Origin of the sequence: Variovorax endophyticus (assembly GCF_025376855.1) — a bacterium.
Classification (GTDB): domain Bacteria; phylum Pseudomonadota; class Gammaproteobacteria; order Burkholderiales; family Burkholderiaceae_C; genus Variovorax.
On record NZ_JAHUTH010000005.1, the window covers coordinates 168,488 to 281,326 of the forward strand.

Below are 112,839 nucleotides of genomic sequence, written 5' to 3' on the forward strand. Positions count from 1 at the left end.
GCCGTGCCCGCGAGCCAGAACTGCGTGGCCATCAGCCAGCGCCGGCGGTCGAGGATGTCGGCCAGCGCGCCGCTGGGCAGGCCGAGCAGGAACACCGGCAGCGTGGAGGCCGACTGCACCAGCGCGACCCAGATCGGCGAGGTGGTCAGCGAGGTCATCATCCACGCCGCCGCCACGTCGTTCATCCACATGCAGATGTTGGCGATCAGCCAGGTGCTCCACAGCATGCGGAACACCGGCAGCTTCAGCGGCTCGAGCGCGGCGAGCTTGGGCGGCTTCGGCCGCGCGGGCGGGATGGGCGTCTCTTCGGGCGATATCGGGGGCATGTGGGGCTATTGTCGCCGCGAGCCCCGGCCGGTCAGTTCGCGGTCAGCCGCGGTCGCTGCGCGCGAGCCGGTGCTCGAGCCGGCGCAGCAGCGTGGTCAGCACCAGCGTCATCACCCAGTAGATCACCGAGATCGCGAGGTAGGGCTCCCAGTAGCGCGCATAGGCGCCGGCCACCGTGCGCGCCGCGTAGGCCAGCTCGGCCAGGCCGATGGCGGAGACCAGGGAGGTGTCCTTCAGCAGCGCGATCGCGTTGTTGCCCAGCGGCGGCAGCATGCGGCGGAAGGCCTGCGGCAGCACCACGTAGCGCATCACCTGCGCCGGGTTGAAGCCCAGCGAGCGGCCGGCGTCGAACTGGCCGCGCGAGATCGACTGGATGCCCGCGCGGAACACCTCGGAGATGTAGGCCGCCGAATTGAGCGTGAGCGCCACCACGCCCGAGATCAGCGCGCCGTGCTCCTGCTTGAGCGTGCGCGCGAGCTCGCCGTCGATCAGCAGGCCGGACGTGGGGTGGATGAACACCGGCATCACCGCGAAGTGGATCAAGAGGATCTGCACGAACAGCGGCGTGCCGCGGAAGAAGCTCACGTACACCGTGGCCGGCCAGCGCAGGAAGAAGCGCGCCACCCAGGTCCAGGGCGCATGCCGCGGCTGCGCCAGCCGCGCCAGCGCCAGGCACAGGCCCCAGCTCGCGCCCAGCAGCACGCAGACCACCGTCATGCGCAACGTCATCCAGGCGCCCTGCCAGAACAGGTCCTTGTATTCGACCAGGATGTCCCAGCGGAACCATCCGAACAGCAACACCGGTTGTTCCATGGCGGCTTCCTTCAATGCAGAGAAACGAACGAAAAGAAAAACGAAACGGCCGCGAAGCGCGGCCGTGGGAGCAGAACGGGGGCCGTGCGGCTCAGCGCACGTTCGGGTCCTTGTTGAACCACTTCTTGTAGATCGTCACGTAGCTGCCGTCGGCGCGGATCGCCGCCAGGCCGGCCGAGAGCTTGTCGAGCAGCGCCTTGTCGCCCTTCTTCACCACGATGCCGAAGCCTTCCTCGGGGAAGGACTTGTCGTCGACGGTCTTCAGATCGGGGTTCTGCGACACGCGGTAGGCGATCACGCCGTTGTCGCCCATCGCCGCGTCGACGCCACCGCCGGCCAGCTCGGAGATGATCAGCGGCGTGCTCTCGAAGCGGCGGATGTTCGGGCTGGTCTTGCCGAACTCGCGCGACGCGATGTCGTCGGCCGTCGAGGCGCTCACCACCGCGATCTTCTTGCCCGTGAGGTCCTTGAGCGAGGCGACCGTGCTGTTCTTCGGCAGCGCGATCAACTGGCGCGCCGCGAAGTAGGGCGGCGTGAAGTCGTAGCTCTGCTTGCGCTTCTCGTTGATCGTCACGCCCGAGATCACGAGGTCCACGTCGCCGTTGTTGAGCGCGCCGAAGATGCCCGTGAACGGCGTGTTCACGATCTTGATCTTCAGGCCCTGCTGCTTGGCGATCGCGTTGATGATGTCGATGTCGAAACCGACGATCTGCTTGTCCTTGTTCTCGAACGCGAACGGCGCATAGGTGGCGCTGGACGCCACGGTCAGTTCGCGGTTCTGCGCCTGGACGGGCGCCAGGGCGCCGAAAGCCATCACAGCGGCGGCAAAGCCAAGCGCCAGGGCGCGGCGGGTGGGGGTCATGCGGGGTCCTTGGGTGCCGGGGGGCGGGTTTTGGGGTGGGCGAGGATTTTAGGCTGGCGGGCGGGGGCCGGATTGCCGGCACTGTCAGTCCAGGATGCGGATGCCCTTGAAAAGGCCCTCCACCAGGGTGTTCTGCGCGTTGCGCGCCAGGGCCGGGTTCTGCAGTTCCATGTGGATGCAGATGTTCGAGCGCGAGGTGAAGCACATCAGGTACGCGTTGATGGCCGAGCGGGCGCCGTCGCCCTGCAGGGAGTCGATGAGGGCCCACTGGCCGGTCCATCGCGGTCCGTTGATTCGCCTTTGCCAGGCGACGTGCCGGAAGTAGCGCCCTCCCGCGTCTTCCATTGCGAGCAGTTCCCGTGGGCTGGTCGGCTCGAGGGGCAAGGCGGTGGCGGGTGCATCGAGCGCGCAGCTCAACCGGGTCTGTACGGTGCGGGGGCTGCCGGAAGTGTCCGGCACCCTGCTCTCCAGGAGGAAGCTGCCATAGCGTCTTCCGTCGACCTCCCTCCGATCGACATGCGCCGCCGACAAGCCATCGTTGAACGCTGGGGCAAGCCTCAGGCGACAGTGGGATTCAACGAGCTGCAATACCTCGCGTGGTGATTTTTCCTGCGCATGCGTCGACCCCGCGCAAAGCAATGCAAGGGCAAGGCCGATGCTTCTCATGGCAGCACTCTCTTCGTGAAGTCGTCTGGCACCGGTTGCGACATGCCGTGTAAGTCCTGGAATCTCTCCACATCCATCAGAACGGTCAGGGCATTGGTGAAGGCCGTGGAGCGATCGATCAGGCCGTTCATGTTCGGCGGATTCTGTCCCACGGTTGCCGGATAGTTGACCGCCGCGGCGCAGTTCGTGAACGACTGGTTGTAGTACCAGGCCTTGTTGCCATGCTGACTCGTCGCCGCCACGTTCCTGATGTTGAGGTCGTCGGCCGCCAGGTCCGCGTATTCGTTGGTGTTTCCGACCAGTGGCAAGGCAGGCGAGCGCGCGCTGGGGAGGCTCTTGTCGGGCCATACCCAGTAGGCGGCCGCGCTGTCGGCCGCATGGTGGGGGTCGTCGGCCACCGCATCCCGCCAGCCGACTTCGATGGTGCCGGGCGGGACGCCGGGTTGCCTGCCCAGAAACCGGAAGTACTTGTAGTAGTTGTTGTTCCCGCCGTTGATGTTGCCTTGCGGGTTCGTCAATTGCAGAAAGCCTCTGCCGTACCACCCTGCATGCAGGGACGGTGTGCGGCCATTGTTTTCCTTCATGTGGCTGAGCCACTGCGTTTCCTGGGTTGCGTTGCCGAAGAAGCACGCCTGGCGGATCGGAGTGGATATCAGGTACTTTCGAAGTGCGCGATTCAGCGCCTGGGCGTGGGAGCTCAGAAGTCGCTGTGCAGGTGCGAGCGATGGCGACTCCCAGACCGCCGCGCTTGGCGACCTGTGGCTTCCGGGCTTGCGCAACACATGCGCGGGAATCAGCTGTGCGAGTTCTCGCGGGCTGCGCCAACCGCATTGCCTCATGTGTTCGATGAACTCCCGTGGATGGAAGCGCCAATCGGCTTTCAGCAGCGTCTCGGGCAGCGATTCGAAGCTCAAGGCGTGCGCGTGTGCCACGAAGCGCTCCCACTTCCGCGCGGCCGCGGCATCGTCGTCGCCGAGCTTGAAGTCGTGGGTCTGGAGCCAGCCATAGCGAGCCGCGACGCTGGCGCGTTCCCACTCGCTGGGAAACTTGCAGACGGCGCGGCGCAGTTTCGCTCTGACCTCCGCACCCCCCAGCCGACTCGCGAGTTGCAGGAGCTCCATTCGGCGCAGGTTGCCCGCATCGGGATCGCGAATCAGCGCCTTGATGTGCATCGAGTCGCAACGCTGGTCGTTGGGTGTTCCATCGTCGTCGAAGAAGTTCCAACCCATGACCGCGGGGAAATCAGCATCGCTGAACTTGAAGGTGCCAGCCGCGTTGAGATCCGCCCAGACTTCGCCCGTGGTGCTCTCGATCTTGCGCCAGTGGGCAGCGCCGGGCGGCAAGGGGTCGGGCCCGAGATTGCGGCCGAAGCGCAGCAGTTCGTACCAGCCACTGGGGCTGCTCAGTGCCCGCGTGCTTGCATCAAGGCTCGCATGCCGCGCATGGGCTTCGGCATACAGCTCGTACTCGAAACGCTGCGCTGCTTGCGGTGCCGTTCCCGAGGCGCCGCGGGCATAGTCATCGCGGCTGTCATGCCGCGGCTTGCCGATCGGCGCGCCGCAGCGGTCATGGCTGCGCAGCGTGGCCTGGCCGCGGTCGTGGCTGATCGACACCCAATGGGGCACACGCAGCATGTCGGGTGGGAAATGATCGGTGACGGCGCTGGCACCGCCGGTGGCGGAGTCCGCCCCTTGGATGTGGTGGCTAGGCTGGCGCGAGCGCGCGGGCGTGCCGGCCGGCAGATAGACATGAATGCTGCCGAAGACGCTGTCCCGCCGGCCGTCTGCGGTGGGGGCGGGAGGGCTTGATGGGTCTATCCAGGCCGGTTTGCGGTGGACCAGTTTTTCGAGATTCGCGGCATCGCAGCAGATCTCGAAGTGAAGCTGGCCTGCGTGTCCATAGATTTGGCCAGGGTGGCCGAGAACGTCTTTGCGGTAGACGGTGTCGCCCACTGACCATGGCGCGGTGGCGCCGCGTGCGCGGTTCGCGATCTGCGACAGGTGCATGTAGACGCTGTAATAGACGACCCCCGTCGCCACCGCCTGCACCGCCCCGATCTCGGTCCGATGCTCGATGGCCATGAACCCGTCGCTGGTCCAGGCCGCGGTGGGTGGGCTGGCGCCGAAGGGGTTGTAGTTGAGCGGATGGTCGGGGTCGCTGTTCGGCGCGGTCGGCGCATGGACGAAGACGATCCTGCCGTCGGCGACGGCGCGCACCGGCAGGTAGGCGCCGGCGGCTTGCGGGGCCTGGATGTGCAGGCCGTTGTGCCAGGCCAACTGCAGGCTCAGCGGAAAGGAACCTTCGGGCGCCTGGGTGCCGGGCAGGCGCGAAGCCGGCGGTGCCATCGCGATGTCGAGCCAGGCGCTCTCGGACTGGCCTGCGGCACGCTCGGGGAGGAAGGGCGGGCTAATGATCATGGTGCGCTCGACGCTTCGCTTTCAGAGCGACACCGGATAGGCCGCATCCCGGTCGGGCGACCGTCGCCATGTCGCCCGGGGAAAGGTCTGGCGTTCGAGCGGCCTCTGCATCGGCCCAACCTGCGCATGCAGCGCCGCATGCTCCTGCCAGGTGCCGGCGGTGCCATGCACGATCCCCTGCGCGCTCCATTCGGTGTAGCTGCCGCCGCCGATGATCACGACCTTCTTGCGGGCGCTGATGTGGAGCTCGCCGTCGATGCTCCGGATTCGCACGTCCTCGTGCGCGAGCAGCACCAGCTCGTCCGCATGGGCTTCGATGTCGATCGGCCCTTTGGCGGCGATGAAGCGGATGCCGTGCCGCTGCGTGAAGGCGCGGATGCCCTCGGCGGCGCTGGCGAGCCAGCGTCTGGCGCTGCTGAAGCCGAGATGGCCGCTGCTCGTGAAGGCCGCGTGTGTCTTGGCGTGCAAGTGCAGCGGACCCGCTGTCGAGGCCACGATGCCGGCGGGGCTCGCGAGCACCAGGTGCGGCGCTTCCAGTTCGGGGAATGGATCGCCCGTGCCGGCGATGGCCGTGTTCTGCCTTGCGAGCGCCTGCTGCACTTCGTCCTGGTCGATGCCGGCCTCCTGCGCGCGGTGCAGCCTGGCGGCTTCCGCGAGCATGTCGTGCTGGTCCTGCGCACGGGCCAGCCGCGCGGTGGTCTCGCCCATGTCGAGCGCATGGTTCGCCGCGTTCGGCCGGGCCTCGGTGGTGATCAGCATCCCCCGTGCCGCCCTCAGCACCCCGTGCCCGTCGATGCGCAGCTCGAAGCCCTCGCCGCGCTCCTCCTTGCGTCCCGCATGGTCCTCGATGCGCGCGAAGCGCCCCAGGCTCAGCACGCTGCACTGGTGGTCGCTCCTGAGCTGCGCCTGCATGCGATCGGGCGTGTCGTCGAGCACCAGGTGGTTGCTGCGTCCCGCCGCCGCATTGCCGCCGCCCTCGGTCAGCTCCCGGCTCCTGAACCCGCTGAGCGCGGCCTGCTGCGGCAAGGCCCAGGGCGGCAGGTTGTCCCGGTCATGCACCCGCCCCGTGCAGATCGGCAGGTCGGCATCGCCGCCGATGAAGCTCACGATCACTTCCTGGCCGATGCGCGGCAGCCAGGCGCCGCCGAGCTGGTTGCCCGCCCAGGGCGCGCTCACGCGCAGCCAGCAGCTGCCGTGGGCGTCGTGGGCGCCCTCGCGGTCCCAGGGGAACTGCACCTTGATGCGGCCCAGGGCATCGGTCCAGAGGTTCCGGCCCGCGGGGCCGACGACTCTTGCGACCTGCGGGCCGACGGCCACGGGCTTGGGCCGCACGAGCGCGGGGCGCAGCGGTTCGGCCAGCGGGTGGGCGGTGAAGTCGAGATTCACGCGCCAGTGCGCGCGGCGGTTGCTGTCGGCGCCGACCTCCTCGATCAGCAAGCGGGTGTCGAGCGCGAGGTACTCGGTGGCCCCGACCTCCTGGCGCGGGTGGCCGTGCAGGCGGAAGGTGTGTCCAGGGGCCAGGCCCCGCAGAGGTCCGCAGCCCCGCGTGCGCACCGCCTCGGCGCGCAGGGCCTGCAGGCGAAGCAGCGCCAGCTGGCGGCCCTCGGCGAAAGGATCGTTCGCGGCGTCCTCGAAGCCCCCGCGCCCGGCCCGAGGCTGCGCCCAGTGGCTGCCGCCGACCGGGTCGTGCCAGCTGTAGACCTCGGCCCGTGAATCGCCCTGGCCGACAGAAAGGTCGGCCCGCGGCCGCATGTAGTCGTACTCCCGGCTCGCATACCGCCCGCTGGCGATCCGGTGCATGGGCACGAAGCCGTGGACGTACTCCGCATCGAGCTTCCAGCCCGGCGGATGAAAGTCCAGGTCGCGGTAGCGCCCGGCGGCGGGCGCAAAAGCCCCGGTCCCATCGCCGAGCACCAGCCGGTGCGCCCCGTCCGCATGCTCGAAGTGATAGCCGATGCCCCATTCCTGGCACAGGCGCTCGAAGAAGGCGAAGTCGCTCTCGTTGAACTGGGTCTGGTAGTCGCGCGGCGGATAGTGCTCGGCCAGGCGCCAGCGCACGGGAAAGGGATAGCGCGCGAGCAGGGCCTCGAGGATCTGCACGACCGTCAGGTCCTGGAAGATCCTGCAGTCGGTGCGCAGTTCGGCCAGGTGCAGCCAGGGCCGCAGTGTCAGCAGGTACTGGGCGTGGCGGCCCGCCTCGCCGAGAAAGGCCGCCTCGGTGACGAGGGCGTTGATCTCGCGCGCGCCGTCCGCACCATCGTCGAGCGCGATGCGGCAGTGGATCTCGCGGCCGACGAAGGCATCGAGGTCGAGGTCGGCGTCATCGGGTGATTCGAGCAGCAGTTCGTAGCAGAACAGCGCATCGAGCCCCTCGCGGCCCGACAGCCGCACGGCCCGCAGCGCGGGCTGGCCATCGACAAGGGGAAGCGCCGGTCCGGAGACCGACAAGGTGCGCGGCAAGTTCGACATCGGCGTGACCTCCCAGGGAACGAGGTCGCGCAGTGTGCAAGCACCATCGCGTTTGCACTGCGAACAATGGTTGCGCCGGCGCCGCCCGGCGGGCCTCAGCGCGCGGCAGTACCGCCCAGCTGCCGCACCTGGTCCGCGTAGACCTTCTCGATGCGCTGCAGCCGCTGTTCGCGCGCGGCCTCGTTGACCCACTGCGCGGCCATCGCGCGCTGGCGGCCGAGCTGGCGGTCGAGCCGGGCCTGCGGCAGCAGCGCGCCGTCGTCGGCCGCCGCATAGCCGAAGCCGGCGCGCAAGGTCTTGAGCACCTCGCGCTCGGCATCGGCGCGCGCGCCCTTGCCCTGGCCGTAGCTGGTCAGGAAGGTCTGCAGCCGGGCCTGGAACTCGGGCGGCCAGTCGCGCCGCACCACCATCGGCGCGCCCGGCGGCGGCTGCGACTCCCACACCACCTGCAGCCGCTCGGCCTCGACCGGGAACTGCTCGCGGAAGCGCTCGAAGTCGGTCGTGTTGTTGGTCGCCACGTCGGCATCGCCGTTGGCCACCGCCAGTGCGGTGGCCTGGTGGGTGTCGACGATCTCGCTGCGAAAGCGCGTTTCCATCGCGATGTGGTTCGGCAGGAACAGCTCGCTCTGCGGCACCTGGAAGCCGGTCACCGAACGGCTGTCGCCGCGCGCGAGCCGCCACTGCTCGGGTTTGGCGAGCAGCGCCTCGAGGCTGTTGAAGGGCGGCGCCTTGCGCATCAGCAGCACGGCGCGGTGCTCGGGCATGCCGGGGCGGCGCGCGATCTGCGCGATCACCTTCATGCGGCCCTGGGTCACGGCATCGAGCGCCATCTTGGCCGACAGGAAGGCCATGTCGATCTCGTCGCGGCCGATGGCGCGGTCGAGCTCCTCGTACGAGGAGACCGAGTAGGCGCTCACGGGCACGCCGATGGCACGGCCGAGGTCGGCCAAGAGCGGCGTCCACAGCGCGCGCGACTCGACCGCGCCGCCCAGCGGCAGCACGCCGAAGCGGATCCCCTTGACGGGCGCCGGCTGCGTGGCCAGCGCGGCGGGCGCCACGGCGCAGGCCAGCACGGCGAACACCGCCAGCCACGCGGCGCGCAGCCAGGCGATCAAGGCGAGACGTCCTTCAGCACGCCGACCTGCTCGGCATAGCCGCTGTCCAGCCGCTGCAGCCGGGCCTGGCGCGCGGCGTCGTTGACCCATTGCGCGGTCTTCGCGTTCTGCGTGGCGAGCTGGTAGGCCAGCTTGGCGGCGGGCAGCAGCGAGCTGTTGTCGGCCGGCACGAAGCCCGCGAGGTCGTGCAGCGACTTCAGCACCACGCGCTCGGCATCGCCGCGCGGCCCCTTGGCGCGGCCGTAGGCCACGAGGAAGGCCTGCACCCGCTGGCGCAGCTCGGGCGGATAGTCGCGCCGCATCACGATCTGCGCATGCGGGATCAGCTCCGACTCCCACAGCACCTGCAGCCGGCCGGCCTCGGCCGGGAAGCGCAGCTTGAAGCGCTCGAAGTCGGCCGTGTTGTTGGTGGCGACGTCGGCCTCGTTGTTGGCCACGGCCAGCGCCGTGACCTGGTGCGTGCCCACCACCTCGCTCGCGAAGCGGGTCTCCATGGCGATGTGGTTGGGCAGGAAGAACTGCAGCTGCGGCACGATGAAGCCCGACACCGACTGCTTCTCGCCGCGCGCGAGGCGCCAGCGGTCGGGGTCGGCCAGCAGGCCCGCCAGCGTGTTGAAGGGCGGCGCCTTGCGCGCCAGCAGCAGCGCGCGGTAGCCGGGCAGGCCGTCGTGCCGCACCACCTGCGCCACCACCTTCATGCGGCGCTGGCTCACGGCGTCGAGCGCCATCTTCCCCGACAGGAAGGCCATGTCCACGTCGTCGCGCTGGATCGCCTGCTCGAGCGCCTCGTACGAATTGACCGAGAGCACCGCCACCGGCCGGCCGAGCGCGCGGCTGAGCTCGGCCAGCAGCGGATCCCAGTCGCTGCGCGATTCGAAGGCGCCGCCAAGCGGCAGGATGCCGAAGCGCATCGGCGCGGCCTCGGCGCCATGGCCGCCCGGGGCCGTGAAGCCGCCTTTGACGGTCTGGGCCGGCGTGGACTGGGCCGAGGGCGGGATGTTCGAGACCGAGGGCAGCGAGGGTGCCGCCGGGCCCTGCGCCATCGCGGCCCAAGGCAGCGAGGCGCCCAGCAGTGCCGCCGCCAGCCAGCGCCGCCAGGCGGGGCGACGGATACCGGTGGGCTCGGAGGGGCCTGGGGAACAGCGCAGGAAAGCCGGCATATTTGGACGGGCGAGGACGGCCGCAGCGAACCGGCCGGTCTAACATGGCGAAGCGGACGCCATTAGATATCAACCAGAAGCAGTTTTCGTGATGTTTTTCCCGTCTTCCCTGCCTCGCACGGCCTCCGTAGGCTCGGTCGCCATGCCCTTCCCGCGTCCATGAACTGGAACTTCGCCGTCGTCCGCGGCCTGGCGCGGCTCACTTTCGCGCAGCAGCTGATCCTGCTGGCGATGCTGCCGGCCATGGTGGCGACGCTGGTCGCGATCACGGTGCTCACGCGCCAGCACCTGGACAACCTCACCGAACTGATGCGCGCCAATGCGCAGACGGTGGCGCTGCAGGTGGCCACGGTGGCGCAGGCGCCGATCGTGCGCATGGACCGGCGCGCACTGCAGCGCACCGCGCAGTCGGGCACCTACCAGCCGCACGTGCAGCAGGTGCAAATCTGGTCGGAGGACGGCGAGATCGTGGCCAATTCCGAAACCATGGACCGCGCGCGCGGCGAGGGCCTGCAGGTGGTGGTGCCGATCGTCGGCGACGACGGCCGCGCCAGCGGCAAGGTGATGGTCGAGATCAGCCTCGGCGCGGTGCAGAACGCGCGCCGCTCGGTCTGGCTCAACGTGGTGCTGGTGCTCGGCGCCAGCCTGGTGGGCGTGGGCCTGGCCGGCTGGTGGGCGGCACGCCGCATCAGCGAGCCGATCCGCGCGCTCGGCAAGGCGGTCGACAGGCTCGGCGCCGGCGAGGCCGCGAGCGTGACGATCGAGGGCACCTCCGAAGTGCAGCACCTGCAGCGCGGCTTCAACGAGGCCGCGCGCGCGCTCGCCGAGAGCCACCGGCTGCTGCAGAGCCGCATCACCGAGGCCACGGCCGAACTGGCGCGCAAGAACCAGCAGCTCGAGGTCGCGAGCCAGGCCAAGACCCGCCTGCTGGCCGCCGCCAGCCATGACCTGCGCCAGCCGCTGCACGCGCTCACGCTGTTCTCCGACGGCCTGGCCAACGGCGAGACCGATCCGCTGCGGCTGCAGCGCATCGGCCACATCCGCGAATGCGTGGACTCGCTCGACCGGCTGTTCTCCGAGCTGCTGAACCTCTCGCAGCTCGACGCCGGCGTGCTGCAGCCGCAGTGGGTCGACTTCCCGCTCGACCGGCTGTTCGACGAGATCAGCCGCAACTTCCGCCCGGTGGCCGAACAGCAGGGCCTGCGGCTGGTGGCGCGCAAGACCGACCTGTGGGTGCGCTGCGACTACGTGATGCTGTCGCGCATCCTCAACAACCTGGTGTCGAACTCGCTGCGCCACACGCTCGAGGGCGGCGTGCTGATCGGCGCGCGCCAGCGCGGGCGCGGCGTGCGCATCGACGTGGTCGACACCGGCGTGGGCATCGCGCAGCAGCACCAGGCGCGGGTGTTCGAGGAGTTCTACCAGGTCGAGCCCTCGGGCCGCCAGGCCTCGCGCGGCACGCGCGGCATGGGCCTGGGACTGGCCACGGTGCAGCGGCTGGCCGAGCTGCTCAACACGCGCGTGGAGCTCAGTTCGCGCGTCAACAGGGGCACCTGCGTGCGCGTGCTGGTGCGCTCGGCGCCCGCGGGGCTGCCCGCGCCGGCCGCGGCCGCGCAGCCCGTGCTCGAGAACGACGCGCACTGCCTCGCCGGCCTGCGCATCCTGGTGATCGACGACGAGCGCACCATCCTCGAAGGCCTGACGGTGGTGCTGTCGAACTGGGGCGCCGAGGTGCTGGCCGCGCAGACCCGTGCCGAGGCGCTCGCGATGGCCGACACCTGGCCCGTGCCGCCCGACGTGGTGGTCAGCGACCTGCTGCTGCAGGGCGGCGACAACGGCCTGGACGTGATCGCCGCGCTCGAACGCCATCCGCGCGGCATCGGCATCGGCACCGCGCGGCTGCTGGTCACCGGCGAGACCAAGCCCGACCGCCTGCGCGAGGTGCAGAGCGCGGGCATCACGGTGCTCTACAAGCCGGTGTCGCCGCGCGTGCTGCGCCAGGCGATCCTCGCGCAGCGCGCGGCCGCGGCGCGGGCCGTGCAGGCCTGAGAACGCGCCGGGCAACGGGCTTCGGTGGCGATACGCCATCGGAGATAGGCCAAGCGGCCGTTGCCGCGTGAACTTCCTCACAGCCCGGCAGGGTGCGCGCCGCGGGCATAAGCCCTCCGCCTTATCGCGCGAAGGGGGGCGCTTCCGTACATTGAACCATCGCCCCCCAGTGGCAGAAGCCTTCATGTCCGTCGCCGCGAACCCCTCTCCCATCCTCCCCTGCACGACCCGGTTGCTGCGCGGCGCCATGCGTGCGCTGCTGGTCTGCGCCGCGCTGCTGGGCGCCGCGCTGTCGTCGGCCGGCGGCTTCACGGTCCTGATGGGCGACGACCTCGCCGCGCATGCCGAATTCGTGCAGCAGTTGCGCCAGGGGCTGGACCCCGCGAGCCGCTTCGAGCTGGTGCGGCTTTCTCCAGGCGCGCCCAATGCCTCCGACAGCGCGGCCGCCGAGCCCGGCGACGTCAACGTGAGCGTGCGCACGCGCAGCATGCGGCCCTCGATCTCGAGCGCCGACGGCGGCTCGCTGACCATGGCGGTGGGTGCAACGGCCGCGCGCGCCGCCATCGAGCGCCCGGGCCAGGAACCGCTGGTGCTCGCGATGCTGAGCCGGCTCGACTACGAGGGCCTGCGCGCCAGCCCCGCGCTGCGCCGCGCCGATCGCCGCGTCGGCGTGCTGCTGCGCGACCCGGCCATGGCCGACCAGCTCGCGCTGGTGGGCGCGGTGCTGCCGGCGCAGCGCCATCGCCTCGGCGTGGTCGCCACGCCCGAATCCGAACCGCTGGTGCGCGACCTGCAGCGCGCCGCGCAGGCACAGCCCGGCGGCGGCTGGGACCTGCAGGTGGAGTACACGCCCGACGCGCGCTCGCTCGCCACCGCGCTGCGCGCCGTGGTGCCGCGCAGCGATGCGCTGATGGTGCTGCCCGACCTGATCGGCGACAACCAGGCCGCCACGCTGTCGGTGCTGCGCGCGGGCGCGGGCGCCGGCCTGCCGGTGTTCGGCGCCAGCGAGGGCCTGGTGCGCTCGGGCGGCCTCGCGGCCGCGGTCTCCACGCCGGCACAGCTCGCGCAGCAGGCGCGGCTGCTGGCGCAGAAGGTCGCGGGCGGCGCCGGCGCGGGCGGTGGCGGCAATCCGCTGGTGGAGGCCGCGACGCCCGCCACCGTGCGCATCAATCCCACCGTCGCGCGCGGACTCGGGCTGCGGCTGCCCGAGGAACGCGAACTGACCGAGCGCCTGACCGCCACGCGATGAGCGCCACCCGGCCGCCCGAGGGCGCGGATTCCAGTTCGGCCGTGCCCCCCATCGCCGGTGCCCTGGTGGTGCGCGGCAACCTGCAGCGCGACCTGTTCCGCCTCGGCGTGGTGCCCTGCGTGGCGGTGGCGCTCGCGCTCACCGCCTGGTTCACCCACAACCGGCTGCAGACGCTGGAGGCCGCCTTCGACGCCGAGGGCCAGGCGGTGGCGCGCCAGGTGGCGGCCATGTCCGACCTGAGCCTCTATGCCGGCGACCTGCCCGCGCTGCAGAACGTGGCCAATGCCGCGCTGCGCGGCGGCCAGGTGATGCGCGTGGAGATCAGCAACAGCGCCGGTGTCTACGTGACGGCCGGGCCCAAGGCCGGCTCGCTCGCGCAGCTGCGCATGTTCACCGCGCCGGTCACGCTGCGCGAGGCCTCGCGCGCCAGCGCCTTCGCGCCCGCGGGCTCGACCGCCGCGGGCGAGACGCCGGTCGGCCTGGTGCAGACCTTCCGCGACACCACCGCCTATTCGCGCGAGCGCACGCGCTCGCTGCTCGCGGGCATCGGCATCGCGATGGTGGCGCTGCTCGCGGCCTGGGCCTCGGTGCGCCACATGGCGCGCACGGTGGCGCGGCCGCTGCGCCGCGTGTCGCGCACCGTGGCGGCGCTCGAGGCCGGCCATTTCGAGATGCGCTGCGGCGTGGTCGAGGGCGGCTCGCGCGGCACGCACGAGCTGGCCATGCTGGCGCACGACATCGACCGCCTCGCCGAGCGGCTGCAGCACAACCGCCAGGTCAGCGAGGAGCGCGTGCGCGAGGCCACCGCGGTCGCGCTGCAGCGCATGGCCGAGGCCGAGCAGGCCGCGCTGTCGCGCGCGCGTTTCCTGGCCGCCGCCAGCCACGACCTGCGCCAGCCGCTGCATGCCATGGGCCTGTTCATCGACGGCCTGCTGCCCGGCGCGAGCGAGGCACAGCGCCCGGCCGTGCTGCGGCTGCAGGAGAGCACCGAGTTCATGGGCGTGCTGCTCGACGACCTGCTCGAGATCTCGCGGCTCGACGCGCAGGTGCTGACGCCGGCCATCGCCAAGGTCTCGCTGGCCGCGCTGTTCGACCAGCTCGACGCCCAGCACGCGGCCAGCGCCGGCGAGCTGCGCGTGCGGCTGCGCTGGAGCGACCGCGGCCTCGCGGTGCGCAGCGACGCGGCGCTGCTCAAGCGCATCGTCGGCAACCTCGTGAGCAATGCGCTGCGCCACGCGCCCGCGGGCGGCACCGTGCTGGTGGCCGCGCGCCGCGCGCGCAGCGGCCCCGACGGCGGGCGCGGCGTGCGCATCGAGGTACGCGACAACGGCGTGGGCATCGCGCCGATCCACCAGCAGCGCATCTTCGAGGAGTTCTACCAGGTGGCGAACACCGAACGCGACCGCCGCCGCGGCTTCGGCCTCGGCCTCGCGATCTGCGCGCGCATCGCCACCCTGCTGGGCACGCGCATCGCGCTGCGCTCGGCGCTCGGCGCCGGCAGCACCTTCGCGCTGACCCTGCCCGCGGCCAATGCCGCCGACATCGCGCCGCCGCAGCCGGCACCGCCCGCGCCCGCGCCGCTCGCGGGCCTGCGCTGCCTGGTGGTGGACGACGACCCGGCCATCCTCGACGGCAGCCGCGCGCTGCTCGAGCAGTGGGGCTGCCAGGTCGAATGCGTGGCCACCGGCGCCGAGGCGATCGCGCGGCTGGGCACCGGCGACATCCCCTACGACGCCGTGCTGTGCGACCTGCAGCTGCCCGGCGACACCGACGGCATGGACGTGATCGACGCCGCCAAGCGGCTGCAGCCCGAGGCGCTCGCGGTGCTGGTCTCGGGCGCCACCGGGCCCGATGCGCTGCAGCGGCTGCGCCACAGCGGCGCGACGCTGTTGACGAAGCCGGTGGCACCGGCGAAGCTGCGGGCGCTGCTGTCGACGCGGCGGCATGCGCAGCCCGCATGAACACCGTCATTGCTCCACCACGATGCTGTCCATCGACGCCCTGAAAGACATCCGTCCCTTCATCGCCACGCCCAGCTACAGCGGCGCGATGACCAGCGACTACGTGCGCAGCCTGCTCGGGCTGGTCAACCTCGCGTGGCGCCACGGCTTCCCGATGCAGACGCGCTTCCTCGACGGCGACAGCCTGATCCCGCGCGCGCGCAACCGGCTGGTGGCCGAGTTCATGGCCGACAGCCGCTGGACCCACCTGTTCTGGATCGATGCCGACATCGGCTTCGAGCCCGAGGCCGCGCTGCGCCTGCTGCTGGCCGGCCGCGCGGTGGTGGCCGGCGCCTATCCGCACAAGAACGACGGCTGGCCGCGCGCCGGGCTCGCGCAGCCGCTGCCCGCGGGCAGCACGCGCGAGGACTTCGAGGCGCGGCACGCGGTGTTCCCGGTCAACCTCACGGGGCCCGAGGTCGCCGGCCGCATCGATGCCGACGGCTTCGTCGAGGTGCTCGACGCGCCCACCGGCTTCATGCTGATCGAGCGTTCCGTGTTCGAGCGGCTCGCGCAGGCCCTGCCCGAGCTGCGCTACACGCCCGACCGCATGGAGGACGAGGCGGCCGCGGCCTGGCCGCACCACCGCTTCTTCGACGTCTGGGCCGAGCCCGGCAACGGCCGCTACCTCAGCGAGGACTTCGCCTTCTGCCGCCGCTGGCAATCGATCGGCGGCCAGGTCTTCGTCGACACGCGCTCGCGCCTCACGCACACCGGCACGCGCGTCTACCGCGGCGATTACGCGCGCTCGCTCGCGGCCAGCGCCGGGCCGTCGGCCTGACGCAGATCGGCCGGCAAGGTCTCCAGGTCGTAGCCGCGATCGGGCGCGATCTTCTCGAGCCGCAGTCCCGGCCCCTCCTCGGCGAGGTAGTCGTAGCCGATGGCCTGCCAGCGGTGCCCGGGATCGAGTTGCCGATAACGGTCGCGCCGCGCGATGCGGTCCTCGCGCCGGATCATGCGCAGGTGGTAGAGCCGGAAGTAGCTGCGGAACATCCGGCCATGCCGCGCGACCGCGTCGGGATACCAGGGCCCGTGCAGCGCGGGTGCCGCGTCGTAGGCGATCTCGCGCGGCAGCCGGAACAGGCACACGCGCGACTTGGCGCCCCAGGGGCCGTCGTCGCGAAAGCGGTCGGGCGCATCCCAGAGTTCGCGCACCGCGAGCGAGAGGCAACCGAGTGGCGTGTCGGACAGCGAATCGACGATGGCGCCGAGGTGCTGGAGAAACAGGCGCTCGTAGCGCTCGTCGGCATCGCAGACCAGCACCCAGCCCGCGCCATGGCGCCGCGCGCCTTCGAGCAGCCGGCGCCTGTTGTCCGGCTCGTTCCAGACGCCGCCGGGCGGGTTCGACAGCAGCTCGAGCAGCTTGGGCTCGCGCCGCAGGATGCGCACGGTGTCGTCGGTCGAGCCGTCGTCGAGCGCGATGAAGCCGTCGACATGCTCGCGCAGGTGGTCGAGGCAGCCCTCGAGCAGCCGCGCCTCGTCGCGCAGCTGCAGCACGCAGACGATGCGCGGCCGCGCTGCCAGCGGCTTCGGCGGCTCGGCGCTGCAGCGCGGGCAGAAGTAGTGCGGCGCCGGTTCGTGGTGCAGCATGCGCGCGCAGAGCTCGCACTGGCGGCGCGAGCCCATCGCGAACACGGGCGCGGGTGGCGGCCACGCGGGCACGGCCCCGGCATCGGCCGGCGGCGCGTCGTCGCGGGCGATGCGCGCGAAATCGCGCCCCCAGTCCTCGCCGTTCGCGCGCGCCTGCGCGGGCGTGCACTTGCGCCAGTCGTTGTCGGGATCGAACTGCTCGGCACCGTCGCGCGTCTCGAACGACAGGTGCAGCAGCTTCAGTTCGGCGCAGGCCAAAAGCCGCCAGCCCGCCATCTCGAGCCGCACGCGGAAGTCGTCGTCGTCGCCGCCCCAGCCGGCGAAGGACTCGTCGTAGCCGCCAACCGCCTCGAAGGCCTCGCGCGGGCCGCACAACGAGCCATAGAAGGTGCGCAGGAACAGCGCCTCGGGCACCTGGCGCGCGAACAGGACGGGCAGCGGCCCGTCGACCTCGTCGAAGCGCGCGAAGCCCACGCGGCCCAGCACCACGCCGCGCTCGACCGCCAGCGCGGCCTGCAGCGCCAGCGCGGGTGCGTCGTCCACATAGGCCGACTCGGGCGAATGCACGAGCACGAAGCGGCCGCGCGCATGGCGCACGCCGACGTTGATGGCCCGGCAGGGCGGGCGCCAGCCATGCGGTCGGTCGTTGACGACCACGCGCCAGCACACCGTCTCGAAGCGCGCGAGCAGTTGCAGCAGGCCCTGTTCCTCGGCCGGTTCGTCGAGCGCGATCACCACCTCGATGACGGGACGCGACCAGTGCGGCGCGTTGAGCGCGGCCACGCGCTCGAACTCCGCGAGCTTGCGATAGAACGGCAGCACCACGCTGAGCATCATGCGGTCCGCCTCTCGGCGATCGGCGCGATGGCGCAAGACAAGGGAGACAATGGCAGGACCTGCTTCATCCCTGCATCATGAACGGTTGCTTCATCAATCTGCAACGCAGTGGCGATCGCCGCACGGCCATGGAAGCGCAGCTGCGCGCGCTCGGCATCGAGGGCGTGGCGCGCTTCGAGGCGATCGACGCAGCCACCCTGCCCGCGGTGGGCCCCGATGCCGCCACCAGCGCCGGCGAACGCGCCTGCTTCCTCTCGCACGCATGCGCGCTCGAGGGCGCGCCGCCCGATGACTTCTTCCTGGTGCTCGAGGACGATGCGCTGCTGAGCCGCGCGCTGCCGCCGCTGCTGCGGCCCGAGGCGCTCGCGCAGCTCGCCGACCGGGACCTGGTGTTCCTGGAATGCCTGCCCTACACCTCGGCCCACAGCCTGCTCGCGCTGTGGCAGGCGCTGAAGAAGCAGCTGCCCGCCGACCCGGCCGCGCCGCGCGATGCGATCGCCGGCATCGAGGTGCTCGACGCGCGCGGCCTCTATAACTGGGGCGCGGTCGCCTACCTCGCCACGCCGAAGGGGCTGCGCGCCCTGCCGCCGCTGCTGCGCGAGGCGCTGGCCGAGGGCCCCGCGCAGGCCTTCGACATGGCCTTGAACCGCTGGGTGGCCGAGGGCCGCCTGCGCGCGGCGGTGCTCGCCCCCTTCCTCGCCACGCCGCGGCTCGAGAGCCATGCGCACAGCACCATCGACGACCGGCCGCGCGCGGCGGAGAACGATGCGCTCGGCGGCGCGCTGCGGCGGCTGTTCTTCGCCGGCCCCATCGACGGGCTCGAGGCCCATGTGGCCGGCTACCGCCACGCGGCGCTGACCGACGATCCGCAGCTGCGCCTGCTGGCCGACCTGATGGCGCAGCTGTTCGTCATCACGGCACGGGACGCCTAGAAGTCGGCGCAGCCGTTGCGCCGCTCGGTGTTGACGCAACTCAGCAGGTTCGGCCGCGAACGCACGCGCGACCATTCGCGCGCCAACACGTCGCCGCCCTGCGCCGCGCGGTCGCCATCCAGCGGCCCGGTCGCCACGCAGATCGGCGCCTGGCCGATGTTGCGGTCGTAGAGGTAGGTCGAGGGCTGGTCGCGCACCACGTCCACCGAGGGCAGCTCGGGCCGCTCGAGGAAGACGAAGGGCGGTGGCGGCGGCGCCACCGGCGGCGGTGGGGGCGCGGGCGGCGGCGGCGGCCCCGGATCGACGCGCAGATTGCCCGGCACCACCTGGATCGCATAGCCGGCCGCCGAGGCGAAGGCACCGTCGATCGGATAGTTGCCCGGCGGGCTCGAGGCGTTCGCGCTGGTGCCCGGCGTGCCGCTGAAGCTCGAGGCGTTGTCGCCGAGGATCAGCCCGCTGACGCTGTAGGTGAAGGTGGGGTTGGCCGCGCCTTCCTGGCGCGAGGCATTGCCCACGGTCACGATCGCGGTCGGCTGCTGCGCGTAGATGAAGTGGTTGTTGGTGGCCGGCACCGTCACCGTGCACAGGCCCAGGTAGGCACAGTGGTAGAGGTTGGGCAAGGGGCCCGAGCCCGCGAGGCCGCCACGCGTCTCGCCGATCCAGGTGTCGGCCCAGACGCGCCAGGTGCCGGCGCCGATGGTGAAGCTGCCCGGATTCTGGAAGCGCGCCGCCGCCACCAGGTCTGCGCTGGTGCTCGCGTTGACGCTGGTGCCCAGCGTGAGGTCGCCCGCGAGCGTGCGCACGAACACCGTGCCGGCCGACATCGAGGTGGTGGCCGTCGGCGCGAGCTGGTTGGTCGCGGCGTCGAAGCCGTTGACGCTCAGCGCGCCGACGGTCACGGCGTTCGCGTCGACGTAGGCGAAGCCGCCCTCGGCACCGCCGCTCACGGTCACCACGTTGTTCGCGGGATTCCGCAGGTCGACACCCGCGCCGCTCGAGCGCGCGAGCAGCCCGGTGGCGGTGATCGCGCCCGCGGCCGACTGCGTGATGTTGCCGTCGGACAGCAGGCCCAGTTGCGAGGCGCCGACCGTACCGTTGAGCGCGATGTTGCCGCCCGCGTCGTTCTGCAGGGTGAGCGCGCCCGGCGTGGCGATGGCGCCGGCCACCGTGATGTCGGCCGCATGGGTGGCGCTGCCCGCCACGATGGTGGGTGCGGCGAGGCGCGCGAACTCCGCGCTCGAGACCGAGTAGCCGCCGGTGCCCGCGCCGCCCAGCACGATCGGCGCATTGGTGCTGTCCGACACCGCGAAGTTGGCGTCCATGCCGCCGGGCCGCAGGTTGATCGCGGTGGCCGCGCTCACCGGCGTGCCGATGACGATCGCGTCGGTGCTGCCGTCGTTGACCGCGCGCAGCACCAGGTTGCGGCTGCTCTGCACCACCGGCGCCGCGCCGGGCACGCTGGGCGAGCCGCCGGCCTCGATCGAGACGCCGCTGCCGCCGTTCTGCGAGCGGCCCGTGATCTCGATGTCGCCGCCGCCGGTGGTGACGATGCGCGCGCCGTTTTCCAGCCGCACGCCCGAATCGGGCGCGGCCGCGGGCACGGTGGTGTCGTTGTTGAAGTTGTAGCCGCGCAGCGCGATGCTGCCGCTGCCGGTGGTGATGCTGCTGCCGCCGTTGACCAGCACGCCGTGCGCCGCCGCGAAGGTCGACGAGGCCTGGCGCCGCGCCACGCCCTGCACCGTGACGTTGCCGCTGGTGGTCGAGATGGTCGAGGGCGTGCGGCCGTCGGTGATGACCACGCCGCTGTTCCAGTCGGCCGAGCTGCCGCGAATGTCGACGTTGCCGGTCGACGTCGCGATCTGCGCGCCCGCCAGCGTCACGTTGCCGCCGGCGATCTGCACCGCGCCGCCCGCGCCGGCATCGGTCTGGCCCACGCGGGTGTCGATCTGGCTGTCGACCAGCGTGACGTAGCCGGTGGGCGCGCCGGGCTGGCCGCTGTAGAGCGTGACCGCGCCGCCATCGGTCTGCACCGAGGCGCCATTCATCTGGATGAAGCCGCTGGTGGCGCCGCCATCGCCACGCGCATTCATCGTGACGCTGCCGCCGCGCGTGGCGATGGTGCCGTTGTAGCTGATCGAGCCGGGCGTGGCCGAGGGCGTGCCGTCGGGATTGACGCCCGCGTTGAACAGCACGTTGAGCGGCCCGCCCTTGCCCGACGAGCGGATCACCGTGCCCAGCCCGCCCTGGATGCTGTTGCCCGAGGCCAGCTCGAAGCTCAGCGGGCCGAAGGCGGCGGTGTAGTCGATCAGCGCGTTGTTCGCGAGCGTGATGCTGCCCGCGCCCGGCCCGCCGGTGCCGGTGGTGATCTTCACGCTCGCGCCGCCGTTGAGCGCGGCATTGATGTCGCCGTCCTGGATCGTGGAGTTGGTGACGGCATCGAAGGGGTTGGTCGGCAGCGTGCCGGCCGCCGCGCCATTGACGATGGTGACCGCATAGGGGTCGATCAGCCACTGGCCCGCGGTGCCGGCCGGCGCGCCCGCGTTGACGCGGATGCCGGTCAGGTCGAACTGCGTGCCCGAGGTCTCGACGAAGCCGCCGTTGCCACCCGTGCTGCCGCCGCGCGCCGACAGCGTGCCGTGCGCGCGCAGGCTGTCGCCCGCGAGCAGCCGGATGTCGCCGCCGTTGCCGCTGGCCGAGGTGCTGTCGGCACGCAGGGTCATGCCCGTGGCCAGCGCGAGCATGCCGCCGGTCTTGTCGCTGACCGTCGATTCGAAGCGGATGCTGCCGCCCGTGCCCGCGCCGCTCGCATCGGCCAGCGTGCCGGTGGCGCCCGCGAGGCCGCCGCCGTAGATGTTGCGGCCGGTGACGGCGATGGCGCCGCCGGCGACGTTGTTGCTCGCGGTGCTCAGCAGCGCATCGGCCTGCGCGCCGCGCTGCAGCAGCACGTCGCCATTGCCGCCGACGACATTGATCTGGCCGCCCTCGGCACGCAGGCCCTGGCCGGCGCCGCTGGCGCGGATCCACACCGCCGTGGGCGTGAAGCCTTCGTTGATGCCCGCCGGCGGTGGCGTCGGCACGCCGTTGAAGTCGTAGGTCAGGCCCGCGCTGCCGGCGGTGCCGACGATGTCGATGCGCCGGCCCTGCCCGGCCGCGATGCCGGTGTCGCCGATCAGCACGCCGTGCGAGGCATTGATGGTGGACGAGGCCGAGAGCTTGGCGAAGCCGGGATCGGCCAGCAGCGCGCCGAGGTCGGCGCCCTTGCCTTCCACGCGCGCATTGCCGCCGGTGACGATGTCGGTGCCCGCGAGGCGCACGCCCGCGCCGCTGGCGCCGAACTGCAACCGCTCCACGTCCTCGCCCGCGGTCCAGCCGCGCGTGCTGCCGCGCACCGTCACGTCGCCGCTGGCCGAGGCGATGCGGTTGCGCGGCCCCGGCGTGCCGCCGGAGGAGGACTGGCCCATCGCCACGCCGGTGGCGGCCAGCCCGCCCGTCCCGTCGACGGTGATGGCGCCGCTGCCGCTGATCAGCTCGGTGCTCGCGAGCAGCACGCCGGTGCTGCCGACCAGGTAGGAGCTCGAGAGCACGGTCTGGCCCGCGCCGCGCAGGCTGATCTCGCCGCCCTGCGCGCAGCTCGCGGCGCCCATGGCGCAGGTCGAGATGCGCCCGCCGGTCACCTGCACGCCGGCACTGGAGAAGGGCAGGCTGGAGAAGCTGACGTTGGCATAGCCGAGCGCGCGGCCGTTCTGCGCGTCGCCCTGGCCATAGAAGCGCACGTTGCCGCCATTGGTCTCGATGACGGCGTCGGTCATCTGGATCGGCGCGATGCGCGCCGCGCCCTCGCCGACGATCGGCGCGTCGCCGGCCGGCAGCGCGGGGCCGTTGGCATCGGCGTTGAAGTCGACGTGGAGCGCGCCGGTCTTCGACTGGATGGTCGAGCGCTCGAGCATCGCGATGCCGGTGGCCGAATCCACGCGCAGCGAGGCATTGCCGCCCTCGTTCTTGACCACCTGGGCCGCGGTGTCGAACACCACGCCGAAGATCTCCTGCCCGCCCTCGGCATTGGCCGCGCCGCTCGCGAGCGTGACGTCGGTGCCCTGGCCGAGCGCGCGGCCCAGCGCCTGCGAACTGATCGGGCTGGAAGCCATGCCGCCGGCGCTGGGATAGCTGCCGGGGTCGTAGTTCGGCGCCTCGGACGTGACCACGATCTGCTTGTTCGAGTTGAGCGTCCACTTGCCGTTGGCGCCGCCGTTCGCGCCGCCCGCGGCCGACAGCGCGAGGTCGCTGCCGACCTGGATCGCATCGGCGCTGGTGGTGATGCTGCCGCCAGCGCCCGAGCCGGCGCCCTTGGCCGACAGCGTGCCCGACAGGTGCATGCCGAGCCGGGTGGCCGGCGGCGCCTCGCTGCCGGTGCCGGGCAGCGCGCCGTAGCTCGCCTCCTCGATGCGGATCTCGCCGCCCGCGGCATTGCCGGCGCGGCCATCGGCACGCACCACGGCCCCCGACGCCAGCAGCGCGGCGGGCGGGGCCGACGCGATCGACAGCCCGTTCAGCGCCTTGAGCTGCACCGAGCCGCCGCCCGCGTCGCCGCTCGCGTCGAGCAGCGCGCCATCCATCACGCGCACGCTGCCCGCCGCCACCGAGATGCGGCCACCCACCGCCGTGCCGGTGGAGGTGGCATCGAGCGTGCCGCCCGCATGCACCTCGTTGTCGGCGCCGCCGCCGAGCACGATCTCGCCGTTCTTCGTGCCGAGCGAGCGCGCGCGCACCACGCCGGCCTGGTTCACGACCAGTTCGCCGAGGGTGGTCGACTGGCCCACCATCACGACCTTGCCGCCGTCGGCCTGCACGGTGCCGGTGTTGCCGACCGAGGCGTTGGTCGCCATCGAGTCGGATGCGATCGCGATGTTGGTGAGGCCGTCGCCCGCGAGGTCGAAGGTGATCTTGCGACCCGAGACCAGCGCCACGGTCTGGCCGTCGGCCGTGATGGTGCCGGTGTTGCTCACGCCCGCGCCCATCAGCACCACGGGGCCGCCGGTGGCCGTGATGCCGCCGTCGTTCACCACCGTCTTGGCGTTGGCGTTCAGCCGCTCGAAGCTGAAGTTGGTCGTGCCGCCGAGGAAGTTCGCGTCGCTAGTGGTCAGGCCCAGCGTCGAGGCCACGAGCCCGCCCACGTTGACGCTGGCACCCGAACCGAACAGCACGCCGTTGGGATTGATCAGGAACACGCGGCCGTTGGCGTTGAGCTGGCCCGCGATGGTCGAGAGCTCGTTGCCGGTGACGCGGTTGAGCAGGATCGCCGAGGCATTGGGCTGCTGGATGTTGACGATGTTCTTGGCGCCGATCGAGAACGTGGTCCAGTTGACGATGCCGCGCTGGCTGCCCTGCACGATGCTCATGATGTTGCCGGCCTGGGTCATCGAGACCATGTTGCCCGGCAGCGCCGAGGGCAGGAAGCCCGTGGGCAGCACCTGCGCCATGGCGGGCACGGCGCCCGCGCAGATCAGCGAGAACGCGACCGGCCGCAGCCGCAGGCGGCGCGCGGTGGCGCGAAGAAGAGGAGACGTGCGTTGCTTCATGGTCAGAACGCCTTTTGAACCTGGACGTACAGCCGCGGGTTGTGGCCGCCGCCGTCGGTCTGTGCCCGCGGTGTGCCGTCACGCCAGGCCAGCGTCGCGTTGATCGAGAAATTGCCCGGGCGCGACCAGCTCAGGCCGATGCCGTAGCCGCGCAGGCTGCGCGAGTTCTCGCCGTCGAAGGGCGAGGGATGGCGCGCGAGCTTGCCGCGCGCCGCGTCGTAGAACACGAAGGGCGTGAGCTCCTCGTTGACCGACCAGCGCCATTCGACGGTGCCGATCACGCCCTGGTCGGCCAGCAGTTCGCCCGAGGGGTAGGCGCGCACCGCGCGCGCGCCGCCGAGCGCGAGCTTCTCGGAAGCATCGAGGTTCTTGCTGGCCCACTGGCCGCCGATCGAGAGATAGAGCGAATGGCGCGGCACGATCGACTGCAGCCGCGAGAGCTGGAAGCTCATCTTGGTGAAGCCGCCCTCGGTCTGGCGTCCGCCGAAGGCCTGGTCGGCCGCGAGGGTCTGCGGGTCGCGGATCGACAGCGAGCCGTGGTAAAGAGTGCCGGTGCTGGCCCAGTAGCCGCCGCCGAGGACCTCGTCGCGCCGCTCCCAGGTCCAGCCCAGGCCGATGCCGCGCACGCGCTTCTTGACGTCGTAGTCGACGGCGCGGATCTCGTCGCGCAGGTCCTTGAAGTCGGCGGTCAGCCGCAGGAACAGGTTCTGCTGGCGTTGGCGGATCAGCGGATAGTTGAGCGAAAAATCGAGCACGTCGGCGCGGCCCTGCGCGTCGAGGTCGGAGAACTGGCCACCGAGGTCGTAGCTCACGCGCGCCAGGCCCATGCCGGCGCGCAGGCCGCTGGTGCCGATCGGCGCCTCGTAGGCGATGCGGCCGTACTGCAGCGCGTTGCTGTCGGACACCATGACGCGCGCATCGAGGTTGTCGCCGATGCCGAAGGGGCTGAGCCAGCGCACGGTGCCGCCGAGCCGGTAGCGGCCCGACTCCTTGGTGCCGTGGTTGTCGCCCTCGGCGGTGAAGGCCCAGCGCGGCGCGGCTGCGACCTCGACCGAGAGATCGGTGGTGCCGGGCTGCGTGCCCTCCTGCAACGCCGACGACACCTTGACGCCGGGCTGGTCCGACAGCAGCAGCATCGCGCGTTCGTAGGCGGGCGCGTTGACGGCCTCGCCCGGCTGCAGCGGCGCGAGGAAGCCGCGCACGCGCGCCTCGGCGATCGGCGCCTCGGGTGCCACCAGCACGTCGACGCGGCCCAGCCGGCCCTCGATCACGCTGATCTCGACGATGCCGTCGCGCACGGTCTGCACGGGCACCACGGCCTGCGCGAGGAAGTAGCCGCGCTCCTTGTAGCGCGCGGTGATCGCCTTCGCGAGCTCCTCGAGGTCGGCCAGCGTGACGTCGCGGCCGATGTAGGGCGTGGTGATCGACTGCAGTTCCTCGTTGCTCAGCGCCTTCACGCCATTGAGGCGCAGGTCGTTGAGCTTGAAGGCACCGGTGGCGGAAGCGTTGCGCGACGGCGCGGGCAGGGTCTGCGGCGCGACACCGCCGGTGGCCTGGGCGATGGGCCGGTTGCAACTGCCGCAGGGGTCCTGCGTGGGCAGCAGCGCGGTCTTCTCGGCCTCGGTGGCATGGGCACGCTGGGCGGCCACGAGCAAGGCGGCGCCGAACAGGGCGGAGACGGCGAGGGCGATCGGCGTGGAGCGTTGCAGGACGCGCATGGGGATGCTCCGCCGCGCATCGGGGCGCGGGCTTTTCGAGAGGTTTTCGTTTCGCATCTCAGTTATCCATTGCGCTGCGCGCCACCCGCATCGCATGAAGCGACGGACGGGGTCGAAAACGAAAGCGGACTTCCGGACGCAGAGGACGCGAAGATTTCGCGAAGGACGCAAAAGGAAGGCAAGAAAATTTTTGAATTTCTCTTTCGCGCCCTTTGCGAAATCTTCGCGTCCTCTGCGTCCGGCTGTTGGTGTTTCATTTCAGCCTCCCACCGTCAGACGCCAGTTGCCGATCAGATTGAACGGCGCCCAGAAGAAGGGATGCGACATCTTGGGATCCTTGAGCACCGCGAGCTGCCCCGCCTGCATCGCCTTCTGCAGGTCGCGGCCCTTGGCGAGTTCGCCGTAGAGCGTGCTCATCAGCACGGCCGTCGCGTCGTCCGACACCGGCCACAGCGATGCGATCAGGCTCGAGCTGCCCGCGGAGAGGAAGGAGCGCGTGAAGCCCAGCACCTCGTCGCCCTGCGCGATGCGGCCCAGGCCCGACTCGCAGGCCGACAGCGTCACCAGCGCCGTGCCCTGCATCGGCAGCTCGAGGATCTCGTGCGCCTCGAGGAAGTTCTGCTTGCCGCCTTCGTTGGCCAGCAGGATGCGCGAGTACAGCGGATCGACCTCGTCGGCTTCCGCATGCGCCGCCACGTGCATCAGCGGCGAGCGCGCGGCCACGTCGCGGAACTGCGTCTTGGTGGCGGCCGCGCCCATGTAGACGGTGTTGCTCGGGAAGTATCGGGCGAGCTGCTTGACCTCGCTCTCCGCGCCCGGCAGGTCGTACTTGTCCTCGATGCGCGGATTGCCGAAGGCCGTGAGCGTGGCGTTCACGCGCGGCGTGCGCTGCGCGAGCTGCACCGCGATGCTGATCGAGGGCGCCACCGCCACCGGGTGCGTCTCGATCACGTAGCGGCCGTTCAGGCGCAATGCCTGGAACGGCAGGTAGTGCAGCGGACCGTGGGGCACGATCACCAGCCGCTGGCCGGGCTGCAGGTTCAGCGGGCCGAGCAGCGCGGCGCCGAGCTTGTCGGCGTTGGTGATCGCGGTGCGGCGGCCGCGCACGATGGTGTTGCGGAAGGTCTCGACCAGTTCGTTGAGTTCCTCGCGCCTGACCGGGATCGTCTTGCTCTCGATGCCCGCGGGGCTCACCACCCACACCATCAGCCGGTCGGGCAGCGAATGGAACTGCACCACGCGCTCGTCGGCGGCCAGCGTGCGCTGCAGCGTCGCCAGGTCCACCGTGGCCGCGGCCTGCTCGCTGAGCTTGGCGCGCCCGCGCACCGCGTCGAGCAGCGCGCGCGAGCGGCTGTGCTCGCTGACCTCGAAGGCGCGGGCGCTGTCGCCCGCGTCGCTGTAGATCGCCACGCCGCGCTCGAACACCGACTGCAGGTCGGAGAACAGCCCCATCTTGAATTCTTCGCTGCGGAACTTCGCGCGCACCTTGTCCACGCCATCGAGCGCGCGGCCCACGGCCTCGGCCGCGGCCTGCTTCTGGCCCAGCGCCACCTCGCTGCGCGCCACGCCGTCCCAGGCCCAGAGCTGGTAGTAGCCGCTGTCCGCGCCGACCTGGCGCGTGGCCAGCGTGCGGTAGAGGTCGCGTGCCTCGGCCGGCTTGTTCTCGGCCAGCAGCAGCCGCGCGCGCGTGCGGTCGAGCTGCGCGGCCAGCGGTGCGTCCTTCGGCTGCGGCAGCGTGCCGATCAGCTCGCGCGCGCGCTGCGTGTTGGCCGGCGTGCCCGATTCGATCAGCGCATTGACCAGCGAGGCCTGCACCAGCGGCGCATAGCGCGGCGAGCTGTTGGCGAGCGCCTCGTCGTAGCTGAGGATCGCGCCCTCGTAGTCGGCGCGGCGCGTGCGCACGTCGCCGATCACCTTCTGCACCGGGCCCACCACCAGCTTGGGATCGCGCGCCTCGCTCTTGAGCGCCTCGCGGGCGAACTGCTCGGCCTTCTCGAGCTGGCCCGAGTAGCTGTAGACGATGGCCAGGTCGCGGTTGGCCATGGCGCGCAGGTTCGGGTCGTTGGTGGTGTTGGCCAGGTGCAGCGCCTTGCTCGCGGCGCGCACGCTCTGGCGGAACTCGCCCGACTCGGCCAGCGCCACCGCCTGGCTGCAGTACTGGTAGCCCGAGAGCTTGACGTTGTCCTGGCCGTAGAGCACCGCGCCTTCGCTGGTCAGCGCCAGCAGCGTGTCGGTGTCGGCGAGCCGGGCCTGCTCCATCTTGCTGGCCGCGGCCTCGGCGCTCGGGCCTTCCTGCGCCTGCGCCGGCGACAGCTGCGTCAGCAGCACCACGCCGGCCCATCCCAGCGCCCATCCCATTCTCGAAAACCTCGCCATTGGACCCCCGCGCGCGGCCGGCATGCCCGCCTTGGCGGGCATCGACGCCGCGGAAGTGCGCGCCGTTCTGGCCTCGTGGGGAAAGTCTAGGGACGGCCCCTACCCCCGCCTATTCGCAATACGGTCTAGCGCAAATGGACTAGGGCCACGGCCTCAGAAGTTGTGCGAGATGCCGAACTGCAGCCCGCTCGAGGGCATGCCGGGCGAGCCGGCCGGCGAGGAATCGGCGACCACGTAGGCCGCGTTGCCGCGGTTGCGGATGCGCGAATAGGCCGTGTAGACCGCGGTGCGCTTGCTGAGCCAGTGCACGTAGCCGACCGCGAACTGGGTCGCGTCGTCGGCATCGAGGCCGGGGCCGCTGCGATTGGCACGCGCGGCCGACAGCTTGATGACACCCGGGCCCACCGGCATGCTCGCGCCCACCATCAGGTGCACCTGGCGGTCGTTGTACGTCTGGTGGCGGTGGTAGTTGGCGTAGAGCTTCACCGGCCCGAAGTCGTAGGTGCCGCCCACGGTCGCGGTGCGGTAGACCTGCCCGTTGGCCACCGGCGTGCGGCCATAGGCGGCCGCGATGTCGAGCGGGCCGCTGGCATAGCCCAGGCGCGCGCCCGCATAGCGCATGCCCTCGGCGCCCTCGGGCATCGCGTACATCGCCTGGCCGTAGAAGCCGCCGAGGTCGCGCGGCAGGAAGTAGCCGACCGAGTTGTCGACCCGCACCAGCGTGCGCGCGCCACCCAGGCCGAACGGCCAGCCCTCGACCATCGCGGCCGAGCCGCCCACGCCCACCGTGCCGAAGGGCGAGAACTGCGAGACGTTCCAGAAGGTGGGCACGTAGTCGCGGCCCAGCCGCAGCTCGCCCCAGGTCCGGCTCGACAGGCTCAGCGTGGAGCGCCGGTGCCAGTAGACGCCCTGGTACTCGCCGGTGTCGGGCAGCAGCGCCGACTCGAGCCAGAAGCTCGCGACCAGCCCGCCCCCCAGGTCCTCGCTGCCGCGAAAGCCCAGCCGGCTCGGGAAGATGTTGCCGCCCTGGTCCATGGCGCGCACGCTCTTGCCGCCGGCCTTGCTGTAGGTGAAGTTGAGGTCGACGGTGCCGAACACCTGCACGCTCGACTGGGCCTGCGAGAGCAGCGGCAGGGACGAAAGGAACACGGCGGCCAGGACGGCGCGGAACGCGAAGGGGATGTTGCGCATGGGTGTCTCCGAGAAATGGGCGAGCGAAAGCCGGCGCTGCGGCCCTCGGGCCGGCGCGGCGCGGTCGAAATGGAAAAGGCTTGCGAGGTGGCGCGGGGCGAAGCCCGGCCCCGGCACTCAGTCGATGCGGATGTTCTTGGCCTTGATGAGCTTGCCCATCGCCTCGGCCTCGCGCCGCACGATGGCGCGCGTCTCCTCGGGCGTGGTGCCCATCGGCTCGAGCCCGGCCTCGGCGATCAGCCGCTGCATCTCGGGCGACTGCGTGGCCGCGCGGATCTCGCGGTTGAAGCGGTCGACGATCTCGGGCGGCGTCTTCGCGGGCAGCCAGAAGCCCAGCCAGGTGAACACCTCCAGGCCCGGATAGCGCTCGGCCAGCGTGGGCACGTCGGGCAGCGCGGCGCTGCGCTGGCTGCCGGTGTAGGCGATGGGCTTGATGCGGCCCGCGCGGATGTTGGGCAGCGCGGAGATCGGCGGCTCGAAGCCCAGCATCACCTGGCCCGCGATCACGTCGGGCATGGCACTCTGCTTGTAGGGCACGTGCAGCAGCTCGATGCCCGCGGCATCCTGCAGCAGCTCGAAGCCCAGGTGCGCGGTGCTGCCCGAGCCGTAGGAGGCGAAGCTCACGCGGCCCGGGTCCTTCTTCGCGAGCGCCACCAGCTCCACCAGGTTCTTCGCGGGCACCGAGGGGTTGGCGACGATGAACGAGCCGCCCTTGAGCGCCTGCGTGACCGGCACCAGGTCGGTCTGCGGGTTGTAGGGCAGCTTCGACAGCAGGAACGGCGTCATGGTGAACGGGTTGCTGGTCGAGAACAGGATGGTGTAGCCGTCGGGCGCGGCCTTGGCGACCGCGTCGGTGCCGATCGCCGCGAGCGCGCCGGGGCGGTTCTCGACCACCACCGGCGTCTTGAGCATCTGGCCGAGCCGCTCGGCATAGGCGCGCGCGAACACGTCCGAGCCCACGCCGGCCGGCGTGGGCGTGACGATCCGGATCGGGCGCTGGGGCCAGGCGCCGGACTGCGCCTGCGCGCCGGCGCTGGCCAGCGTCAGCGCGAGGGCGGCGCCCCACAGGGTTGCGAGTTTTCTCATGGTCTTGTCTCCGTTTCTCTTTTCTATGAATCGAATGCGCGCGGCGTCGCCGCCGGCGTGCCTGCCGTCCTGCTCTTCTTCTTTTGCTGTCCCGCCTCCGCGAACCCGATCGGTCCGCCGCGTTCCGCTCAACCGCCGGCGCGTGGTGCCAGCGGCGGATAGCTCACGTTGTCCAGCCCCGGCACCACCAGCCGCGCGGGGTCGTTGCCGTTGGCGCGCAGCTGGTCGACCGCGTAGTCGACCACGCAGCCCGAGAGCAGCTGCCGCGGATCCTCGAGCACCACGCGCAGCCGCGTATTGAGCGCGAACCAGTCGTCGGGACTCGCGATCGCGGGCATCTCGCCGACCGACTCCGTCCGCGCGTCGATGCGAGGCCGCCCCGCGGCGCCGGGCTCGAAGCGCGGATAGCCCTCGTACATCAGCGGCCCGAGTTCGCTCACCGTGCGCGTGTGGGCCCAGATCTGGCGCAGCGGCTCCTCGAAGGCGCGCACCGCCGCGAGGTCGGGCAGCTCGGCCACCTTGAAGCTCGGGCCGTGCGGCGCGATGTAGAGCCGGTCGAGCGCGAGCCGCTGGCCCGAAGCCGCGAGGATCATGGCGGCGACCGAATTGGTGGTCCAGGTCACGCCGGCCGTGGGCCGGCCCTGGCGGCCGACGATCAGCACCATGGCGCGCGACCAGTCGATCGCATGGCGGTCGAACCAGCCGATCACGCGGTGGCCGGTGTCCATGCCGACCAGGAAGAAGGTGGCGATCATCACGGCGTTCATCGGCACCGTGGCGCCCGCGGCATCGCCGCGCGCCTCGATGTAGTGCTCGCGCATGTCGGCGGCGGTGAAGCTCTCGGGCTCGCGCAGCGCGCGCTCGAGGTAGCGCTCGGTCAGCGCGCACGAATAGTCGACCAGTTGCGCGATGCGCGCCTCGCGGCCGCGGTAGGCCGGCACCGCGACGGTGTCGCGCCACAGCGCCTCGGAGTTGGCGGCGCGCGCGGCGCGCGTGCTGTCGATCAGGCGTCGGGTCTCCGCGCGCCAGAGTTCGCCCTCGGGATCGAGCTCGCGCAGCCGCAGCAGCGAGGCCACCGCGGGCCCGTGGTGCGAGATGCCCGCGAGCTCCTTGAAGCCGCGCGTGGACATGCGAAAGCCCTCGATCTCGGGCGGCCGGCCGCCGCCGGGGAACAGCACGATGTCGGTGCTGGTCGCGACGATCAGCGGATCGTGCGCGCTGGCGGCCGCGGTGCGCGCCGTCAGCGTGGCGCCGATGCTCGTGGGCCCGGCCGTGTAGGTCTCGAACAGGCGGACCAGCTCGGGGCTTTCGTGGGGTGCGTAGGTGGCCATGACGGGTCAGCCGTTGGTGGAAGCGTCGACGCGGTAGATGCGGCTGGGCGTCGCGAAGCGCACCGCCGCGCTCAGGCTGTTGGCCACCGCGAGATGCAGCGCGCCGTCGGCCTCGAAGAAGGCGGCGTCGGTGCCGCCCGAGGTCGCGAAGCGCGCGGCCTCGACCAGCCGGCCGTCGTCCATGCGGAACACGATCGACTCGAGCTCGGGGATCGGCGCCTCGCGCGTGCCGTGCAGGAAGTTGACGAGCACCAGGTGCCCACCCCGCGCATCGCCGCGCCAGGCGAACTCGCGCCCGCCCGGGCCCGCGAGCACCTGGTGGACCGCGAAGCCGCCGTCCTGCCAGCGGTAGAGCAGCGTGTCGCCATGCAGGTTGGCGAAGGCCAGCCAGGCCTGGCCCTGGGTCTCGAAGAAGCAGAAGGCGCGGCCGCTGCGGCCATCGAGCTGCTGGAACGGCTCGAAGCGCTCGCCGTTCCAGCGCAGCAGCAGCGAGGGCACGGCATGGTCGGCATGGGCCAGCAACCGCTCGCCCCCGACCTCGAAGAAGGCCCAGTTGTAGCCCCAGGCCGAGGGCACGTCCTGGAACGGCACGAAGCGCGCGCCGTCCCATTCGAGGAGGCACGACGACACCGGCCGCGCGGGCTGCTCGCCCGGCAGGGTCACGCCCTGCGCGAGCGCGAGGAAGTGCCGTTCGCCGATCGCGAAGTGGTGCCACTGCTTGGCCGCGAAGCCGTCGATGCGCTGGAAGGGCTCGAAGCGGCCGTCGACCAGCTCGAAGATCGTCGACGGCACGGCCAGCGTGTAGGGATCGCGCCCGCTGCGCAGGCTCGCGGTGGCGAGGAAGGCGCGTTCGCCGATGCGGAAGAACTCGGCGTCCTCGCCGCCGGGCACCGGCAGGCTGGCATGCGGCACGAAGCGCCCGCCCTCCCATCGGTACACGGGCATCTCGAGGTCGCTGTCGCCCAGCGTCATCTTCGCGGGCTGGCCCTCGGCGTCGCGCGCCAGCTGCGGCACCGCGAGGTAGCGCGTGCCGCCGTGGACGAAGCCGGCCACCGCGCGCGCGCCGGTGGTGGCGAGTTCCTGGATGCAGTTCAGTTGCATGGCCGCGCTTTCGATCGTGGAGGCATCCATGGTCTCAGAACCCGAACAGCCGCGCCGGGTTGTCGGCCAGGATGCGCCGGCGCGCGGCGGCATCGGGGATCCAGTCGCCCAGCAGGTTCAGCAGCTCGCCGGTGTCGCGCCCGCCCTCGGGGATGTGCGGCCAGTCGCTGCCCCAGATCACGCGCTCGGGCACGGCCTCGACGATGGCCTGCGCGAGCGGGCGCAGCCGCTCGTAGTTGCCGTCCTTGGCGAGCCGGTACGGGCCCGAGAGCTTGAACCAGCCGCGGCCATCGTGCACCGCGCGCAGCAGGCGGTCGAAGTCGGCGCGCGTGAGGCCGTCGCTCTCGAGCATGTAGCCCATGTGGTCGATCACGAAGTCGCTCTCGATCTCGGGCAGGAACGGGATCAGGTCGCGCACCACCCAGCCCGGCGTGTAGAACTGGACGTGCCAGCCGAGCGCGCGCGTGCGCTCCACGCTGCGCGCGATGAAGCGTTGCAGCTCGGCCGTCGGCAGGCCCGAGCGCAGGAACAGGTCGAGCCGCAGCGCGCGCACGCCGCGCGCATGCATCGCGGCGAGTTCCTCCGCCGAGGTGCCGTCCTCGACCATCGCGACGCCGCGCGCGGCATCGCCCGCGAGGTCGAGCGCATCGAGCATGCAGCGGTTGTCGGTGCCGTAGAAGCTGGGCTGCACGATCACGAAGCGCTCGAGGCCGAGCACGCCGAGCGCGGCGCGCAGCTGCGGCAGGTCGCCGTCGGGCAGCGTGTAGTGCGGCGCGGGCACGCGCGGGTAGCGTGCCTCGGGGCCGAACACGTGCACGTGCGCGTCGCAGGCACCGGCGGGCACCTCGAAGGCGGCGCGGGTCAGGGTCTGCGCATCGCGCATCGGCTTGGAAACGAGGATCTGGTCGGTCATGGAAAAGGTCGGATCGGAAATTCGAAGGAGCTCAGTCGAGCAGAACGGCGCCGTCGAGCGGCCGCACCGAATCGAGCGCCTGCGCCACGCGCTCGTGCAGCACGGCGAGCAGCAGGTCGGTGTCGATGCCGGTCATGAGGAAGGGGGCGGCGCCGCGGCGGATGCAGTCGGCCACGTAGGCAATGTCGGCCACGCCGCCGATGGCCAGCGGCTTGCCGGCGCGCGCGCAGGCCGCGAGCGCGGCGTCGTGCGCCTCGCGCAGCCGCGGATGCACGGCGGGGCCGCCCGCGAGGTTCATCTCGGCGCCGAGGTCGTTGCTGCCGATCGCCAGCAGGTCCACGCCCGGCACGCGCGCGATGGCCTCGATGTTCTCGATGCCGCGCGGGCTCTCGATCAGCAGCTTGACCACGGTCGAGCGGTTGGCGCGTTCGCGCAGTTCGGCGGCGGGCAGCCGGCGGTAGCCGAAGGCGGGCAGCGCGGCGATGGCCGAGCGATGGCCCTCGGGCGGAAAGCGGCAGGCCGCGACCGCGTCGGCCGCCTGTTCGGCCGTTTCCACGCGCGGCACGATGATGCCGGCCGCGCCCGCGTCGAGCAGCCGGCCGATCACGCCGTATTCGCGTTCGGGCACGCGCACGAAGGGCACCAGGCCGATGTCGAGCGCGGTGGCGCAGATGGCGCCGGCCGCGTCGATCGGCATCGCGCTGTGCTCGAGGTCGACCCAGATCGCATGGTGGCCGCTGGCCTTGGCCAGCCGCGCGATCTCGGCGCCGCGCGCATGGCGCACGCCGAGCGCGGCCACCCACTGGCGGCGCGCGAGCCGCTGCATCACGGGGCTGGTGCTGCCGGCGGAGGCCGGCGAAGGGGTGTCTCTTGTCTCCATGGCGGCGACTGTAGGCAGTCGGCCTTATATTTGGAAATACTGATTGCTCACAGATTCCCATACGCAGGAGATATCGATGGAACTACGGCATCTGCGCTATTTCGTGGCGGTGGCGGAGGAGCTGAACTTCACGCGCGCGGCACAGCGGCTGCACATGGCGCAGCCGCCGCTGAGCACGCAGATCCGCCTGCTCGAGGAGGAGCTGCAGGTGCGCCTGCTCGACCGCGACAAGCGCCGCGTGCACCTCACGCAGGCCGGGCGCCACTTCCTCGAGCGCGCGCAGGCCATCCTCGCCTCGGTGGAATCGGCCAAGGGCGAGGCGCGCGACGCGGCGACGGGCGGCATCGGCAAGATCGCGCTGGGCTACACCGCCTCGTCGATGCTGTCGGCCACGCTGCCGGCCGCGATCCGCGAGTTCCAGGCCGCGCATCCGCGCATCGCGCTGGCGCTGCACGAGATGACCTCGCTCGACCAGCTCGACGCGGTGCACGGCCACGCGCTCGACCTCGGCATCCTGCGCCATCCCAACGTGCCGATCCCCGCGGGCATCGCGATCGAGGCCTGGTACCAGGCGCCGTTGATGGTGGCGGTGCCGGCCACGCATCCGCTGAGCCAGGCCCCGGTGCGCATCGCCGACCTGCGCGACGAGCCGCTGATCCTCTACCCGCGTCATTCGGGCATCGGGCTGTACTGGAAGGTGCAGGAGCTGTGCTCGAAGGCGGGCTTCCGCCCGCGCATGGTGCAGGAGGCGCGCGACGCCTCGACCATCGTCGGCCTGGTGTCGGCCGGCGTGGGCCTCGCGATCGTGCCCAGCGGCACCGAGTCGATCCGGCTCGAGGGCGTGGTCTACCAGCGGCTGCGCGAGAAGAGCGCCGTGTCGGCGCTGCACCTGGGCTACCGCGAGGCCGACCCGAACCCGTACCTGGGCCTGCTGCTCAAGCAGCTGCGGCGTTCGGCACGGGTCTGAGCGGGCTCAGGCCGGCACGGCGTCGATGTTCGGCCGGTCCCAGTGCCGGTGCTTCGCGATCGCGGCGACGAAGTCCTGCGCGATCTGCTGCGCGGCGCTGGTGTCGCCGAGGTTGGTGACCGGCGTGGCCGCCACCACCACGCCCGGCGGCAGGCTGTCGGCCGGCGTGTCGGCGGCGATGCCCAGGGTGGACAGCAGTTGCACGCCCTCGCCCACCGTGCACACGGCCTTGCAGTGCTTGAAGGCCTCGAGCACGAAGTGCACCGCGTCGCCGCTGGCGGCCAGGGCGCGCGCACCCTCGGCGCCCGCGGGCACCAGCACCGCGTCGAACATCACCGAGGGCATGTTGGCGAAGGTGGCGTCGGTGTCGACCTGGCGCTTGGAGCCGCTGACCACCGAACCCAGGCGCGGGCCCACGACCTTGCATTGGGCGCCGGCCTGTTCGAGCGCCTCGCGGATCGGCTTGAGCGAGGCCGAGTCGATGCCGTCGGCCACCAGGATCGCGACCTTGCGCGTGCGGATCGAGCCGTCGCCGGTGCCCGCCATGCTGAGCGCGGGCGATTCCTCGATCGGCAGGTGGATGCGGTGCTCGCGGAAGCCCGCGCGCCCGGCGGCCGCGCGCGCATCGGGCTCGCCGATGCCCAGCGGCTCGGCCACGCGGCGTGCCAGCTTCTCGTCGACGTGCGCGAGGTTGTCGACCATGCGCTGGCGGATCGCCGGCACCTCCACCTTCGACAGCTCGAAGCGGAAGGCCGCGACGATGTGCTCCTTCTCGGGCGCGCTCTGGCTCTCGAAGAACAGGCGCGCCTGCGTGAAGTGGTCGTCGAAGGTGTGGCTGCGGCGGCGCAGCTTGGGCGCCTCGTAGTCGGCGTCGGGATAGCTCTGGAAGCCGGCGCTGTCGCCGTCCACGCGGAACTCGGCGCCCGAGCCCAGCGTGTTGGGCTCGTAGGCGACCTGGCCGCGCGCGATGGTCTGGCGGTGCATGCCGTCGCGCTGGAAGTTGTGGAACGGGCACACGCCCTTGTTGATCGGCAGCTCGTGGAAGTTGGCGCCGCCCAGCCGCGAGATCTGCGTGTCGGTGTACGAGAACAGCCGCCCCTGCAGCAGCGGGTCGTTGGTGAAGTCGATGCCCGGCACCAGGTGGCCCGGGTGGAACGCCACCTGCTCGGTCTCGGCGAAGAAGTTGTCGGGGTTGCGGTTGAGCACCATGCGGCCGATCTTCTGCACCGGCACCATCTCCTCGGGGATCAGCTTGGTGGGGTCGAGCAGGTCGAAGCCCAGCGTGCCCTCCTTCCCCTCGGGAATCATCTGCACGCCGAGCTCCCATTCGGGGAAGTCGCCGTTCTCGATCGCCTCCCAGAGGTCGCGGCGGTGGAAGTCGGGGTCCTTGCCCGCGATCTTCTGCGCCTCGTCCCAGGCCAGGCCGTGGATGCCGAGCTTGGGCTTCCAGTGGAACTTCACGAAGTGGCTCTCGCCGCGTGCGTTGACGAGGCGGAAGGTGTGGACGCCGAAGCCTTCCATCATGCGCAGGCTGCGCGGGATCGCGCGGTCGCTCATGGCCCACATCAGCATGTGGGTGGTCTCGGGCATCAGCGAGGCAAAGTCCCAGAAGGTGTCGTGCGCGCTCGCGGCCTGCGGCATCTCGTGGTGCGGCTCGGGCTTCACGGCATGGATCAGGTCGGGGAACTTCATCGCGTCCTGGATGAAGAACACCGGCACGTTGTTGCCCACGAGGTCGTAGTTGCCCTCGCGGGTGTAGAACTTGACGGCGAAGCCGCGTACGTCGCGCACGGTATCGGCCGAGCCGCGCGAACCGGCCACGGTGGAGAAGCGCACGAACACCGGCGTCTTCGCATCGGGGTCCTGCAGGAAGTCGGCGCTGGTGAACTGCGACATCGACTTGTAGACCTGGAAGTAGCCGTGGGCCGCCTCGCCGCGCGCATGCACCACGCGCTCGGGGATGCGCTCGTGGTCGAAGTGCGTGATCTTCTCGCGCAGGATGAAGTCCTCGAGCAGCGTGGGTCCGCGCCGTCCGGCCTTCAGCGAGTTGTGGTTGTCGGGAATCCGCAGGCCCTGGTTGGTCGTCAGCTCGGCCCCGTGGTCGAGCGTGAAGCCCTCGAGCTGCTGCTGCTTGGCATCGCTGGCGTCCCCCGCTCTGGAAGTCTTGGCGGGCTTGGCGCGCCGGGCGGCGGCCTTGTTCTGTGGCGTCATCGAGGGGCTTTCTGGGTGTCTTGGAAGGAGCTCAGGCTCATCCGGCGCCACCGTTGTCGAGAAGCATGTCCAGCACATTCACCAATGCGACCAGGCAGATGCAGCCGGCGACGGCGGCAACGGACCAGATCAGGATCTCGTCGCCCCAATGGGTGGCGAACGAGTCGAACAGCGACGAAAACTCCATGATTCCCTCCAGCGGACCGGTTGAACGCGCCCGTGCGATATGGATCGCTCTGGCCAGGACTTGCGACCTCTCCCTGCCTGGCTTCGATACGGGCGGAGACCGAGCGTAGGGGTCGCACCGCGCGAAACCCGTAGTGGCGCCCCGCCCCCGTCTGTGGGAGAGCGGACGCCGCTGCGGTAGGAAGACGCCGACAGCGCGACGGACTACGAGCGATGCGCGCGATGACCCCGCGCGCGCGCATGTCTTCGACCCCAAGATGGGTGTCGGGGAATCTCCCCCGCGAAAGAACCCATGCTCATCCGGATCGGCTTCGACATCGAGCTCGCGCTCGCCACGGCCCCCATCGCGCCCACCGCGCTGGTCTACATGCTGCAGGTCCATCCCTCGCGCGTGGCGGACCTGCGCGGCGGCGGCGAGCAGCTCACGCTCGAGCCGCCGCTGTTCACCGACCACTACTTCGACGCCTTCGGCAATGCCTGCGCGCGCGTGCAGATCTCCGCGGGCGTGACGAACGTGCGGCTGCGCAACCAGGCCGTGATCGCCGACCCCGGCACGCCCGACCCGGTGGAGCGCGACGCCGTCGAGCACGGCCCCGCCGCGCTGCCGGTGGAGACGCTGGCCTTCCTGCTGCCCAGCCGCTACTGCGAGGTCGACAGCGAGCTGCTGCAGTTCGCCTGGGACCGCTTCGGCGGCGTGGCGCCGGGCTGGTCGCGCGTGCAGGCGATCTCGGACTTCGTGCACGGCCACCTGCGCTTCGACTACGCGAGCGCGCGCGCCACGCGCACCGCCGCGCAGGGCCTGCGCGAGGGCACCGGCGTGTGCCGCGACTTCGCGCACCTGGCGATCACGCTGTGCCGCTGCATGAACATCCCGGCGCGCTACGTCACCGGCTACCTCGGCGACATCGGCGTGCCGCCGGTGCGCTCGCCGATGGACTTCAGCGCCTGGTTCGAGGTCTACCTCGGCGACCGCTGGCACACCTTCGACGCGCGCCACAACCAGCGCCGCATCGGCCGCGTGACGGTGGCGCGCGGGCGCGACGCGGCCGACGTGCCGATCACGATGATGTTCGGCGCGCACACGCTGGCGCGCTTCGACGTGACGACGGAAGAAGAGCGCTAGCGCCGGCGGCCCGCGGGGCCCGCCTTGTGGCACATTCAGGCGCCGCCCCACGAACCGCAAGCCGCGCATGAGCCACCTCGACCTCAACCTCGTCCGCGTGTTCGTCGCGATCTACGAAACCCGCAGCGTGACCCATGCGGCCGAGCGGCTCGACGTCACGCAGTCGACCGTGAGCTACGCGCTCGCGAAACTGCGCAAGGTCTACCTCGACCGGCTGTTCTCGCGCGGCAGCGACGGCCTGGTGCCCACGGGCATGGCCGAGCAGCTGTTCCAGCGCTTCCGCGAGGCGCTGACCATGGTCGAGGGCACGCTCGAGCAGAACGCCAGCTTCGATCCGCTGCGCTCGACGCGGCGCTTCCGGCTCGCGATGTCGGACATCGGCGTTTTGTACTTCGTGCCGCCGCTGCTGCGCCGCTTCCAGGAGGTGGCGCCGCGCATCGAGATCGAGATCGCGCAGATCTCCGACACGCTGGGCGAGGAGCTGTCGACCGGGCGCCTGGACATGGCGGTCGGCAACATCCCCGCGCTGGGTTCGCCGATGCACGGCGCGCTGCTGTTCCGCGAGCACTACGTGTGCCTGATGTCGGCCAGCCATCCGAGCATCGGCGAGCGCATGAGCCTCGCGGCCTTCTCGGCGGCGCGCCACGTGATGGTGTCGTCGCCGCGCTCGGGCCACTTCCTGATCGAGGACATGCTGGCCGAGCGCGGCATCAACCGCAACATCGTGGCGCGCGTGCCGCAGTTCACCGTGCTGCCGCAGCTGCTGTCGCAGAGCGACCTGCTGGTGCTGCTGCCCTCGCGCGTGGCCGACCTCTACGTGCGCCAGGGCGGGCTCAAGGCGCTGCCGCTGCCGCTGGCGCTGCCCGACTTCCAGGTGCAGGCGCACTGGCATGCGCGCCACGAGTACAGCGCGGCGCACCGCTGGCTGGTCGACGAGATCGTGCGCACGCTCGGCAAGCTCTGAACCTCACACGAGGCAGCGCCTGACGGCCTCCTCGTTCCACGCGATGCCGGTGCCGGGCTCGGCCGGCGCGGTCGCCATGCCGTCCTCGAAGGCCAGCGGCCGCGCCAGCACCGGCGCCGCCAGGTCCATGCGCTCGAGCAGGTGGGCCGTCGGCGTCACCGCCATCAGGTGCACGCTGACCTCCTGGAAGATGTGGCTCGACATCGGCACGCCGTGCGCCTGCGCCAGCGCGGCGGCGCGCAGCCAGCCGGTCACGCCGCCGATCTTCATCGCGTCGGGCATCGCGAGGTCGCAAGCACCGGCCTGCAGCGCCTTGGCCATCTCCTCGGGGCCGCACCAGTTCTCGCCCATCTGCAGCGGCAGCGCCACGCGCTCGCGGATGCGAGCATGGCCCGCGTAGTCCTCCTGCAAGGTGGGCTCTTCGACCCAGCCGACGCCCTCGTCCTCGAGCGCGCGGATGCGGCGCACCGCCTCGGGCACGCTCAGGCCCTGGTTGTAGTCCACCAGCAGCTCGACACGCTCGCCGACGACGGCGCGCAGCGCGCGCACCACCTCGAGATCCTCCGCCAGCGTGGCATGGCCGATCTTGGTCTTGATGGCGCGAAAGCCCTGCGCCGCCGCGAGCGCGGCGCGCTTCGTGCCGAGCGCGAGGCCGTCCATGCTGTGGCTGTCGTAGGCGGCGATGGCGCGGCGCGTGCCGCCCAAGAGCTCGACCAGCGGCACGCCGCGCGCCCTGGCCAGCGCGTCCCAGGCCGCCATGTCCAGCCCGGCGCCGGCCATCAGCGCAATGCCGGTGCGGCCCAAAAGGCGCAGCCGCTGCGCCAGCAGCCGGTCGAGGTCGAAGGGCGCGAGCGGCTGGTCCTTGAGCACGCTGCCCAGGGTCAGCACCATGCGCCGGGTGGCGCGCAGCGCGAGCGGCGTGTAGGTGAACAGGTAGGCATGGCCGACGGTGCCGTCGTCGGCGTGCAGGTCGACCAGCACCAGCGGCGCGGTCGCCACCACGCCCACGCTGGTGCGCACCGGATGCTCGAGCGGCACGTTGACGCAGCGCGCCTGCACGTCGGCCACGCGCAGGCCGGTATCGGGGATGGAGTTCATGCGTGCGTCGTTCCTCACAGGCCCAGGTAGGCGGCCTTCACGCGCTCGTCGCCGAGCAGTTGCGCGGCCGGTCCGCCGAGCGCGATGGCGCCGGTCTCGAGCACGTAGCCGCGATCGGCCACCGAGAGGGCGGCATGCGCGTTCTGCTCCACCAGCAGGATCGGGATGCCGCGCGACTTCAGCCGCGCGATGACGCCGAAGATCTCCTTCACCAGCAGCGGCGCCAGCCCCATCGAGGGCTCGTCGAGCAGCAGCATGCGCGGCTCGCACATCAGCGCGCGCGCGATCGCCAGCATCTGCTGCTGGCCGCCCGACAGCGTGCCGGCCGCCAGCAGGCGCTTCTCGCCGAGCACCGGGAACAGCGCGTACATCTCGTCCAGCCGCTGCGCGCGGCGCTCGGCGCGCGTGTAGCCGCCCAGCAGCAGGTTGTCCTGCACCGACAGCGGGCCGAACACCTGCCGGCCCTCGAGCACCTGCGCCAGGCCGGCGCGCACGCGCGCGTCGGCGCTGTCGCGCGCGATCTCGCGGCCGAACAGGCGCACGCTGCCGACGCTGCCGCGGATCAGGCCCGAGACCGCGCGCAACAGCGTGGTCTTGCCCGCGCCATTGGCGCCGACCAGCGCCACCAGTTCACCCGCGCCGACCCGCAGGTCGATGCCGTGCAGCGCCTCGATGCGGCCGTAACCGGCGCGCAGGCCGCTGACTTCCAGTGCGACATCGCTCATGCGGCAGCCTCCGCCTCGGTGCCCAGGTAGGCCGCGATCACCTGCGGGTTGGCGCGCACCTCGGTGGCGGTGCCCTCGGCGAGCTTGCGGCCGTAGTCGAGCACCAGCAGGTGGTCGGAGATGTTCATCACCAGCTTCATGTCGTGTTCCACCAGCAGCACCGTCACGCCCGAGGCGGCGATGCTGCGGATCAGTTCGGTGATCTCGTGGGTCTCGGTGTCGTTGAGGCCCGCGGCCGGCTCGTCGAGCAGCAGCAGGCGCGGCCGGCTCGCGAGAGCGCGCGCGATCTCCAGCCGCTTGAGCAGGCCGAACGAGAGCTGCGTGGCATGGGCATGCGCATGGCGGCCCACGCCCACGTAGTCGATCAGCCGCAGCGCCTCCTCGCGCAGCGCGGCGTCGGCGCGGCGCGTGGCGCCGGTCATTCCGCCCAGCAGCGAGCTGCGCGTGTGCAGGTGGGCGCCGAGCATCACGTTCTCGCAGGCGGTCATGTTCATGCACACCTGCAGGTTCTGGAAGGTGCGGCTCATGCCGCGCCGCGCGAGCCGGTCGGGCGCCATGCCCGCCACGTTCTCGCCGTCGAGCAGGATCTCGCCGCGCGTGGGCTCGTAGACGCCGCTGATCAGGTTGAACAGCGTGGTCTTGCCGGCGCCGTTGGGCCCGATCACCGAATGCACCGAGCCGGCGCGCACGCTGAAGCTCACGTCCTGCATGGCATGCACGCCGCCGAAGGACTTGCTGAGGTTCTTCACTTCGAGCATGGCTCAGCCCTTCCTGCGCAGCCGCAGCGCGAGCGTGGGCACCAGCCCCTTGGGCAGGAACATCATGGTGAGCATCAGCACCAGGCCGAAGAACACCATCTCGTAGCCGTGCAGGCCGCCCAGCAGCTGCGGCAGCGCGGTCAGCAGCGCGGCGCCGAGCAGCGCGCCGAAGGTCGAGGCCATGCCGCCGAGCACCACCATGGTCGCGAGCTCCACCGAATGCGTGAAGGCCGCCAGCGAGGGGCTGATGAAGCCCAGGTAGTGGGCCGTGAGGCTGCCCGAGACCGCGGCGAACACGGCCGACACCACGAAGGCGCGCACCTTGAAGCGCGCCACGTCCACGCCCATCACGCGCGCCGCCACCTCGGAGCCGTTGAGGCCGCGCAGCGCGCGCCCGGCCGGCGATTCGTAGAGGTTGAGCGACAGCAGCACCGCGAGCCACAGCAGCACCGCCGCCAGCGCGTACCAGTGCAGCACCTTGGCGAAGGCGAAGCCGGCCACCGCCAGCGGCGGCACCGGCATGCCGTCGGGGCCGCCGGTCCAGTCGACCTCGTTGATCAGCACGATGTTGACGATCACGCCCAGCCCGAGCGTGGCCATGGTCAGCGAATGGCCCTTGAGGCGCAGGATCGGCTTGGCGATCAGCCAGGCCACCAGCGCCGCGCCCACGGCCGCGGCGCAGATGGCCGGCAGCGCGGGCCAGCCGAAGCGCGCCGTCACGATGCCGCTGCCGTAGGCGCCGATGGCGACGAAGGCCGCGTGGCCGATGCTGATCTGGCCCGCGAAGCCCATCAGCAGGTTGAGCCCGATGGCGGCGATGGCCGCCAGCGCGATGCGCACCGCGACGTCGATCACGTAGTTGTTGGGCATGGCCAGCGGCAGCAGCGCCAGCACCAGGGCCAGCAGCAGCAGGGAGGGACGCAGCAGCGCCCGCGAGGACGCCTTCATACGCGCTCCGCTCCCTTGCTGCCGAACAGGCCGTGCGGCATGACCAGCAGGATGAACACGATCAGCACGAAGGGCACGGCGTCCTTGTAGGCCGAGGAGACATAGCCCGCCATCAGCGCCTCGAGCAGGCCGACGATGAGGCCGCCGACCACCGCGCCGCCCGCGCTGCCGAGCCCGCCCAGCGTGGCCGCGACGAAGCCCTTCATGCCCAGCATCAGGCCGATGTCGTAGACCGTGGTGGTGATCGGCGCGGCCACCACGCCGGCCACGGCGCCCAGCAGTGCCGACAGGCCGAACGAGAGCTGCAGCACGCGCGAGGTCGGGATGCCGACCGCGCGCGCGGCCAGCGCATTGGCCGCCACCGCGAGCATCGCCTTGCCCACCATGGTGAAGCGGAAGAAGGCGAAGCAAAGCGCCACCAGCAGCGCGGCCGTGCCCAGCACCCACAGGCTCTGCGGCAGCACGTAGGCGCCGAGGATCGACAGCGCCGCGTCGCCGCTGAAGGCCGGCAGGGTCTGCTGGTTCTTGCCGAGCACGATCTGCACCACGCCCTGGATGAAGATCGAGGCGCCGATGGTGATGATGATCAGCGACACCACGCTGGCCTCGCCCGCGGGCTTGATCGCGAGCCGGTACAGCAGCAGGCCCGCCACCACCGTGGCCAGCACGCCGCCGGCCACGGCCACGCCGTAGGGCAGGCTGGCGCCGAGCAGCGCGGCCGTGATCATGGCGCCGAGCATGAGGAAGTCGCCCTGCGCGAAGTTGATGACGCCGCTGGCGTTGTAGATCAGCGAGAAGCCCAGCGCGGCCAGCGCGTAGATCGCGCCGGTGGTGAGTCCCGAGAAGACGAATTGCATGAAGTCAGCCATGGCGTGCTCCGGCGTGGGAAAGCCCGGCGCTGCCGGGAAAGGGAAGGTTGGCGAGCAGGTGGTGGGGCGCGACCTCGTCCACGCGGTCGGCGCCCAGCAGCACCAGGGTGCGGGCGATGTCGTCGACCAGGCCGGCCAGCACGCCGCGCGCGCCCGCCTCGCCGTCGCAGGCCATGCCCCAGACCGCGGCGCGGCCGACGAAGGCCGCGGTGGCGCCGGCGGCCAGCGCCTTGACCACGTCGCTGCCGCGGCGGAAACCGCCGTCGACGAACACCGGGATGCGCCCGGCCACGGCATCGACCATGCGCGGCAGCACCGAGATGGTCGAGGGCGCCGCGTCGAGCTGGCGGCCGCCGTGGTTCGACACCACGATGCCGTCGGCGCCGTGGCGCACGGCCAGCGCGGCGTCGCCCGGATGCAGCAGGCCCTTGACCAGCAGCGGGCCGTCCCACAGCCGGCGCAGCCAGGCCAGGTGCTCCCAGGCCAGGGTGCGGTCCATGGTGCGCGACAGCAGCGCGGCCTGCAGCTGGGCCGAGGTGGCGCCGTCGTCGGCCTCGGCCAGGTTGACGAACGAGGGCGAGCGGCCCTGCATCGCCATCGCGAGCGACCAGCGCGGATGCAGCGCGAGGTCGAGCAGGGTCGAAGGCGTGAAGCGGAACGGCAGCCGAAAGCCGTTGCGCACGTCGCGCTCGCGCAAGCCGCTCACCGCCGCGTCGACCGTCAGCACCAGCGCCGAATAGCCCGCGGCGCGCGCACGGCGCACCAGCTGCTCGGCGATGGCGCGATCGCCCATCACGTAGAGCTGCATCCATTGCAGCGCCTCGGGGTCGCGCCGCAGCGCGGCCTCGCGCACCGCCTCGAGCCGGTCGTTCGATGGCGTCGACAGCACGTGCGGCACGCCGGTGGCGGCCGCCGCGCAGGCCAGCAGGGTGTCGCCATGCGGGCGCACCAGGCCCGAGAAGCCCACGGGCGCCACGCCCAGCGGCGCGGCCCAGCGCCGGCCGAACACCGTGATGCCGGGGTCGGCATGGCGGGTGTCGCGCAGCGCGGTCGGCACCAGGTGCAGCGCGGCCAGGTCGGCCTCGTTGCGCCGCAGGCAGTCCTCGGTCTCCGCGCCGCCGTCGACGTAGTCGAAGACGAAGCGCGGCAACCGCCGGCGCGCCTGCCGGCGGCGATCGTTCGCATTGAGATTCATGCGCTCTCCGTCGATGCGCGCGAACTCAACGGACTTCCACGAACTTGCCGTCCTTGATCTCGACCATGCGGAACGCGGACACGTCCAGGCCCATGTGGTCGGTGGCCGACATGCGGTAGATGCCGCTCACGCCGACGAAGTCCTTGGTGGCCTCGATGGCATCGCGCAGCTTCTGCTTGTCGGTGCCGCCGGCGCGCTGGATCGCGTCGATCAGCAGGTACAGCGCGTCGTGCGCGTAGCCGCCGAAGGTCGACACGTCCATCTTCGCGGTCGACTCGTAGTCCTTGGCATACGACACGCTGACCTTCTTCTGCGGATCGGCATCGGGCAGCGCCTGGGCGATCAGCAGCGCGGGCGAAGGCATGCGGATGCCTTCGGAGGACTTGCCCGCGATGCGGATGAACTCGGTCGAGGCCTGGCCGTGGGAGGTGTAGAGCGGCTGCTTCATCGCGAGCTGCTGGTGGTTGCGCGCGATGATGGCCGGCGCCTGGCCGGTGCCGAACACGAACACGGCCTGCGCGCCCGAGGACTTGATGCGCGTGAGCTGCGGCGTGACGTCGGTGTCCTTCTCGCCGTAGGTCTGGTCCTCCACCACCTTCAGGCCCAGCGTCTCGGCGAGCTTGAGCGTCTCGGTGCGGCCCGACTTGCCGAAGCCGCCGGTGTCCGACAGCAGCGCGAACTGCGTGAAGCCGCGCTTCTTCATCTCGCCGAGCACCTTCTCGGCCGCCATGCGGTCGGAGTGCGGCATCTTGAAGACGTAGGGCTTGACCGGCTCGACGATGACCGAGGCGGCGGCCAGCGAGATCAGCGGCATCTTCGCGGCCTCGGCCTGCGGCACCATCGCCATGGTGGAGCCGGTGGTGGAGGCGCCGAGGATCGCGTCGACCTCGTCCTGCATGATCAGGCGGCGCGTGAAGGCATTGGCCTTGTTCGCGTCGCTGGCGTCGTCGTAGAGCACCAGCTCGAGCTTGCGGCCGAGCACGCCGCCGGCCGCGTTGATCTTGCGCACGTACATCTCGAGCGTCTTCTGCTGCGGATCGCCGAGGAAGGAGGCCGGGCCGGTGGCCGAGACCACGGCGCCGATCTTGATCGGCCCGGCCGCATGGACCTGCGCGGCCAGCGGCAGCAGCAGCGCGCCGGCCAGCAGCGCGTTGACGGCGCGGCGGCCGAGGGAGGTGGAAGTCTTGCTGTTTCTCATCGTCTTGTCTCCTGTCGTCGTTCTCTGGGGGGAAGGGATGCGGGCCCTCAGCGCGCCGGCTTTCGCCGCACGATGTGGATGGGGTGGACGCGCGGCGCGGGCGGCGGCAGGCCCAGCGCGCGTGCCAGGGTGCGGCCCTCGGGGTCGGCCAGCGCGGCTTCGCGCGCGGCGCGCACGCGCTCGGCCGCCTGCGCGAGCGCGGCGGCGTCGCCGGGCGGCGCGGCGAACCGGGCCTGCATGTCGTCGAGCACCGCGCCGAGGTTGCGATGGCCGCGCTCGCTGGTCTCGCCGTAGCCCTTGACCAGGTTGCCGCACAGCGCGATCTCGTAGGCCAGCCGCGGGCTCAGCGCGAGCGCGGCGCGCACGGTGTCGAGCCAGCGCTCGATCATGGCCTGCTCGATCGCATAGCGCGCGCCCGCGCGGCGCAGCACGCGCAGCGAGCGCAGGCCGCACAGCATGGCGAAGCCCAGCACGGTGTCGGTGCGCATGTGCAGGCCCACGTTGAGCCGGTGCGCCTTGTGGGCCAGGCGCCGGCGCAGCCAGGCCGAGGCGCGCGGCGGCAGCAGCGAACAGACTTCGTCGAGGCCCGGCTTCAGGTATTCGGTCAGCCGCAGCGGCTCGCCCTGGCGCGCGCCCACTTCCTCGCGCACCCGTTGCAGGCGCTCGCCGCGGGTCTTGAGGTCGGCCACGCGGATCACGTCCTCGTAGCTCATCCACAGCGCGAGATGGCGCGCGGTCTCGCGCGTCACGGGCAGCTCGCCGCCGAAGGGCCGCTCGAGCGCGAGCACCGCGTCGACGCGCTGCAGGTAGAGCGCGCCGTAGCGCGCGTCCTGGTAGTCGAGCACCTGCTGCAGGCCATGGCCCAGCAGTTCGTGCAGCGGCTCGGGCATGGCGGCGATGCGCGGGTCGACGGGCGCGCGCGGCGCCGCCGCGGCGGCACTGACGGCGGCATCCGGCGTGGGACGCGTCACCTGCTCGAAGCCCGCCGCGAAGCCCTTGAGGCTGGCCTCCACCGCCTTGCCCGAGGCGCGGATCGCCTGCTCGCAGGCCTCGCGCGAGAACGGCAGCGCGCCGCTGCCGGCCATGGCGCCGAACATCACGGTGTTGATCACCGTGCCGTGGCGCCAGGCCAGCGCGCGCATGTCGAACAGGTGGCTGTGCCGCGCGAGCTCGCGCGCGGCCTCGCTCACGCGCCGGCCGTCGTAGCGGCCGTCGCCCATGGCGGACTTCTCGGCCACCGCGAACTCGCGGTGCGTCGAGGCCACGAGCGTGGTGCGCTGCGGATGCACGAAGCCGCCCTGCAGCACGCGCCCCGCCTCCATCAGCTCGGAGGCGGCGACGATGTCGACGTCGCCCGGGCTCGGCGTGAGCGAGAACACCGGGCGCGCGCCGCCGAGCCGCGCGGTCTCGACCGGGTAGATCTCGATGTAGTAGTTGGTGGCGCCGGTGCGCTGCGCCACGCCGGGCACCGAGGTGCTCTGCACCGGGAAGCCCTGGGCCGTGGCCGCGGCGATCAGCCAGTCGGCCAGCACGCCGCCGCCCTCGCCGCCCATGGCGGCAACCAGCACGGTCACGATGCGCGGTGCGTCTTCGAAGGGGGTGTCGTTCATGCCGCCAGTGCCTCCGCGCGGTCGCGCGCCTTGCCGGCCATGAGGCCGATGACGCCGCTGCGCAGCCGATGCAGCAGGCGCTCCCAGGTGCCGGCGTTCTGCACGATCTCGGCCTTGTAGAACGAGGGGCAGAGGATGGCGGCGTGCGCGTTCTCGCCGCACAGGCCGCAGCCCACGCAGCCCTGGTTGACGGTGGCCACGGGATCGGTGCGCAGCGCGCTCGGGTTGGGCTTGATGGTGAGCGAGGGGCAGCCCGACAGCCGGATGCACGAGTGGTCGCCGGTGCAGACGTCGTCGTCGATGCCGAAGCGCGTGCGCACCACGCGCTCGCCGCGCTTGAGCTTCGCGGCCGTGACGGGCTTGATGCGGCGCTGGCGCTCGAGCTGGCATTCGCCGTCGGCGATGATGACCTTGAGGCCGCCCTCCTCGGTGGTCATCGCCTCCTGCAGCGTGTCGCGCATCTCGGCCACGCTGTAGCTGCGCACCTTGCGCACCCAGCCCACGCCCACGCCCTTGAGCGCGGCCTCGATGTCCAAGGTCAGCGGCTTGGCCGCGGGCTGCGTGGGCGACGAGGGGATGGCCTGCGTGCCGGTGGCCGAGGTGTAGCCGTTCTTCAGGATCACGAGCACCGAGTCCTGGCCGTTGTAGACCGCGTTGACCACGCCGCTGGTGAAGCCGTTGTGCCAGAAGCCGCCGTCGCCCATGATGCTGACGACCCGGTTGCCCATCAGCGGCGCGATGCCCGAGGAGCTCGCGAGGCCCAGTCCGTAGCCGAGCACCGTGCTGCCGGTGTTGAACGGCGGCAGGGTGCCGAAGGTGTGGCAGCCGATGTCGGCGCTGACGTGCACGCTGCCGAGTTCCTTCTGCATCAGCTTGATGGCGGCGAACACCGGGCGCTCGGGACAGCCGATGCAGAAGCCCGGCGGCCGGCTCGGCACGGGCACGCCCAGCGCCTCGACCGCGCGCGGCTTGAGCGCGGCCAGCGGCGCGGCGCTGTCGGCCACCCGCACCGCGCCCTGGTCGCCGAGCGCTTCGGGCCGCGCCTGGCGGATGAACTCGGCCAGGCCGCGCACCAGCACCTCGCCGGTGTACTCGCCGGCCATCGGGAAGATGTCCTTGCCGTGCAGCCGCGTGTCGCAGCCGGCCTTGCGCAGCATCGCGTGCAGCGCGTCCTCCATGTAGTTGGGCTGGCCCTCTTCCACCATCAGCACCGCGCGCTTGCCGCGGCAGAAATCGACGAGCTCGTCGGGCACCATCGGGTAGACCACGTTGAGCACCTGCAGCGGAATGCGGCTGTTGCCGAAGGCATCGGCCAGGCCGAGCTGCTGCAGCGCGCGCAGGGTGCCGTTGTAGAGGCCGCCCGGCAGCACCAGGCCGACGTCGGCGCAGTCGCCGTCGAAGCGTTCGTTGAGCCGCGCGTCGCGAATGTAGGCCAGCGCGGCCGGCCAGCGCGACTCGATCTTCATGCGCTCCTGCGCGTAGATCGAGGGCGGCAGGTTGATGTTGGCGAAATCGAAGCGCGGCTGCGAAATGGCCTCGCGCGTGGAGATGGCCGGCGCGCGGTTGTCCTTGCAGACGAAGCTGCCGTGCACGTGGCAGGCGCGGATGCGCAGCTGCAGCATGACGGGCGTCTGGCTCGCCTCGGACAGCTCGAAGCCCTGCTCCACCGCGTCGACGATCGAGCCCAGGTTGGGCCGCGGATCGAGCAGCCACATCTGCGACTTCATCGCGAAGGCGTGGGTGCGCTCCTGGATGATGCTCGAGCCCTCGCCGTAGTCCTCGCCGAGGATCACCAGCGCGCCGCCCTGCACGCCGGCCGAGGCCAGGTTGGACAGCGCGTCGGACGCGACGTTGGTGCCGACCGTGGACTTCCACGTGACGGCGCCGCGCACCGGGTAGTTGATGGAGGCGCCGAGCATAGCGGCCGCGCCGGCCTCGGAGGCGCTGTTCTCGAAGTAGATGCCGAGCTCGTCGAGCAGCTCGCGCGCATCGCCGAGCACGTCGATCAGGTGCGAGACCGGCGCGCCCTGGTAGCCGCCGATGTAGCTCACGCCCGATTGCAGCAGGGCCTTGGTGACGGCCAGGATGCCCTCGCCGTGGAATTCCTCGTTCGCGCCCAGCGAGAGGCGCTTGACTTCTTCGGCGAAGGATCGCTCCATGGTGTTCTTTGTCTCCGGCCGGCGCCGCGGGAAGCGCCGCATTTCATCGTGGGTGGCTCGTGGACGGGGACTTTAGGAGTACCTGCTTATTTGCCCAATCGATGGAGTGGGAGTTACACATCGATGAATTCGATGTGATGTCGCTCGATCGCGGCCAGCCGTCCGCGCGGGACGAGAGCGTTCAGTTCACCAGGTGACCGAGCCTGCGCATCGCGTCGCCGAGCCCCTTGCGGCTGCGCTCCATCGCGGCCCAGGGCGCGTTGCCGATGTCGAGCCGCTCGGCGATGGTCGCCACGGTCCAGTGATCGGCGCTGTCGACCTCGAACAGCTCGTCCCAGTCCAGCGGCACCGACACGCCCAGGCCCGGCCGCGCGCGCGCCGACCAGGCGCTGATGGTGGTGGCGCCGAAGCCGTTGCGCAGGTAGTCGGCGAAGATTTTTCCGACGCGGTTGCGCGGCCCGCTCTTGGCGACGATGCGCTCGGGCACGCTGCGCGCGAGCTGCTGCACGATGGCCTGCGAGAAGCCCTTGACCTCGTCCCAGCCGTGCGCGCGCCGGATCGGCACCACCACGTGCAGGCCCTTGCCGCCGCTGGTCTTGAGGAAGGACGGCAGCCCGAGCTCGTCGAGCAGGGTGCGCACCAGCAGCGCGGCCTCCTGCATGCGCGGCCATTCGACGCCCTCGCCGGGGTCGAGGTCGAAGGTCATGCGATCGGGCTGGGCGAAGGCGCGCGAGAGCGCGTTCCAGGTGTGGAACTCCACCACGTTGAACTGCGCCGCGCCGAGCAGTCCCTCGGCCGTGTCGATCTGCAGCAGCGGCGCGTGGCCGGGATCGAGCGCCGGGTCGAGCAGGCCCACGCCGGCCATCTCGCCGTGCTGCGCATGCTTCTGGAAGAACAGCTCGCCCGCGATGCCGTCGGGCGCGCGCACGAGCGCCACCGGCCGGCCGCGCAGATGCGGCAGCATCAGCGGCGCGACGCGCGCGTAGTAGGCGGCGAGCTCGCCCTTGACGATGCCGCTCTTCGCGTCGACGAGGCGGTCGGCATGGGTGATGCGCGGCGTGGATGGCTGGCGGTCGGCGGCCATGGTTCGTTTCCTTGGTCCGCCATGTTCGTGCTCGCCCGGGGCCGCGGATGTAGGAACGCGACGGCGCGCCGTGTATTCCTCGCGCTCAGGCCGTGCCGTCGAGCCGCCGTTCGCTGGGCCGCGCGAAATAGAACCACTCGGTGTCCGGCAGCGCGAGCGCGTTGGGGAACACGATGCAGCCGTCGTCGGGCGCGGTCACGGGCGTGCCGTCGTGCCGCGTGCCGATGAGCTCGCCGCGCCGCACCGGATCGAAGGTGGCCCAGTCGCGCGCGAAGCGGTCCTCGGCATGCAGCCGGTCGGTCACGCTGGCCAGGCGCAACAGGCGCGGCGGCACGTCGGGGCCGGCCGACAGGCCCGGCGGCAGCGCCGCCATGCCCAGCAGCGCCAAGGTGCGGCGGATCGCGCGCCAGGCCACCTCGGGCGCCTGCGGATCCTGGTGCTGGCCGCATTCGAGCGTGACGCCGTAGCCGCCGCAGCCGCGGATGTATTCGTTGGTGCCGCGGCCGAAGTCGATGGCGGCCTCGTCGACCGCGGCGCCGCGCTGCGCCAGGCCCGCGGCATAGATGTCGAGCCAGCCCTCGACCACGATCGGCGTGCCCAGGTGCAGCGCCAGCCGGCCTTCCTCGGCGGCGCGCGCGAAGGGCTCGAGGGTGCCGGTGTTGTCGCGCGGGCCGATCATCGCGAAGGCCTCGCCCGCGCTCTGGAAGGAATGCAGGTCGAGCAGCACCTCGTGGCGCGCGATCACGGGCGCCAGCACATTGGTCACGCGGGCCTCGTAGTCGGCCGGCTCGGCCGCGGGCTTGAACAGCCGGTTGAGGTTGCGCTCGCCCTCGCGCTGCAACCGCCGGCGCGCCAGCGGATTGGCCACCGGCACCAGCGTGAGCTCGCCGCGCAAGAGCGCGAGCTCGCCCGCCGCGAATTCGGCCAGCACCCGCTCGATGCCGGCGGTGCCGCTGGTCTCGTCGCCATGCACGCCGCCCATCACGAGCAGCCGGGGACCGGGGTTCAGGGAGGCGAAGGCATGGAGACGGATGCTGTCGTGCGCGACGGCGTCGAAGGGAGAGGAAGCCATGCGGGGATTATGGGGAGGCGCCATGACGGGCGCAAAGATGCTCCTCTTTTCATAGCGCCGATCCTCGCGGCAACGTGGAAAGCAGAAGCCTACAGCGGCCCCCTGGACTGTCCTACCAGGTGCCCGCGGGTGGCCGCGCAAGCTGGATGTCGATCAACGACCGAAGGGATTCTCCATGGCCAAGGACAACACCGCGCCCCGCAAGCAGCCCGCCGATCCGCAGCAGGATGCGGGCGGTGGCAAGACCAAGGTCGAACAGGGCGGCGAGTCGTCGCCGCGGCTGCCGCACGAGCACGACCAGTCCTCGGACAGCCAGCAGACCCGCGACGGCAAGCCGACCGAACGTGGCCGCCGCGCGCATGACGACGTGGAACGCGGCCTGGTCGACACCGACCAGGGGCTGCGCGCCGACAAGGTCGGCGAGCAGTCCAGGCGCTGAGTCGACGGCCCGCGGCCGCTCAGGCGGCGGCCACGCCCGCGAGCTGCGTGCGCATCTGCGAGATCACGGCGCCGTAGTCCTTGGCGTTGAAGATCGCGCTGCCGGCCACGAAGGTGTCGGCGCCGGCCGAGGCCACGCGCGCGATGTTGTCGGCCTTGATGCCGCCGTCGACCTCGAGGCGGATGTCGCGCCCGCTCTGCTCGATGCGCTTGCGCGCCTGCTCGATCTTGCGCAGCGCCGAGTCGATGAAGCTCTGGCCGCCGAAGCCCGGGTTGACGCTCATGATCAGGATCAGGTCGATGTCGTCGATGACCCAGTCGAGCACCTCGAGCCCGCGCGCCGGGTTGAACACCACCCCCGGCTTGCAGCCGGCCGCGCGGATCGCCTGGATGCTGCGGTGCACGTGCGGCGTGGCGTCGGGGTGGAAGCTGATGTAGTCGGCCCCGGCCTGCGCGAACGAGGCCGCGAGCGCGTCGACCGGCTGCACCATCAGGTGCACGTCGATCGGCACCGGCGTGCCGTCGGCCGTCTTGGCATGCGGCTTGAGCGCCTGGCAGATCATCGGACCGAAGGTCAGGTTCGGCACGTAGTGGTTGTCCATCACGTCGAAATGGATCCAGTCCGCGCCCGCGGCGATCACGTCCGAGAGTTCTTGGCCGAGCTGGGCGAAGTCGGCGGAAAGGATGGAGGGGGCGATGCGGAAGGTCATGGGCGGCGATTGTCGCAGCCGGCCAAAGGCGCAGCGGAGCTCCCGGACTTCTACGCCTGCCAGGGATCGACGAGCGCGACGCCGGTGCCGGCATAGCCGCCCGTGTCGCGCGAGACCACCGCGAGGCCGTGCTGCGCGGCGGTGGCGGCGATGATCAGGTCGGGCTGCGAGAAGGTGCGCCCGGCCTTGCGGCCCTGCTCGACCATCAGCCGCCACTTGAACATCACGTCCTCGCCGACCGGCAGCACGCGGTAGCCGAACATCGGCCGCAGCTGCAGTTGCAGCCAGTCGCTGAGCTGGGCGCGCTTGTGGATGTCGGCCACCAGTTCGATGCCGAAGCGGATTTCGGCGAAGGTGACGGTGCTGACGAACAGGCTTTCCAGCGGCTGTGCCGCGACGAAGGCGACCACCCGGGGCTCGGGGCGCGGGCGCCGCAGCTCGGACAGCACGTTGGTGTCGAGCAGGAAGCCGCTCACGGCATCACAGCTCGACGCTGCGCACCGGCGAGGCTTCGGAGGCGCCGACCGACAGCTCGATGTCCCGATGGGGCGAGGCCTGCAGCATGTCGACCAGGGCCTGGCCCGTGCGCGCGCCCTGCAGGCGCTGGAACTCCTCGGCCGCCATCACCACGACCTCGTCGCGCCCGTGGACCGTGACGTGCTGCGGCCCCTCGCTGTGGACGCGGCGCACCAGTTCGCTGAAGCGCGCCTTGGCGTCCTGCAGCGGCCAATGGCCTGGAAGAGAAATTCTGGTCATACCGACCAGATTATCCCTTCTTCGCCATTTCCGCAAGAAAGCCGGCCCGGCACCGGGAAGCTCCCCCCGCGCCAAAAACCAGCAGTTACCATCGCGCGCATGTCACACAGCCCCCTGTCCATCGAGGTCGAGCCGCGCTACCTCGCCGACCAGTCCTCGCCGAAGGAAGGCATCTACACCTTCGCCTACACCATCACGATCACCAACACCGGCTCCACCGGTGCCCAGGTGATCGCGCGGCACTGGCTGATCAACGACGCCTCGGGGCATGCGCAGGAGGTCAAGGGCCTGGGCGTGATCGGCCAGCAGCCGCTGCTGGCGCCGGGCGAGAGCTTCCGCTACACCAGCGGCTGCCGGCTGCAGGCCGCGAGCGGCACCATGCATGGCAGCTACCTCGTGGTGACCGAGGACGGCGAGCGCTTCGACGTGCCGATCCCGATGTTCGTGCTCGAGGCCGACGTCGGCGGCGCGCCGGTCTCGCGCGTGCTGCACTAGCCCCCGCCCGGGCACCCGCACGGACACCTTCCCGCTGCGGCATCTCCCTCCTCTTCTCCCTTTTCGATCCCTCTTCCCATGGCTGCCGCTTCGCGCGACCTGCAGGGGCTGCTCGCCGGCCTCGATCCTTCCGCCGACGTGGCTCGGCGCCACATCTGGCTCATCGACCTGTTCGACTGGCTGCGCGGCGACCGTGCCTCGCCGCAGGCGGCCATGGGCCGCGTGCTGCTGCTGCTCGACGCCATCGAGGCGCGGCCCGAGCTGCGCGAGCGCGTGCGCGCCTGGTGGCGCGCCTTCACGCGCGACGTCGACCTGTCGACGCTCTTGGCCGACTACGGCTTCGCGCCGCGCACCGCCTTCCTCAGCGAATTCAACGAGCGGCTGCGCCGCAAGATCCTGCCGGGCACGCCCGAGACCACCGATGCCTCGGAGCTGTTCCGCATGGTGCTGCCGGGCGTCTTCGACGCGCGCTGGATCGCGCTGCTCGAAGCCTCGCAGCTGGTGCGCATCGGCGCGCTGCTGGCCGATGAAACGGCGGACGACGGCACCGCCGTGCCGCGCTGGCGCGCCACGCTGATGGACGCGATCACCTACTGCGCGAGCCAGCTGGTGGCCGCGGGCTTCTCGTCCGAGCTGCGGCTGCGCATGCGCAGCACCGAGGAGAGCCGCCCCTTCCATGCGCTGATGGCCGAGCTCGACGAGCTGCGCGAGCGGCTGTTCGACGACCGTCCGCGCGACGAGGCCGCGGTGCAGGCGGCCTTCGTCGCGTTCCGCGACCGGCTCGATGCCTGCCGCGCGAGCGCCGCCTCGGTCTACGAGCACCTCGAGGACAACGGCATCTCGGTCGGCCTGGTGTTCCGCGTGCGCCAGATGCGCGAGCGGGTGCTGCGCATCCGCGAGCTGCTCGACGGCCTGATGTCGCCCACGCCCGCGGTCGGCATCGCGCGGCTGGTGGCCCGGCTGGTGCAGGCCGGCAGCGAGCGCAACAGCATCCGCGCGCTGATCGCCTCGAACTCCTCGATGCTCGCGGCCAAGGTCACGGAGCGCAGCGCCGAGACCGGCGAGCACTACATCACGCGCGACCGCGCGAGCTACCGGCAGATGGTGCGCAAGGCCGCGGGCGGCGGCGCGCTGACCTCGCTCACGGTGCTCGCGAAGTTCGGCATCTACGCGCTGGGCCTGTCGGCCTTCTGGAGCGGCCTGGGCTCGGGCGTGATGTACGCCGCCAGCTTCGTCGCGATCCAGCTGCTGCACCTCACGCTCGCCACCAAGCAGCCGGCCATGACGGCGCCGGCGCTGGCCGCGCGGCTGCGCGGGATCCGCGCCGACAGCGGCCTCGACGAATTCGTCGACGAGGTCGCCAACCTGGTGCGCTCGCAGGTGGCGGCGGTGCTGGGCAACGTGCTGGTGGTGGTGCCGGCGGTGGCCGCGCTCGCCATCGCCTGGCAGCTGGCGCTGCAGCGGCCGCTGCTCGATGCCGCGCACGCGGGCGCGGTGCTGCGCTCGCTGTCGATCGCGGGCCCCACGGTGCTGTTCGCGGCCTTCACGGGGGTGCTGCTGTTCGCCTCCAGCCTGATCGCGGGCTGGGCAGAAAACGCCTTTGTCCTGCACAGGCTGGACTCCGCCATGCGGTACAACCCCCGCATCGGCGCCGTCCTGGGTGCCGCCCGGGCCCGCCGATGGGCCGACTTCATGCGCACCCATATCTCCGGCTTCGCCGCCAACATTTCGCTGGGCCTGATGCTCGGACTGCTGCCCGCGGTCGCGGGCTTCTTCGGGCTCGGCCTCGACGTGCGCCACGTGACGCTGTCGGCCGGCCAGATCGGCGCGGCCGCGGTGTCGCTCGGCCTGCCGGCACTGCAGCAGCCGCTGCTGTGGTGGGCGGTGGCGGCGATCCCGGTGATCGGTGCGCTCAACGTGAGCGTGAGTTTCTATTTCGCCTTCCGGCTGGCGCTGCGCGCGCACAGCGTGAGCCTCGCCGACCGCGCCCGCATCCGCGGCGCGCTGCGCGAGCGCTGGCGCAGCCGGCCCACGAGCTTTTTCCTACCCGCATGAACCTGACGAGTCTCACCGCCGACCTGATGGGCTTCTGGTCCGAATGGGCCCGCCCCTCGGCCGGCCTTCCCACCGTGCTGTGGTCGCTGCTGCTGGCAGCGGCCGCCGCCTCCGGCCACCTGGTGCGCCGCTACATGGGCATGCCCAAGGTGGTCGGCTATTCGATCGTGGGCACCATCGTCGGCTTCGCCGGCTTCGAGGGCGCGATCTGGCCGCTGCGCGGCATCAGCCTGTTCCTGCTCGAGCTCGGCGTGGCCGTGGTGCTGTTCGAGGCCGGCGGCCGCTTGCCGCTGCGCTGGTTCCGCCACAACCCGATGGTGCTGGTGCAGAGCCTGCTCGAGGCCACGCTGACCTACTTCGGCGTGTTCTGGGTGCTGCGCCTGCTGGGCCTGCCCGACCCGGTGGCCAACCCGCTCGCGCTGATGGCGATCGTCGCCTCGCCGGCGGTGCTCAGCCGCGTGATCATGGACACCCGCGCCGCCGGCCCGGTGACCGAGCGCGCGATGACGCTGGCCACGCTCAACACCTTCTACGCGCTCGCGCTCGGCTATGCGCAGGCCGGGCTGATCGAGCGCGCGCCGCAGACCGTGCTGCAGAAGCTCTACCCGATCGCGGTGGTGCTGGGCCTGTCCTTCGTGGTCGGCGCGCTGATGGCGCTGGCGCTGCGCACCGCGCTGCGCGTGATGAGCCCGACCAGCGAGAACACCTCGCTGCTGCTGCTCGCGCTGATCGCCGCCGGCGCCGCCGTCACCGCGCACATCGGCGGCTCCGCGCCGCTGGCCGCGCTGATCGGCGGCGTGCTGCTCAAGACCCTGAACCCCAAGCCCTGGGCCTGGCAGCGCCAGCTCGGCACCGCGGCCTCGCTGCTCACCATGCTGATGTTCGTGCTGGTGTCGATCGTCGCGGCGCAGGCCGACTGGACGCTGCCCGTGGCCAGCGTGGTGCTGGCGCTGATCGCCGTGCGCATGGTCGCCAAGATCGCCGGCGTGGCGATCGCCAATCCCGGCAGCGGCGCGAGCTGGAAGCAGGCCTTCTGGGTCGGCTGCGCGATGTCGCCGCTGTCCTCGATCGCGCTCCTGATCGCCTCCAATTTCGCCACCGCCTCGCCCCTGCTCGGCACCATGATCACCCAGGTCGCGCTGCCCTCGATCCTGCTGATGGAGCTGCTGGGCGCCGTGCTTGCCACCGTCGCGATCCACGCGGTGGGCGAGAGCTCGGTGCCCTGGGCGCCCGAGGCCTTCAGCAGCACCGCCGAGGACACGCAGCGATGAGCAGCAACACGACCCCCACCCCGACCGCCGCGATCGACCCCGACAGCGACGACGTGCGCTCGGCGCCGCTGCCGGCCGATCCCGCGAGCCGTGCCGTCAAGCTCGAGCCCTTCAACAAGTCGGAGGCGCTGTCGCTCGGCGTCGAGCTCGAGCTGCAGCTCGTGAACACGCACGACTACGACCTCGCGCCGTATGCGGAAGACATGCTGCGCCTCATGGCGCAGACCCCGCTGCCCGGCAGCGTGGTGCCCGAGATGACCTCGAGCATGATCGAGATCTCGACCGGCATCTGCCATTCGGCGCAGGACGTGATCGCGCAGCTCACGCCGATCCGCGACGCGCTGATCAAGAACGCCGACAAGCTCAACATCGCGGTGGTGGGCGGCGGCACGCATGCGTTCCAGCAGTGGCACGAGCGGCGCATCTACGACAAGCCGCGCTTTCGCGAGCTGTCGGAGCTCTACGGCTACCTGAGCAAGCAGTTCACCATCTTCGGCCAGCACGTGCACATCGGCTGCCCCGATGCCGACTCGGCGCTCCTGATGCTGCACCGCATGTCGCGCTACATCCCGCACTTCATCGCGCTGTCGGCCTCCTCGCCCTTCGTGCAGGGGCAGGACACGCAGTTCGACTCGGCGCGGCTGAACTCGGTGTTCGCCTTCCCGCTGTCGGGCCGCGCGCCCTTCACCACGAGCTGGAAGGAATTCGAGGCCTACTTCGAGCGCATGACCCGCACCGGCGTCGTGCGCAGCATGAAGGACTTCTACTGGGACATCCGGCCCAAGCCCGAGTTCGGCACCATCGAGATCCGCGTCTTCGACACCCCGCTGACCGTGGCGCGCGCCGCCGCGCTCGCGGGCTACGTGCAGTCGCTGGCCGCCTGGTTCCTGCAGGAGCAGCCCTTCGAGCCCAGCGAGGACGACTACCTGGTCTACACCTACAACCGCTTCCAGGCCTGCCGCTTCGGCCTCGACGCGGTCTACGTCGACCCCGCCAGCGGCCAGCACATGCCGCTGCGCGACCACATCCTGATGACCATGACCCAGCTCGAATGGCACAGCGAGGCGCTCAACGCCACCCAGGCGCTGGGCGAGCTGCGCACCAGCGTCGAGACCAACCGCAACGACGCGCGGTGGCTGCGCGAGCGGCAGGGGCGCGAGCGCCTGCTGGCGGAGGTGGTGCGGCAGGCGTCGCTGCGCTTTCGCGGGGCGGCGTAAGAGGCGGACAGCCGAACGCATGCATTTATGCTCGGCGCATGGGTGAATTCGACCTGATCCAACGCTATTTCCAACGCCCCGCCCTCCGTTCCCCGCTGGGCGTGGGCGACGACTGCGCGCTGCTCGCGCCCGCGCCGGGCATGCAGCTCGCGGTCTCCTCGGACATGCTGGTCGAGGGCCGGCACTTCCTCTCGACCGTCGATCCGGCGCGGCTCGGCCACAAGGCGCTGGCGGTCAACCTCAGCGATCTGGCGGCCTGCGGCGCGAAGCCGCTGGCCTTCACGCTCGCGCTGGCGCTGCCGGGCGTGGACGAAGGCTGGCTCGAGGGCTTCTCGCGCGGCCTGTTCGCGCTGGCCGACGAGCACGGCTGCGAGCTGGTGGGCGGTGACACCACGCGCGGCCCGCTCAACCTCTGCATCACCGTGTTCGGCGAGGTGCCGGCCGGCGCGGCGCTGCTGCGCTCGGGCGCGCGCGCGGGCGACGAGCTGTGGATCAGCGGCACGCTCGGCGATGCGCGGCTGGCGCTCGAGAACTTCCGCGGCACGCTGTCGCTGCCGGGCCCGCTGTTCGAGCGCACGCGCGCGCGCATGGAGCAGCCCGCGCCGCGCGTGGCGCTGGGCCAGGCGCTGCGCGGCATCGCGAGCGCGGCGGCCGACGTGAGCGACGGCCTCGCGGGCGACCTCGGCCACATCCTGCGCGCGAGCCGCGTGGGCGCGACGCTCGACGTGGACGCCGCGATGCACTGCATCGCGGCCGTGGCCGACGGCTCGGCCGCCGCCGCGGGGCTGGAACGCGACACGCTGCGCGCGATGGCGATCTCGGGCGGCGACGACTACGAGCTGGTGTTCACCGCGCCGGCCTCGGCGCGCGCGGCGGTGGAACAGGCCGGCCGCGACAGCGCGACGCCGGTCACGCGCATCGGGCGCATCGATGGCGAGAGCGGGCTGCGCTTCGTCGATGCCGCGGGCGCGCCGGTGGCGCAGCGCTTCGGCTCCTTCGATCACTTCGCCTGAACGCCAGTCCTCCTCACAGCGTGCGCTTGAGCACGTCGAGGAACTGGCGCGCCGCCTCCGACAGCGTGTGGCCGCGCTTGGTGACCACCGAGATGTCGCGCGAGACGCGCGGCGCGCTCAGCAGCTTGATGACCAGCGAGGGATCGCCCGCCGCGCGCGCGAAGGCCGAGGGCATGATCGACGGCCCCATGCCGCAGGCGGTCATCCACAGCGCGGTCGAGAGAAAGGACACCTCGTGCGCGACCTCGAGCGCCACGCCCGCATCGCTGGCGGTGCCGTCGATCAGCGGCCGCACGCCATAGCCGGGCCGCACCGTGATCACCGGATGGCGGCCGAGGTCGGTCCAGCGCACCACGCGCGCCTGCGCCAGCGGATGGTCGTCGCGGCAGACCAGCGCGAGATGGTCGCGCAGCAGGCGCTGCGTCTCGACCTCGGCGCCGGGCCGCTCGGGCGTGCCGATGCCGAAGTCCACGTGCTCGCCGAGGATGCGCGCGATGAACTGGTCGGGCGCGCAGTCGCTGACCACCACGCGCACCTTGGGATGCTGCCGCTGGAACTCTCCGATCGCCTCGGGCAGCAGGAAGGAGGCCAGGGTCGGCGTGATCGCGATCGAGACGCGGCCGCGCTCGAGCGTGGCGAGGTCGCGAAAGCCGGAAGCGAGCGCATCGACATCGCGCAGGATGCGTTCGGCCGCCGGCAGCATCTCCTGCGCGGCGGCCGTGGGCTTGAGCGAGCGCGTGGTGCGGTCGAACAGCCGCGTGCCCAATCCGTCCTCGAGCTGGCGCAGCAGCATGCTCACGGCCGACTGCGTGACGAACAGCCGCTGCGCCGCGGCGCTGAGCTGCCGCAGCTGGTAGACGGCGAGGAAGGCGCGCAGCTGGCGGATCGTAGGACTGAAGTTCGCTTTCATCAGGAAACATGATATTTGGTTCTGAATTTCTTGATTTACGAATGAATGCGCCCATCGTTCAATCGGGCGCCAGAACACGGATGCACATTCAAGGAGTACCGATGACCGCAACGATCGCCCGCGGCGCGATGCAACCGCCGCGCAGGCAATTGCTGCTGGCCGCGGCCGCCGCGCTGTGCGGCGGACCCGCTTTCGCGCAGGCGCCCGCGGCGGGCGCCTTTCCCGACAAGCCGATCCGCGTGGTCGTGACCTTCCCGCCCGGCGGCAGCGCCGACGCGGTGGTGCGCATGCTGGTGCCGCGGCTCAACGAGAGGCTGGGCCAGCCGGTGGTGGTCGACAACCGGCCCGGCGCGGGCGGCAACGTCGGGCTCACGCTGGTGGCCAAGGCACCGGGCGACGGCTACACGCTGGGCGTGGGCGCGGCGGGCGCGCTCGCGGCCAACGCGAGCCTCTATGCGCAGATGCCCTTCGATCCGCTCAAGGACTTCAAGCCCGTGGGCATGCTGGCCGCGATCCCGTTCGTGATCGTGGGCCATCCCTCGGTCGCGGCGCGCACCCAGCGCGAGCTGATCGCGCTCGCGAAGTCGCAGCCCGGCGGGCTGTCGATCGGCCATGGCGGCAACGGCACGGCGATGCACCTGTCGGCCGCGCTGTTCGCGCAGATGGCCGAGGTCAGGCTGGTCGAGGTGCCCTACCGCGGCTCGGGCCCGGCCGCGCTCGACGCGCTCGCGGGACAGGTCCCGGTCGCGGTGGTCGACCTGCCCTCGGCGCTGCAGCAGATCAAGGCCGGCAAGCTGGTCGCCTTCGCGGTCACCAGTCCCGCGCGGCTGCCGATGCTGCCCGAGGTGCCGACGGTGGCCGAGGCCGGCCTGCCCGGCTACGACTCGACCGGCTGGTTCGGCGTGGTGGCGCCGGCGGCCACGCCGGCGCCGGTGGTCGCGCGGCTCAACGCCGAGATCAACGCGGCGCTCGGCGACGAACAGATCAAGGCCGCGATGCGCAACCTCGGCGTGGAACCCGCGCCGGGGTCGAGCGAGGCCTTCGATGCCTACATCCGCGCGGAGACCCGCAAGTGGGCGCAGGTGATCCGCACCGCCAACATCAAGCTCGAATAGATCCCGTGCGCATGAAGAACGACCTCGATCTCCAGGCCGACGTGCTGATCGTCGGCGCCGGCCCGGTGGGCCTCTCGCTCGCGATGGACCTGGCCTCGCGCGGCGTCAGCACGATCGTGTGCGAGACGCGCGCCTTCGCCGAGCCGCCGAACGTGAAATGCAACCACGTGGCGTCGCGCACCATGGAGCAGTTCCGCCGCCTGGGCGTGGCGCAGAAGCTGCGCGACGCGGGCCTGCCGGCCGACCACCCGAACGACGTGGTGTTCCGCACCAGCGTGACCGGCACCGAGCTCGCGCGCATCCCGATTCCCTGCCGGCGCGATCGCTACACCGAGACCGAGGGACCCGACGCCTGGTGGCCCACGCCCGAGCCGCCGCACCGCATCAACCAGATCTACCTCGAGCCGATCCTGCTGCGCCACACGGCCGCGCTGCCGGGCGTGACCCTGCTCAACCGCACGCAGGTGGCGGGCTTCGTGCAGGACGCCGAGGGCGTGACGGCGATCGCCACCGACCTCGACAGCGGCGTGACGCGCAGCCTGCGCGGACGCTACATGGTGGGCTGCGACGGCGGCAGCTCGGCGGTGCGCAAGCAGATGGGGGCGAAGCTCGAGGGCACGGCGGTGATCCAGCGCGTGCAGTCGACCTGCATCCGAGCGCCCGGCCTGCGCGCGCTGATCCCGGGCAAGCCCGCGTGGTCGTATTACGCGATGAACCCGCGCCGTTGCGGCACCATGTTCGCCATCGACGGCCACGAGACCTGGCTGGTCCACAACCACCTCAATGCCGAGGAGCCCGAGTTCGATTCGGTGGACCGCGACCGCTCGCTGCGCGAGATCCTCGGCGTCGGCCCCGACTTCGAGTACGAGATCCTCAGCAAGGAGGACTGGGTCGGCCGCCGGCTGGTGGCCGACCGCTTCCGCAACGGCCGCGTGTTCCTCGCGGGCGACGCCGCCCACCTGTGGGTGCCCTACGCGGGCTACGGCATGAACGCCGGCATCGCCGACGCGCTCAACCTCTCGTGGCTGCTCGCGGCCAGCGTGCAGGGCTGGGCCGACGAGGGCATCCTCGACGCCTACGAGGCCGAGCGGCTGCCGATCACCGAGCAGGTCTCGCAGTTCGCGATGGACCATGCGCAGAAGATGATCCGCGCGCGCCGCGCGGTGCCCCCGAACATCGAGGCGCCCGGCCCCGAGGGCGACGCGCTGCGCGCCGACATCGGGCAGGAGGCCTACGAGCTCAACGTGCAGCAGTTCTGCTGCGCGGGCCTGAACTTCGGCTACTTCTACACCGGCTCGCCGATCATCGTGCCCGACGGCGAGCACGTGCCGCCGGCCTATTCGATGGGCGCCTTCACGGCCTCGACCGTGCCGGGCTGCCGCGCGCCGCACTTCTGGCTGGCCGACGGCCGCTCGCTGTACGACGCCTTCGGCCCGGGCTACACGCTGCTGCGCTTCGACCGCAGCGCCGACGTGCGCGCGCTGGAACGCGCTGCCGACACCTACCGCATGCCGCTCACGGTGCTCGACATCGACGCCGCCGTGGTGCCGCCGGCCTACGCGCACCGGCTGGTGCTGTGCCGCGCCGACCAGCACGTGGCCTGGCGCGGCGCCTACATCCCGGCCGACGTCTATGCGCTGGTGGCGCGGCTGCGCGGCGAGCCGCAGCGCGAGCGCGCGACCAAGCGCGCGCTGCCCTGGGAAGGCGTGCTGGCCTAGGAATCAGCGCGCGTGGCCGACACCACGCGCCGCGCCAGCAGCACCACCAGCGCCGGCGCGATCGCGAAGCTCGCGAACAGCCACACGGCCGCCGAGCGCGCACCCTCGACGCCGCCCGGCTGCGTGAGCCCGGCCGCGTTCGCCACCAGCCCGGCCACCGCGGCGCCGACCGCCATGCCGTAGAGCTGCACCGTGGTGATCGAGGCCGAGGCCAGGCCCTCCTCGCCGGCCGGCGCGCGCGACATCACGCGCGTCAGCAGGTGCGGCCAGCCGATGCCCACGCCCAGCCCCACGGCCGCCAGCGCGAGCGCGACGGCCAGCGTCTCGAGCCCGGCGGGCAGATGCCCCGGCGCCGGCAGCAGCACGGCCAGCGCCGCCAGGCCCAGCGTGCAGACCACCGGGCCGGCGCGCAGCATGCGGTCGGCCCCCGCGCCGCCGCGCCCCGACGAGAGCAGCGAGCCCACGCTCCAGCCGCCGGCCATCGCGGCCGTGAGGTAGCCGGCCGCGAGCGGCGTGTGGCCGTGCAGCAGCTGCAGGAAATAGGGCACGAAGATCTCGGTGGTGGTGCCGATCAGCAGCAGCGCCACGCTGGCGTAGATCGCGCCCAGCGGCGCCGCGATCGAATAGGCGCCCGTGGGCAGCAGCCGCACGGCCGAGGCGCGGTCGACGCGCGTGGCGGCGATGCCGAGCGCCAGCCCCAGCGCGACGCCCGCGGCCTGCGCCGGCAACGAGGCGCCGAACTCGCTGGCCGCGATCACCAACACCGAGGCCAGCAGCAGCGCGATCTGCGGCAGCGCGATGCGCGGCGCGCTGGCGGGGCGCTCGTGGCGCACGCCGGCCGCGGGGCGCAGCTGCAGCGTCACCAGCAGCGCCTGCGCGGCCGCCACCGGCAGCAGGGTCCAGAAGGCCCAGCGCCAGTGGCCGCCCTGCGCGAACAGCCCGCCCACCGCCGGCCCGCACAGCGTGGCCACGCCCCACATGCCCGACACCAGCGCCACCGCGCGCGGCCACAGCCGCGGCGCGAACACCAGCTGGATCAGACCGTAGCTCAGCGCCGCCAGCAGCCCGCCGCCCAGGCCCTGCACCGTGCGGCCGGCCAGCATCCACGGCATGGCCGGCGCGAGCGCACAGCCGATGGAGCCGGCGCTGAACACCGCCAGCGCCGCGAGGCAGGCGCCGCGCGGGCCCAGCACCGCGAGCAGGCGCACCGACAGCGCCGCGCCGAGGATCGAGCCGAGCACGAACAGCGTGGTGCTCCAGGCGTACCAGTCGAGCCCGCCGATCTCGCGCACCACCGAGGGCAGCACAGTGGTCACGATGTGGACGTTGACCGCATGCAGCGCGACGCCGCCGGTCAGCGCGAGCGCGCGCCAGCCGTTGCGGCCGCTGAAGAGTTCGCCCCAGCCGGCGGTGGCCGGCGGGTCGGCGCGGGAGCGGTCGAGGGAGGGAGAGGAGGAAGAGGCCATGATGGAAGCGGCGGCCCGATGGCGCAGCGCCCGGGCCCGGATCTGGAAGGTGCCCGGATACTAGGCCCGCGCCTTGAATTAAACAAGTAATTGCTTTGATAAATAAAAACGAAGGCGGCGCCCGCCGCGGCAAGATGCGCGACACTCCCGGCTGATGCACGCCGCCGTTCCCGTCTCCGATCCCGCCCGTCCGATGCCCACTTCCGGCGCCATGCCCCCGCCCTCCATCCGCCGCCCGAGCGCGCGCTTCCTGTTCTCGCATCCCGCGCACTTCATCGGGCTGGGCCTGGGCTCCGGCCTGTCGCGCTTCGCGCCCGGCACCGTGGGCACGCTGTGGGCCTGGGCCGCGTTCTCGGTGATGCAGCACTGGCTGTCGCCGGCCGCCATCGGCTGGATCATCGGGGTCTCGCTGCCGCTGGGCTGGTGGGCCTGCACGCTGACGGCGCGCGACATGAACCTGGCCGACCCCGGCGCGGTGGTGTGGGACGAGGTGGTCGCGTTCTGGATCGTGCTGTGGCTGGTGACGCCGGCCGGCCTGTGGGCGCAGACCGTCGCCTTCGCCCTGTTCCGCTTCTTCGATGCCGCCAAGCCGGGCCCCGTGGCCTGGGCCGACGGCCTGTTCAAGCCGCGCGATGCCGCGCCGGTGCGCTGGTGGCACGCGGGCTTCGGCATCATGCTCGACGACCTGGTGGCGGCCTTCTGCGCGCTGCTGGTGATCGCGCTCTGGCGCGCCTGGTGAGACCCCGACCCATGGAATCCTCCTTCCCGCCCCCTTCGTCGCAGGACCTCGACACGCCCGAGCTGGTGGAGGCCCTGGCCGGCCTGCTGCTGAAGAAGGGCTGGCTGCTGGCCACCGCCGAGAGCTGCACCGGCGGCCTGATCGGCGCCGCCTGCACCGAGCTCGCGGGCTCCAGCGCCTGGTTCGAGCGCGGCTTCGTGACCTACTCCAACGCGGCCAAGACCGAGCTGCTGGGCGTGGACGCCGCGCTGGTCGAGGCGCACGGCGCGGTCAGCGAGCCGGTGGCGCGCGCGATGGCGCTGGGCGCGATCGCGCATTCGGCGCCGGCGCGCGTCGCGGTGGCGGTCACCGGCATCGCCGGCCCCACCGGCGGCACGCCCGACAAGCCGGTCGGCACCGTGTGGTTCGGCTGGTCGGTCGACGGCCAGGTGCGCACCGAGCGGCGCCGCTTCGACGGCGACCGCGCCACGGTGCGCGCGGCCACGGTGCGGCATGCGCTGCACACGCTGGTGCAACTGCTCGAAGCCCCGAGCGCGACCTGATCAGGCCAGCGCGAACTCGCCCAGCGGCCGGCGCGGCGCGGGCGGCACCAGCGCCATCGGATAGCCGATCCGGCACAGCAGCTGCAGCGTGCGGCCGCGCGCGTCGCGCGGCGGCGGCAGGCCCAGCAGCATCTCGTGCGCCGCCGCGTGGTGCGCCGCCATTTCCGCGAACTCCTCGAGCGGCTGGCTCATCGGGTGCATGCCCAGCCCGAGGTCGGTGGCGCGCAGCTGCTGGCGCAGGTAGGCGCGGCCGGCGTTGAGCTGGTCGGTGCGGCTGTTGCCCGCGCTGCTGATCCAGGCGAAGCCCATGGCCGTGCCGGCCTGGTCGGCGTAGAGCGCCAGCGTGCGCTCGAAGGCACGGCTGCCCTCGCGCGCGGGCACCTCGCGGTCGAAGCGGCCCAGCGCCACGGCCAGCCGCAGCGCGGGATCGTTGAGCGAGAAGCCGTCGCGGTGCGCGAGGATCTCCTCGGGGCCCACGCGCAGCAGCCGCAGGTTCTCGCGCGCGGTGTTCGGCGTGGCGATCTCCACCCGTGCCGCGGCCAGGCAGAGCCGGCGCAGCGGCAGCACGCGGCCCATCTCGACCGTGCCGTCGGCGCGCAGCGCGCTGCCGTTGGGCACCGCCGCGAGCACGCCCTGCAGCAGCTCGGCCGAGACCGGCCGCGCGGTGTCGAAGCGCTGCTTCGGCGTGCGCCGGCGCAGCACCTGGGAAAACAGCGGATCGGGCGTGCCGCCGCTCGACAGCCGCAACCGCGCCACCGGCAGGTGGCCCCACTGCCGCGGGTCGGCGGGCAGCTCTCCCTGGGGCCACAGCTGCACGCTGGCCGCCACGCCCTGCTGGGCCAGCGCCATCACCAGCAGCTCGAGGAAAGCGCCCTGGCCGATCACCGCCTGGCGCCCGAAGGGGTCGGTCTCGGGCAGCAGGCGCTCGCGGTCGCAGTACAGGACGATCGCATCGGGCTCGCGCAGGTCCACGCGCCAGGGCTGCCGGTTGTAGGCCGAGGGCGCGGTCACCGCATAGGCGAGCGCGCGCCGGCGCACGTCGGGCTCGTCGCCCGGACCGTTCCAGATCTCGAGGGCCGCGGCCGGCATGTCGTCGTGCAGCCACCAGGTGGCCAGTGCCGCGGCGCCCGCGGCCAGCACCACACCGCCTCCCAGCAGCCGGACAAAGTTTCTTCGCTCGTCCATGCCGGGAATTATCGGAAGGCGAAACTCAGATCACAATTAGACAACCATTGACAACAGATATTCAGAATTGAATACCCCATGCGGCGCGGCACCGACCTCGATTTCGACTGGCGGCTGATCCGCTCCTTCCTCGCGGCGCTCGACAGCGGCAGCCTGCTGGCCGCCTCGCGGCTGCTGAACGCGAGCCAGCCGACGCTGGGGCGGCACATCGCCGAGCTCGAATCGCAGCTCGGCGTGGTGCTGTTCGAGCGCACCGGCCAGGGGCTGCAGCCCACGGCCATGGCCACGCAGCTGGCCGAATCGGCGCGCGTGATGGAGAACGGCGCGCTCGCGCTGTCGCGCAGCGTGGCCGGCGCCAACGCCGCCACCGCGGGCACGGTGCGGCTGTCGGCCAGCCAGGCGACGGCGCGCCACCTGCTGCCGGCGATCCTGGCGCGCATGCGGCTGGAGCTGCCCGAGATCCAGATCGAGCTGGTGGCCAGCAACGAGGTCAGCAACCTGCTGCGGCGCGAGGCCGACATCGCGCTGCGCATGACCCGGCCCGAGACCGCGAGCCTGGTGGCGCGGCGCGTGGGCCGCTTCGCGCTCGGCGCCTTCGCGCAGCGCGACTACCTGCGCCGCCGCGGCACGCCGCGCCACTGGACCGACCTGCTGCGGCACGACCTGCTGGGCTACGACCGCGACGAGAGCATCCTGCGCAGCTCGGCCGAGCTCGGCGCGCCGCTGCAGCGCGAGGACTTCTGCTTCCGCACCGACGACGTCAGCGTCTACTGGGAGGCGCTGCGCCACGGCATGGGCATCGGCTTCGTGGCCGAATCGCTGGCGCGCAGCGACCCCGAGGTGGTGCGCGTGCTGCCCGCGCTCAAGCTGCCCGCGCTGCCGGTGTGGCTGGCGGTGCACCGCGAGGTCCGCACCGACCGGCGCATCCGCGCGGTCTATGATTTCCTGGTGCGCGCCCTTCCGGCCGCGCTCTGACCTTCTTCCCCCACCACCGCGCTCCCGGCGCCCGAGGCCCCATGACAGCCACCACCAACGCGCAGACCATCGAGCGCTTCTACGGCGCGTTCGCCCAGCTCGACGCCGCCACCATGGAAGCCTGCTACGCACCCGACGCGGTGTTCGACGACGAGGCCTTCTCGCTGCGCGGGCGGCGCGAGATCGGCGGCATGTGGCGCATGCTGTGCGAGGCCACGAAGGCCAAGGGCGCCGACGTCTGGCGCCTGCGCCATCGCGACGTGCGCGCCGACGAGCGCGGCGGCAGCGCCCACTGGGACGCCCACTACCGCTTCAGCGCCACCGGCCGCCTGGTCGACAACAGCATCGACGCGCGCTTCGGCTTCACGCCCGAGGGCCTGATCGCCACCCACCGCGACAGCTTCCCGTTCTGGACCTGGTCGCGCCAGGCGCTGGGCACGCCGGGGCTGCTGCTGGGCTGGTCGCCGATGCTGCGCAAGAAGGTGCGCGCCACCGCCGCCGCCAACCTCGCCAGGTACCTCGCGAGCCGGCCCGCCTGAACACGACCATTGCAAGGACAACCATGAGCACCGACGACAACGCCCCGATCCTCTCGAACAACGAGGCCGAGCACCGCTACGAGGCCCGCATCGGCGGCGAGCTCGCCGCGCTGGCCGAATACAACCTGCTGACCGACGCGATCATGTTCACCCACACCGAGGTGATGCCCGCGCACGAGGGCAAGGGCCTGGGCTCGAAGATCGCGAAGCACGTGCTCGACGAAGCCCGCGCGCGCGGCCTGCACGTGATCCCGGTGTGCCAGTTCATCGCGGGCTACATCCGCAAGCACCGCGAGTACGCCGACCTGGTGCGGCCGGACATCCAGCGCGCGTTCAAGATCTAGCAGCGCGCTCGCCGTCAGGCGCCGGCAGCCAGGCGAAGGCCGCGATGCCCGCCAGCAGCAGCACGGCGATGGTGGCCAGCACGGCCGTGAGCGGATCGCCGCCGTGCGCCACCGCCACCGAGGCGGCGACGCCCGTGCCCCACTGCATCAGCGCCACGCCCATGAACATCGCCATGGTGAAGACCGCCATCGCGCGCCCCGTGAGCGCCGCCGGGTAGGCGCCGCGCACGTCGGCGTACTGCCAGACGATGAAGCCCGAGAGCAGGCCGATCAGCAGCATGCCGGCGATGTCGAGCCAGGCCGAGTGCACGAAGGCGATCAGCGCGAACAGGCCCGTGTAGGCCAGCGCCCAGAGCACGATGCGGCGGCGCCGCGCGGCGGGATCGGCGCTGTCGAGCCGGCCGAACAGCGGCGCGCCGACCAGCGAGATCACCGACACCGCGAGCGCGACGTTGCCGCTCTGCACCAGCGAGAAGCCGTGTCGCTCGATCATCAGCGGCCCGAGCCAGAGCCCGCGCAGCGAGATGAAGGCGGCGTAGGTCACGCCGCCCAGCACCACGATGCCCAACGTGTGGCGCAGCATCAGCAGCGCGCCGAACTGGCGGATCGCCTCGGGCACCGACTCGCGCCGCGCCGGCACGGCCGCCGCGGGCTCACGCACCCAGTGCCAGATCGCGAGCCAGGCCAGCGCGGCCGCCAGCGCCAGCAGCACGAAGCCGGCGCGCCAGGAGTGCGCCTGCACCAGCCAGGCCAGCGGCGTGCCCGTGACCAGCATGCCCAGGCCGCCGATCGCCAGCACCAGCCCCGAGACGGTGGCGAAGCGCTCGGCCGGGAAGTGGCGCGCGATGAACACGGTGCAGACCAGGAAGGCCGGCGCGCAGCCCACGCCGATCAGCGCCTGGGCCAGCACCAGCACCAGGTAGTTCGAGGACAGGGCCGACAGCAACGCGCCCGCGATCGCGACCGGGAAGGCCACCAGCACGGTGCGCCGCACGCCGTGCAGGTCGATGCCGATGCCCATGAACAGCTGCATCGCGCCGAAGGCGAAATGGAAGGCGCCCGAGAAGATGCCCAGCGCCTGCGGCGACAGGCCGAACTCGGCCTGCAGCGGGCTGGCCATGATGGCGCCGACGGTGCGGAAGGCCTGGCTCAGCGCCACGCCCGCGCACAGCGCGAGCACCATGGCCCAGGCCGCGCGCGCGTTCAGCGCCGCGGCCGGTGGTGAAGCGGTACTGGCGCCCTCAGCCGGCACCGTGGCACTTCTTGTACTTCTTGCCGCTGCCGCAGGGGCAGGGGTCGTTGCGGCCGGGCGTGGCTTCCTTGCGGAGGGTCTCGACCTTGGGGCCCAGGCTCTTCCAGAGCTGGCGCAGGTCGTACACGGCCCAGATGGCGGCGCCGAAGTCGTCCAGGCGCTGCTGGCTCACGCTGGGCGGGCCGTTCTCGTCGTACATCGAGAGCACCGGCTTGGCCTTGTCGTCCTCGGTCAGCACGACGATGTTCTCGAGCGCGTCGTCGAGCATCCGGGCCGCCTCCTTGTCGCGCGGCGGGGTCCAGTCCTCGGGCCAGTTCTCGACCGCGTACATGAAGCCCAGCGCCCAGACCTGGGCGAAGGAGGGCAGGGACTCGCCGTCCATCTCGGCGCGCTCCTCGGGCGGCAGCATGGCGATGGCGCCGCGGGTGTCGAGCACCTCGGGCTGCCAGCTGCGCTCGTCCTCGAGCGTCTCGACGTCGGCATCGAGACCGGTCTCGATCTCGCGCCAGCGGCGCTTCCAGTGCCAGACGAATTCCATCTGCTGGGCCGGCACGAAGCCATCGCCCAGTAGCACGGGCCAGTACTCCGAGGGCTCGATGACGCGGCGGGTACAAATCAGCGCCGCCATGAAGCCCTCGCAGAACTCCCATTGGGGGATTTCCTCGTCGTGCTCGCGCATCGCGTCGAGCGCCCGGTCGAGGGCGTCGAAGTCGTCGGGACCGAGGGGTTGCAGGTCGGTGGCGGGGGCCGGGCTGGTGCCGGCGGAGTCGGGTGGGGAGGTCGTCATGGCAAGTTCGAAGCAGCCCTCTATGATGCAGCAGGCTTCGGCAGACCCCCAACAACCATGCCCACGATCACTCCATTCCCGGTCCGCTACACCGCCTTCGCCCTGTGCGTGGCCGGTTTCGCGGCCAGCCTGGCCTTCGTCCTGGCCTCCCCCCATCTCTGGTTCGCCTGGATCGCGCTGGTGGTGTTCGCGGTGCTCGCTGGCACCGGCGTGCACGACCTGCGGCAGGCCCGCCACGCGATCCTGCGCAACTATCCGGTGATCGGGCACCTGCGTTTCCTGCTCGAATTCATCCGGCCCGAGATCCGCCAGTACTTCATCGAGAGCGATGCCGAGGCCGCGCCCTTCTCGCGCGCCCAGCGCTCGCTGGTCTACCAGCGCGCCAAGGGCGAGCCCGACAACCGGCCCTTCGGCACCCAGCTCAACGTGACCATCGCGGGCTACGAGTGGATCAACCACTCGATGCAGCCGACGAAACTGGCCGGCCACGACTTCCGCATCGTGATCGGCGGCACGCCGCAGCCGGCCGAAGCCAATCCGGCCCAGGTCTGCACGCAACCCTACAGCGCCAGCGTTTTCAACATCTCCGCCATGAGCTTCGGCGCGCTCTCGGCCAACGCCATCCTCGCGCTCAACCAGGGCGCCAAGAGCGGCGGCTTCGCGCACGACACCGGCGAGGGCTCGATCTCGCAGCACCACCGGGTGCACGGCGGCGACCTGATCTGGGAGATCGGCTCGGGCTACTTCGGCTGCCGCAACGACGACGGCTCGTTCAGCGAGGAACGCTTCATCGCCAATGCGCGCGACCCGCAGGTGAAGATGATCGAGATCAAGCTGAGCCAGGGCGCCAAGCCCGGCCACGGCGGCGTGCTGCCGGCGCCCAAGGTCACGCCCGAGATCGCGGCCGCGCGCGGCGTGCCGATCGGCGTGGACTGCATCTCGCCGTCCTCGCACAGCGCCTTCTCCACGCCGACCGAGATGATGCATTTCGTGGCCCGGCTGCGCGAGCTCTCGGGCGGCAAGCCCACGGGCTTCAAGTTCTGCCTCGGCCATCCCTGGGAATGGTTCGGCATCGTCAAGGCGATGCAGGCCACCGGCATCACGCCCGACTTCATCGTGGTCGACGGCGCCGAGGGCGGCACCGGCGCGGCGCCGGTCGAGTTCAGCGACCACGTGGGCGCGCCGCTGCAGGAAGGGCTGCTGCTGGTGCACAACACGCTGCTGGGGGTGAACCTGCGCCACCGCATCAAGCTGGGCTGCGCCGGCAAGGTCATCACCGCCTTCGACCTGGCGCGCATGATGGCGCTGGGCGCCGACTGGTGCAACGCGGGGCGCGGCTTCATGATGGCCCTGGGCTGCATCCAGGCGCAGAGCTGCCACACCGGCCACTGCCCGACCGGCGTGACCACGCAGGACCCGGTACGCCAGCAGGCGCTGGTGGTGCCGACCAAGGCCGAGCGGGTGCGCAACTTCCACCACAGCACGCTGCACGCGCTCAAGGAGCTGGTGCAGGCCGCCGGCCTCGACCATCCGCAGCAGATCACGGCCCACCACATCGTGCGCCGGATCTCCGACACCGAGGTGCGCCTCTTGAGCAACCTGGTGATGCAGGTGCAGCCGGGCGCGCTGCTGGGCCCGCTCGACGCGCAGCACAACGTGTTCCGCACCTACTGGCCGCTGGCCAGCGCCGACAGCTTCCAGCCCCTGACGCAGGGGGTCCAGGGCACGCAGGAGGCGCTCGCCACGGCGCCCCAGGGGCTCGCACTGGCCGCATGAATCCGCTGCGACGTGGCGGCGCCGGCGCGCGCCTTTCGATGCGCAAGGGCGTGGCCTCGGGCCCGGCCCCGCTGGACGCGATCCCCTCCGCGCCCGCGCCGGGCGACTACGCGGCCTTCCTGCGCGCCACCCTGCCGCGCCAGGCCAGGAACGTGGCCAGCCACCGCTTCGGCGACGAGCGCGTGTGGCTCAAGAAGGCCGGCCCGCGCCACGGCAAGTGGGGCTACCGGGTGATGGCCGCGGTCGCGCGCATGGCGGGGCTGGACATCATCAAGCCGGTGCCCAATCCCGGCGGCGAGGCCGCCATCGCGACCGAGGCGCGCCGGCTGCGCCAGCTGGCCGCGGCCGGCCTGCGCGTGCCGCGGGTGCTGGCCGAACAGGCCGACGGCCTCTTGATCTCCGACCTGGGCGCCAGCGGGCGCGGCACCGTGGTGCTGCAGGAGCGGCTCGACCAGGCCGCGGCCGCCGGCCCGGCCGCGCTGCTCGCGGTCTGGCGCGAGGGGCTGGCGGCGATCGCCACCGTGCACGCGCACGGCCAGCACCTGAGCCAGGCCTTCGACCGCAACCTGGTGCAGTGCCCCGACGGCGTGATCGGCTACATCGATTTCGAGGACGACCCCTCGGAGGTGATGACGCTGGCCGAATGCCAGGCGCGCGACTGGCTCAGCTACCTGCACTCCACGGCCATGATGCTCGAGGCCGCCGCGCCCGATGCCGCCGGCCAGCACTGGCATGCGGCGCTGGCCGAGGTGAGCGCCGACGTGCGCGAGCGCATCGCGAACGCGGCGCGGCGCATGAAGTGGGCGCAGAAGCTGCCCGCGAGCCGCCGCTGGGGCCGCGACACGCAGCGCGTGCGCGCGGTGGCGCGGCTGCTCGGGCGCTGGCACCTGCCGCCGGCGCGCTGAGGCTCGTCAGCGCGGCGTCCAGCGCATCGCGGCCAGCAGGTTGGCGTGGTCGTCGCTCCAGGGCGCGGCCGCGGACGCCTCGATGGGCTCGCCGTGCTCGCGCATCGCCGCGCTCTCGATGAAGCCCGCGTCGCGCGACAGCAGCACGTACTCCGAGGTGTGCTCGAGCGCGGGACTGTCGGCATCGGGCACGTGGTGCACGCGCCGCGCCTGCAGCCCGGCCGTGTCGGCCAGCAGGCGCACCACCGGCGCCAACGCCAGGTGGCGATTGCTGATGTGGAAGGCCACGACGCCGCCGGGCGCGAGGTGCCTGGCATAGAGCGCGAGCGCCTCGCGCGTCATCAGGTGCATCGGGATCGAGTCGCCCGAGAAGGCGTCGACCACGATCACGTCGAAGCCCTGCGGCCCGCGCGCCTCGAGCTCCCGCTGCAGCAGCAGCCGCGCGTCGCCCTGCGCGATCTCGATGGTGGCAGGCGAATCGGCGAGGTAGCTGAAGTGCGAGCGCGCGACCGCCATCACGAGCGGGTTGATCTCGTAGAAGCGGTAGGTGTCGCCGGGCCGGCCGTAGGCCGCGAGCGTGCCCACGCCGAGGCCGATCACCGCCACCCGCTGCGGCTGCGTGCCGCGCGCCGCGATCGCCAGCCCGGCGCCCGAGCCCGGCCCGTAGTAGGTGCTCGGCAGCCTGCGCGCCACCGCGCCCAGGCGCTGCTCGCCGTGCGAGATCACGCCGTGCATCAGCCGCCGCGAGGCGGTGGGCGAATCGGTGGCGCCGAACTGCTCGACGCGCAGCGCGCCGTAGAAGTTGCGCGCCCGCAGCGCGGTGCGCCCGTCGGTCTCGCGCAGGTTCGACAGCGTGAACCAGGCGACCGCGGCTGCCGCGAAGGCGCCCATCAGGCCCGCGCCCGCCGACCAGGAGCGCGCGCGCCGCGCGGTGTAGGCCACGGCCACGAGCGCCAGCGCCGCCACCATGGCGTGGTACACGCCGCTGGAGACCGCGACCGAGGCCAGCCGCAGCCAGGCCGCGAAGCCCGCGACCACGCCGAAGGCGAACCATGGCCACGGGCCGCGCTGCTGGCCGCGCGTGAGCCACAGCATCAGGAGCCCCGGCAGCGCGAGGCACAGCGGCAGTTCCCAATAGCCGTCGAACAGATGCGGCGCGGCCACGCCCGCGAACAGGCCGCCGAGCGCGCCGCCGACCGCCACCATCAGGTAGAAGCGCGTGAGCCGCTCGGGCGCGGGCTTCGCGCGCGCGAGCTCGCCGTGGGCGAACATGCAGACCGCGAACAGGCCCAGCGCGTAGAGCCCCACCGCGGCGGCGATCGGCAGCGCGCGCTGCGCGGTGGTCGGATACCAGCCCATCACCGGCACCAGCAGCAGCACCGCGGGCCAGAACACGGCGCGCCGGTACCAGCGCTCGCTGTCGAAGCACAGCACGAACGACAGCAGGTACAGCGCGAGCGGCAGGATCCACAGCAGCGGCACCGAGGCGATGTCCTGCGTGATGAAGGCCGAGACCGCGAGCAGCGCCACCGTGCCGAGCGCCGACAGCAGCAGCCACAGCAGCTGGTCGCGCCAGCCGGGCGGCGCGGCCGGACGCGCGGCGGGCGCGGCCGCGGGCGCCTCGCCCGCGCACCGCTGCCAGCGCGCCACCGCCCACAGCGAGCCCATGGCCAGCAGCGCGAACAGCACGAAGCCGGCCGACCAGGCCAGCGCCTGGGTGCGCAGCGCGAACACCGGCTCGATCGCGAACGGATAGGCCACCAGCGCCGCGAGCGCGGCCAGGTTCGACAGCGCGAACAGCCGGTACACGCGCGTGCGCCGCTGCGCGTCGTGCGCATGCAGCCGCGCCACCCAGCTCTGCACCAGCGGGCCGGTGGTGCACACCGCGAGATAGGGCAGCCCCACCGTCGCGGCCAGCACGGCGAGCACGCCGAGCGAGGGATCGCCCTGCCCGTCGGGGCGCCATGCCGCGCCCGGGATCACCGGCAGCGTGGCGCAGGCCGCGAGCAGCAGCAGCGCATGCACCGCCGCCTGCGTGCGCAGCGGCCGCCGCGCGAGCCGCTCGGCATAGAAGTAGCCGGCCAGCAGCAGCAGCTGGAAGAACACCAGGCACAGCGTCCAGACCGCGGCCGAGCCGCCGAACCACGGCAGGATCTGGCGCCCCACCATCGGCTGCACCAGGAACAGCAGGAAGGCCGACACGAAGATGGTGGCGGCGCACAGGCCGGCCGCGCGCGCGGACGAGACCGGCACGCTCATCCGCCGCCGCCCGTGCTGCCGTCCGGGCTCGGCACGTTGTCGAGCTGGCCCTTGACCGAAGCGTCCCAGATCGCCGGGCAGAAGGCGTTGCCGTCGCCGACCTTGTCGGCCAGCGCGTCGAGGCCGCGTGCCGCCAGCTGAGTGGCCCACTCGGTGCTGTTGTTGCGGATGAAGGCGCTGACGTTGGTGATCGCGTCGCCGGGCGCCTCCAGCACGTTGGTGCCGGTGTTCTGGCTCCAGGCCGGGTCCCACTGGATGCCGATCGTGCGGTCGGCCTGCGGGCCGAAGGCATAGAACGGGTGCCAGTAGATCGGCGACTCCATGCCCACCACGCCCTCGGCCGTGAGCGGGATCTTGCCGTTGGCGATGTAGTAGGCCTCGAGCTGGGTGAAGCGGAAGTCGCCCGCGGGCGCGGTCGCGCCGTCGGGCGACAGCAGCTTGAACCAGGCCTCGGCCACGAACTGGTAGCCCTGCAGCGCCTTGAGGATGATGCGGTTGGCCACCGGGATGCCGAGCCGGTAGCCGTAGTGCACCTTCAGGTGCAGCACGCTGGTCTCGCCCAGCGTCTTGTTCGAGGCCGTGCCGCGCAGCTCGGCGTCGGGCGGCGTCGGATCGTTGATGCCGGCCGCCGTGCCCATGGCCTTGGCCTTGTAGTCGTAGGGCAGCGGCTTGCGGTAGCGCATGGTGTCGTTCGGTATCTGCACGATCCAGCGGTGCTCGCCGAAGTTCTCGATGAAGGCCCAGTCGACGAAGGTGGTCTGCGTCGGGTTCAGGTACTCGATGCAGGCCGACTCGATCAGGTCCTTGTTGGTCGCCACCCAGCCCGAGAGCATGCCGCCCACGCTCGACTCGCGCACCTGCAGCGGCATCATCCCCTTCACCAGGCCCTGCCACACGCTGCCGCGCGTGAGCGCGTTGGTCAGCGTGGTGAGCGCGGCGCTGTTGACGGTGCCCACGCCCGGCATGGTCGAGTTGCCGATGCGGAAGATGAAGGGCAGCGGCATGCCGTTGTTCAGCGAACCGGCGCGCGCGGCCTCGTGCGCCGCGTACTCGAGCGTGAGCTTGGCGCGGTAGATCAGGCCGAACTGGACCACGCTGGTCACGAACAGGATCAGCACCGGCAGCGCGATCAGGGTCTCGACCATCGAGACGCCGCGCGCGGGGCGGCGGCGCGTTGCATACGGCGAACGGGTTCGGTGTCGCATGGCTTCCATCTCCTTCTCGTGGTTCCTACCAGCCTTCGAGCAGCAGCCCGGGCCGCAGCGACAGCCGCGCGGCCTGCCCCTCGGCCAGCTCGAGCACGCTGGCCGCGCCCAGGCACAGCGCCATGCGCATCGGCCGCAGCCCCTCGACGATGCGCGCGATGCGGCCCTCGCGGTCGAGGAACACCACGTCGATCGCATAGCGCATGCCCACGGTGTGCACCGAGCTGCAGCGCGTGATCAGCAGGCCCTCGCCGCCCTCGATGCGCGCACGCCCGAGCAGCCCGCGCGTGCGGTCCCAGCCGCGCTCGGCGACGCGCACCGGGCCGAAGGGCGCGCGGGCGGCGGTGGTACGGAGCGAGACGATGCGCATGTCCGGCCTTCAGCGCTGGGTCTCGAGGAACTGCATCACCAGCGGGAAGAAGATGATGATGAAGGTCACCGGGAAGATGAAGATCACCAGCGGCCCGATCATCTTCACCGGCGCCTCCATCGCGAGCTTCTCGGCCTGCTGGAAGCGCTCGGTGCGGCGCTGCTCGGAGATCGCGGTCAGCGTGTCGGCCAGGCTCGCGCCCAGCGACTCGGCCTGCGTGAGGTTCGACACCAGGCTCTTGATGTGCTTGTTGTCGAGCCGCTCGGCCATGGCGTTGAGCGCGTCCATGCGACTCGCGCCGGTGCGCATCTCGCGCATCATGCGGTCGAACTCCTGCCCGAGCGCGCCGCCCGGTCCCTTCTGCACCGCCTGCGCGATCGCGCCGGTGAGGCTCAGGCCGGCCTGGCAGCACAGCGTGATCATGTCGAGGTAGCCCGGCAGCGTGCGCAGGATCTCCTTCTCGCGGCGCTTGCGCCGGTCGCGCATCCACAGCACCGGGTAGTACCAGCCCGCGAGGCACGAGGCCAGCGTGACCCAGACCTTGGTGCCGGCCATCGCGTCGAGCAGGCCCGCGCACCACAGGCCCAGCGCGCCCACCACCAGCAGCGCCACCACCTGCACCGCGATGAACTCCTCGGCCTTGAGCACGAACTCCAGCCCCGCGAGCTGCAGCTGGCGCCGGCGCCGCACCAGCATCGCGGTGGGCGCCATCTCGGAGATGTGGAACTGCAGGATGTTGACCGCGGGCCACACGATGCGCAGCAGCCGCGGCAGCGGGTCCATGTGCGTGCGCTCGGAGGGCCGCGCCTTGCGGATCAGCGAGATCACGTACAGCAGCAGGATCACGCCCGTGGTGGCGCACAGGAAGACGATGGCGAGCAGGATCAGCGAACGCATGGGGCGGCCTCGCGGTGCTCAGATGTCGATCGCGACGATCTTGCGGATCATCAGGTAGCCCAGCAGCAGCATCACCAGCGCCACGGTCATCACCACCCAGCCGATGGTGGTGGTGAACAGCAGCTCCATGGTGGGCTGCATCATGTAGAGCACGCCGCCGAGGAACACCGGGAACAGCGTCATCACCAGCCCCTGGATGCGGCCCTGCGCGGTCAGCGCCTGGATGCGGCCCTCGAGGATCGCCTTGCGCCGCAGCGTCTCGGCCAGCGCCTGCAGCGGTTCCGAGAGGTTGCCGCCGACCTCCTTGGACACGCGCAGCGCCACCACCACCAGCACGAAGTCGGGGATGCCCAGGCGCTGCGCCATCTTCTGGATCGCGTCGTCGAAGCTCACGCCCAGGCGCTGCTCCTTGAGCACCAGCCCGAACTCCTGGCCCAGCGGCCCCTGCTGGTCGCGCACCAGCACCTGCAGCGCCACCGACAGCGCGCTGCCCGCGCGCAGCGCGCTCGCGATGAACAGCAGCGCGTCGGGCAGCTCGGCCTCGATCTGCTTGCGCCGCTTCTTGCGCTGCCAGGCGAACCAGCGCGCCGGCAGCAGGTACAGCACCACCGCCGCCACCGCGCCGCCCATCAGCTTGCCGGTGACGGCCCAGCCCAGCAGGCCGCACAGCGCCACCAGCAGCACGTGGCCCGAGGCGAAGGCCACCGCGTGCTGGGCCTGGAACTCCGAGAGGTTGAGCGTGCGCCGCCCGCTCGACTGCAGCCGCTGCATGAGGCGCGAGGCGAGCTCGGGCGAGCCGCGCAGGAACAGGTAGCCGCACAGCGTGAAGAAGCCCATGCCGCAGAGCACGGAGGCGAACAGCACCAGGGTCTTCATCGCGTCGCCTCCCCGAAGAGGAAGTCCAGGTCGAGCTTCACGCCGTGCTCCTGCAGCCGCGTGAAGAACTCGGGCACGGTGCCCGCGGCCTCGAAGTGGCCCACGGTGCGGTAGTTCTCGTCCACGCCGGTCTTGCGGAAGGCATAGACGTCCTGGAACTGGATCACGCCCTCGGCGAAGCCCGCCACCTCGGTGATCTGCGTGACCTTGCGGCTGCCGCAGGGAAAGCGCGTGAGCTGCACGATCAGGTCCACCGCCGAGGCGATCTGCTCGCGGATCGCGGCCACCGGGATGCTCATGCCGGCCATGGTCACCAGCACCTCCAGCCGCGAGACGGCGTCGCGCGGCGAGTTGCTGTGCAGCGTGGTCAGCGAGCCGTCGTGGCCGGTGTTCATGGCCTGCAGCATGTCGAGCGCCTCGCCGCCGCGGCACTCGCCGACCACGATGCGGTCGGGCCGCATGCGCAGCGCGTTGCGCACCAGGTCGCGGATCGAGATCTGGCCCTTGCCCTCGATGTTGGCCGGGCGCGACTCGAGCGACACCAGGTTCGGCTGCCCCAGCGAGAGCTCGGCCGCGTCCTCGATGGTGACGATGCGCTCGTTGCCCGGGATGAAGTTCGACATCATGTTCAGCAGCGTGGTCTTGCCGGTGCCGGTGCCGCCCGAGACGATGATGTTGAGCTTCTCCTCCACCGCGATGCGCAGGAACTCCACCATCGGCGCGGTCAGCGAGCCGATGCGCTGCATGCCCTCGTGGCCCATGCGGTTCTTCGGGAACTTCCGGATCGTGACGCTGGGCCCGCGCAGCGCCAGCGGCGGAATGATCGCGTTCACGCGCGAGCCGTCCTTGAGCCGCGCGTCGACCATCGGCGAGCTCTCGTCGATGCGCCGCCCGAGCGGCGTGACGATGCGCTCGATGGCGCCGAGCACCGCGATGTTGCTGGTGAAGGCCACGCTGGTGCGCTCGAGGCGGCCGGCGCGCTCGATCCAGATCTCGTCGAAGCGGTTGACCATCACCTCGGTCACGCTCTCGTCCTTGAGCAGCACCTCCAGCGGCCCGAGGCCGATGGCCTCGTCGAGCAGCTGCTGGCTCAGGAGCGCGCGGTCGAGTTCGGCGGGCAGGTCGCGCGTGTCGCGAATGATCTCGGCGATCAGCGCGCGGATGTTGGAGCGCAGCTCCTCGTCCTTCATGTTCGCGGTGTCGACGCGCCGGTTGTCCAGCTGCTGCAGCAGCGTGCGGTGCAGGGTGCGGCGCCACTGCAGCAGCGGGTCTTCCTGCACCGCGGGCACGGCGTCGCGCGAGCGCGTCTCCTCGGCCTCGTGGCCGTCGGCGCGCGGCGCTCGGATCGCGCTGTCGAGCGACACCACCAGCGTGTGGCCGCCGATGATGATCTCCTCGCCGCCCTTGAACGGGCCGTAGCGCGTGACGCGGTTGCCGTCGACCCAGGTGCCGAACAGGCTGCCCTGGTCCTGCACGAACACCTCGTCCTCGTGCAGCACGAACTGCGCATGCTGCTTCGCGACGTTCCAGCCGCTGAGCACGATGCGGCTCGCGGCGTCCTTGCCGACCTGCAGCTCGGGCGCGTCGAACGGGAACTCGCGCACCGGCTGCTGCGGGGAATTGACGAAGACCTTGTGCATGGTGCGCGGCCCGCTCAGGGGGCGATCGGGTTGGCGGGCGAGCCCAGCGGGTTGTCGGGCGCCTCGCTCTCGCGCGGCGGCGCGGGCGGCACCAGGCCGTCGATGCTGGCGGCCGGCGGCGGCGGACGGCGGCGCTCGGGGTCGGAGCGGTCCTCGGTCAGGGTCTCGAAGTTGCGCGAGACGTCGCCCTCGATCTGGCGCGCGCGCTCGATGCGCGGCTGGCTGTACGAGGGATCGACCACGCGCGGCGTGATGAACACCACCACCTCCTGCTCCTTGTCGTTGTCGGTGTCGGCGCGGAAGGCGCGGCCGATCACCGGCGCCTTGCGCAGGCCCGGCACGCCGTCGCTGGAGCGCGTGGACTCGCGGCTCAGGAGGCCCGACAGCACGATGGTCTCGCCGGCCTTGACGTTGAACTCGGTGTCGGTGCGGCGAATGAGCAGGCCCGGGATGCCCTGCACCGCCACGCTGCGGTCGATGCTGCTGACCTCGGTCAGGATGCTGCCCGAGATGTTGCCCTCGCCGTCGGCGATCGGCTTGATGTTGAGCCGCACGCCGTAGGGCTTGAACTCCACCGAGCCCGCGCCCTGCGTGCTCAGCGCGGGCAGCGGGATCTCGCCGCCGGCCAGGAACTTGGCCTCGCCGCCGCTGCGCGTGCTGAGGTTGGGCGAGGCCAGCAGGTAGGCGTTGCCGCGCTGCACCAGCAGGTTGATCTGCGAGGTCAGGCTGGTGGCGAGGCCGAAGTAGGCCTGCGGCGAGCGGTGGCGCTGCGCGAGGAAGGCCGCGCCCTCGGGCGTGCTGGTGTTGAAGCCGGAGTTGTCGGGCAGGATGCGGTAGCGGCCGTTGCCCGCGATGTCCGAGAACAGGCCGAAGTTGAAGCCGTCGCCCGAGCTCTGCCAGCGCACGCCGAGGTCGTCGAGCGCGGTCTTGGTGAACTCCACGATGCGCACCTGGATGTCGACCATGCGGTCCACGCGGATGCGGTCGGCCGTGGCCAGCGACACCGCGGCCGGCGCGTAGAGCTGGGCGATGGTGTTGAGCCGCTCGACCGCGGCCGGGTCGAGGTTGCTGCCGTCGAGGATCACGCGCTCGCCGACGCGGCGGATGTTCACGCCGGTGATGCCGTGCGTGATCTCGCGCAGCTCCTCGGCGATGCGCTCGAGGTCGACCACGTTGACGCGCACCTTGAGCTTGCGCACGCGCCCGCCCTTCTCCCACACGTGCAGCGTGCTGTCGCCCGCGTCCTGCGCGGTGATCAGCAGGTTGGCGCCGTCGAGCACGCGCGCCTCCATCACCTTGCCGCTGCCGATCGCCACGCGCGCCACGCCGGGCATCTTCACCAGCACCATCTGGCCGACGTAGAGCGTGAGCGTCTGCGGCAGGTCCTGCAGCACGGTGGCGCGCTGCGCGATGCGCTGCAGCTCCTCGGGCGTGATCACCGGCGCGACGGCCGGCGGCGGCGCCGGCGGCCGGATGCCGGGCGAGCGCTCGGCGGCGGGCGCGGCGGATGGCGCGGCGAACGGTGCCGCGGAAGGCAGCGACGGCGGCGGCGCGGGGATCGGCACCGCGAGCGCCGCGGGCGCGCCGCCCATGCCGCGCGCGGGCCCCACGTAGGAGCCGCCGCCCGTGATGGTGCCCTCGGCGCCCCGGGCCGCGCCATGAAGGACAAGACACAGCGCGCTCGCTGCCAGGGTGCATCGCTTGAGATTCATTCGGACTTCTTTTCGGAACAACATTCGGAAGCCGCGCCCTCCGCGCGGCCGGCATGGCGGGGAGGCGCTCGCGTCAGCGCACGGGCAGCTCGCCCTGCGGCAGCATCTGGCTCGGGGCGGGCGCCGCACCGCGGTTGCCGGCACCGCCGACGATGTATTCCACGCCCGGGCGCGGCGCCGGACCGCGCGCGGCCACCACCGGGCCGCCGCGCTGCGGCCGGAAGCCGGCCACCACCGCGTCGAGGTCGACCGCGTCCACGCCCGTGTGCATGGTCGCGCGGTCCTCGGGGTTGCGCAGCGCGGCGACGATCTTGCCGAGCCGCTGCGCGAGGATCAGCTTCTGCGCGTCCTGCGGCTGGATCGCGACCGTGACGGTCGAGTAGCGCTGCTGCGCATAGGGATCGGCATCGGCCGCCACGTCGGGCCGGCGGCGCAGCGCCGCGAACTGCTCGGAGGTGATCTGGCCGGTGGCGCGCACCTCCACGTCCTGCAGCAGCGGCACCACCACCGAGGGCTCGCCGCCGGCCGCGGCCGCGCCCTTGTCGACCACGTACATGAAGTCGATGCGGTCGCCCGCGCGCAGCATGCCCGAGATGGAGCTGATCTCGTCCACGGGAATCGTGACGGCGCGCACGCCCTGCTCGATCTCCTGCGCGAACACCTTGCGCGGCTGCGCGAAGAAGGAGGCCAAGAGCGGCTTGCCCGGCGCCACCGGCACGGTCAGCGTGCGGCCCACGAACTGCTGGAAGGTCTCGGGCGTGAGCGCGTCGTTGTGCACGTACTCGTTGGGCACCGAGCGCTTGGCCACCATGTTGGGCATCACGTTGACGCCGTCGGCCAGCCCCTGGCGCGCGACCACCACGTCGCGCCGCTGGCTGTCGGCATCCTTCTCGAGGCTGGCCGCGATCTCGCGCTCGCTGGCGCGCAGGTAGTACCAGCCCAGGCCGGCGGCGAGCACGCCGAGGGCCACCGCGCCGATCAGCGGCGAGAGCCGCCGCACGCTGTGCTTGAACTTGGTGAATCGGGCGGAGGCGGGTTTCATGCGGGAGAAGGAGAGAGGGGGAAGAAGGGGCTAGAGCGGGAACGACAGCGTGTACGAGTAGGTGGCCCAGGCATCGCGGAAGGCCTTGATCAGCAGCCCCACCACCGAGCGGTCGGCGCCCGGGAAGGTGGCGAACAGCATCGTGGCGAGGATGCCGGCGACGATGGCGTACTCGAGGATGGTCTGGCCGCGCTGGCGGTGCGGGGGAACGTGGCGCGGGCGCTTCATTCGGGCGAGGTCTGGCTGGCGGTGACGACATAGGCCTGATCGGGCTTGACGATGGTCACGGCCATTTCCTCGTTGGTGCGGCGGAACACCAGGGCGCTGCGCTGGCCGCCCTCGATGGTGCGGTCCTGCACCAGCGTCCAGCCCAGGCGCAGCAGCTGCTCGCGCAGGTAGAGCGCATTGGTCTCCACGCTCACGCCGTTGGTCACGACGATGGTGCGGTTGCGCTGGCCCTGGTCCCACGACAGCGTGTCCGACACCACCTGCGAGCCGGCCGGCCGCGGGAAGCCGCGGCCGATGCGCGCGCTGCGCTCCTGCACGTCGCCCACGGGCTCGTAGACCGCGGCCGACACCAGCCGGCCGATGGTGCCCTCGGGCGTGTCGCGCAGCTGCACCGTGACCTGGTAGTCGCCGAAGCGCGCGCCGAGGATGCGCACCGCGCCCAGCGTGGTGACGCCGTAGCCGGGGCGCTCGGCCAGCCACTTCTCGTAGTAGCGCGAGACCTCCTTCATCGGGGCCTTCGACTCCAGCCCGCGGATCTGCATCGGCACGGTGTTCTGCTCGATGTACTCGGCGACCCAGAAGGCGCGCGCATCCCCGGGCACCGGCACCTGCGGCCAGTCGCGCTGCGGCGCGGCCGCGCCGGCCCAGCCCGCGAGTGCGAACAAGGCGCAGGCGCCCAGGCGTGACAGCAGTGCATGCGTTCGCTTCATGGCCTCAGGGCAGCGTGTTGACCACCGGCGTCGGCGGGAACGCGCGGTAGTAGCGGAACTTGTCGCGCGGGCTGCCGCCGTCGGCATCGGCGCCGCCGCCGGCCTCGCCCGCGGGCGGCGTCTCGCCCGGGAAGCGCTCGAAGCGGTCCAGCGGCGTCTTCTCGAGCGCGTCGCCGGGCGTGAGGCCGAAGGTGAGGTTGGAGTTGGCGAAGGCCGGGTAGACCTGGCTGATGCTGTAGGCGGTCTGGTGCAGGCCGCCGCGCAGCTGCTGGTAGAACACGCTGTCGGTCAGCTTCAGCGGCACCAGGCCCTGGATCTTCTTCTCCTCGCGGTTGGTGCCGCCGGCATTCCAGGCCTCGGTCAGCATCGTGACCTGCTCGCCGAGCTCGATCTGCGGCACCAGCGCGAAAGCGGGATTGGTCTGCGTGACCTTGACCTCGTTGCGCAGGTAGCCGCTACTGATGAAGGTGAACTTGCCGAGCGAGCCGGTGACGAGGTTGTTGCCCAGCGCGTTCTGCGCCACGCGCACGTTGTCCCACAGCACGTCGGAGGCATTCATCAGCGAGGGCAGCGACTGCGCGGTGCTCGAAGCGGTGACGACCGTGGTGCGCGGATCGACCGCGGGCACCGTGGCCTCGAACTCGGCGATCTCGGTGGCATGGATGCTCGCGCCCGCTTCGCGGCGGTCGCGGAAGATGTGGCGCCGCAGGTCGCGCGTGACCTCGGCATCGGTCTTCTTGATCGCGCCCGAGGCGCCCTTGGCTTCCTCGGCGCTCACGCCGTGCTCGTCGGGCAGCCACACGGTGCGCTGCCAGGCCACCAGCCGCGCGGCCGACACCGTCTGCAGCCGCTTGAGCCCGTACTCGCCGATGGCCGGCACGGCCGCGAGCGCGAGCGCGGCGAAGCTCGCGATCAGGAGCGTCTCGGTCATCGACTGGCCGCGCTGCGTCGCGGCGCGCGGATGCATGCGTGCCTTCATTGCCCGTTGTCCTCCTGCGCGCCCGCGCTCACGATCGCGCCGCCGGTGGCGACCGCGCGCGCCCACAGCGAGGGCTCGATGTTGTGCACGTGCCAGTAGGGGCTGAACAGGCTGCGGTGCTCGATGTAGCCGCCCGCGAAGCCGACGTTGTGGCCGCCGACGGTCGGCGGATCGGTGGCCGAGAAGTCGCGCCGCGCCCAGCGGTCCTGCGGCCGGCGGAAGTAGACCTGCGCGGTCGACACCGCCTTCACCTGGTTGCCCGCGAAGTTGTCGCGCAGGCCGGTGCGGCCCTCCTCGCTCGCGTCGCCGAAGCCCGCGACCTGGCCGGTGCGCACGCGCTCGGCGCCCTTCTGCACCACCAGCGTGAAGGCCGGTCCCTTGTCGGTGTTCTTGCCCCACTTGAGCGGATTGGCGCCGCGGATCGCCTGCTCGGCGATCCAGTTGTCGGCCTCGTTGGCGCGCATCGGCGGATGCTCGCGCACGTCGACGTAGCGCGGCAGGCTCCAGCCCTGCGTGAGGTTGGTGCCGATCGAGGTGCGCGGTCCGTAGTGCAGCTTGGCGTTGAACACCAGCACCGGGAAGGCACCGGGCAGGATGGCGCCGTCGCGGTCGCCGGCCGCGCGCTGGAACGAGCCGCGCTCCATGTAGGCGTGGTCGCCGATCTCGCGGTTCAGGCCGCCGTAGGTGCGGGCCTCGCGCGCATAGCTGCGCAGGGTGAGGCGCTGGCCTTCCCAGCTGCTCATGTAGTTGGGACCGCCGGCCGCGGCGGCGCCGGCACCGAGGCCGAAGCGGCCGCGCGCGATGTCGCTCGCGCCGCCGATGATGTCGGTGTAGAGCAGGCCGATCGGCAGCTTGATCTCGATCGAGTCGGCCGACTGCCAGCGGATGCGGCCCTGCTCCTCGCCGATCAGGTTCTGCGCCGCCACCAGCTCGGTGCCGCCCTTCCACTCGACCAGCCCGGCGAGCGCGTCGCCCGCGATCTCGGCGAAGCCCGGCGGCGAGACCGGGAACTGGTTGGCGATGCCGTGCATCGCGCCGGCCAGGCCCGAGCCGATCCAGCTCGCCCAGTCGGGCAGGAAGCGGCGGTTCTTGGTCCAGTCGTCGCGCGTGGCCTGCGCCGCGTGCGCGAAGCGCAGCACCTCGTTGAACTCGTCCTCGTCGAACGGGCCGCGCGTGGACTGGTGATAGGTGTCGAGGTAGGTGCCGAGGTCGACCACGTACTTGGTCGCGAGGATCGCGGTCTCGCCGGGCGGCACGGTGGCGTCGGGGTCGTTGCTGCGCATCACGTCGACGATGAGCTGCGGCAGCTGCGCCACCGTGCTCGCGAGCATCGCGGCCTGGCTCGCGGAGATGCCCTGGTTGAGCACGCGCAGCACGTCCACGCCCACCTGCAGCGGCCGCGAGGCCGGCTCGACGAAGCCCGCGATGCGGTCGGCGGTGCGCTGCAGCCGCTGCGCCTGGCCGACGTTGACCAGCCACTGCAGCGCGAAGATCGGTCCCACGATCGGCAGCCGGCTGCGCTCGAGGTTGCGCAGGCCCTGGAAGCCCTTGGCGATGACCAGGCCCTCCTGGATGTTGGCCGCGCTCGTGATGAAGGCGGCCATCGAGGTCTGCACGCTCGCCAGCGTGGCGATGCTGGCCTCGTTGGCGGCCATCGCGCGGTTGGTGTAGGAGAGGTAGTTGAGCGTGCGCGCGGTGAGCACGCTCGCGCTGTAGGTGGTGGCGTCGGCCGTGGCCTGCAGCTTCATCTTCTCGCGCGTGGCGGCGGCCGTGTTGTAGACCACCAGCACGGCGAGGAAGATGAAGGGCAGCATCGCGACGATCCAGACGATCGCCTGGCCCGACTGCCGCCGGGCGCTGCGCGATGGAGGAATGCTCACCTCGCTGGCTCGCCGTTGCGATGGATGCCGCGCGCCGCTCTTACTTCGCGCCGTCGGCGCCGCCCTTGGTGTAGGTGCTCATGTTCATGTTGATGTCGGCGTTGGTGGAGGCCTTGCCGGCCGCGGCCTGCGCCTTGGTCACTTCGGCCGTGCCGGTCTTGCCGCCCACTTCCTGCGCCATGCCCGCGACCTGGTTGCGCATGGTCTGGCCGAAGAAGCTGAACACCGCGATCGCCGCGATCGCGATCAGGCCCAGGATGACGAGGTACTCGGTCATGCCCTGGCCGCGGATCTTGATCTGCGAAAGGAGGCGGGCACCGATGCGTGTCAGGCGTTGGCTATGCATTGCGTAGGTTCCTCTGCGAGTTGGCTGCTGTTGAAAAGACAGCCGGATCGTAGGAAGCCGCGCGGCGCCGCCTCGATAGACTTTTTGTGAATGTCGATACGAATTCGTTGTCGATCGCCATTGCATCGCGCGAGAGAATTCTTTGGTAAACACTCTCGCGCCGCGAGGCACTTTCACCTCAGTCCGCGATGCTCGCGCCCTCGAGCCGCAACTGGCTCTGCCGCCGGAACTCGGTCGGCGTCACGCCCTTGATCTCGAGGAAATGGCGATTGAAGTTCGAGACGTTGTTGAAGCCGACCTCGTAGCAGATCGACGTGACATAGCGATCGCTGTGCATCAGCAGCAGGCAGGCCTTGTTCACGCGCACCTGGTTCACGTAGCCGAGGAAGCTGTGGCCGGTGGCACGCCGGAACATGCGGCTGAAGCGGCCCGAGTTCATGCCGAGCTCGGCCGCGATCTCGGCCGCGTTGGCCTCGGCCTCGGGGTTCTTCTCGATGCGCGTGACGATCGCGTTGATGGCATCGATCTGGTTGTCGCCTTCGCCCTGCATGCCCGAGAGCAGCCGGTAGTCACCGCACTGCGCGAGGTCGGAGAGGAAGTCGCAGAACAGGCTGAAGCGCTTGAGGCCGCGCGCGGCCTTCACGCGCCGCCAGTGCGTCTGCGCCTGCTCGGCCATGCCGAAGAACTCGATGCCGTGGCGCGCGCGCTCGAGCACGCGCACCGCCTCGAGCAGCTCGGGGATCTTCTGCGCGGCCTCGACGATCGGGTCGTGCAGGAACTGGATCACGAGGTCGCGCACGGCCACGCCCTCGGACGGCACCTCGCGCGAGATCCAGTTGTGCGGCAGCTTCGGTCCGCACAGCACGAGGTGGCCGGGCTCGAAGTCGCCGATCCAGTCGCCGACGAAGGCGGTGCCCGAGGTCGCCACGATCAGGTGCAGCTCGTACTCCTCGTGGCAGTGCCAGCGCGCGAGCGGCGTCGGGTAGCCGTGCTTGAGGCAGCGCACCAGGCCGCGCTCCTGCGGGGATTCATAGCCCAGGGCGGGCGAACGGGACATCTCGACTTCGAATTCGGGCAGCAGCTGGCGCGGTGGTCTTTGGCTTGGATTCGGCATGACTTTCTTGGTGTTGGACATGGCGCCGGCCGAACGTGGCGGCGCGGATCGGCCGGCGACGAATCGCCGGCTTCCGAAGTCGAGCGGACCTTCTTTGCGTGTCAGCCGCGAGGCTGCCGATTCCCTGGGTGGGGCCGCTTGCGCGGGGCGGAAGATAGTGAGGGCCACAAGCAAATGCCAGACCCTATGCGGATGACGGCGGTGTTTATGCGCTCATGGCAAACGCCACAGTGGTGCATCTGTGTGCCCTGCCATGGCTGTCTAGACAGCTTGCGCATGCAACCTTTTTTCCTCGTCTTTTCCCATCGGCCCTCTGAATCCCCCGCCGTACGCGAGCCTCCATTGAGCCGTGCGATGGCACCTGTATGCCCATCGCGGCGCCGCGAAGCCGTGTCGGCCGGCGTCGCCCGCGCATGCAGGCCGAAGGCCTACCCGGCGGCCCAGTCCGAACGCACGACCACGCCGCGCGCGGCCAGCCGCTTGCGCATGACGAGCACCGCGCGGTCCTTGCTCAGCAGCAGCGCGCCGCGCGCGACCGCGAGGTCGATGAAGACCTGGTCGTCGGGGTCCTTGCACACGCAGCTCGCGCGCGGCGGCACGCCGTCCACCATCACGCAGCGCGCGTCGAACTCGGCCAGCACCGCCTCGGCCGCGCGCTCGCGCTGCGCGAGGCGGCGCGCGATCAGCGGATAGCCGAGCACGCGCGCGAGCTCCACGCGCATCGCCGCGGTCGCGAGCCAGCGCAGCCGGCCCTCGGCGAGCGCGGCCGCGAGCGGCGCGCTCTCGGGGTTGTCGAACACCAGCAGGTCGAGCGCGATGTTGGTGTCGATGACGACATCGGCGGGAGCGGCAGCGGCATCGGCGGCGTGCGCGCCGGGGGAAGGCAGGGACATGTCAAATCACACGATGGCGCCCGCGGCGGGACGGGGGCAGGGACAATCGCGCATCCGCCATCGCCCTGTTGCATCTTCTTTCGATGAAGCGATTCTCGCTGCTGTGCCTCCTGCTCCTCGCCGCCGCCGGCGCCCGTGCCGAATGGTTCACCCTGCGCGGCTCGGCCGGCGTGCCTGGCGAGAGCTACGTGCAGGTCGACCCCACCAGCGTGGAGGCCGAGGGCTCGCAGCGCACGATGGCGGTGCGCCTGAGCCTGGCCGCGCCGCGCACCACGCGCGACGGCATCGTGTTCCGCTCGTTCACGAGCCGCGTGCAGGTCGACTGCGAGGCGCGCGCCGCGCGCTATGTGAGCGCCACCTACTACGGCCGGCCCGACTTCGTGGGCGAACCCATCGCGGTGCGCGTGTTCGAGCCGCAGGACCGGCGGCCGATGGCCTTCGCGGGCGCGCCGCCCGATCTCGCGGTGCGCACCGTGAACGCGGCCTGCAGCGTGCGCCCGCCGCGCACCGGTGGCGACGGCGCGGCGCCAGCGCCGGCCGACGCCGCCTCGCTACCCGCGCGCTGAGCCCGCCACCATGTCGAAGCGGAACAGCCGGCACTCGATCGGGCCGTTCCACATCGGCACGCGGCGCGATTCCTTCAGGCGCATGCGCTTGGGCAGCTTGAGGTCGGGCGTGAGCACCCAGGCGGTCCAGCCCGGGTAGTTCTTCTTCCAGTGGCTCGCGAGCTGCGGGAAGAATTCGCCGCCGTCGCCCTCCCCCTCGCCCGCGGCCGGCGCCGCCACCTGCGCGGTCTCGCGCGCGCCGCTGCGCGCCACGCCGCCGATGCCGATGCGCTCGCCGTAGGGCGGGTTCAGCACGATCAGGCCGGCCGCGGCGGGCGGCATGCGCTGCAGCGCGTCGCCGCCGCGGAACTCGACCGCGTGGTCGACGCCCGCGCGCTCGGCATTGCGCTGCGCGAAATCGACCATGCGGTGCGAGACGTCGGAGCCGAAGATGCGCGGCGCGGCGCCCGCTTCGGCCGCCGGCGGTTCGGAGGCGGCGCGCACCGCGGCCCACACGTGGGGCTGGAACGGCAGCAGCTTCTCGAAGCCGAAGCGGCGCAGCCAGCCGGCCGGGATGCCGAGCGCGATCTGGGCCGCCTCGATGGCGATGGTGCCGCTGCCGCAGCAGGGGTCGTACAGCGGCTTGTCGTCGACCTCGCCGGTCTCGGGGTTCCACCAGCCACTGGCGGCCAGCATGGCGGCGGCCAGGGTTTCCTTCAGCGGCGCGTCGCCCTTGTCCTGGCGCCAGCCGCGCTTGAACAGCGGCTCGCCCGAGGTGTCGATGTAGAGGGTGCAGGTGTCGGTGGTCAGGTGCGCGAACACGCGGCAGTCGGGCCACTGGGTCTCGATGCTGGGGCGCACGCCGCCGGCCTTGGCGCGGAAGCGGTCGGCGATCGCGTCCTTGATGCGCAGGGTGGCGAAGTTCAGGCTCTGCAGCGGGCTGTGCTGGGCCGTGGTCTCGATCTTGAAGGTCTGCCTGGGCGTGAACCAGATCTCCCAGGCCACGCCGCTGGCCAGCCCGTAGAGGTCGTTCTCGTTGCGGTACAGGCCCTGGGCCAGTTCCACCAGCACGCGCTGCGCGAGGCGGCAGTGCAGGTTGAGTTGCAGCACCTCGCGCCAGTCGGCGCGCACCCGCACGCCGCCGCGCAGCATCAGCAGGTCGTCGCCGGCACGGCCGGTGAGCGCATGCACCTCCTGCGCGAGAAACTCCTCGACGCCGGCGGCGCAAGGCAGGAAAAGGGAGAGATCATTCACGGAAGTTCGCTTGGTCGACGGCCGGCTACGGGATTGCCATTGTCGCTGTGTCGCCCTGCTTGCCTATAGTGGTCCGGTCCATGAAGCCCCTGCACGACTCCGCGGCGCCCGCCGCCCACCCCGCCAGCGCCGGCGGAAACCCCTCTTCCCCCGGGGCGGCGCGGGACGACGGCTTCGCCATCCAGTGCGAGGTGCTGCGCATCTCGGTGCAGCCGATCGGGCCGATCCTGGCGGTGCAGTACCTGCTGAACTGCGGCATCGCGGCGCTGTTCGCCTGGCAGTTCTCGCTGCCGCTGTCGCTGGTCTGGCTGGGCCTGATCACGCTGGTGACGGTGATGCGCGCCTTCGTGCCGCAGCGCCTGCCCGAGCCCTTCACGCCCGCGAGCCTGCGCCGCGCCCAGCGCGTGCACGTGCTGCGCACCGGCATCTGGGAGCTGGCGCACGGCGCGGCCGGCGTGCTGCTGTTCGACCCCTCGCGCATCGAGCTGCAGCTGCTGCTGGGCGTGATCGTGATGGGCATGACGCTGTCGGCCGCCTTCTCGGTCTCGTTCTACACGCCGGCCACGCAGCTCGCGATCACGCTGCTGCTGGCGCCGATCATCGTGATGGGCATCTGGCTCGGGCCGCCGATGATGATCGCGGTCGCCGTCATCGGCGCCGGCCTCACCGCCATGATGTGGAAGCTGGTGGCCGAGCGCTCGCGCCAGCTCGAGGAGAACATCGGCCTGCGCCTCAACGAGCGCACCCTGCGCGAGCAGGCGCTGGCCGGCCTGCGCGCCTCCGAGCAGGCCCAGGCCGAGCGGCTGCGCTTCTTCTCGGCCGCCAACCACGACCTGCGCCAGCCGGTGATGGCCATCGGCCTGCAGGCCGAGGTGCTGCGCCAGCAGCTGCGCGAGGGCGCCGACACGATGGCGGTGCAGCACACGGTGGGCTCGCTGGCACGCGCCCAGCAGGCGCTGGAAGGGCTCACCAACCAGTTGCTGGAGATCGGCCGCATCGAGGCCGCGGCCGACCCGCTGCGCCCGGCCGCGGTCGCGCTGGCGCCGCTGCTGCAAGAACTCGCGCGCCAGGCCGGCGAACGCCGCGTGCTGGTGCGCTGCCCGAGCGACGCGGTGGCCTGGAGCGACGCGGTCTCGCTGCGCCGCGTGCTCGCCAACCTGGTGGACAACGCCGTCAAGTTCACGCCCGCGGGCCGCGTGCTGCTGGCGGTGCGCGCGCGCCGGCGCGAGGGTGAGGCCGCCTGGCGCGTCGAGGTGCGCGACAGCGGCATCGGCATCGCGCCCGAGGCGCACGAGCGCGTGTTCGGCGACTTCGAGCAGATCGGCAACGTCGAGCGCAACCTGCAGCGCGGCCACGGCCTGGGGCTGGCGATCGTGCGGCGGCTCGCGACCCAGCTCGGCATCGAGGTCGAACTGCGCTCGGCGCCCGGGCGCGGCTCGGTGTTCGCCTTCGAGCTCGCGGCCGCGCCCGCCGACGCCGCGCCGCCGGCGCCGGCCGCCCTCAAGCCGCCAACTGATGCCGCGCCCGCGCTGCGCCCCGGCCTCGCGGTGCTGGTGGTCGAGGACAACGCCGTGGTCGCCGACAGCCTGCAGTCGCTGCTGCGCCAGTGGGGCGCGCAGCCGCGCGTCTACGGCAGTGCCGCCGAGGCGCTGGCGCTGGCCGACCTGCAGGCGCTCGACCTCGCGCTGTGCGACATCCGGCTGCCGGGCGCGCTCGACGGCATCGCGCTGGCCACCCGGCTGCAGCAGCTCAAGCCCGCGCTGGCCATCTCGCTGGTGTCGGCCGACATCGACGAGGCCACGCAGCGGCTGGCCAACGAGCGTGGCTGGCATGCGCTGCGCAAGCCGGTGCAGCCGGCCGAGCTGCATGCGCTGCTGCGGCGGGCGCAGCGCTGAGCCCCGCGCCACCCGGCGCGGCGTTCCGAGCTATGCTGCGCGCCATCTCCGATGCCGGCCCGCCCGCCGATGCCCAGCGCCCCCTCCGCCCCGACCCTCGCCGAACCGAAGGCCGCCCGCTACACGCCGGTCGCGATCGGGTTGCACTGGCTGCTGGCGCTGCTGATCCTCGGCGCGCTCGGGCTGGGCCTGTACATGACCGGGCTGCCGTTCTCGCCGCAGCGCGTGCGCTTCTACAGCTGGCACAAGTGGACCGGCATCGCGATCCTGCTGCTGTCCGCCGTGCGCCTGCTGTGGCGCCTCGGCCATCCGCCGCCCGGCCTGCCCGGCTTCGTGCGGGCCGCCATGCCGCGCTGGCAGCGCGCGGGCCGCACGGCCAGCCACCGCCTGATGTACCTGCTGTTCTTCGCCGTGCCGCTGCTGGGCTGGGCCCAGAGCTCGGCGCTCGGCGTGCCGGTGGTGTGGTTCGGCGTGCTGCCGCTGCCCGATTTCGTGCCCGTGGACCGCGCGCTCGCCGAGCACTGGCTGCAGCCGCTGCACCGGGCCGGCGCCTACCTGCTGGCCGCCATTTCGGTGCTGCACGTGGCGGCCGTCGTCAAGCACCAGTGGATCGCGCGCGACGGCCTGCTGCGGCGCATGTGGCCCGGGCCGTCGTCGACTTCCAGGAAACCCGACGCATGACTTCCCTTCTTCACCGCTGGCACGGCGCGCTGGCGCTCGCCACCCTCCTCCTTCCGGCGGCCCATGCCGAGCCGCCCCTCGCGCGGCTGGTGCCCGAGAAAAGCCAGATCGTGTTCGTGAGCAAACAGATGGGCGTGCCGGTCGAGGGTTCGTTCAGGAAGTTCGACGCGCGCATCGCCTTCGACCCGAGGAAGCCCGAGGGCGGCAGCGTGGCGCTGCAGATCGACACGGCGAGCGCGGCCTTCGGCATTCCGATGACCGATGCCGAGCTGCCCAAGGCGCCATGGTTCGATGCCGCGCATTTCCCGCAGGCCGGCTTCCAGACCACGGCCATCAGGGCGCTCGGCGACGGCCGCTTCGAGATGGCCGGCAAGCTCACGCTCAAGGGCATCGCCAGGCCGCTGACCGTGCCCGTGACGATCGCGCCGGCCGCCAACGGCCAGTCGGTGGCCAGCGGCAGCTTCGTGCTGCAGCGCATCGACTACAAGGTCGGCGACGGCGAATGGACCGACACCTCGGTGATCGCCAACGAGGTGCAGGTGCGCTTCAAGCTGGTCGTCGACGGCCTCGGCGCGCCCTGACCCTTCACATTTCTCCCGCATGCAGCATTCGCCATGAAGAACAAGACACTGCTTCCCGCCGCCCTGATGGGCTTCGCGCTCGCCGCGTCCGGCCTTGCCGCCGCGCAGGAATACACCGCCCCGCCCGTCGCGGCCAAGCCCGCGGGCGGCCCGGTCAAGGGCGCCAGCTACGTGGTCGACCCGACCCACACCTTCGTGATGTACGAGATGGGCCACTACGGCACCACCACCAACCGCGGCCGCTTCAGCACCAAGGACGGCTCGGTGCAGATCGATGCCACCGGCACCAGCGGCAAGGTCGACATCACCATGGACATCAGCTCGATCAACACCGGCGTCGACCTGCTGAACCGGCACGTGCAGAGCAAGGACTTCTTCAACGTCGCCGAATTCCCCACCGGCCGCTTCGTCGCCGAGCGCATCGCCTTCAGCGGCGACAAGGTGGCCGAGGTGCCCGGCACGCTCACGCTGATGGGGCAGACCAAGCCCGTCACCCTCAAGGCCGTGCGCTTCAACTGCTACCTGAGCCCGCTGATCAACCGCCAGGTCTGCGGCGGCGACTTCGAGACCACCGTCGAGCGCAGCGACTGGGGCATCACCTGGGGACTGAACTTCGGCTTCGAGAACAAGGTGAAGCTGCTGGTGCAGGTCGAGGCGGTCAACGTGCAGCAATGAATTCCGAAAGAGAGCACTCCCGATGATCGACAGCACCCTTTCCCTGCTCGGCATCGCCGGCGCCATGGCCGTGGGCGCGATGAGCCCGGGCCCGAGCTTCGTGATGGTGGCGCGCACGGCCGTGGCCTCGCGTGCCGACGGCCTCGCGGCCGCGCTCGGCATGGGCGCGGGCGGGCTGGTGTTCGCGATCGCGGCGCTCGCTGGGCTGCAGGCCGCGTTCCTCGCGGTGCCGGCGCTCTACCTCGCGATCAAGGGCTTCGGCGGCGCCTACCTGGTCTACCTGGGCATCCGCATCTGGCGCGGCGCGCGGCAGCCGCTCGCGATGGCGCCGGAGGCGGGCACGCCCGCCGCTTCGGGCGGCCGCGGCAAGCGCACCTTCCTGCTCGGACTGGCCACGCAGGTCAGCAACCCGAAGACGGCCGTGGTCTACGCGAGCATCTTCGCGGCCTTCCTGCCGCGCGAGGTGCCGCTGGTGCTGGCGCTCGCGGTGCCGGCCGTGATCTTCTGCATCGAGACCGGCTGGTACGCCATCGTCGCGCTCGCGCTGTCGTCGGCGGCGCCGCGCTCGGCCTACCTGCGCTACAAGACCTGGATCGACCGCGCGGCCGGCGGCGTGATGGGACTGCTGGGGCTGCGACTGGTGTGGTCGGCGGTGCGCGGGACCTGAGGCCGATTCCTAGAGCAGGCTCTCGGGCGTCAGCGGCGCCAGCAGTTCGAGCATGGTGCGATCCCAGAAGCCCGAGTCGGGCTCCTCGCTCAGCACCGTGGTCTTGCCGGCCTCCTCGCTGACCCACTCCAGGCGCGAGTCGCTGCCTTCTGCGAAGCGCAGCCTGTAGGCGCCCTGCTGCTTGAGCACCTCGAGCAGCTTCAGCGCCTGCTGCGCCATCTCGGGGCTGCGGATGAACAGGCCGATCTCGGTGTTGTGGACCTCGGAGCGCGGGTCGAAATTCATCGAGCCGACGAACAGGATGCGCCGGTCGATCACCGCCGACTTGGCATGCAGCCGGCCGACCGAGGTGCCGAACAGGCCCAGCCGCACGCTGCGGCGGGTGCGGTTGGTGCTGAGTTCGTAGAGCTCGGCGCCCAGGCGCAGCATCTCGGGCCGGTAGCGGCGGTAGGCGGTGTGCACCAGCGGCTCGTCGGTGGCGGCGAGCGAGTTGGTCACTACGCTGATCTTCACCTGGCGCCGGCGGATCTCGTTCATCACCTCGAGCCCCGCAGCGCCCGGGATCAGGTAGGGCGAGACGATGGTCACCTCGCTGCGCGCGCGGCGCATCTGCTCGACCACGTTGTAGCGCACGCTGTCGACGTCGAGCAGCGGCACGCCGCCGTACGAGGCGGTCTTGCCGATCACGCGGTCGGGCGAATCGGCATAGGCCTCGGCAGTGGTCCAGATCAGGCCGAGCCGGCCGGCATCGAGGTCCTCGGCGATCGGGCCGTAGCCCAGCAGGTCGTTGGGCGCGGGCTTCGGCGGCGGCGGCGTGGTGTCGGGGCCGGTGGCGGCCTCGAAGCGGCGCCGCAGTTCGTCGGGAGGCAATGCGCTCGCCACTACCGACTCGACCGGCCGCACGTAGGGGCTGTTCCAGTACTGGTCGAACAGGCTGCCCAGGCGCGGGATCAGCGCGCCCGTCACGAAGGTGTCGAGGTCGATGAAGTTCTCGCCCGCGGTGCGCCGGAAGTACTGGTTGCCGATGTTGCGCCCGCCCGCCACCGCCATCGCGCCGTCGGCGATGAACAGCTTGTTGTGCATGCGCCGGTTGACGCGGCTGAAGTCGAACAGCGAGGCTGTGAAGCGCGCGAGCAGGCTGCCGCGGCCGGCCGGAAAGGGGTTGAACAGGCGCAGCTCGACGTTGGGCGTGGCCGCGAAGCCGCGCAGCAGCTCGTCCTCGCCCGCGGTGTAGAGGTCGTCCATCAGCACGCGCACCCGCACGCCGCGCTGCGCGGCGTCGCGCAGGGTGCGCAGCAGGTAGCGGCCGGTCTCGTCGTTCTCGATCTGGTAGTACTGGACGTCGAGCGTGCGCTGGGCGCGGCGCGCGAGCTGGATGCGGGTGTCGAAGGCGAAGTCGCCGCCGGGCATGAGGCGAAAGCCGCTGAGGTCGGGGTCGGGCTGCGCGGCCAGCGCGATGCGCCCGAGCGCGGTGTCCTTCGACACGGCGATGGCCTTGGTGGGAGTGCGCGGGGCCTCGTCGGGCAACGAGGCGCAGCCGGCGGCCAGCAGCGTGGCCGCGAGGGCGGACATCCAGAGCCCAGACAGCAGGCGTCGGGCCATCGGCGGCTTTCTACAGGGCCTTGCGCAGGTTGGCGGGCGCGATGCGCAGCGCCTCGCGGTACTTGGCGACGGTGCGGCGCGCGCACTCGATGCCCTGCTCCTTGAGCATCTCGGAGATCTGGCTGTCCGACAGCGGCTTCTTCACGCTCTCCGAACCGACGAACTGCTTGATCAGCGCGCGCACCGCGGTGCTCGAGGCATTGCCGCCGGTCTCGGTGCCCAGCGCCGAGCCGAAGAAGTACTTGAGCTCGACCGTGCCGAAGGGCGTGGCCATGTACTTGGCGGTGGTCACGCGCGAGATGGTGGATTCGTGCAGCCCGAGCTCGTCGGCGATCTCGCGCAGCACCAGCGGGCGCATCGCGAGCTCGCCGTGCACGAAGTAGCTCTTCTGCCGCTCGACGATGGCGTTGCTCACGCGCAGGATGGTGTCGAAGCGCTGCTGGATGTTCTTGATGAACCAGCGCGCCTCCTGCAGCCGCTGCGACAGCGCCTGGCTGCCCTCGCCCTTGTGCGACTTGAGCGCGCCGGCATAGATGTCGTGCACGCGCAGCCGCGGCATCACCTCGGGGTTGAGCATGACGCGGAACTTCACGTTGGTGCCGCGGCCGGTCTTGGTGACGATCACGTCGGGAATGACGATGTTGCGCTCGACGTCGACGAAGCGGCGGCCCGGCTTGGGCTCCAGGCGCGCGATGACCTGCAGCGCCGAGCGCACCAGTTCCTCGTTGGTGCGCGTGAGCGTGGCCAGGCGCTTGAAGTCGCGCCGCGCGAGCAGCTCCATCGGCTGCTTGCAGATGGCGAGCGCGGTCTTGCGCACCAGCTCTTCTTCCTCGGTCTCGTCTTCGTCGGCCAGCGCGCGCAGCTGGATCGCGAGGCATTCGCCGAGATCGCGCGCGCCCACGCCCGCGGGCTCCAGGCTCTGCAGCAGGCCGAGCGCGACCTGGAAGTGGTGCACCAGCTCGTCGAACTGGTCGTTGTCGTCGCCCGCGAGGCCCGAGGCCAGCGCCGGCAGCGAATCCTCGAGGTAGCCGTCGTCGTTGAGCGACTCGATCAAAAAGCGCAGCGCAGCGCTGTCGTTCTCGTTGAGCCGCAGGCTCAGCGCCTGGCGGTGCAGGAAGGACTGCAGCGATTCCTGGCTGCGCGCGAGCTCGGTGGCATCGGCGCGCTCGTCGTCGCCGGTGCTGCTGTTGTTGCGCGCGGGCGCGTCGCTGCCCCACTCGCTGTCGTCGGGCGCCATGTCGACGGTGCCGTCGCCTTCCCAGTCGGGCTCGCGCTCGGGCGAGTCGAGGGCCGGCTCGGCCTCGGACGACGAGGCGGTCTCGGTGGACGTGGTCGAGGTCGAGGGCGCGGCGCCCGCGTAGTCGCTCTCGGCCTCGCGCTCGGTGTCCTCGCGCGGCGCGGGCGTGTCGGCGGCGTCGAGGCCGAATTCCTCGCGCGCGGCTTCCTCGGCGGTGCGCTCGAGGAAGGGGTTCTCGTCGAGCATCTGCTCGACCTCCTGGCTCAGTTCGAGCGTGGAGAGCTGCAGCAGTCGGATCGACTGCTGCAGCTGAGGCGTCAGCGCGAGATGCTGCGAAACGCGCAGCGACAAGCCTTGTTTCATGCCCTCAGGAAATGGCTGGCGCGAGGGTCATCACATGCGGAAGTGCTCGCCCAGGTAGACCCGGCGCACTTCGGCGTTGTCGACGATCTCCGAGGGCGTGCCCTGTGCCAGCACATGGCCGTCGCTGATGATGAAGGCGTGATCGCAGATGCCCAGCGTCTCGCGCACGTTGTGGTCGGTGATGAGCACGCCGATCCCGCGTTCCTTCAGGAAGCTGATGATGCGCTGGATCTCGATCACCGCGATCGGGTCGATGCCGGCGAAGGGTTCGTCGAGCAGGATGAAGCGCGGCTGGGTGGCCAGCGCGCGCGCGATCTCGACGCGGCGGCGTTCGCCGCCCGACAGCGCGAGCGCGGGCGAATCGCGCAGGTGGTCGACGCGCAGGTCGGCCAGCAGTTCCGACAGGCGCTCTTCCATGCGCTGCTTCGACAGCGCCTGCGGCCGGCCGTTGGCGTCGGGCTCGCGCTGCAGCTCGAGCACCGCGCGCACGTTCTCCTCGACCGTGAGCTTGCGGAAGATCGAGGCTTCCTGCGGCAGGTAGCTCAGGCCCATGCGCGCGCGGCGGTGGATCGGCATGTGGGCGATGGGCTCGCCGTCGATGGAGATCTCGCCCGCGTCGGCGCGCACCAGCCCGACGATCATGTAGAACGAGGTGGTCTTGCCGGCGCCGTTGGGGCCGAGCAGTCCGACGACTTCGCCCTTCTGCACGTCGAGCGAGACGTCCTTGACCACCTTGCGGCTGCCATAGCTCTTCTGCAGGCCGCGCGCGACGAGGCGGCTGCCCGGCACGCCGTTGGCTTCCTGGGTTCCGGCGGCTTCGATCACTTGCGCTCTTCCGCTTCGCCGCTGAGCGTGGTGCTCGGGCGCAGGCCGGCGCCCGGGGCCGGCGTGGGCGCCGGGGCCGCGGGACGGCGCGTGGCCGGGGCCGAGGCGCCCGGTGCCGCGGGCGCGGCCGACTTCGGCGTGAGGATGGCCTTGACGCGGCCGCCGCCGCCCGGTGCCGACACGCCGGCGTTCGGCGGCACGGTCGAGCCGTTGACGGTGTAGGTGTCGTTGCTCTGGTCGTAGACGATCAGCGCGCCGCTGCTCTCGTCGTTGGGCGTGGCGCCGACCAGGCGGCGCATGACGGCGCGGCGGATGAACTTGACGTTGTCGGCGCGGCTGTCGTACTCGATGACCTCGGACTCGCCCTCGATCCACTCGTCGCCGTTGCCGTTGCGCTTCTGCTTGTAATAGGCGAGCTTGCCGGGCGCCGCGGTGACCACGCCGTACTGGTAGCCCTCGGGGTCCTGGCGCACGTCGATGCGCGCACCGCGGATGATGATGGTGCCCTTGGTGACCACCACGTTGCCGGTGAAGACGCTGGTCTGCTTGAGATCGTCGTAGCGCATCGAATCGGATTCGATGTTCATCGGCTTGGTCCGGTCGGCCGTTTCGGCCAGGGCCGTGGCGGCGGAGCCGGCCACCAGCAGCGCGGCCAGCACGAGGCGGCCGGTGCGGCGAAGGGAGGAGGTGGGGTGAGAGTGCGATGTCATAGAGGCACGAAACTTGCTCTGCATTGTATGCGGCCCATCGCGCCAGACCCATGCGCGCGGATGAAAAAGCCCCGGGGCGGCGAACCCGGGCACGGCACCCCGCGGGATCGCCCCGCGTTCTGCCGACCGGCCGAATGACGGCCCGGCCGCCCCGGAACCCTCGATGGGGCCCGGCCTCCCGGCGGCCACGAAATCGAAATCAACCCTTGCGGGCTTCGCCGATCAGGAAATTGGTGACCGCCAGCGCCTTGTTCATGTTGCCGGCGGTCTCGCCGTCCACGTACCAGCGGCCGGCCACGGCCAGCGCGGGCACGCCGGCCACCTTGTAGGCGTCGGTCAGCTGCGAGGCGCGCTTGGCCTTGCTCGCCACGCCGAAGGAGGTGAACAGCTCCTTGAACTTCGCGGCGTCGAGGCCGCTCTTCTCGGCCCAGGTCACGATGTTGGCGTCGCCGTTGACGTTCTGGCGCTGGGCGTGGATCGCGCTGAAGACCTTGGGCTGGTACTCGTCGACCTTGCCCATTGCCTCGAGCGCGTAGTACAGGCGCTGCTTGGCTTCGACATCGTTGCCCACGAAGGGCACCGGCACGCGGCGCAGCACCACGTCGGCGGGCTTGCTCTTGGCCCAGGCCTCGAGCGCGGGCTCGAAGTCGTTGCAGTGCGGGCAGTTGTACGAGAAGAACTCGATCACCTCGATCTTGCCGGCCGGCGCATCGACCGGCACGCGCTTGTCGAGCACGAGGTATTCGGTGCCGGCCTTGGGCGCGCGGGCCTGGGCCTGCGCCGGCAGGTGGGCCAGCAGTCCGAGCGAACCGGCGGCGGCGGCCAGCGAGAAATCACGACGTTTCATGGGAAAGAGATCTCCAGTTGATAGACGGCAGACTGAGCCGGGCCGGTGAAGCGGAGTTCCCGCGCGCGGTGCTCGGGGCTCCGGGAAACCGGGGGCGGCGCGGACCGCGGCGAAGCTTAAAGAAAAACCATGACCGTTGTCGGGAAAGGCCACCACCGGATGGTGCCCTCCCCGGCCCGGGCGGCGCTCAGCGCTGGACGCGCACCAGCGCCGAGTCGAGGCCGGCGCCGTCCATCCGTTCCTTGAGGCGGTCGGCGTCGTCCTTCTTGTTGAACGGACCGGCGCGCACGCGGTAGACGGTGCGGCCGGCCTGCTCGCGCTCGGTCACGCGGGCCTCGACGCCCATCAGCGAGAGCTTGGCGCGCTGCGCCTCGGCGTCCTCGGTGGTGCGGAAGGCGCCGGCCTGCACGAAGTACATGAAGGGATCGGCGCCGCCGGAGCCGGTGGCGGCCGCGGCATTGCCGCTGCTCGACGACGGGGCGGCGGCCACCGTGGTGCTGCCGCCGACGCTGCCGGCACGCGCCCGGGCCAGGTCGCCGAGCGGATCGTTCGAGGGCGGCAGCGCATTGGCCTCGGCCGGCACCGGGGCGGGCCGCGCGGGCTTGGGCGCGACCACCACCGGCACCGGCGCCGTGGGCGGCGGGGTGCCGGGCGAGACCGCGGCGGTGGCGGGATTGGCGTTGTCGCCGGAAGGCGGCGCGCCGACCGGGCCGGCGGCCGCGGGACGGGGCTGCTGCGGCTTGCCGGCCAGCGGGGCGTTCGGATCCCAGTCGCGGTTCTTGCGCGCCTCGGCCTCGTCCTGCTCGGCACCGCCGCGCTGCGTCTTGGTGACGAAGGGGATCGGCACCTTGGTCACGTAGACCGCGATACCCAGCGCGACGCCCAGGCCGAGCACCAGGCCGATGATCAGGCCGATGACGATGTTGCCGCGTTGTCTGGTTGTCTTCTTCATGGTGAGGGGGTTCACATCTTGCGCGGCGCGGTGACGCCGAGGATCGCGAGGCCATTGTGCAGCACCTGCGCGGTCGCGGCGACCAGCGCCAGGCGCGCCAGCTTCACCGCCTCGTCGTCCACCAGGATGCGCTCGGCGTCGTAGTAGCTGTGGTACGTGGCCGCCAGTTCGCGCAGGTAGAAGGTGACGTCGTGCGGCGCGAAATCCTTGGCCGCGGCGCTCAGCATCTCGGGGTACTTGGCCAAGAGCAACATCAGCGACTGGGCCGCCGGGCTCTCGAGCGGCGACAGGTCGACGCCCTGCAGCACGGCCGCATCGCCGCCCCAGGCCGCGAGCACCGAGCAGATGCGCGCATGCGCGTACTGCACGTAGTACACCGGGTTGTCGTTGTTCTGCGCCACGGCCAGGTCGACGTCGAAGGTGTATTCGGTGTCGGGCTTGCGGCTCAGCAGGAAGAAGCGCACGGCGTCGGTGCTGGTCCACTCGATCAGGTCGCGCAGCGTGACGTAGCTGCCGGCGCGCTTGCTGATCTTGACCTCCTCGCCGCCCTTGGTGACGCGCACCATGGTGTGCAGCACGTAGTCGGGGTAGCCCTCGGGGATGCCCCACCCTTCAAATTGACTGGCGGCCTGCACGCCGGCGCGCACGCGCGCGATGGTGCCGTGGTGGTCGGTGCCCTGGATGTTGATGACCTTGTGGAAGCCGCGCTCCCACTTGGCGATGTGATAGGCGACGTCGGGCACGAAATAGGTGTACGTGCCGTCCTGCTTCTTCATCACGCGGTCCTTGTCGTCGCCGTAGTCGGTCGACTTGAGCCACAGCGCGCCGTCCTGCTCGTAGGTCTTGCCCGCGGCGACCAGCTGCGCCACCGCGCGCTCGACGCGGCCGCTGGTGTAGAGGCTGGACTCGAGGTAGTACTGGTCGAAGCGCACGCGGAAGGCCTGCAGGTCCAGGTCCTGCTCGCGGCGCAGGTAGGCGACGGCGAACTCGCGGATCGCGTCCAGGTCCTCGATGTCGCCGTTGGCCGTGACCTCGCGGTCCTCCGACTTCACGGTCTTCTTCGCGATGAAGTCGGCCGCGATGTCGGCGATGTAGTCGCCGTTGTAGGCCGCGGCCTTCTCGCCGCTCGGCCATTCGGCGTCGCCGGGCTTGAAGCCGCGCGCGCGCAGCTGCGTGCTGTTGGCCAGGGTCTGGATCTGCACGCCGGCGTCGTTGTAGTAGTACTCGCGCCAGACCTGCTCGCCCTGCGAGGCGCGCAGGTTGCAGATGGCGTCGCCGAGCGCGGCCTGGCGGCCGTGGCCCACGTGCAGCGGGCCGGTGGGGTTGGCCGAGACGAACTCGACCAGCACCTTCTCGCCGGTGGCCGGGCGCTGGCCGAAGGCGGCGCCCGCGTCGAGCACCTCGCGCACCACCTGCTGCTTGGCGGCGGTCTTCAGGCGGATGTTGAGGAAGCCGGGGCCGGCGATCTCGACCGCCTGGACCCATTGGGCGAAGGCGGGGGTGGCGAGCAGCGCGGCGCTCAGTTCCTCGGCGAGTTCGCGCGGCTTGCGGCCGAGCGGCTTCGCCAGCTGCATGGCGGCATTGCTGGCGAAGTCGCCGTGGGCCGCGACCTTGGGGGACTCGAACGCGGCCTTGAGGCCGGCGCCGGGGGAGAGGGATTCGAGCGTGTTCGCGAGCGCCGCGAGCAGCTCCTGTTTGACCAATAGCATCGTGGAATTTTACCGGGGGCAAACTCGGCCGCAGTTGACGATCGTCATCCAACCGTCGACCTTGGCCGTTACGATGGTCAACCCCGAGGCGGGGCAGCCACTGTCACAACCCATTTGCAAGGACACACACCATGAAGAAGCTCCTTTCCCTGGTCGCCTCCACCATCGCGCTCGGCGCCTGCCTTTCCTTCGGCGCCGCCCAGGCCCAGGACAAGGTCGCCACCCCGGCCGCTCCCGCCGCGGCGGCCCCCGCCGCAGCCGCCGGCGGCTGCGAAGCCAAGGCCGTCGACAAGAACGGCAAGGCCCTGGCCGGCGCCGCCAAGGCCAGCTCGATCAAGAAGTGCGAGAAGGAAGCCAAGGCCGCCGCCGCCCCCGCCTGCGCCACCAAGGCAGTCGACAAGAACGGCAAGGCGCTCGCCGGCGCCGCCAAGAACAGCTTCATGAAGAAGTGCGAGGCGGACGCCGCCAAGGGCTGAGACCGCTTTTCTCCGCAACCTTTGTAAACAAAGCCCGCCTCGTGCGGGCTTTGTTACTTGAGCACGCCCAGCAGGTTGTTGTAGTCGTCGGTCCAGGGCCGCGCGGCCGGGTCGACCGCGATCGGCTGGGCCGCCGCCGCGATCGGCGGCCGCGCCAGCGCCTGCGGATCGCGCGCCACCAGCACCCAGTCGGTGGCGTGCAGCCAGGCCGAATCCTCCGCGTCGTCGCTGACCAGCACCGCGTGCAGCCCCTGCGACTGCGCGATGCGGGCCACCACGGGCGCGAGCGCGAGGAAGTGGTTGGTGACGTGGAAGGCCACCACGCCGTCGAGCCGCAGGTGCCGCAGATAGACCTGCATGGCCTGCGCGGTCAACAGGTGCACCGGCACCGAGTCGCCCGAGAAGGCATCAACCGCCAGCACGTCGAAGCCCTGGTCGCTTTCGCGCTCCAGCGCCAGCCGCGCGTCGCCGAGCACGCGCTCGATCCGCGCGCGGCTGTCGCGCAGGAAGGTGAATTCGCGGTCCGCGATGCCGAACACCTCGGGATTGATCTCGTAGAAGCGGTAGACGTCGCCCGTGCGCCCGTAGGCCGCGAGCGTGCCGGCGCCCAGGCCGATCAGCCCGACGCGGCGCGCGCCGATCGGCAGCGCCTCGATGGCGCGGCCGATGCCCGAGGTGGCGCCGTAATAGGTGGTGGGTTCGCGGCGGCGCTCGGGCGAGAGGAACTGCTCGCCATGCTTGATCGAGCCGTGGACGAACTGGCGCACGTAGTCGGGCGGGTCCTGGCGCCGCACGTCGTAGGTGTGCATCGATCCGTAGAAATTGCGCCCCAGGGTGCGCAGCCCCTCGTGGTCGCTGCGCACCTGCTCCGAGAGCAGCCAGGCGCAGCAGGCCGCGAGCCCCACGCCGGGCACCCACAGCAGCCAGCGCGCGCGCAGCACCAGCGCACCGAGCAGCGCGGCCAGCACCAGCCCGATGCCGAGCTCGTAGTAGGCCGGCAGCAGGTAGGGCGCGCCCAGCCCGACCGTCACGCCGCCGATGGCGCCGCCCAGCGACAGCATCAGGTAGAAGCGCGTGAGGTGCGCGGGACCGGGCCGCAGCCGCGCGGTCTCGCCGTGCAGGAACATGCACAGCACGAACAGGCCCGCCACGTGGATCGTCAGCGCGGTGTGGATCTTGAGTCCGGCGCCGTCCTGCAGCTGGTAGGCGCACAGCGCCAGCATCGCGGCCGCGAGCGGCACGAACAGGCCGCGCCGGTACCAGCGATCGCTCTCGAAGCACAGCACGAAGGTCAGCAGGTAGAGCGACAGCGGCAGCACCCAGAGGAAGGGCACGGCCGCGATGTTCTGCGTGATGTGGTTGGTGACGGCCAAGAGCAGCCAGGAGCCGAGCGCGGGCAGCGCGAGCCACAGCAGCTGGTCGATGCGGCGCGGCGCGGCGACGGGCGCATCGGTGGATACGGCGGCGGCCGGCAGGTCGTGGTTCCAGCGGCGCGCCATGTACAGCGTGGTGCCCGCGCAGAGCACGACGAAGCCCGCGTAGCCCCACGACCAGCCGATGGCCTGCTGCATCAGCGTGCTGCGCGGCTCGATCAGCACCGGGTAGCTCAGCAGCGAGAGCAGCGACGCGAGGTTCGACAGCGAGAAGTAGCGGTACACGCGCGCGCCCCAGGGCGTGCGCGACACCCACGACTGCACCAGCGGCCCGGTGGTCGAGAGCAGGAAATACGGCAGGCCGATGGTGCCCACCAGCAGCCCGAGGATGCGCCAGGCCGGGTCCTCGGCGCCGGCCGGCTTCCACTGCGCGCCGGCCACGATCGGCAGGAAGGCCAGGCTCGCGAGCAGCAGCGCCACATGCAGCAGCGCCTGCGCGCGCATCCGCAGGTGGCGCGAGATCCAGTCCGAATAGGCGTAACCCGCGAGCAGCGCGACCTGGAAGAACACCATGCAGATCGACCACACGGCGGCCGAGCCGCCGAACCACGGCAGGATCTGCTTGGCGATCAGCGGCTGGACGAGGAAGAGAAGGAAGGCGCTGCCGAAGATCGTGCCGGCAAACAGGAGCTGGATGCCGGCGCTCGCCATGCGACTACTTGCTGCCGAAGCCGCGCGCGAAGAACACCGCCGCCAGCGGGATCACGGCGATCAGGTGGGCCTGGATCATCACCAGCTTGCGCGTCTTCTTCACCTCGACGTCCGACGGCAGCGTGCCACTGGCGCGCAGCGCCTTGCGCCAGCGCAGGTAGTTCAGGGTCGGGAAGATCGACAGCACGCCGACCACGATGAACAGGCCCAGCTTCAGGTGCAGCAGCGGGTTGGTCCAGTACCAGGCCGTGCCCTTCACGCCCCAGAGGGTGCGCGCGATGCCGGTCAGCAGCACGGCCACGGCGGCGATGCCGTAGACCATGTCGACGCGCGCGAGCCGCTCGACCACCGCGGCATTGAGCCACTCGACGCGGCACAGCGCCGCCTCGCTGGCGATGAAGACGACCATCGTGAGGATGGCCAGCAGATGCAGGTAGGCGAGGATGGCTTCGAGGGTCATCGTGGCGTTCTCTTCGTCGGGGCGCGTGGGGTTTGCAAATGCAAACAGATTGTGCAGCCACGCGCCCGGCTCAGGTCCGTCCACCCCAGAATTCGGGCCGCCCGTATTGGTCTTTGAGGAAATCAAGCCACAGTCGCACGCGCAGCGGCAGGTGCTTGGCGCCCGCGAACACCGCGTAGATGCCATTGGGCGGCGCCGCGAACTCGTCGAGCAGCGGCACCAGCAGCCCGGCGTCGATCTCGGCCTCGACCTCCCAGGTGCTGCGCCAGGCGATGCCGTGGCCGGCCAGGCACCAGTCGTGCAGCACCTGGCCGTCGGAGCAGTCGAGCGGGCCGCTGGGCCGCAGGTGGATCAGCTCGTGGCCGCCCTGGTCGTCGGGAATGCGGAAGGCCCAGCCGCGCGTCTGCGAGGCGTCGCTGGTGAGCGCCAGGCAGGCGAAGCGCGTGAGTTCGTTCGGATGGCGCGGCGCGCCGTGGCGCAGCACGAACTCGGGCGTGGCCACGCAGCGGCGCCGGTTGTCGGCCAGTCGCACGCTGACCAGCGAGGAATCGGGCAGGTCGCCCACGCGCACCGCGCAATCGAAGCTCTCGCCGGCCACGTCGACCACGCGGTCGCTGAGGTTCAGCGAGATCGTCACCTCGGGATGCAGCGCATGGAAGCGCGGCACCAGCGGCGCGACATGGCGCCGGCCGAAGCCCGCGGGCGCGGTCACGCGCAGGTGGCCGCTGGCCTTGACGCCGCCCGCGCTCACGCTGGCCTCGGCATTGGCGAACTCCACCAGCAGGCGCTGGCAGTCCTCGAGGAAGGCGCTGCCCTCGTGCGTGAGCGTGATGCGCCGCGTGGTGCGAACCAAAAGCTTCACGCCCAGGCGCTCCTCGAGCGCATCGAGCCGGCGCCCCATGATCGCGGGCGCCACGCCCTCGGCCTTGGCGGCCGCGGTGAGGCTGCCGCGCGTGGCGACCGAGACGAAGGATTCGAGCTGCTTCAGGCGGTCCATGGCGCCCGAACTATATAGAGGCGGCGGGAAGCCCGGCGCCGCGCGGGCTCATCCCCGGGAACCGGCTATTCGGGCTGCACCCCGGCCTCGCGCACCGCCGCGCCCCAGCGCGCATGCTCGGCGCGCACGTACTGCGCCGCCTGCTCGGGACTGCCGCCCACCGGCATGCTGCCCTCGGCCTGCAGTTGCGCGATGGTCGCGGGCTTGGCCAGCGCCTTGTCGATCGCGGCGTTGAGCTTCTTCACGATCTCGCTTGGCGTGCCCGCGGGCACCACCACCGCCTTCCAGTCGACCGCCTCGAAGCCCTTGTAGGTCTCGGCCACGGTGGGGATGTCGGGCATCACCGGCAGCCGCCTGGCCGAGGTCACGGCCAGTGCGCGCAGCTTGCCGGCCTTGACCATCGACAGTGCGCCCTGCGGCGTCGCGAACATGCAGTCGGTCTGGCCGCCGAGCAGGTCGGTGATGGCCGGCGCCGCGCCCTTGTAGGGCACGTTCAGCACCTTGAAGCCCACGCGCTTGGCGAGCACCTCGCCGGCCATGTGGCCCAGGGTGCCGGTGCCGGCCAGCGCCTGCTTGATCTCGCCGGGTTTGGCCTTGGCCGCGGCGACGAAGTCGGCCAGCGAGCGATACGGCGAGTCGGCGCGCACCACCAGCACCACGGGCTGCGCGGCGACGACCGAAACCGGCACCACGTCCTTCAGCGCGTCGTAGGGCATCTTCGGGAACAGCGTCGGGTTGATCGCGAGGTTCGCGGTCTGGCCCATGCCGATGGTGTAGCCGTCGGGCTTGGCCTTGGCGACCACGTCGATGCCGATGTTGCCGTTGCCGCCCGCGCGGTTGTCGACGATGAAGCTCCACTTCGTGTCCTCGGCGAGCTTCTGCGCGACCAGCCGCGAAACGATGTCGGTGGCGCCGCCGGGCGTGTAGGGCACGACCAGGCGCACCGGCTTGTCGGGCCAGGCGGTGTCGGCATGGGCCGGCCAGGCGCTGAGCGCCAGGGTGCAGGCGAACGCGGTCGCGGCGCCGGCCAGCAGGCCGCGCCGTGGGATGGATGTCATGGGATCAGTCTCCTGTGGTGATGTGGCGGCGCCGGAGCGCCTCGATCGCTGCGTCGTCGTAGCCGGCTTCGCGCAGCAGCTCGACGGTGTGCTCGCCCAGGCGCGGCGGCTGCAGGCGGATGCCGGGCCGCTGGCCGTCGAGGGTGAACGGTGCCAGCGGCACCTTGGCCATGTGGCCGTCGTTCATGCGCACCGGCGCGAGGCCGCCGGTGGCGTTGAGGTGCGGGTCGTCGAACAGCGCCTGCGGCTTGGTGATGGGCGCGAACGGCAGCTCGTTCTGCTCGAACACCGCGGCGAGCTCGGCCGCGCTGCGCCCGGCGAGGTGCGAGCGCAGGATCGGCATCATCCATTCGCGCGCCAGCACGCGGTCGTTGTTGGTCTTCAGACGCGGGTCGGCCGCCAGTTCCTCGAGGCCGAAGGCCTGGCAGAACACGGCCCACTGCTTGTCGCTGACGGCCGCGAGGAAGATCTGCTCGCCGTCCCTGACCGTGAACACGTCGTACACCGCCCAGGCCGAGATGCGGCTGGGCATCGGGTCCGCCGGCTTGCCGGTGGCGGCGAACTGCATCATGTGCTGCGCCACCAGGAACACGTTGTTCTCGAACAGCGCCGACTGCACCTCGCAGCCCTTGCCCGTGAGCTCGCGCTGGCGCAGCGCGGCCATCGCGCCGATGGCACCGAACATGCCGCCCATGATGTCGTTGACGCTGGTGCCCGCGCGCAGCGGATCGCCCGAGCGGCCGGTCATGTAGGCCAGGCCGCCCATCATCTGCACCACCTCGTCGAGCGCGGTGCGGTGGTCGTAGGGACCGGGCAGGAAGCCCTTGTGGCTCACGTAGATCAGGCCCGGGTGCAGGGTCTTGAGCGTGTCGTAGTCGAGGCCCAGCTTCTTCATCGTGCCGGGCTTGAAGTTCTCGCTCACGATGTCGGCCGTGGCGATCAGCCGCAGCGCGGCCTCGATGCCCTCGGGCTGCTTGAGGTCGAGCGCGATGCTCTTCTTGTTGCGGTTGAAGGTCGGGAAGAAGCCCGCGCCCGAGCCGAGCAGGCGGCGCGTGTTGTCGCCCTCGACCGGCTCGACCTTGATGACCTCGGCGCCGAGGTCGGCCAGGATCAGACCGCAGGTCGGGCCCATCACCATGTGGGTGAACTCGACCACGCGCACGCCGGCGTAGGGCAGCGGATTGGTGTCAGCCATGGGCGGTGTTCTCCTGGGCGAAGCCCTTGGGCAGGCCGGCCTCGGGCGTCATACCGTAGACCGGTTCGCCGGGCAGGCCGGCCATGAGCGGCGCGCGCGCCGCGATGAGTTTCTCGATGTCGATGCCGGTGCGCACGCCCATGGCCTCGAACATGAAGACCAGGTCCTCGGTGACCGCGTTGCCCGAGGCGCCGGGTGCGTAGGGGCAGCCGCCGAGGCCGCCGAGCGAGGCGTCGAAGGTGCGCACGCCCTCGTCCCAGGCCGCGAGGCAGTTGGCGATGCCGAGGCCGCGCGTGTTGTGCATGTGGGCCGCGCCGGCGTGGGCGCCGAGTTCGGCGCGCAGGCGCTTGAACAGGCGGCGCACCTGCGCGGGATTGGCATAGCCCACGGTGTCCGACAGGCCCGACTCGTCGGCGCCGGCCTCGATGCACTGGGCGGCGAGCCGGATCACGTCGTCCTCGGGCACCAGGCCCTGCAGGGTGCAGCCGAAGGCGGTGGAGATGCCGGCCTCGAGCTTCACCTGCGGCGCGATCGCGCGGCGCAGCTCGGCGATGGCGCGCACCTCCTCGACCATCTCGGTCGGCGTCTTGCGCACGTTGGCCAGCGAATGCGCCACGCTGGCCGACACCGGCATGGTGAGCTTGTGCACGCCGGCCTCGAGCGCGGCCTGCGCGCCCTTGCGGTTGGGCACCAGCGCCATCACGGTGAGGCCGGGCAAGGTGATCGCATGGCGCACCACCTCGGCCGCGTCGGCCATCTGGGGCAGCAGCTTCGCGGGCACGAAGGAGGCGACCTCGATCTCGCGCACGCCGGCGGCGTGCAGCGCGTCGATCCAGCGCAGT

The 112,839-nt window shown here is 71.4% G+C and carries 98 protein-coding genes (2 of these 98 only partly in view); 30 read left to right on the top strand and 68 right to left on the bottom strand.

Features of this window, described 5'->3' with window-relative positions; all coding sequences use genetic code 11:
* The 8 genes from KV106_RS08725 to phnD form a co-directional block, all read right to left on the bottom strand.
* Positions 1–326, bottom strand: partial view of an MFS transporter gene (locus KV106_RS08725; protein ID WP_261209003.1) — the 5' end (the start) only. 1,300 nt of this gene lie to the left of the window's left edge; 326 of the gene's 1,626 nt are visible here — the first part of the coding sequence; it begins with the start codon at positions 324–326; its stop codon lies off the left edge, out of view.
* 43 nt (positions 327–369) lie between these two features.
* Positions 370–1,140, bottom strand: a complete 771-nt coding sequence (locus KV106_RS08730; protein ID WP_057595865.1) for an amino acid ABC transporter permease — start codon at positions 1,138–1,140, stop codon at positions 370–372.
* Between the two features lie 91 nt (positions 1,141–1,231).
* A complete protein-coding gene (locus tag KV106_RS08735) occupies positions 1,232–2,002 on the bottom strand; it encodes a basic amino acid ABC transporter substrate-binding protein (protein WP_057595864.1) in 771 nt (256 codons plus the stop codon).
* A gap of 84 nt (positions 2,003–2,086) precedes the next feature.
* The gene (locus KV106_RS08740) at positions 2,087–2,668 is read right to left on the bottom strand and encodes a hypothetical protein (protein ID WP_261209004.1); all 582 of its coding nucleotides are present in this window, start codon (positions 2,666–2,668) and stop codon (positions 2,087–2,089) included.
* The gene (locus KV106_RS08745) at positions 2,665–5,085 is read right to left on the bottom strand and encodes a M23 family metallopeptidase (protein WP_261209006.1); all 2,421 of its coding nucleotides are present in this window, start codon (positions 5,083–5,085) and stop codon (positions 2,665–2,667) included. Before KV106_RS08745 ends, KV106_RS08740 begins: the two co-directional genes overlap by 4 nt.
* Positions 5,086–5,106: 21 nt before the next feature.
* Entirely contained in the window at positions 5,107–7,554 is a 2,448-nt protein-coding gene (locus KV106_RS08750) for a type VI secretion system Vgr family protein (protein ID WP_261209008.1), read from the bottom strand.
* A gap of 95 nt (positions 7,555–7,649) precedes the next feature.
* Positions 7,650–8,669, bottom strand: a complete 1,020-nt coding sequence (locus KV106_RS08755) for a phosphate/phosphite/phosphonate ABC transporter substrate-binding protein (RefSeq protein WP_409976497.1) — start codon at positions 8,667–8,669, stop codon at positions 7,650–7,652.
* On the bottom strand, positions 8,666–9,829 hold the full coding sequence (phnD, locus tag KV106_RS08760) for a phosphate/phosphite/phosphonate ABC transporter substrate-binding protein (protein ID WP_261209020.1): 1,164 nt from the start codon (positions 9,827–9,829) through the stop codon (positions 8,666–8,668). The genes KV106_RS08755 and phnD overlap by 4 nt, the downstream gene beginning before the upstream one ends.
* A 159-nt stretch (positions 9,830–9,988) precedes the next feature.
* Here phnD and KV106_RS08765 point away from each other — a divergent pair, with 159 nt between their 5' ends.
* The 4 genes from KV106_RS08765 (at position 9,989) to KV106_RS08780 (ending at position 15,908) form a co-directional block, all read left to right on the top strand.
* The gene (locus KV106_RS08765) at positions 9,989–11,878 is read left to right on the top strand and encodes an ATP-binding response regulator (RefSeq protein WP_057593288.1); all 1,890 of its coding nucleotides are present in this window, start codon (positions 9,989–9,991) and stop codon (positions 11,876–11,878) included.
* Positions 11,879–12,062: 184 nt separating this feature from the next.
* On the top strand, positions 12,063–13,127 hold the full coding sequence (locus KV106_RS08770) for an ABC transporter substrate binding protein (RefSeq protein WP_261209023.1): 1,065 nt from the start codon (positions 12,063–12,065) through the stop codon (positions 13,125–13,127).
* Positions 13,124–15,088: a hybrid sensor histidine kinase/response regulator gene (locus KV106_RS08775; protein WP_261209025.1), complete on the top strand. Its 1,965-nt coding sequence runs from the start codon at positions 13,124–13,126 to the stop codon at positions 15,086–15,088. The genes KV106_RS08770 and KV106_RS08775 overlap by 4 nt, the downstream gene beginning before the upstream one ends.
* Before the next feature lie 22 nt (positions 15,089–15,110).
* Complete coding sequence (locus KV106_RS08780; RefSeq protein WP_261209027.1) at positions 15,111–15,908, top strand: hypothetical protein; 798 nt, start codon at positions 15,111–15,113, stop codon at positions 15,906–15,908.
* Here the strand turns inward: KV106_RS08780 and KV106_RS08785 are convergent.
* The gene (locus KV106_RS08785; RefSeq protein WP_261209029.1) at positions 15,866–17,554 is read right to left on the bottom strand and encodes a glycosyltransferase family 2 protein; all 1,689 of its coding nucleotides are present in this window, start codon (positions 17,552–17,554) and stop codon (positions 15,866–15,868) included. The two genes, KV106_RS08780 and KV106_RS08785, sit on opposite strands and share 43 nt — an antisense overlap.
* 77 nt (positions 17,555–17,631) lie before the next feature.
* Here KV106_RS08785 and KV106_RS08790 point away from each other — a divergent pair, with 77 nt between their 5' ends.
* Positions 17,632–18,486: a glycosyltransferase family 25 protein gene (locus KV106_RS08790; RefSeq protein WP_261209037.1), complete on the top strand. Its 855-nt coding sequence runs from the start codon at positions 17,632–17,634 to the stop codon at positions 18,484–18,486.
* On the opposite strand, the gene KV106_RS08795 is transcribed toward KV106_RS08790, so the two are convergent.
* The 9 genes from KV106_RS08795 to KV106_RS08835 all read right to left on the bottom strand — a co-directional run bounded on the left by KV106_RS08795 (position 18,483) and on the right by KV106_RS08835 (position 34,658).
* Positions 18,483–24,062, bottom strand: coding sequence for a two-partner secretion domain-containing protein (locus KV106_RS08795; RefSeq protein ID WP_261209048.1), 5,580 nt, complete (start codon positions 24,060–24,062; stop codon positions 18,483–18,485). The two genes, KV106_RS08790 and KV106_RS08795, sit on opposite strands and share 4 nt — an antisense overlap.
* A gap of 2 nt (positions 24,063–24,064) precedes the next feature.
* Positions 24,065–25,780 carry a ShlB/FhaC/HecB family hemolysin secretion/activation protein gene (locus KV106_RS08800; RefSeq protein ID WP_261209051.1) on the bottom strand — a complete coding sequence of 572 codons (1,716 nt, stop codon included), beginning with the start codon at positions 25,778–25,780 and terminating at the stop codon, positions 24,065–24,067.
* 258 nt (positions 25,781–26,038) lie between these two features.
* Complete coding sequence (locus KV106_RS08805; protein WP_261209052.1) at positions 26,039–28,138, bottom strand: CHAT domain-containing protein; 2,100 nt, start codon at positions 28,136–28,138, stop codon at positions 26,039–26,041.
* A 171-nt stretch (positions 28,139–28,309) separates the two neighbouring features.
* The gene (locus tag KV106_RS08810) at positions 28,310–29,347 is read right to left on the bottom strand and encodes a porin (protein WP_261209055.1); all 1,038 of its coding nucleotides are present in this window, start codon (positions 29,345–29,347) and stop codon (positions 28,310–28,312) included.
* A 117-nt stretch (positions 29,348–29,464) separates the two neighbouring features.
* Positions 29,465–30,433 (bottom strand): Bug family tripartite tricarboxylate transporter substrate binding protein, encoded by a 969-nt coding sequence (locus KV106_RS08815; RefSeq protein WP_261209057.1) that lies wholly within the window; start codon positions 30,431–30,433, stop codon positions 29,465–29,467.
* Positions 30,434–30,561: 128 nt separating this feature from the next.
* A complete protein-coding gene (locus KV106_RS08820) occupies positions 30,562–31,764 on the bottom strand; it encodes a DUF5624 domain-containing protein (protein ID WP_261209059.1) in 1,203 nt (400 codons plus the stop codon).
* Between the two features lie 6 nt (positions 31,765–31,770).
* A complete protein-coding gene (locus tag KV106_RS08825; RefSeq protein ID WP_261209061.1) occupies positions 31,771–32,865 on the bottom strand; it encodes a hypothetical protein in 1,095 nt (364 codons plus the stop codon).
* Between the two features lie 34 nt (positions 32,866–32,899).
* Positions 32,900–33,778: an amidohydrolase family protein gene (locus KV106_RS08830; RefSeq protein WP_093350769.1), complete on the bottom strand. Its 879-nt coding sequence runs from the start codon at positions 33,776–33,778 to the stop codon at positions 32,900–32,902.
* 31 nt (positions 33,779–33,809) lie between these two features.
* Positions 33,810–34,658, bottom strand: a complete 849-nt coding sequence (locus KV106_RS08835) for an HpcH/HpaI aldolase family protein (RefSeq protein WP_261209098.1) — start codon at positions 34,656–34,658, stop codon at positions 33,810–33,812.
* A gap of 76 nt (positions 34,659–34,734) precedes the next feature.
* Here KV106_RS08835 and KV106_RS08840 point away from each other — a divergent pair, with 76 nt between their 5' ends.
* A complete protein-coding gene (locus tag KV106_RS08840) occupies positions 34,735–35,625 on the top strand; it encodes a LysR family transcriptional regulator (protein ID WP_261209099.1) in 891 nt (296 codons plus the stop codon).
* Between the two features lie 6 nt (positions 35,626–35,631).
* Here KV106_RS08840 and katE read toward each other — a convergent pair whose 3' ends face one another.
* Both katE and KV106_RS08850 read right to left on the bottom strand, forming a co-directional pair.
* Entirely contained in the window at positions 35,632–37,887 is a 2,256-nt protein-coding gene (gene katE / locus KV106_RS08845; RefSeq protein ID WP_409976498.1) for a catalase HPII, read from the bottom strand.
* Positions 37,874–38,023, bottom strand: coding sequence for a hypothetical protein (locus KV106_RS08850; protein WP_172705381.1), 150 nt, complete (start codon positions 38,021–38,023; stop codon positions 37,874–37,876). Before KV106_RS08850 ends, katE begins: the two co-directional genes overlap by 14 nt.
* A gap of 291 nt (positions 38,024–38,314) precedes the next feature.
* Here KV106_RS08850 and KV106_RS08855 point away from each other — a divergent pair, with 291 nt between their 5' ends.
* Entirely contained in the window at positions 38,315–39,145 is an 831-nt protein-coding gene (locus KV106_RS08855) for a transglutaminase-like domain-containing protein (RefSeq protein ID WP_261209112.1), read from the top strand.
* Between the two features lie 67 nt (positions 39,146–39,212).
* Entirely contained in the window at positions 39,213–40,109 is an 897-nt protein-coding gene (locus KV106_RS08860) for a LysR family transcriptional regulator (protein WP_057593302.1), read from the top strand.
* A gap of 3 nt (positions 40,110–40,112) precedes the next feature.
* Here KV106_RS08860 and KV106_RS08865 read toward each other — a convergent pair whose 3' ends face one another.
* From KV106_RS08865 to KV106_RS08915, 11 genes are all read right to left on the bottom strand, one after another.
* Positions 40,113–41,207 (bottom strand): enolase C-terminal domain-like protein, encoded by a 1,095-nt coding sequence (locus KV106_RS08865; RefSeq protein WP_261209117.1) that lies wholly within the window; start codon positions 41,205–41,207, stop codon positions 40,113–40,115.
* A 14-nt stretch (positions 41,208–41,221) separates the two neighbouring features.
* A complete protein-coding gene (locus KV106_RS08870; RefSeq protein ID WP_261209128.1) occupies positions 41,222–41,932 on the bottom strand; it encodes an ABC transporter ATP-binding protein in 711 nt (236 codons plus the stop codon).
* The gene (locus KV106_RS08875) at positions 41,929–42,690 is read right to left on the bottom strand and encodes an ABC transporter ATP-binding protein (RefSeq protein ID WP_261209130.1); all 762 of its coding nucleotides are present in this window, start codon (positions 42,688–42,690) and stop codon (positions 41,929–41,931) included. The genes KV106_RS08870 and KV106_RS08875 overlap by 4 nt, the downstream gene beginning before the upstream one ends.
* Before the next feature lie 3 nt (positions 42,691–42,693).
* A complete protein-coding gene (locus KV106_RS08880; RefSeq protein WP_057593306.1) occupies positions 42,694–43,638 on the bottom strand; it encodes a branched-chain amino acid ABC transporter permease in 945 nt (314 codons plus the stop codon).
* On the bottom strand, positions 43,635–44,507 hold the full coding sequence (locus tag KV106_RS08885; RefSeq protein ID WP_093350744.1) for a branched-chain amino acid ABC transporter permease: 873 nt from the start codon (positions 44,505–44,507) through the stop codon (positions 43,635–43,637). Before KV106_RS08885 ends, KV106_RS08880 begins: the two co-directional genes overlap by 4 nt.
* Positions 44,500–45,702 carry an alpha-hydroxy acid oxidase gene (locus tag KV106_RS08890; RefSeq protein ID WP_064262327.1) on the bottom strand — a complete coding sequence of 401 codons (1,203 nt, stop codon included), beginning with the start codon at positions 45,700–45,702 and terminating at the stop codon, positions 44,500–44,502. Before KV106_RS08890 ends, KV106_RS08885 begins: the two co-directional genes overlap by 8 nt.
* Positions 45,703–45,727: 25 nt before the next feature.
* Positions 45,728–46,900, bottom strand: coding sequence for an ABC transporter substrate-binding protein (locus tag KV106_RS08895; RefSeq protein ID WP_261209135.1), 1,173 nt, complete (start codon positions 46,898–46,900; stop codon positions 45,728–45,730).
* Between the two features lie 47 nt (positions 46,901–46,947).
* Positions 46,948–48,510, bottom strand: coding sequence for an indolepyruvate oxidoreductase subunit beta family protein (locus KV106_RS08900; protein WP_261209137.1), 1,563 nt, complete (start codon positions 48,508–48,510; stop codon positions 46,948–46,950).
* Positions 48,507–50,669: a thiamine pyrophosphate-dependent enzyme gene (locus KV106_RS08905; protein ID WP_057593312.1), complete on the bottom strand. Its 2,163-nt coding sequence runs from the start codon at positions 50,667–50,669 to the stop codon at positions 48,507–48,509. Before KV106_RS08905 ends, KV106_RS08900 begins: the two co-directional genes overlap by 4 nt.
* Before the next feature lie 181 nt (positions 50,670–50,850).
* Positions 50,851–51,753, bottom strand: a complete 903-nt coding sequence (gene ligD / locus KV106_RS08910; protein ID WP_409976499.1) for a non-homologous end-joining DNA ligase — start codon at positions 51,751–51,753, stop codon at positions 50,851–50,853.
* Between the two features lie 85 nt (positions 51,754–51,838).
* Positions 51,839–52,825: a succinylglutamate desuccinylase/aspartoacylase family protein gene (locus KV106_RS08915; RefSeq protein WP_261209153.1), complete on the bottom strand. Its 987-nt coding sequence runs from the start codon at positions 52,823–52,825 to the stop codon at positions 51,839–51,841.
* A 175-nt stretch (positions 52,826–53,000) separates the two neighbouring features.
* On the opposite strand from KV106_RS08915, the gene KV106_RS08920 reads away from it, so the two are divergent.
* The gene (locus tag KV106_RS08920) at positions 53,001–53,264 is read left to right on the top strand and encodes a hypothetical protein (protein WP_261209155.1); all 264 of its coding nucleotides are present in this window, start codon (positions 53,001–53,003) and stop codon (positions 53,262–53,264) included.
* Positions 53,265–53,283: 19 nt separating this feature from the next.
* Here KV106_RS08920 and rpe read toward each other — a convergent pair whose 3' ends face one another.
* Genes rpe through KV106_RS08935 form a run of 3 tightly spaced genes read right to left on the bottom strand, consistent with a single transcriptional unit; the run spans position 53,284 to position 54,729 of the window.
* Complete coding sequence (gene rpe, locus KV106_RS08925; protein WP_057593315.1) at positions 53,284–53,973, bottom strand: ribulose-phosphate 3-epimerase; 690 nt, start codon at positions 53,971–53,973, stop codon at positions 53,284–53,286.
* A 50-nt stretch (positions 53,974–54,023) separates the two neighbouring features.
* On the bottom strand, positions 54,024–54,449 hold the full coding sequence (locus KV106_RS08930) for a type II toxin-antitoxin system VapC family toxin (protein WP_261209178.1): 426 nt from the start codon (positions 54,447–54,449) through the stop codon (positions 54,024–54,026).
* 4 nt (positions 54,450–54,453) lie between these two features.
* Entirely contained in the window at positions 54,454–54,729 is a 276-nt protein-coding gene (locus tag KV106_RS08935) for a type II toxin-antitoxin system Phd/YefM family antitoxin (RefSeq protein WP_261209180.1), read from the bottom strand.
* 99 nt (positions 54,730–54,828) lie between these two features.
* Between KV106_RS08935 and apaG the strand changes: the two genes are divergently transcribed.
* The 5 genes from apaG (at position 54,829) to thiL (ending at position 60,780) form a co-directional block, all read left to right on the top strand.
* Positions 54,829–55,224 (top strand): Co2+/Mg2+ efflux protein ApaG, encoded by a 396-nt coding sequence (apaG, locus tag KV106_RS08940; RefSeq protein ID WP_261209182.1) that lies wholly within the window; start codon positions 54,829–54,831, stop codon positions 55,222–55,224.
* A 78-nt stretch (positions 55,225–55,302) separates the two neighbouring features.
* Positions 55,303–57,279, top strand: coding sequence for a site-specific recombinase (locus KV106_RS08945; protein WP_261209184.1), 1,977 nt, complete (start codon positions 55,303–55,305; stop codon positions 57,277–57,279).
* Positions 57,276–58,550, top strand: a complete 1,275-nt coding sequence (locus KV106_RS08950) for a cation:proton antiporter (RefSeq protein WP_057593323.1) — start codon at positions 57,276–57,278, stop codon at positions 58,548–58,550. Before KV106_RS08945 ends, KV106_RS08950 begins: the two co-directional genes overlap by 4 nt.
* A complete protein-coding gene (locus KV106_RS08955) occupies positions 58,547–59,767 on the top strand; it encodes a YbdK family carboxylate-amine ligase (RefSeq protein WP_261209187.1) in 1,221 nt (406 codons plus the stop codon). The genes KV106_RS08950 and KV106_RS08955 overlap by 4 nt, the downstream gene beginning before the upstream one ends.
* Positions 59,768–59,805: 38 nt before the next feature.
* Positions 59,806–60,780 (top strand): thiamine-phosphate kinase, encoded by a 975-nt coding sequence (gene thiL / locus KV106_RS08960; protein WP_261209189.1) that lies wholly within the window; start codon positions 59,806–59,808, stop codon positions 60,778–60,780.
* A 13-nt stretch (positions 60,781–60,793) separates the two neighbouring features.
* On the opposite strand, the gene KV106_RS08965 is transcribed toward thiL, so the two are convergent.
* Positions 60,794–61,690: a LysR family transcriptional regulator gene (locus KV106_RS08965; protein ID WP_057593327.1), complete on the bottom strand. Its 897-nt coding sequence runs from the start codon at positions 61,688–61,690 to the stop codon at positions 60,794–60,796.
* 101 nt (positions 61,691–61,791) lie between these two features.
* Here KV106_RS08965 and KV106_RS08970 point away from each other — a divergent pair, with 101 nt between their 5' ends.
* Entirely contained in the window at positions 61,792–62,805 is a 1,014-nt protein-coding gene (locus tag KV106_RS08970) for a Bug family tripartite tricarboxylate transporter substrate binding protein (RefSeq protein WP_261209193.1), read from the top strand.
* 11 nt (positions 62,806–62,816) lie between these two features.
* Positions 62,817–64,523 (top strand): FAD-dependent oxidoreductase, encoded by a 1,707-nt coding sequence (locus tag KV106_RS08975; protein ID WP_057593329.1) that lies wholly within the window; start codon positions 62,817–62,819, stop codon positions 64,521–64,523.
* On the opposite strand, the gene KV106_RS08980 is transcribed toward KV106_RS08975, so the two are convergent.
* Entirely contained in the window at positions 64,520–65,989 is a 1,470-nt protein-coding gene (locus tag KV106_RS08980; RefSeq protein ID WP_261209204.1) for an MFS transporter, read from the bottom strand. The two genes, KV106_RS08975 and KV106_RS08980, sit on opposite strands and share 4 nt — an antisense overlap.
* Before the next feature lie 211 nt (positions 65,990–66,200).
* Between KV106_RS08980 and KV106_RS08985 the strand changes: the two genes are divergently transcribed.
* Together KV106_RS08985 and KV106_RS08990 are read left to right on the top strand one after the other, a co-directional pair.
* Positions 66,201–66,728, top strand: a complete 528-nt coding sequence (locus KV106_RS08985) for a phosphatidylglycerophosphatase A family protein (RefSeq protein ID WP_057595781.1) — start codon at positions 66,201–66,203, stop codon at positions 66,726–66,728.
* Positions 66,729–66,739: 11 nt separating this feature from the next.
* A complete protein-coding gene (locus tag KV106_RS08990) occupies positions 66,740–67,270 on the top strand; it encodes a CinA family protein (protein ID WP_261209208.1) in 531 nt (176 codons plus the stop codon).
* On the opposite strand, the gene KV106_RS08995 is transcribed toward KV106_RS08990, so the two are convergent.
* Complete coding sequence (locus KV106_RS08995; protein WP_057595777.1) at positions 67,271–68,455, bottom strand: Acg family FMN-binding oxidoreductase; 1,185 nt, start codon at positions 68,453–68,455, stop codon at positions 67,271–67,273. It lies immediately after the preceding gene.
* Between the two features lie 78 nt (positions 68,456–68,533).
* Here KV106_RS08995 and KV106_RS09000 point away from each other — a divergent pair, with 78 nt between their 5' ends.
* Genes KV106_RS09000 through KV106_RS09010 form a run of 3 tightly spaced genes read left to right on the top strand, consistent with a single transcriptional unit; the run spans position 68,534 to position 70,313 of the window.
* The gene (locus KV106_RS09000) at positions 68,534–69,430 is read left to right on the top strand and encodes a LysR family transcriptional regulator (protein WP_057595776.1); all 897 of its coding nucleotides are present in this window, start codon (positions 68,534–68,536) and stop codon (positions 69,428–69,430) included.
* A gap of 41 nt (positions 69,431–69,471) precedes the next feature.
* The gene (locus KV106_RS09005; RefSeq protein WP_057595775.1) at positions 69,472–69,969 is read left to right on the top strand and encodes a nuclear transport factor 2 family protein; all 498 of its coding nucleotides are present in this window, start codon (positions 69,472–69,474) and stop codon (positions 69,967–69,969) included.
* A gap of 23 nt (positions 69,970–69,992) precedes the next feature.
* The gene (locus tag KV106_RS09010; RefSeq protein ID WP_057595774.1) at positions 69,993–70,313 is read left to right on the top strand and encodes a GNAT family N-acetyltransferase; all 321 of its coding nucleotides are present in this window, start codon (positions 69,993–69,995) and stop codon (positions 70,311–70,313) included.
* Here KV106_RS09010 and KV106_RS09015 read toward each other — a convergent pair.
* Together KV106_RS09015 and KV106_RS09020 are read right to left on the bottom strand one after the other, a co-directional pair.
* On the bottom strand, positions 70,303–71,496 hold the full coding sequence (locus tag KV106_RS09015) for an MFS transporter (RefSeq protein WP_057595773.1): 1,194 nt from the start codon (positions 71,494–71,496) through the stop codon (positions 70,303–70,305). The genes KV106_RS09010 and KV106_RS09015 overlap by 11 nt on opposite strands.
* A 58-nt stretch (positions 71,497–71,554) precedes the next feature.
* Positions 71,555–72,352, bottom strand: a complete 798-nt coding sequence (locus KV106_RS09020; RefSeq protein WP_261209227.1) for a UPF0149 family protein — start codon at positions 72,350–72,352, stop codon at positions 71,555–71,557.
* 57 nt (positions 72,353–72,409) lie between these two features.
* On the opposite strand from KV106_RS09020, the gene KV106_RS09025 reads away from it, so the two are divergent.
* Both KV106_RS09025 and KV106_RS09030 read left to right on the top strand, forming a co-directional pair.
* Positions 72,410–74,128, top strand: coding sequence for an FMN-binding glutamate synthase family protein (locus KV106_RS09025; protein ID WP_261209228.1), 1,719 nt, complete (start codon positions 72,410–72,412; stop codon positions 74,126–74,128).
* Positions 74,125–75,033: a BUD32 family EKC/KEOPS complex subunit gene (locus tag KV106_RS09030; RefSeq protein ID WP_261209230.1), complete on the top strand. Its 909-nt coding sequence runs from the start codon at positions 74,125–74,127 to the stop codon at positions 75,031–75,033. Before KV106_RS09025 ends, KV106_RS09030 begins: the two co-directional genes overlap by 4 nt.
* Before the next feature lie 6 nt (positions 75,034–75,039).
* Here KV106_RS09030 and KV106_RS09035 read toward each other — a convergent pair whose 3' ends face one another.
* The 15 genes from KV106_RS09035 to KV106_RS09105 all read right to left on the bottom strand — a co-directional run bounded on the left by KV106_RS09035 (position 75,040) and on the right by KV106_RS09105 (position 91,184).
* Positions 75,040–77,292: a spermidine synthase gene (locus KV106_RS09035; protein WP_261209232.1), complete on the bottom strand. Its 2,253-nt coding sequence runs from the start codon at positions 77,290–77,292 to the stop codon at positions 75,040–75,042.
* Complete coding sequence (locus KV106_RS09040; protein ID WP_261209242.1) at positions 77,289–78,497, bottom strand: TadE/TadG family type IV pilus assembly protein; 1,209 nt, start codon at positions 78,495–78,497, stop codon at positions 77,289–77,291. Before KV106_RS09040 ends, KV106_RS09035 begins: the two co-directional genes overlap by 4 nt.
* Before the next feature lie 25 nt (positions 78,498–78,522).
* On the bottom strand, positions 78,523–78,867 hold the full coding sequence (locus KV106_RS09045; protein WP_057595766.1) for a DUF192 domain-containing protein: 345 nt from the start codon (positions 78,865–78,867) through the stop codon (positions 78,523–78,525).
* 9 nt (positions 78,868–78,876) lie between these two features.
* A complete protein-coding gene (locus KV106_RS09050; RefSeq protein WP_057595765.1) occupies positions 78,877–79,764 on the bottom strand; it encodes a type II secretion system F family protein in 888 nt (295 codons plus the stop codon).
* 18 nt (positions 79,765–79,782) lie between these two features.
* Positions 79,783–80,640, bottom strand: coding sequence for a type II secretion system F family protein (locus KV106_RS09055; RefSeq protein WP_057595764.1), 858 nt, complete (start codon positions 80,638–80,640; stop codon positions 79,783–79,785).
* Positions 80,637–82,280 (bottom strand): ATPase, T2SS/T4P/T4SS family, encoded by a 1,644-nt coding sequence (locus tag KV106_RS09060; protein ID WP_261209256.1) that lies wholly within the window; start codon positions 82,278–82,280, stop codon positions 80,637–80,639. The genes KV106_RS09055 and KV106_RS09060 overlap by 4 nt, the downstream gene beginning before the upstream one ends.
* A gap of 14 nt (positions 82,281–82,294) precedes the next feature.
* Positions 82,295–83,992: a type II and III secretion system protein family protein gene (locus KV106_RS09065; RefSeq protein ID WP_261209258.1), complete on the bottom strand. Its 1,698-nt coding sequence runs from the start codon at positions 83,990–83,992 to the stop codon at positions 82,295–82,297.
* 73 nt (positions 83,993–84,065) lie between these two features.
* On the bottom strand, positions 84,066–85,034 hold the full coding sequence (gene cpaB / locus KV106_RS09070) for a Flp pilus assembly protein CpaB (RefSeq protein ID WP_261209261.1): 969 nt from the start codon (positions 85,032–85,034) through the stop codon (positions 84,066–84,068).
* Positions 85,035–85,064: 30 nt separating this feature from the next.
* Entirely contained in the window at positions 85,065–85,262 is a 198-nt protein-coding gene (locus KV106_RS09075) for a hypothetical protein (protein ID WP_057595760.1), read from the bottom strand.
* Positions 85,259–85,972 carry a hypothetical protein gene (locus tag KV106_RS09080; RefSeq protein ID WP_261209264.1) on the bottom strand — a complete coding sequence of 238 codons (714 nt, stop codon included), beginning with the start codon at positions 85,970–85,972 and terminating at the stop codon, positions 85,259–85,261. Before KV106_RS09080 ends, KV106_RS09075 begins: the two co-directional genes overlap by 4 nt.
* Before the next feature lie 4 nt (positions 85,973–85,976).
* Complete coding sequence (locus KV106_RS09085; protein ID WP_261209275.1) at positions 85,977–86,951, bottom strand: hypothetical protein; 975 nt, start codon at positions 86,949–86,951, stop codon at positions 85,977–85,979.
* On the bottom strand, positions 86,948–88,831 hold the full coding sequence (locus KV106_RS09090) for a Tad domain-containing protein (protein WP_057595757.1): 1,884 nt from the start codon (positions 88,829–88,831) through the stop codon (positions 86,948–86,950). Before KV106_RS09090 ends, KV106_RS09085 begins: the two co-directional genes overlap by 4 nt.
* Before the next feature lie 40 nt (positions 88,832–88,871).
* Positions 88,872–89,177 carry a Flp family type IVb pilin gene (locus tag KV106_RS09095; RefSeq protein ID WP_057595756.1) on the bottom strand — a complete coding sequence of 102 codons (306 nt, stop codon included), beginning with the start codon at positions 89,175–89,177 and terminating at the stop codon, positions 88,872–88,874.
* Between the two features lie 178 nt (positions 89,178–89,355).
* A complete protein-coding gene (locus tag KV106_RS09100; protein ID WP_057595780.1) occupies positions 89,356–90,291 on the bottom strand; it encodes an AraC family transcriptional regulator in 936 nt (311 codons plus the stop codon).
* A gap of 428 nt (positions 90,292–90,719) precedes the next feature.
* Positions 90,720–91,184, bottom strand: a complete 465-nt coding sequence (locus KV106_RS09105) for a putative toxin-antitoxin system toxin component, PIN family (protein ID WP_261209280.1) — start codon at positions 91,182–91,184, stop codon at positions 90,720–90,722.
* 83 nt (positions 91,185–91,267) lie between these two features.
* Here KV106_RS09105 and KV106_RS09110 point away from each other — a divergent pair, with 83 nt between their 5' ends.
* Positions 91,268–91,750, top strand: coding sequence for a surface-adhesin E family protein (locus tag KV106_RS09110; protein ID WP_057595754.1), 483 nt, complete (start codon positions 91,268–91,270; stop codon positions 91,748–91,750).
* Here KV106_RS09110 and KV106_RS09115 read toward each other — a convergent pair.
* A complete protein-coding gene (locus tag KV106_RS09115; RefSeq protein ID WP_057595753.1) occupies positions 91,736–92,983 on the bottom strand; it encodes a THUMP domain-containing class I SAM-dependent RNA methyltransferase in 1,248 nt (415 codons plus the stop codon). The genes KV106_RS09110 and KV106_RS09115 overlap by 15 nt on opposite strands.
* Positions 92,984–93,063: 80 nt before the next feature.
* On the opposite strand from KV106_RS09115, the gene KV106_RS09120 reads away from it, so the two are divergent.
* The 5 genes from KV106_RS09120 (at position 93,064) to KV106_RS09140 (ending at position 97,482) form a co-directional block, all read left to right on the top strand.
* Positions 93,064–94,878: an ATP-binding response regulator gene (locus KV106_RS09120; protein WP_261209293.1), complete on the top strand. Its 1,815-nt coding sequence runs from the start codon at positions 93,064–93,066 to the stop codon at positions 94,876–94,878.
* 69 nt (positions 94,879–94,947) lie between these two features.
* Positions 94,948–95,559 carry a cytochrome b gene (locus KV106_RS09125; protein ID WP_261209295.1) on the top strand — a complete coding sequence of 204 codons (612 nt, stop codon included), beginning with the start codon at positions 94,948–94,950 and terminating at the stop codon, positions 95,557–95,559.
* A complete protein-coding gene (locus tag KV106_RS09130) occupies positions 95,556–96,140 on the top strand; it encodes a YceI family protein (protein ID WP_261209297.1) in 585 nt (194 codons plus the stop codon). Before KV106_RS09125 ends, KV106_RS09130 begins: the two co-directional genes overlap by 4 nt.
* A gap of 33 nt (positions 96,141–96,173) precedes the next feature.
* Positions 96,174–96,815: a YceI family protein gene (locus KV106_RS09135; protein ID WP_261209299.1), complete on the top strand. Its 642-nt coding sequence runs from the start codon at positions 96,174–96,176 to the stop codon at positions 96,813–96,815.
* 22 nt (positions 96,816–96,837) lie between these two features.
* Entirely contained in the window at positions 96,838–97,482 is a 645-nt protein-coding gene (locus KV106_RS09140; protein WP_261209300.1) for a LysE family translocator, read from the top strand.
* Positions 97,483–97,491: 9 nt separating this feature from the next.
* Here the strand turns inward: KV106_RS09140 and KV106_RS09145 are convergent, their stop codons facing one another.
* From KV106_RS09145 to argS, 7 genes are all read right to left on the bottom strand, one after another.
* The gene (locus tag KV106_RS09145) at positions 97,492–99,084 is read right to left on the bottom strand and encodes a phospholipase D family protein (protein ID WP_314733636.1); all 1,593 of its coding nucleotides are present in this window, start codon (positions 99,082–99,084) and stop codon (positions 97,492–97,494) included.
* Between the two features lie 10 nt (positions 99,085–99,094).
* Complete coding sequence (locus KV106_RS09150) at positions 99,095–100,684, bottom strand: RNA polymerase factor sigma-54 (RefSeq protein WP_261209303.1); 1,590 nt, start codon at positions 100,682–100,684, stop codon at positions 99,095–99,097.
* A gap of 30 nt (positions 100,685–100,714) precedes the next feature.
* Positions 100,715–101,509: an LPS export ABC transporter ATP-binding protein gene (gene lptB, locus KV106_RS09155; protein ID WP_057595581.1), complete on the bottom strand. Its 795-nt coding sequence runs from the start codon at positions 101,507–101,509 to the stop codon at positions 100,715–100,717.
* The gene (gene lptA / locus KV106_RS09160) at positions 101,506–102,219 is read right to left on the bottom strand and encodes a lipopolysaccharide transport periplasmic protein LptA (RefSeq protein ID WP_261209306.1); all 714 of its coding nucleotides are present in this window, start codon (positions 102,217–102,219) and stop codon (positions 101,506–101,508) included. Before lptA ends, lptB begins: the two co-directional genes overlap by 4 nt.
* Before the next feature lie 199 nt (positions 102,220–102,418).
* The gene (locus KV106_RS09165; protein WP_261209317.1) at positions 102,419–103,066 is read right to left on the bottom strand and encodes a thiol:disulfide interchange protein DsbA/DsbL; all 648 of its coding nucleotides are present in this window, start codon (positions 103,064–103,066) and stop codon (positions 102,419–102,421) included.
* Positions 103,067–103,253: 187 nt separating this feature from the next.
* Positions 103,254–104,018, bottom strand: a complete 765-nt coding sequence (locus KV106_RS09170; RefSeq protein WP_057595594.1) for an SPOR domain-containing protein — start codon at positions 104,016–104,018, stop codon at positions 103,254–103,256.
* An 11-nt stretch (positions 104,019–104,029) separates the two neighbouring features.
* The gene (argS, locus tag KV106_RS09175; protein ID WP_261209320.1) at positions 104,030–105,727 is read right to left on the bottom strand and encodes an arginine--tRNA ligase; all 1,698 of its coding nucleotides are present in this window, start codon (positions 105,725–105,727) and stop codon (positions 104,030–104,032) included.
* 131 nt (positions 105,728–105,858) lie between these two features.
* Between argS and KV106_RS09180 the strand changes: the two genes are divergently transcribed.
* On the top strand, positions 105,859–106,203 hold the full coding sequence (locus tag KV106_RS09180; RefSeq protein WP_261209322.1) for a hypothetical protein: 345 nt from the start codon (positions 105,859–105,861) through the stop codon (positions 106,201–106,203).
* A gap of 53 nt (positions 106,204–106,256) precedes the next feature.
* Here the strand turns inward: KV106_RS09180 and KV106_RS09185 are convergent, their stop codons facing one another.
* From KV106_RS09185 to KV106_RS09210, 6 genes are all read right to left on the bottom strand, one after another.
* Complete coding sequence (locus KV106_RS09185; protein WP_261209324.1) at positions 106,257–108,287, bottom strand: spermidine synthase; 2,031 nt, start codon at positions 108,285–108,287, stop codon at positions 106,257–106,259.
* Positions 108,288–108,291: 4 nt separating this feature from the next.
* Positions 108,292–108,747: a DUF2214 family protein gene (locus tag KV106_RS09190; RefSeq protein ID WP_261209326.1), complete on the bottom strand. Its 456-nt coding sequence runs from the start codon at positions 108,745–108,747 to the stop codon at positions 108,292–108,294.
* Positions 108,748–108,817: 70 nt separating this feature from the next.
* On the bottom strand, positions 108,818–109,744 hold the full coding sequence (locus KV106_RS09195) for a LysR family transcriptional regulator (protein WP_057595568.1): 927 nt from the start codon (positions 109,742–109,744) through the stop codon (positions 108,818–108,820).
* A 65-nt stretch (positions 109,745–109,809) separates the two neighbouring features.
* Complete coding sequence (locus tag KV106_RS09200) at positions 109,810–110,802, bottom strand: Bug family tripartite tricarboxylate transporter substrate binding protein (protein ID WP_261209337.1); 993 nt, start codon at positions 110,800–110,802, stop codon at positions 109,810–109,812.
* Positions 110,803–110,806: 4 nt separating this feature from the next.
* Positions 110,807–111,997: a CaiB/BaiF CoA transferase family protein gene (locus tag KV106_RS09205; RefSeq protein ID WP_261209338.1), complete on the bottom strand. Its 1,191-nt coding sequence runs from the start codon at positions 111,995–111,997 to the stop codon at positions 110,807–110,809.
* Positions 111,990–112,839: the 3' portion of a hydroxymethylglutaryl-CoA lyase gene (locus KV106_RS09210; RefSeq protein WP_057595563.1), read on the bottom strand. Its footprint extends 86 nt past the window's final position; 850 of the gene's 936 nt are visible here — the last part of the coding sequence; its start codon lies beyond the right edge, outside the window — the gene reads right to left on this strand; the stop codon is at positions 111,990–111,992. The genes KV106_RS09205 and KV106_RS09210 overlap by 8 nt, the downstream gene beginning before the upstream one ends.

Coding starts and splice junctions, on each gene's coding strand:
- KV106_RS08730 (WP_057595865.1), bottom strand. CDS start 1,140: ATGGAACAACCGGTGTTGCTGTTCGGATGGTTCCGCTGGGACATCCTG.
- KV106_RS08735 (WP_057595864.1), bottom strand. CDS start 2,002: ATGACCCCCACCCGCCGCGCCCTGGCGCTTGGCTTTGCCGCCGCTGTG.
- KV106_RS08740 (WP_261209004.1), bottom strand. CDS start 2,668: ATGAGAAGCATCGGCCTTGCCCTTGCATTGCTTTGCGCGGGGTCGACG.
- KV106_RS08745 (WP_261209006.1), bottom strand. CDS start 5,085: ATGATCATTAGCCCGCCCTTCCTCCCCGAGCGTGCCGCAGGCCAGTCC.
- KV106_RS08750 (WP_261209008.1), bottom strand. CDS start 7,554: ATGTCGAACTTGCCGCGCACCTTGTCGGTCTCCGGACCGGCGCTTCCC.
- phnD (WP_261209020.1), bottom strand. CDS start 9,829: ATGCCGGCTTTCCTGCGCTGTTCCCCAGGCCCCTCCGAGCCCACCGGT.
- KV106_RS08765 (WP_057593288.1), top strand. CDS start 9,989: ATGAACTGGAACTTCGCCGTCGTCCGCGGCCTGGCGCGGCTCACTTTC.
- KV106_RS08770 (WP_261209023.1), top strand. CDS start 12,063: ATGTCCGTCGCCGCGAACCCCTCTCCCATCCTCCCCTGCACGACCCGG.
- KV106_RS08775 (WP_261209025.1), top strand. CDS start 13,124: ATGAGCGCCACCCGGCCGCCCGAGGGCGCGGATTCCAGTTCGGCCGTG.
- KV106_RS08780 (WP_261209027.1), top strand. CDS start 15,111: ATGCTGTCCATCGACGCCCTGAAAGACATCCGTCCCTTCATCGCCACG.
- KV106_RS08785 (WP_261209029.1), bottom strand. CDS start 17,554: ATGATGCTCAGCGTGGTGCTGCCGTTCTATCGCAAGCTCGCGGAGTTC.
- KV106_RS08790 (WP_261209037.1), top strand. CDS start 17,632: ATGAACGGTTGCTTCATCAATCTGCAACGCAGTGGCGATCGCCGCACG.
- KV106_RS08795 (WP_261209048.1), bottom strand. CDS start 24,062: ATGAAGCAACGCACGTCTCCTCTTCTTCGCGCCACCGCGCGCCGCCTG.
- KV106_RS08800 (WP_261209051.1), bottom strand. CDS start 25,780: ATGCGCGTCCTGCAACGCTCCACGCCGATCGCCCTCGCCGTCTCCGCC.
- KV106_RS08805 (WP_261209052.1), bottom strand. CDS start 28,138: ATGGGATGGGCGCTGGGATGGGCCGGCGTGGTGCTGCTGACGCAGCTG.
- KV106_RS08810 (WP_261209055.1), bottom strand. CDS start 29,347: ATGCGCAACATCCCCTTCGCGTTCCGCGCCGTCCTGGCCGCCGTGTTC.
- KV106_RS08815 (WP_261209057.1), bottom strand. CDS start 30,433: ATGAGAAAACTCGCAACCCTGTGGGGCGCCGCCCTCGCGCTGACGCTG.
- KV106_RS08820 (WP_261209059.1), bottom strand. CDS start 31,764: ATGGCCACCTACGCACCCCACGAAAGCCCCGAGCTGGTCCGCCTGTTC.
- KV106_RS08825 (WP_261209061.1), bottom strand. CDS start 32,865: ATGCAACTGAACTGCATCCAGGAACTCGCCACCACCGGCGCGCGCGCG.
- KV106_RS08830 (WP_093350769.1), bottom strand. CDS start 33,778: ATGACCGACCAGATCCTCGTTTCCAAGCCGATGCGCGATGCGCAGACC.
- KV106_RS08835 (WP_261209098.1), bottom strand. CDS start 34,658: ATGGAGACAAGAGACACCCCTTCGCCGGCCTCCGCCGGCAGCACCAGC.
- KV106_RS08840 (WP_261209099.1), top strand. CDS start 34,735: ATGGAACTACGGCATCTGCGCTATTTCGTGGCGGTGGCGGAGGAGCTG.
- KV106_RS08850 (WP_172705381.1), bottom strand. CDS start 38,023: ATGGAGTTTTCGTCGCTGTTCGACTCGTTCGCCACCCATTGGGGCGAC.
- KV106_RS08855 (WP_261209112.1), top strand. CDS start 38,315: ATGCTCATCCGGATCGGCTTCGACATCGAGCTCGCGCTCGCCACGGCC.
- KV106_RS08860 (WP_057593302.1), top strand. CDS start 39,213: ATGAGCCACCTCGACCTCAACCTCGTCCGCGTGTTCGTCGCGATCTAC.
- KV106_RS08865 (WP_261209117.1), bottom strand. CDS start 41,207: ATGAACTCCATCCCCGATACCGGCCTGCGCGTGGCCGACGTGCAGGCG.
- KV106_RS08870 (WP_261209128.1), bottom strand. CDS start 41,932: ATGAGCGATGTCGCACTGGAAGTCAGCGGCCTGCGCGCCGGTTACGGC.
- KV106_RS08875 (WP_261209130.1), bottom strand. CDS start 42,690: ATGCTCGAAGTGAAGAACCTCAGCAAGTCCTTCGGCGGCGTGCATGCC.
- KV106_RS08880 (WP_057593306.1), bottom strand. CDS start 43,638: ATGAAGGCGTCCTCGCGGGCGCTGCTGCGTCCCTCCCTGCTGCTGCTG.
- KV106_RS08885 (WP_093350744.1), bottom strand. CDS start 44,507: ATGGCTGACTTCATGCAATTCGTCTTCTCGGGACTCACCACCGGCGCG.
- KV106_RS08890 (WP_064262327.1), bottom strand. CDS start 45,702: ATGAATCTCAATGCGAACGATCGCCGCCGGCAGGCGCGCCGGCGGTTG.
- KV106_RS08895 (WP_261209135.1), bottom strand. CDS start 46,900: ATGAGAAACAGCAAGACTTCCACCTCCCTCGGCCGCCGCGCCGTCAAC.
- KV106_RS08900 (WP_261209137.1), bottom strand. CDS start 48,510: ATGAACGACACCCCCTTCGAAGACGCACCGCGCATCGTGACCGTGCTG.
- KV106_RS08905 (WP_057593312.1), bottom strand. CDS start 50,669: ATGGAGCGATCCTTCGCCGAAGAAGTCAAGCGCCTCTCGCTGGGCGCG.
- ligD (WP_409976499.1), bottom strand. CDS start 51,753: ATGGCCGCCGACCGCCAGCCATCCACGCCGCGCATCACCCATGCCGAC.
- KV106_RS08915 (WP_261209153.1), bottom strand. CDS start 52,825: ATGGCTTCCTCTCCCTTCGACGCCGTCGCGCACGACAGCATCCGTCTC.
- KV106_RS08920 (WP_261209155.1), top strand. CDS start 53,001: ATGGCCAAGGACAACACCGCGCCCCGCAAGCAGCCCGCCGATCCGCAG.
- rpe (WP_057593315.1), bottom strand. CDS start 53,973: ATGACCTTCCGCATCGCCCCCTCCATCCTTTCCGCCGACTTCGCCCAG.
- KV106_RS08935 (WP_261209180.1), bottom strand. CDS start 54,729: ATGACCAGAATTTCTCTTCCAGGCCATTGGCCGCTGCAGGACGCCAAG.
- apaG (WP_261209182.1), top strand. CDS start 54,829: ATGTCACACAGCCCCCTGTCCATCGAGGTCGAGCCGCGCTACCTCGCC.
- KV106_RS08945 (WP_261209184.1), top strand. CDS start 55,303: ATGGCTGCCGCTTCGCGCGACCTGCAGGGGCTGCTCGCCGGCCTCGAT.
- KV106_RS08950 (WP_057593323.1), top strand. CDS start 57,276: ATGAACCTGACGAGTCTCACCGCCGACCTGATGGGCTTCTGGTCCGAA.
- KV106_RS08955 (WP_261209187.1), top strand. CDS start 58,547: ATGAGCAGCAACACGACCCCCACCCCGACCGCCGCGATCGACCCCGAC.
- thiL (WP_261209189.1), top strand. CDS start 59,806: ATGGGTGAATTCGACCTGATCCAACGCTATTTCCAACGCCCCGCCCTC.
- KV106_RS08965 (WP_057593327.1), bottom strand. CDS start 61,690: ATGAAAGCGAACTTCAGTCCTACGATCCGCCAGCTGCGCGCCTTCCTC.
- KV106_RS08970 (WP_261209193.1), top strand. CDS start 61,792: ATGACCGCAACGATCGCCCGCGGCGCGATGCAACCGCCGCGCAGGCAA.
- KV106_RS08975 (WP_057593329.1), top strand. CDS start 62,817: ATGAAGAACGACCTCGATCTCCAGGCCGACGTGCTGATCGTCGGCGCC.
- KV106_RS08980 (WP_261209204.1), bottom strand. CDS start 65,989: ATGGCCTCTTCCTCCTCTCCCTCCCTCGACCGCTCCCGCGCCGACCCG.
- KV106_RS08985 (WP_057595781.1), top strand. CDS start 66,201: ATGCCCCCGCCCTCCATCCGCCGCCCGAGCGCGCGCTTCCTGTTCTCG.
- KV106_RS08990 (WP_261209208.1), top strand. CDS start 66,740: ATGGAATCCTCCTTCCCGCCCCCTTCGTCGCAGGACCTCGACACGCCC.
- KV106_RS08995 (WP_057595777.1), bottom strand. CDS start 68,455: ATGGACGAGCGAAGAAACTTTGTCCGGCTGCTGGGAGGCGGTGTGGTG.
- KV106_RS09000 (WP_057595776.1), top strand. CDS start 68,534: ATGCGGCGCGGCACCGACCTCGATTTCGACTGGCGGCTGATCCGCTCC.
- KV106_RS09005 (WP_057595775.1), top strand. CDS start 69,472: ATGACAGCCACCACCAACGCGCAGACCATCGAGCGCTTCTACGGCGCG.
- KV106_RS09010 (WP_057595774.1), top strand. CDS start 69,993: ATGAGCACCGACGACAACGCCCCGATCCTCTCGAACAACGAGGCCGAG.
- KV106_RS09015 (WP_057595773.1), bottom strand. CDS start 71,496: ATGGTGCTCGCGCTGTGCGCGGGCGTGGCGCTGAGCCAGGCCTTCCGC.
- KV106_RS09020 (WP_261209227.1), bottom strand. CDS start 72,352: ATGACGACCTCCCCACCCGACTCCGCCGGCACCAGCCCGGCCCCCGCC.
- KV106_RS09025 (WP_261209228.1), top strand. CDS start 72,410: ATGCCCACGATCACTCCATTCCCGGTCCGCTACACCGCCTTCGCCCTG.
- KV106_RS09030 (WP_261209230.1), top strand. CDS start 74,125: ATGAATCCGCTGCGACGTGGCGGCGCCGGCGCGCGCCTTTCGATGCGC.
- KV106_RS09035 (WP_261209232.1), bottom strand. CDS start 77,292: ATGAGCGTGCCGGTCTCGTCCGCGCGCGCGGCCGGCCTGTGCGCCGCC.
- KV106_RS09040 (WP_261209242.1), bottom strand. CDS start 78,497: ATGCGACACCGAACCCGTTCGCCGTATGCAACGCGCCGCCGCCCCGCG.
- KV106_RS09045 (WP_057595766.1), bottom strand. CDS start 78,867: ATGCGCATCGTCTCGCTCCGTACCACCGCCGCCCGCGCGCCCTTCGGC.
- KV106_RS09050 (WP_057595765.1), bottom strand. CDS start 79,764: ATGCGTTCGCTGATCCTGCTCGCCATCGTCTTCCTGTGCGCCACCACG.
- KV106_RS09055 (WP_057595764.1), bottom strand. CDS start 80,640: ATGAAGACCCTGGTGCTGTTCGCCTCCGTGCTCTGCGGCATGGGCTTC.
- KV106_RS09060 (WP_261209256.1), bottom strand. CDS start 82,280: ATGCACAAGGTCTTCGTCAATTCCCCGCAGCAGCCGGTGCGCGAGTTC.
- KV106_RS09065 (WP_261209258.1), bottom strand. CDS start 83,992: ATGAATCTCAAGCGATGCACCCTGGCAGCGAGCGCGCTGTGTCTTGTC.
- cpaB (WP_261209261.1), bottom strand. CDS start 85,034: ATGAAACCCGCCTCCGCCCGATTCACCAAGTTCAAGCACAGCGTGCGG.
- KV106_RS09075 (WP_057595760.1), bottom strand. CDS start 85,262: ATGAAGCGCCCGCGCCACGTTCCCCCGCACCGCCAGCGCGGCCAGACC.
- KV106_RS09080 (WP_261209264.1), bottom strand. CDS start 85,972: ATGAAGCGAACGCATGCACTGCTGTCACGCCTGGGCGCCTGCGCCTTG.
- KV106_RS09085 (WP_261209275.1), bottom strand. CDS start 86,951: ATGAAGGCACGCATGCATCCGCGCGCCGCGACGCAGCGCGGCCAGTCG.
- KV106_RS09095 (WP_057595756.1), bottom strand. CDS start 89,177: ATGCATAGCCAACGCCTGACACGCATCGGTGCCCGCCTCCTTTCGCAG.
- KV106_RS09100 (WP_057595780.1), bottom strand. CDS start 90,291: ATGCCGAATCCAAGCCAAAGACCACCGCGCCAGCTGCTGCCCGAATTC.
- KV106_RS09105 (WP_261209280.1), bottom strand. CDS start 91,184: ATGTCCCTGCCTTCCCCCGGCGCGCACGCCGCCGATGCCGCTGCCGCT.
- KV106_RS09110 (WP_057595754.1), top strand. CDS start 91,268: ATGAAGCGATTCTCGCTGCTGTGCCTCCTGCTCCTCGCCGCCGCCGGC.
- KV106_RS09120 (WP_261209293.1), top strand. CDS start 93,064: ATGAAGCCCCTGCACGACTCCGCGGCGCCCGCCGCCCACCCCGCCAGC.
- KV106_RS09125 (WP_261209295.1), top strand. CDS start 94,948: ATGCCCAGCGCCCCCTCCGCCCCGACCCTCGCCGAACCGAAGGCCGCC.
- KV106_RS09130 (WP_261209297.1), top strand. CDS start 95,556: ATGACTTCCCTTCTTCACCGCTGGCACGGCGCGCTGGCGCTCGCCACC.
- KV106_RS09135 (WP_261209299.1), top strand. CDS start 96,174: ATGAAGAACAAGACACTGCTTCCCGCCGCCCTGATGGGCTTCGCGCTC.
- KV106_RS09140 (WP_261209300.1), top strand. CDS start 96,838: ATGATCGACAGCACCCTTTCCCTGCTCGGCATCGCCGGCGCCATGGCC.
- KV106_RS09145 (WP_314733636.1), bottom strand. CDS start 99,084: ATGGCCCGACGCCTGCTGTCTGGGCTCTGGATGTCCGCCCTCGCGGCC.
- KV106_RS09150 (WP_261209303.1), bottom strand. CDS start 100,684: ATGAAACAAGGCTTGTCGCTGCGCGTTTCGCAGCATCTCGCGCTGACG.
- lptA (WP_261209306.1), bottom strand. CDS start 102,219: ATGACATCGCACTCTCACCCCACCTCCTCCCTTCGCCGCACCGGCCGC.
- KV106_RS09165 (WP_261209317.1), bottom strand. CDS start 103,066: ATGAAACGTCGTGATTTCTCGCTGGCCGCCGCCGCCGGTTCGCTCGGA.
- KV106_RS09170 (WP_057595594.1), bottom strand. CDS start 104,018: ATGAAGAAGACAACCAGACAACGCGGCAACATCGTCATCGGCCTGATC.
- argS (WP_261209320.1), bottom strand. CDS start 105,727: ATGCTATTGGTCAAACAGGAGCTGCTCGCGGCGCTCGCGAACACGCTC.
- KV106_RS09180 (WP_261209322.1), top strand. CDS start 105,859: ATGAAGAAGCTCCTTTCCCTGGTCGCCTCCACCATCGCGCTCGGCGCC.
- KV106_RS09185 (WP_261209324.1), bottom strand. CDS start 108,287: ATGGCGAGCGCCGGCATCCAGCTCCTGTTTGCCGGCACGATCTTCGGC.
- KV106_RS09190 (WP_261209326.1), bottom strand. CDS start 108,747: ATGACCCTCGAAGCCATCCTCGCCTACCTGCATCTGCTGGCCATCCTC.
- KV106_RS09195 (WP_057595568.1), bottom strand. CDS start 109,744: ATGGACCGCCTGAAGCAGCTCGAATCCTTCGTCTCGGTCGCCACGCGC.
- KV106_RS09200 (WP_261209337.1), bottom strand. CDS start 110,802: ATGACATCCATCCCACGGCGCGGCCTGCTGGCCGGCGCCGCGACCGCG.
- KV106_RS09205 (WP_261209338.1), bottom strand. CDS start 111,997: ATGGCTGACACCAATCCGCTGCCCTACGCCGGCGTGCGCGTGGTCGAG.